The 101,124-nt window shown below is 34.9% G+C and carries 90 protein-coding genes, 2 tRNA genes, 1 other RNA gene and 1 pseudogene; 15 read left to right on the top strand and 79 right to left on the bottom strand.

Going from position 1 to position 101,124, the window contains the following annotated elements; translation table 11 throughout:
* The first annotated feature begins 386 nt into the window (after nt 1-386).
* Nucleotides 387-2,546 carry a serine/threonine-protein kinase gene (locus ISU02_RS20680; RefSeq protein ID WP_194703750.1) on the top strand — a complete coding sequence of 720 codons (2,160 nt, stop codon included), beginning with the start codon at nt 387-389 and terminating at the stop codon, nt 2,544-2,546.
* Between the two features lie 24 nt (nt 2,547-2,570).
* Nucleotides 2,571-3,065 (top strand): hypothetical protein, encoded by a 495-nt coding sequence (locus ISU02_RS20675; RefSeq protein ID WP_194703749.1) that lies wholly within the window; start codon nt 2,571-2,573, stop codon nt 3,063-3,065.
* A gap of 79 nt (nt 3,066-3,144) precedes the next feature.
* Here ISU02_RS20675 and ISU02_RS20670 read toward each other — a convergent pair whose 3' ends face one another.
* From ISU02_RS20670 to ISU02_RS20660, 3 genes are all read right to left on the bottom strand, one after another.
* The gene (locus ISU02_RS20670; RefSeq protein WP_194703748.1) at nt 3,145-6,531 is read right to left on the bottom strand and encodes an S-layer homology domain-containing protein; all 3,387 of its coding nucleotides are present in this window, start codon (nt 6,529-6,531) and stop codon (nt 3,145-3,147) included.
* Between the two features lie 275 nt (nt 6,532-6,806).
* Complete coding sequence (locus ISU02_RS20665) at nt 6,807-9,365, bottom strand: hypothetical protein (RefSeq protein ID WP_194703747.1); 2,559 nt, start codon at nt 9,363-9,365, stop codon at nt 6,807-6,809.
* 308 nt (nt 9,366-9,673) lie between these two features.
* Nucleotides 9,674-10,906 (bottom strand): S-layer homology domain-containing protein, encoded by a 1,233-nt coding sequence (locus ISU02_RS20660; protein WP_194703746.1) that lies wholly within the window; start codon nt 10,904-10,906, stop codon nt 9,674-9,676.
* Nucleotides 10,907-11,345: 439 nt separating this feature from the next.
* On the opposite strand from ISU02_RS20660, the pseudogene ISU02_RS20655 reads away from it, so the two are divergent.
* Nucleotides 11,346-12,446, top strand: a pseudogene (locus ISU02_RS20655) (ISL3 family transposase); the annotation flags it as partial.
* A 353-nt stretch (nt 12,447-12,799) separates the two neighbouring features.
* Here ISU02_RS20655 and ISU02_RS20650 read toward each other — a convergent pair.
* From ISU02_RS20650 to ISU02_RS20640, 3 genes are read right to left on the bottom strand one after another with little or no spacing between them, the layout of a single operon-like run.
* Nucleotides 12,800-13,420 (bottom strand): hypothetical protein, encoded by a 621-nt coding sequence (locus tag ISU02_RS20650; protein ID WP_207736460.1) that lies wholly within the window; start codon nt 13,418-13,420, stop codon nt 12,800-12,802.
* A complete protein-coding gene (locus ISU02_RS20645; protein ID WP_194703744.1) occupies nt 13,414-14,307 on the bottom strand; it encodes an ABC transporter ATP-binding protein in 894 nt (297 codons plus the stop codon). Before ISU02_RS20645 ends, ISU02_RS20650 begins: the two co-directional genes overlap by 7 nt.
* The gene (locus ISU02_RS20640) at nt 14,279-15,442 is read right to left on the bottom strand and encodes an ABC transporter permease (protein WP_194703743.1); all 1,164 of its coding nucleotides are present in this window, start codon (nt 15,440-15,442) and stop codon (nt 14,279-14,281) included. The genes ISU02_RS20645 and ISU02_RS20640 overlap by 29 nt, the downstream gene beginning before the upstream one ends.
* 46 nt (nt 15,443-15,488) lie before the next feature.
* On the opposite strand from ISU02_RS20640, the gene ISU02_RS20635 reads away from it, so the two are divergent.
* The gene (locus ISU02_RS20635) at nt 15,489-16,430 is read left to right on the top strand and encodes a helix-turn-helix domain-containing protein (RefSeq protein WP_194703742.1); all 942 of its coding nucleotides are present in this window, start codon (nt 15,489-15,491) and stop codon (nt 16,428-16,430) included.
* A gap of 105 nt (nt 16,431-16,535) precedes the next feature.
* On the opposite strand, the gene kamE is transcribed toward ISU02_RS20635, so the two are convergent.
* The 11 genes from kamE to ispE form a co-directional block, all read right to left on the bottom strand.
* Nucleotides 16,536-17,294 carry a lysine 5,6-aminomutase subunit beta gene (gene kamE / locus ISU02_RS20630; protein WP_194703741.1) on the bottom strand — a complete coding sequence of 253 codons (759 nt, stop codon included), beginning with the start codon at nt 17,292-17,294 and terminating at the stop codon, nt 16,536-16,538.
* The gene (kamD, locus tag ISU02_RS20625) at nt 17,294-18,850 is read right to left on the bottom strand and encodes a lysine 5,6-aminomutase subunit alpha (RefSeq protein ID WP_194703740.1); all 1,557 of its coding nucleotides are present in this window, start codon (nt 18,848-18,850) and stop codon (nt 17,294-17,296) included. The genes kamE and kamD overlap by 1 nt, the downstream gene beginning before the upstream one ends.
* A complete protein-coding gene (kamC, locus tag ISU02_RS20620) occupies nt 18,840-20,453 on the bottom strand; it encodes a lysine 5,6-aminomutase reactivase ATPase KamC (protein WP_194703739.1) in 1,614 nt (537 codons plus the stop codon). Before kamC ends, kamD begins: the two co-directional genes overlap by 11 nt.
* Nucleotides 20,454-20,465: 12 nt before the next feature.
* Nucleotides 20,466-21,491 carry a lysine 5,6-aminomutase reactivase subunit KamB gene (gene kamB / locus ISU02_RS20615; protein ID WP_194703738.1) on the bottom strand — a complete coding sequence of 342 codons (1,026 nt, stop codon included), beginning with the start codon at nt 21,489-21,491 and terminating at the stop codon, nt 20,466-20,468.
* A 107-nt stretch (nt 21,492-21,598) separates the two neighbouring features.
* Nucleotides 21,599-22,858 carry a lysine 2,3-aminomutase gene (kamA, locus tag ISU02_RS20610; RefSeq protein WP_194703737.1) on the bottom strand — a complete coding sequence of 420 codons (1,260 nt, stop codon included), beginning with the start codon at nt 22,856-22,858 and terminating at the stop codon, nt 21,599-21,601.
* Nucleotides 22,859-23,417: 559 nt separating this feature from the next.
* Complete coding sequence (gene kdd, locus ISU02_RS20605; RefSeq protein WP_194703736.1) at nt 23,418-24,455, bottom strand: L-erythro-3,5-diaminohexanoate dehydrogenase; 1,038 nt, start codon at nt 24,453-24,455, stop codon at nt 23,418-23,420.
* 270 nt (nt 24,456-24,725) lie between these two features.
* The gene (locus tag ISU02_RS20600) at nt 24,726-26,183 is read right to left on the bottom strand and encodes a sigma-54 interaction domain-containing protein (RefSeq protein ID WP_194703735.1); all 1,458 of its coding nucleotides are present in this window, start codon (nt 26,181-26,183) and stop codon (nt 24,726-24,728) included.
* 64 nt (nt 26,184-26,247) lie between these two features.
* The gene (locus tag ISU02_RS20595; protein WP_194703734.1) at nt 26,248-26,964 is read right to left on the bottom strand and encodes a GGDEF domain-containing protein; all 717 of its coding nucleotides are present in this window, start codon (nt 26,962-26,964) and stop codon (nt 26,248-26,250) included.
* A gap of 16 nt (nt 26,965-26,980) precedes the next feature.
* Nucleotides 26,981-27,394: a YwiB family protein gene (locus ISU02_RS20590; RefSeq protein WP_194703733.1), complete on the bottom strand. Its 414-nt coding sequence runs from the start codon at nt 27,392-27,394 to the stop codon at nt 26,981-26,983.
* Between the two features lie 3 nt (nt 27,395-27,397).
* Nucleotides 27,398-28,072, bottom strand: coding sequence for a GntR family transcriptional regulator (locus ISU02_RS20585; RefSeq protein ID WP_194703732.1), 675 nt, complete (start codon nt 28,070-28,072; stop codon nt 27,398-27,400).
* Nucleotides 28,073-28,098: 26 nt separating this feature from the next.
* The gene (gene ispE, locus ISU02_RS20580; RefSeq protein WP_194703731.1) at nt 28,099-28,965 is read right to left on the bottom strand and encodes a 4-(cytidine 5'-diphospho)-2-C-methyl-D-erythritol kinase; all 867 of its coding nucleotides are present in this window, start codon (nt 28,963-28,965) and stop codon (nt 28,099-28,101) included.
* Nucleotides 28,966-29,113: 148 nt separating this feature from the next.
* On the opposite strand from ispE, the gene ISU02_RS20575 reads away from it, so the two are divergent.
* Complete coding sequence (locus ISU02_RS20575) at nt 29,114-30,454, top strand: CapA family protein (protein ID WP_194703730.1); 1,341 nt, start codon at nt 29,114-29,116, stop codon at nt 30,452-30,454.
* Nucleotides 30,455-30,508: 54 nt separating this feature from the next.
* Entirely contained in the window at nt 30,509-31,273 is a 765-nt protein-coding gene (locus ISU02_RS20570; RefSeq protein WP_194703729.1) for a MerR family transcriptional regulator, read from the top strand.
* Nucleotides 31,274-31,455: 182 nt separating this feature from the next.
* Here the strand turns inward: ISU02_RS20570 and ISU02_RS20565 are convergent, their stop codons facing one another.
* The 59 genes from ISU02_RS20565 to rpmH form a co-directional block, all read right to left on the bottom strand.
* Nucleotides 31,456-32,637 carry a M20 family metallopeptidase gene (locus ISU02_RS20565; protein ID WP_228727906.1) on the bottom strand — a complete coding sequence of 394 codons (1,182 nt, stop codon included), beginning with the start codon at nt 32,635-32,637 and terminating at the stop codon, nt 31,456-31,458.
* A gap of 64 nt (nt 32,638-32,701) precedes the next feature.
* The gene (locus tag ISU02_RS20560) at nt 32,702-34,090 is read right to left on the bottom strand and encodes an N-acyl-D-amino-acid deacylase family protein (protein ID WP_194703728.1); all 1,389 of its coding nucleotides are present in this window, start codon (nt 34,088-34,090) and stop codon (nt 32,702-32,704) included.
* A gap of 356 nt (nt 34,091-34,446) precedes the next feature.
* On the bottom strand, nt 34,447-35,865 hold the full coding sequence (locus ISU02_RS20555; RefSeq protein ID WP_194703727.1) for a YfcC family protein: 1,419 nt from the start codon (nt 35,863-35,865) through the stop codon (nt 34,447-34,449).
* Nucleotides 35,866-35,940: 75 nt separating this feature from the next.
* A complete protein-coding gene (locus ISU02_RS20550; protein ID WP_194703726.1) occupies nt 35,941-36,693 on the bottom strand; it encodes an IclR family transcriptional regulator in 753 nt (250 codons plus the stop codon).
* A gap of 203 nt (nt 36,694-36,896) precedes the next feature.
* On the bottom strand, nt 36,897-37,472 hold the full coding sequence (locus tag ISU02_RS20545; RefSeq protein WP_194703725.1) for a GNAT family N-acetyltransferase: 576 nt from the start codon (nt 37,470-37,472) through the stop codon (nt 36,897-36,899).
* 4 nt (nt 37,473-37,476) lie between these two features.
* Nucleotides 37,477-38,814: a replicative DNA helicase gene (gene dnaB / locus ISU02_RS20540; protein ID WP_194703724.1), complete on the bottom strand. Its 1,338-nt coding sequence runs from the start codon at nt 38,812-38,814 to the stop codon at nt 37,477-37,479.
* Nucleotides 38,815-38,869: 55 nt separating this feature from the next.
* Nucleotides 38,870-41,245 (bottom strand): transglutaminase family protein, encoded by a 2,376-nt coding sequence (locus ISU02_RS20535; RefSeq protein WP_194703723.1) that lies wholly within the window; start codon nt 41,243-41,245, stop codon nt 38,870-38,872.
* A complete protein-coding gene (locus ISU02_RS20530; RefSeq protein ID WP_207736459.1) occupies nt 41,238-42,410 on the bottom strand; it encodes a DUF58 domain-containing protein in 1,173 nt (390 codons plus the stop codon). Before ISU02_RS20530 ends, ISU02_RS20535 begins: the two co-directional genes overlap by 8 nt.
* 22 nt (nt 42,411-42,432) lie before the next feature.
* Nucleotides 42,433-43,350: an AAA family ATPase gene (locus ISU02_RS20525; RefSeq protein WP_194703721.1), complete on the bottom strand. Its 918-nt coding sequence runs from the start codon at nt 43,348-43,350 to the stop codon at nt 42,433-42,435.
* 88 nt (nt 43,351-43,438) lie between these two features.
* A complete protein-coding gene (rplI, locus tag ISU02_RS20520) occupies nt 43,439-43,885 on the bottom strand; it encodes a 50S ribosomal protein L9 (protein ID WP_194703720.1) in 447 nt (148 codons plus the stop codon).
* Nucleotides 43,885-45,876: a DHH family phosphoesterase gene (locus ISU02_RS20515; protein ID WP_194703719.1), complete on the bottom strand. Its 1,992-nt coding sequence runs from the start codon at nt 45,874-45,876 to the stop codon at nt 43,885-43,887. The genes rplI and ISU02_RS20515 overlap by 1 nt, the downstream gene beginning before the upstream one ends.
* A 5-nt stretch (nt 45,877-45,881) precedes the next feature.
* Nucleotides 45,882-46,862, bottom strand: a complete 981-nt coding sequence (locus ISU02_RS20510; protein WP_194703718.1) for a DUF2232 domain-containing protein — start codon at nt 46,860-46,862, stop codon at nt 45,882-45,884.
* A gap of 126 nt (nt 46,863-46,988) precedes the next feature.
* Nucleotides 46,989-47,210 carry a 30S ribosomal protein S18 gene (rpsR, locus tag ISU02_RS20505; RefSeq protein WP_069874238.1) on the bottom strand — a complete coding sequence of 74 codons (222 nt, stop codon included), beginning with the start codon at nt 47,208-47,210 and terminating at the stop codon, nt 46,989-46,991.
* 20 nt (nt 47,211-47,230) lie between these two features.
* The gene (locus ISU02_RS20500; protein ID WP_194703717.1) at nt 47,231-47,671 is read right to left on the bottom strand and encodes a single-stranded DNA-binding protein; all 441 of its coding nucleotides are present in this window, start codon (nt 47,669-47,671) and stop codon (nt 47,231-47,233) included.
* Between the two features lie 23 nt (nt 47,672-47,694).
* Nucleotides 47,695-47,982 (bottom strand): 30S ribosomal protein S6, encoded by a 288-nt coding sequence (rpsF, locus tag ISU02_RS20495; protein WP_194703716.1) that lies wholly within the window; start codon nt 47,980-47,982, stop codon nt 47,695-47,697.
* 141 nt (nt 47,983-48,123) lie between these two features.
* Complete coding sequence (locus ISU02_RS20490) at nt 48,124-48,336, bottom strand: DUF951 domain-containing protein (protein WP_194703715.1); 213 nt, start codon at nt 48,334-48,336, stop codon at nt 48,124-48,126.
* A 1-nt stretch (nt 48,337) separates the two neighbouring features.
* Nucleotides 48,338-48,604 carry a DUF3343 domain-containing protein gene (locus tag ISU02_RS20485; protein WP_207736457.1) on the bottom strand — a complete coding sequence of 89 codons (267 nt, stop codon included), beginning with the start codon at nt 48,602-48,604 and terminating at the stop codon, nt 48,338-48,340.
* A 2-nt stretch (nt 48,605-48,606) separates the two neighbouring features.
* Nucleotides 48,607-49,203, bottom strand: coding sequence for a sulfurtransferase-like selenium metabolism protein YedF (gene yedF / locus ISU02_RS20480; RefSeq protein ID WP_194703713.1), 597 nt, complete (start codon nt 49,201-49,203; stop codon nt 48,607-48,609).
* A gap of 10 nt (nt 49,204-49,213) precedes the next feature.
* Nucleotides 49,214-49,936 carry a CvpA family protein gene (locus tag ISU02_RS20475; protein WP_194703712.1) on the bottom strand — a complete coding sequence of 241 codons (723 nt, stop codon included), beginning with the start codon at nt 49,934-49,936 and terminating at the stop codon, nt 49,214-49,216.
* 90 nt (nt 49,937-50,026) lie between these two features.
* Entirely contained in the window at nt 50,027-51,136 is a 1,110-nt protein-coding gene (locus tag ISU02_RS20470) for a DUF5711 family protein (RefSeq protein ID WP_194703711.1), read from the bottom strand.
* Between the two features lie 15 nt (nt 51,137-51,151).
* Complete coding sequence (locus tag ISU02_RS20465) at nt 51,152-52,327, bottom strand: THUMP domain-containing class I SAM-dependent RNA methyltransferase (RefSeq protein WP_194703710.1); 1,176 nt, start codon at nt 52,325-52,327, stop codon at nt 51,152-51,154.
* A 54-nt stretch (nt 52,328-52,381) separates the two neighbouring features.
* A complete protein-coding gene (locus tag ISU02_RS20460; RefSeq protein ID WP_194703709.1) occupies nt 52,382-53,989 on the bottom strand; it encodes a hybrid sensor histidine kinase/response regulator in 1,608 nt (535 codons plus the stop codon).
* A 65-nt stretch (nt 53,990-54,054) separates the two neighbouring features.
* Nucleotides 54,055-54,639: an SAF domain-containing protein gene (locus ISU02_RS20455; RefSeq protein WP_207736455.1), complete on the bottom strand. Its 585-nt coding sequence runs from the start codon at nt 54,637-54,639 to the stop codon at nt 54,055-54,057.
* A 17-nt stretch (nt 54,640-54,656) separates the two neighbouring features.
* Nucleotides 54,657-55,106, bottom strand: coding sequence for a hypothetical protein (locus tag ISU02_RS20450; protein ID WP_194703707.1), 450 nt, complete (start codon nt 55,104-55,106; stop codon nt 54,657-54,659).
* On the bottom strand, nt 55,057-55,443 hold the full coding sequence (locus tag ISU02_RS20445) for a hypothetical protein (RefSeq protein WP_194703706.1): 387 nt from the start codon (nt 55,441-55,443) through the stop codon (nt 55,057-55,059). Before ISU02_RS20445 ends, ISU02_RS20450 begins: the two co-directional genes overlap by 50 nt.
* Nucleotide 55,444: 1 nt before the next feature.
* Nucleotides 55,445-55,696 carry a hypothetical protein gene (locus ISU02_RS20440; protein ID WP_194703705.1) on the bottom strand — a complete coding sequence of 84 codons (252 nt, stop codon included), beginning with the start codon at nt 55,694-55,696 and terminating at the stop codon, nt 55,445-55,447.
* 49 nt (nt 55,697-55,745) lie between these two features.
* Nucleotides 55,746-56,456, bottom strand: coding sequence for a hypothetical protein (locus ISU02_RS20435; protein ID WP_194703704.1), 711 nt, complete (start codon nt 56,454-56,456; stop codon nt 55,746-55,748).
* 14 nt (nt 56,457-56,470) lie between these two features.
* Nucleotides 56,471-57,361 carry a hypothetical protein gene (locus tag ISU02_RS20430; RefSeq protein ID WP_194703703.1) on the bottom strand — a complete coding sequence of 297 codons (891 nt, stop codon included), beginning with the start codon at nt 57,359-57,361 and terminating at the stop codon, nt 56,471-56,473.
* Entirely contained in the window at nt 57,358-58,539 is a 1,182-nt protein-coding gene (locus ISU02_RS20425) for an ATPase, T2SS/T4P/T4SS family (protein WP_194703702.1), read from the bottom strand. The genes ISU02_RS20430 and ISU02_RS20425 overlap by 4 nt, the downstream gene beginning before the upstream one ends.
* Nucleotides 58,536-59,708, bottom strand: a complete 1,173-nt coding sequence (locus tag ISU02_RS20420) for a hypothetical protein (RefSeq protein ID WP_194703701.1) — start codon at nt 59,706-59,708, stop codon at nt 58,536-58,538. Before ISU02_RS20420 ends, ISU02_RS20425 begins: the two co-directional genes overlap by 4 nt.
* Before the next feature lie 123 nt (nt 59,709-59,831).
* Nucleotides 59,832-60,767 carry a carbohydrate kinase family protein gene (locus ISU02_RS20415; RefSeq protein ID WP_194703700.1) on the bottom strand — a complete coding sequence of 312 codons (936 nt, stop codon included), beginning with the start codon at nt 60,765-60,767 and terminating at the stop codon, nt 59,832-59,834.
* Nucleotides 60,768-60,769: 2 nt separating this feature from the next.
* Nucleotides 60,770-60,910 (bottom strand): hypothetical protein, encoded by a 141-nt coding sequence (locus ISU02_RS20410; protein ID WP_194703699.1) that lies wholly within the window; start codon nt 60,908-60,910, stop codon nt 60,770-60,772.
* A gap of 125 nt (nt 60,911-61,035) precedes the next feature.
* Nucleotides 61,036-61,269, bottom strand: coding sequence for a DUF2442 domain-containing protein (locus tag ISU02_RS20405; protein ID WP_194703698.1), 234 nt, complete (start codon nt 61,267-61,269; stop codon nt 61,036-61,038).
* A gap of 123 nt (nt 61,270-61,392) precedes the next feature.
* The gene (locus tag ISU02_RS20400) at nt 61,393-63,870 is read right to left on the bottom strand and encodes a LuxR C-terminal-related transcriptional regulator (RefSeq protein ID WP_194703697.1); all 2,478 of its coding nucleotides are present in this window, start codon (nt 63,868-63,870) and stop codon (nt 61,393-61,395) included.
* A gap of 126 nt (nt 63,871-63,996) precedes the next feature.
* Nucleotides 63,997-64,596 carry a recombination mediator RecR gene (gene recR / locus ISU02_RS20395; protein ID WP_194703696.1) on the bottom strand — a complete coding sequence of 200 codons (600 nt, stop codon included), beginning with the start codon at nt 64,594-64,596 and terminating at the stop codon, nt 63,997-63,999.
* Nucleotides 64,597-64,935 (bottom strand): YbaB/EbfC family nucleoid-associated protein, encoded by a 339-nt coding sequence (locus ISU02_RS20390; RefSeq protein WP_194703695.1) that lies wholly within the window; start codon nt 64,933-64,935, stop codon nt 64,597-64,599. It lies immediately after the preceding gene.
* A 22-nt stretch (nt 64,936-64,957) separates the two neighbouring features.
* The gene (gene dnaX, locus ISU02_RS20385) at nt 64,958-66,640 is read right to left on the bottom strand and encodes a DNA polymerase III subunit gamma/tau (protein WP_194703694.1); all 1,683 of its coding nucleotides are present in this window, start codon (nt 66,638-66,640) and stop codon (nt 64,958-64,960) included.
* Between the two features lie 68 nt (nt 66,641-66,708).
* Nucleotides 66,709-69,039 carry an HD-GYP domain-containing protein gene (locus ISU02_RS20380; protein WP_194703693.1) on the bottom strand — a complete coding sequence of 777 codons (2,331 nt, stop codon included), beginning with the start codon at nt 69,037-69,039 and terminating at the stop codon, nt 66,709-66,711.
* On the bottom strand, nt 69,029-71,452 hold the full coding sequence (locus ISU02_RS20375; protein WP_194703692.1) for an HD domain-containing protein: 2,424 nt from the start codon (nt 71,450-71,452) through the stop codon (nt 69,029-69,031). The genes ISU02_RS20380 and ISU02_RS20375 overlap by 11 nt, the downstream gene beginning before the upstream one ends.
* Before the next feature lie 305 nt (nt 71,453-71,757).
* Nucleotides 71,758-72,021: signal recognition particle sRNA large type (ffs, locus tag ISU02_RS20370), an RNA gene on the bottom strand.
* A 12-nt stretch (nt 72,022-72,033) separates the two neighbouring features.
* Nucleotides 72,034-72,123, bottom strand: a tRNA-Ser gene (locus ISU02_RS20365).
* A 1-nt stretch (nt 72,124) separates the two neighbouring features.
* Entirely contained in the window at nt 72,125-72,580 is a 456-nt protein-coding gene (gene tadA, locus ISU02_RS20360) for a tRNA adenosine(34) deaminase TadA (RefSeq protein WP_323985065.1), read from the bottom strand.
* Between the two features lie 133 nt (nt 72,581-72,713).
* Nucleotides 72,714-72,789 (bottom strand) — tRNA-Arg (locus ISU02_RS20355).
* A 2-nt stretch (nt 72,790-72,791) separates the two neighbouring features.
* Nucleotides 72,792-73,493 carry an OmpA family protein gene (locus tag ISU02_RS20350; protein WP_194703690.1) on the bottom strand — a complete coding sequence of 234 codons (702 nt, stop codon included), beginning with the start codon at nt 73,491-73,493 and terminating at the stop codon, nt 72,792-72,794.
* Between the two features lie 6 nt (nt 73,494-73,499).
* Nucleotides 73,500-74,228 carry a hypothetical protein gene (locus tag ISU02_RS20345; RefSeq protein ID WP_194703689.1) on the bottom strand — a complete coding sequence of 243 codons (729 nt, stop codon included), beginning with the start codon at nt 74,226-74,228 and terminating at the stop codon, nt 73,500-73,502.
* A gap of 21 nt (nt 74,229-74,249) precedes the next feature.
* Nucleotides 74,250-74,618, bottom strand: a complete 369-nt coding sequence (locus ISU02_RS20340; protein ID WP_194703688.1) for a hypothetical protein — start codon at nt 74,616-74,618, stop codon at nt 74,250-74,252.
* 19 nt (nt 74,619-74,637) lie between these two features.
* Complete coding sequence (locus tag ISU02_RS20335) at nt 74,638-75,078, bottom strand: hypothetical protein (RefSeq protein ID WP_194703687.1); 441 nt, start codon at nt 75,076-75,078, stop codon at nt 74,638-74,640.
* Nucleotides 75,079-75,515: 437 nt separating this feature from the next.
* Nucleotides 75,516-76,946: a helix-turn-helix domain-containing protein gene (locus ISU02_RS20330; RefSeq protein ID WP_194703686.1), complete on the bottom strand. Its 1,431-nt coding sequence runs from the start codon at nt 76,944-76,946 to the stop codon at nt 75,516-75,518.
* A gap of 139 nt (nt 76,947-77,085) precedes the next feature.
* Nucleotides 77,086-77,979, bottom strand: a complete 894-nt coding sequence (locus ISU02_RS20325; RefSeq protein WP_194703685.1) for a diacylglycerol/lipid kinase family protein — start codon at nt 77,977-77,979, stop codon at nt 77,086-77,088.
* A 493-nt stretch (nt 77,980-78,472) separates the two neighbouring features.
* Nucleotides 78,473-79,357 (bottom strand): ParB/RepB/Spo0J family partition protein, encoded by an 885-nt coding sequence (locus ISU02_RS20320; protein WP_194703684.1) that lies wholly within the window; start codon nt 79,355-79,357, stop codon nt 78,473-78,475.
* Complete coding sequence (locus ISU02_RS20315) at nt 79,350-80,126, bottom strand: ParA family protein (RefSeq protein ID WP_194703683.1); 777 nt, start codon at nt 80,124-80,126, stop codon at nt 79,350-79,352. The genes ISU02_RS20320 and ISU02_RS20315 overlap by 8 nt, the downstream gene beginning before the upstream one ends.
* Before the next feature lie 155 nt (nt 80,127-80,281).
* Nucleotides 80,282-80,983: a 16S rRNA (guanine(527)-N(7))-methyltransferase RsmG gene (rsmG, locus tag ISU02_RS20310; RefSeq protein ID WP_194703682.1), complete on the bottom strand. Its 702-nt coding sequence runs from the start codon at nt 80,981-80,983 to the stop codon at nt 80,282-80,284.
* Nucleotides 80,984-82,867, bottom strand: a complete 1,884-nt coding sequence (mnmG, locus tag ISU02_RS20305; RefSeq protein WP_194703681.1) for a tRNA uridine-5-carboxymethylaminomethyl(34) synthesis enzyme MnmG — start codon at nt 82,865-82,867, stop codon at nt 80,984-80,986.
* A 10-nt stretch (nt 82,868-82,877) separates the two neighbouring features.
* Complete coding sequence (gene mnmE / locus ISU02_RS20300) at nt 82,878-84,251, bottom strand: tRNA uridine-5-carboxymethylaminomethyl(34) synthesis GTPase MnmE (RefSeq protein WP_194703680.1); 1,374 nt, start codon at nt 84,249-84,251, stop codon at nt 82,878-82,880.
* Between the two features lie 59 nt (nt 84,252-84,310).
* Complete coding sequence (gene jag / locus ISU02_RS20295) at nt 84,311-84,946, bottom strand: RNA-binding cell elongation regulator Jag/EloR (protein ID WP_194703679.1); 636 nt, start codon at nt 84,944-84,946, stop codon at nt 84,311-84,313.
* A 3-nt stretch (nt 84,947-84,949) separates the two neighbouring features.
* The gene (locus ISU02_RS20290; RefSeq protein WP_194703678.1) at nt 84,950-85,666 is read right to left on the bottom strand and encodes a YidC/Oxa1 family membrane protein insertase; all 717 of its coding nucleotides are present in this window, start codon (nt 85,664-85,666) and stop codon (nt 84,950-84,952) included.
* A gap of 20 nt (nt 85,667-85,686) precedes the next feature.
* Nucleotides 85,687-85,896 (bottom strand): membrane protein insertion efficiency factor YidD, encoded by a 210-nt coding sequence (gene yidD / locus ISU02_RS20285; protein ID WP_194703677.1) that lies wholly within the window; start codon nt 85,894-85,896, stop codon nt 85,687-85,689.
* 1 nt (nt 85,897) lies between these two features.
* Complete coding sequence (gene rnpA / locus ISU02_RS20280; RefSeq protein WP_194703676.1) at nt 85,898-86,230, bottom strand: ribonuclease P protein component; 333 nt, start codon at nt 86,228-86,230, stop codon at nt 85,898-85,900.
* 95 nt (nt 86,231-86,325) lie between these two features.
* Entirely contained in the window at nt 86,326-86,460 is a 135-nt protein-coding gene (rpmH, locus tag ISU02_RS20275; RefSeq protein WP_194703675.1) for a 50S ribosomal protein L34, read from the bottom strand.
* A 615-nt stretch (nt 86,461-87,075) separates the two neighbouring features.
* Between rpmH and dnaA the strand changes: the two genes are divergently transcribed.
* From dnaA to gyrA, 6 genes are all read left to right on the top strand, one after another.
* Nucleotides 87,076-88,410, top strand: a complete 1,335-nt coding sequence (dnaA, locus tag ISU02_RS20270; protein WP_194703674.1) for a chromosomal replication initiator protein DnaA — start codon at nt 87,076-87,078, stop codon at nt 88,408-88,410.
* A gap of 225 nt (nt 88,411-88,635) precedes the next feature.
* Nucleotides 88,636-89,742, top strand: a complete 1,107-nt coding sequence (dnaN, locus tag ISU02_RS20265) for a DNA polymerase III subunit beta (RefSeq protein ID WP_194703673.1) — start codon at nt 88,636-88,638, stop codon at nt 89,740-89,742.
* An 11-nt stretch (nt 89,743-89,753) separates the two neighbouring features.
* Nucleotides 89,754-89,999: an RNA-binding S4 domain-containing protein gene (locus ISU02_RS20260; protein WP_194703672.1), complete on the top strand. Its 246-nt coding sequence runs from the start codon at nt 89,754-89,756 to the stop codon at nt 89,997-89,999.
* 10 nt (nt 90,000-90,009) lie between these two features.
* Nucleotides 90,010-91,116 (top strand): DNA replication/repair protein RecF, encoded by a 1,107-nt coding sequence (gene recF / locus ISU02_RS20255; protein ID WP_194703671.1) that lies wholly within the window; start codon nt 90,010-90,012, stop codon nt 91,114-91,116.
* Nucleotides 91,117-91,128: 12 nt separating this feature from the next.
* Nucleotides 91,129-93,042, top strand: a complete 1,914-nt coding sequence (gyrB, locus tag ISU02_RS20250; protein ID WP_194703670.1) for a DNA topoisomerase (ATP-hydrolyzing) subunit B — start codon at nt 91,129-91,131, stop codon at nt 93,040-93,042.
* A 61-nt stretch (nt 93,043-93,103) separates the two neighbouring features.
* A complete protein-coding gene (gene gyrA / locus ISU02_RS20245; protein WP_194703752.1) occupies nt 93,104-95,605 on the top strand; it encodes a DNA gyrase subunit A in 2,502 nt (833 codons plus the stop codon).
* 87 nt (nt 95,606-95,692) lie between these two features.
* Here gyrA and ISU02_RS20240 read toward each other — a convergent pair whose 3' ends face one another.
* A complete protein-coding gene (locus ISU02_RS20240) occupies nt 95,693-97,342 on the bottom strand; it encodes a hypothetical protein (protein WP_194703669.1) in 1,650 nt (549 codons plus the stop codon).
* A gap of 225 nt (nt 97,343-97,567) precedes the next feature.
* Between ISU02_RS20240 and ISU02_RS20235 the strand changes: the two genes are divergently transcribed.
* From ISU02_RS20235 to ISU02_RS20225, 3 genes are read left to right on the top strand one after another with little or no spacing between them, the layout of a single operon-like run.
* Nucleotides 97,568-97,885: an STAS domain-containing protein gene (locus ISU02_RS20235; protein ID WP_194703668.1), complete on the top strand. Its 318-nt coding sequence runs from the start codon at nt 97,568-97,570 to the stop codon at nt 97,883-97,885.
* A gap of 22 nt (nt 97,886-97,907) precedes the next feature.
* The gene (locus ISU02_RS20230; RefSeq protein ID WP_069870669.1) at nt 97,908-98,306 is read left to right on the top strand and encodes an ATP-binding protein; all 399 of its coding nucleotides are present in this window, start codon (nt 97,908-97,910) and stop codon (nt 98,304-98,306) included.
* Between the two features lie 28 nt (nt 98,307-98,334).
* Nucleotides 98,335-99,138, top strand: a complete 804-nt coding sequence (locus ISU02_RS20225; protein ID WP_407646466.1) for a SigB/SigF/SigG family RNA polymerase sigma factor — start codon at nt 98,335-98,337, stop codon at nt 99,136-99,138.
* Between the two features lie 316 nt (nt 99,139-99,454).
* Here the strand turns inward: ISU02_RS20225 and trpS are convergent, their stop codons facing one another.
* Together trpS and ISU02_RS23785 are read right to left on the bottom strand one after the other, a co-directional pair.
* Nucleotides 99,455-100,441, bottom strand: a complete 987-nt coding sequence (trpS, locus tag ISU02_RS20220) for a tryptophan--tRNA ligase (protein ID WP_194703667.1) — start codon at nt 100,439-100,441, stop codon at nt 99,455-99,457.
* Nucleotides 100,442-100,924: 483 nt separating this feature from the next.
* Nucleotides 100,925-101,124: hypothetical protein (locus ISU02_RS23785; protein WP_207736452.1), on the bottom strand; the 200-nt coding region annotated here is incomplete at its 5' end.

Below are 101,124 nucleotides of genomic sequence, written 5' to 3'. Positions count from 1 at the left end.
TGGTCTAATAAAAGAAACTGATATTTCCGTGGCTTAGACTAAAGCTTCATTTTTGTAGGGCCTAAAAGACCTTTATTAAGTATGCCCTTTTTTATTTTGAGCTACTTTATTTTTCACGCTATCACCTCCTACATCCATTATAGCGTACATTAAAACGTACGTCAATTTAAATTGTATAAAATATAAGTTCAAGTCTAGACTCACCTAATAAGCCTCCCCATCACTCTTCAGGTTCTTACACAGCGTAGCGATGATCGGGAACCAAAAGGATGATTAGAGAGGGCTTTTCGTGTGTAAAAAAATGCATATTTATACTTAAATATGTTGTTTTGCTCTTTATTTATATATATTTACCATTTATAATATCATTATGTGAGGTTTATAATATGAATATACTAGAAAAAAATGTTTTAACTCCTATAGAGCATACGTCAGCTTTAAAAGAGGGGACTGCGCTTAAAAATAATCAATACATTATCGATCAGCTACTCTATTGTGGAGAAAGTGGCTTTGTTTATAAAGCACACAATAGTTATAACAACCAACTCGTCGCTATTAAAGAATTCTGCCCACCTAATCCTATACGATATAAAAATGAAACCCTAATGTATAGCCGTATTAAGTCTGCCGTGGAAATAGAAAATTTTAAAAGCGAGAAATTTGATTGTCATATTGAGCTCATAGAAAAATTTAAAAATGAAACGCTTCTGCTTAAAAAGTTATCTGATTCAAAATATACGATTACTGTTATCGAACAATTTGAAGCCAATAATACGGCTTATCTAGTTCTTGAATACCTTAATTATCCCACACTTTCAGAATTATTAGCGAGAGATAAACATTTGGATGTTGAATCACTTGTAAAAATATACAAACAACTTCTAACCGCTGTAAAATACGTACATAATAATGATATTATCCACAGAGACTTAAAACCTGATAATATTTACATTGCCTATAATCATGTGATTTTAGGTGATTTTGGCATTTCAAAAAACTTTGAGGACTCAAAATCCATAAAGACGGTTGCATACTCAAACCATTTCTCTTCTCCCGAACAAATGAGTGGGGCAAACACACAGAGCATATGCTCAGATATCTATTCTCTTGGAAAAATTCTGAGCTATATCCTTGATTATATGGATGAGTATGCTCTTACTGTCAAGACTCCAGATATGAATCATCAGCTTATACCGATTATAGAAAAATGCACTAAACCTAGCCCCTCTGAAAGATTCCAAAATGTATCCGAAATTGAAAATCTATTAAATTTCAAACCTACGGATCGAAAATTCAATTTAAAATACGTATTCGCTCTAACAGTATGTCTTATTCTCCTAACCGCTTTCATTAGTAAAAATCACCATCTAGGTTCTTCGACACCGCCAACCGATAATGACTCTAATATGACTTCAGCTGACACTCTTAGTACTGATGATGAAGAGACCTTCAAAGAATTTGAATTCATTACGGCTGTTAATTCTGAATTTAAATATGGAGAGGGCTTTATCGAATGGACACATCCTAAGGATCATTATAAATACTATATAAACATCACAGATTTATCAACTTGGCACTCACCTTTTGAATATCTTATAGAAACTCAAAAACCAAAATTAGAGTTGTCAGATTTAGGATTGAATCCTTCAAAATACCGCATTTATGTATTTGCTCATCCCGTAGATCAATTGTTCAGTCCCTATTATAAGTATATGGATTTCTCTATCACCAGTAAAATGCCTTTATTCAATGGACCGCATTTTAAAAAAGAATTCTACGCCTTTAATAATCGTGAAAAAATTCAATTTGATCTTGAAAATAGTACAGATAGTATTCTTAGAATTAAAAGCATCTATGGCCTCAAGGAAGTATATCAGGAAAGATTACAAGGTAGTGCTGTGAACATTGAAAGCCTTGAATTATCTCCTGGTTTATACTTAGCAACACTCCAATCAGACAATTTATCAAAATCTGATTCTACTATAATTGGTATTACAGATTATGGTGAATTAAATTATCTGACTTTTATAACTTCAAAAGACACAGGCTATAATTACTATGATAAAAAAATTATCGAGTGGAATCCCCTTGAGTCAGATTCCTTAAATTTTACTATTGTTCATCTAGCAACTGGAGAAACGACAAAGGTTTCTTTATCCGGAAATTCTCAATCTTATGACTTAAGTAATGTTCTATCAAAACCAGGCATGTTTTCCATTAGTTCAACATATCAGCTTAACGATAAAATATCTCCTGTAACTCAGAGAAGTTTTTATATATTGCCCCCGCAGTTACCCGCGCCTCAAGTCATAAATTCAACTATAAATGAAAATGGTGATCTTGAATTTGAGAAAGCTGCCCATGCAGAGAAATATCAAGTGGAAATAAATATTTCTGATACACCCATTATAATACATTCACCTAATAGCATAGTAAAGATTGATGACCCTGAACTAAAAAAAGGGCAATATAAAGCGACCGCATCTTATTTTGATCTCTATGACAATCAATCAGAATTAGCCACTTTTACCATCGAAATTAAATAATTTTTTATATAAAAGGATCCCCTTATGAAAAAAATACTAAAACCGTCTAAAACACATTTATTTAACACCACTAAAATCTACAAACTAAAATCTTCAACTGATTTTCCTAAGTTGAGCTATCATAAAATACCTCAATATAAAATCATACTTTCCCAAATTTACTCTAAATATTTGCATAAATGTGATCAAGATAATACTAAACCGATTAGTTTGAATATGATGAAAGCAAAATATGGCCTCCCTAATAACTTAAATAATTATTTTATTGTAAATCCAAAGTTAAAAAATGCTTATAATCCTTCAACAATACAAATTGAAAATGCCTATAAACTTATATTTATTCTAGACATGGATCTTGATACGGCTAACCTCTTTCTGGAAAGTTTACACTTTCAAAGATTTGATTCTCTTATGGCTTCCAATCAAGGAAAACTTATAAACTATTGCCTTAGGTGTGGTTATGATTTTTGGAAGACGAATGAGTTTCTTATTAAGCATGGTGTTGATGGGTTGATTTGAAATTTTATATCTGATTTATGTATAAAAAAAACCAAACTGTAAGGTGATCATACACCCTGGACAGTTTGGTTTTTCTTTTTTATTGGATGGTGACTTCTATCCAATCAGAAGGAGTTTTTAGTTCTTTTCCTGAAATATCTTTAAGGTACTCATGATTATGTTTAGGATTATAACGAATGTAAACCTTCATGCCTGATGAAGCAGTTGGCAATGTCCCATAATAATAGTTGCCCATAAAATGTATTTTGGACTGACTACTTAAATTATTGTCTGCATCAGATTTTGGGACTCCATATGCGCCACCCATTCCTGAAAACGTTGATAAATCAATAATTGAATCATTACTATCAACAATCTTTAGATCAAAAGAGCAACCATAAACACTGCCTTCAACAAGCCCCTCATAAGTAACTTCAAAATAATTTGCATTTGAAAACCCATCTATAAGTACTGGCGGATTAATAATCAAAGGCGTAATTGTGCTTGAATCAATAGTCATGCGATCTTTTGCACAAGTTGTAATCTCGGCTACTACATAAATTTTATTCTCATCTGATTGTGCTGGTGTATTCACTATTTTATAAGTAAAATCGACCTCACCCATTCCAACTGGTGAATTCACAAATTCAAGTTTCAATTCATTGTCCGCACTAATAGCATCAAAATCACTTGCATAATAAGCTTTAATATTATATTTATCAAAACTAGATGAATCGGTTTCAATACTTGGTGTAATTTTTAATCTCATATACTCTAAATTAGAAGAAACATATACATTTGGAATCATTGCTTGAGCGCTTTTAATACTTTCATTATTAAACCTTTCAAATGAATTTGGTATTTTTGCTTTATCTGTAATCCCTGTTCCAGTGTAATTTAAAGCCAACTCTGAGACTTGGATATCAGAAGTCAATCCAGATACGCTGAGTTCCACCGCATCATAAAATTTAATAGCATCTTCCAAAACGTCGACTTTGGTTATTGTAACCGGATTACCCATATAAGTGAGTTCAAAATCAGTTGGCTCAGCATTACTTGAACCATCCAGTTCATCATGAGTGTAGACATATATCTTAGTTTTTGAATTATTGATGTAAATGGATCCTACTGTTGGTGGATACTCATCCAACTCGTCTACAAGCGTCTTTTCAATTTCTATAATAGTAGGTTTTATCGATACCTTAGTGTTATCTTTTAGTACAATTGCCACAAGTGCTTTTTTATCGTCTGTTTTGGCAGTCGTTACAATGGTATGAACACTTGTATCATTAATTTCTAAATAACCGTTATATTTCGCCCAAGCTATAGAATCTTCACTTCCAGTGTGACCATGCATCACTGCCGTTTTATCTGGTTCTAGAACCGTATTGTATGGATCAGCAATGAGATATGCTTTTACCGTAGAATCGGGTGCATTTTTCAATTTAAGACTCACTGTAATATACCCATCTTCATTTACGGTCACCTTTGGATACCCGGTATCAAATCGATCGTCAACAAATTTTGTTGTCGCAATTTCCCATACTGCTTTTAAAGTCATATCCTTTTCGACAGGTTTTGAAAAATCATATTTAGCATCCTCTAAATACCAACCTTTGAAGGTATACCCCGTCTTAGTAGGTGCCACTGGCATCACGACCACCTGACCTGGAAGAACTTCTTGCTTAGGAACACTTGTGGTATCGCCCTTATAAGCTTCAAAGTAGACCGTGTACATCTTTGTATTTTCTTTAGCTATTGCGACTGAAATATTTTTGGACGTAATCACATTACTGCTTACAAGTGGATCTGAAAGCGAAGGCTCTTTCACCACATATACCGTAATAATAGCACTACTTGTGGTACCTGACGCCTTCAATTGGTTTTCAATCACCATTTGATTGCCCGTATTAGAAACTTCTGAGCCATTCTTCGACACCGAAACTGCATTAGGTGACTGAGATACCCAAATGACATTTGCATTTACCATGCTTGATGTCGTAGATTGAACGGTTGCTGTTACTGTGATCATTTGAGTTGTGGTCATTTGAACACTTGTATTTGAAAGCGTTAAGACCGCTAAAGGTGTCGGATCTTTTTTATCATCGTCCTTTGAATCGTCCTTTGAATCATTTGATGATGAACCCCCACTTGAACCCGGTCCAGTGGTGCCACCAGTTGTACCGCCTGCGATGCCTCCCGCTTGTGGATTATTCGCGTCTGTGCCTCCTGCCATTTCTTTCCCGTTCGCAGTCACGCCTTTTACTTTTTCACCCACTGACATTTTATCTACACTTACATCGATACGACTATCGTTGGCGTTGACACTTGCTGCTTGTATTGTCCCTTTACCTGCAACATCAAATCCAACCGCTTTATCATTGACATTTAATTGCTGGATGGTCGATTTTTCTGGTAAGTTGATTTTAAAACCCTCTGTGAGAGCCTCTACCGTATTAAAACGCCCCACTAATTCAATCTCCAAGCCCTCTAATGTTTCAGCATTTAAGATCACGTTATTGAAGCCATCCGCTGCCAGCTCATCCTCTACTAAGAGTGCGCCAGAAGCTAAATAAGTGACATTGACACGTGTCGTTCCAGAGGCTATGATTCTAATCTTATTATCTGCTTTTTTGACAATTAAAGCGCCTAAAACATTGGTATTGTTAAAGTGAATTGAATGCTCGCCACCACCTTTTACGATGATATCACCTTCAACGGTCACATTGTTTAACGTCACATCGCCATTGCCAACACTTTCAGCTATGTAGAGATCGCCTTTAACCATCATATCTTCAAGGGTCACATCTGCTGATGCAATGGTGACATTCTCATAGGTCGTCTCTTTTGCACCTTTATAAGTCCCTTTAGCGCTAAAAATTTCACCAAAGACTTTGCCCAGCATTGCCACGGCTTCACCACGTGTTATACTCTGCTTTGCTCGAAAAGTGCCATCTGGATAACCATTGAGATAACCCTTATTCACTAAAGTCTCAATCGCTTCTTTTGACCAAGTACTGATCTCATTGTAATCTTTAAAATGATTTAATGAAGTCGATTGTGAAGCTGCATTTTGAGATAAAATCTTTTTTACGACGACTGCCGCTTCTTCCCTTTTTATAGGGTTGTTTGGATAGAAGGCGCCATCCTCATATCCTGATACCCAGCCATTGCTCGCCGCATTTTTTATGGTTTGATAAAACCAGTCCGATGGTGCAACATCTTTAAAAGCAACTGTATTTTCTGTTGCAGTCAACCCAATGACGTTATTAAGTAATGTACAGAACTCGGCACGCGTAATCGCGGTATTGGGTTTATAGCTATTTCCGTCATATCCTGAAATAAGCTCTTCACCAATCCATTCTCTCATAATCGATTCTGACCAATGACCAACCAAGTCATCTTGAACTGCCACATCTGCATAAACAGGTGTAATCAGTGTTATCATAAGTGCTACGATGAGCACCATTGACAATATTCTTTTCATAATTTTTTCTCCCTTAATTAAGCAACATTTGTTTGCTGTAACCACTTTATCTCTCCGTATATCATTGCCGAAACCGTAAAATGAATAATTTGAAACTTTATCAACATATTAGATATTTACTTGAAGAAATCACTAAACATATGGACGGCAAGGCTTTAACTTTTTTAGATAATTTGCTTCCAAGGAGTGATAATCTTCCTGATGAATGTAAAATAAACTGCTACATGTTGTGATTTTTTTACATAAGTACTCATAGTTTACTGTTTACTTAAATTTTATTGGATAAGATCCATTGCCACGTAAGTAATTCCCTTGTAGTTAATAATAGGAAAACCATCTATAATACTTCTATATTTTTTGCCATTCAGCATAAAATCGTAATTAGCTAACGTAACTTCTACAAAACCTGAGTTTTGGAAATTTGGAACACTCACTCTACTTCTAAAATCACTTCCTTCTTTAAATTCTAAAGAAAATCCAATATCATTATCCCAATTATATTTCCAATCAAACAGATTGGAGTTTTTATAGGTAACAGGTATATAAACAACACCTTCATACTTCAAAAATGGAAAACTTATATCATTTATCAATGTGTCATCAAAGTTTATCCCTTCTGGAAGGATTTCAAAAGTTCCTAACTGAAATGACTCAAGTTGCGATAACGCTTGAACATCACCTTTGTTTGAGAGCATATCCAATTTTAAACTTATCTCCGGATTATTGGATTGATTACCCTCTAATAATAAATAGCTTTCACTTTTAACTGTATAATATATTTTGTCATTCGCAAAATAATAATCTTGGATTGGAAATTTGAATTTAAAAAACTCTTCCATATTTTTATTTTGTGCATTATACTTATAAATCGTATTACTATATAAGGAATCCAGAAAGTACAAATCATCTCTATATAAATTTGGTAAACGCACATCCGAGTATACCTTGATTTCATTGAGTGTAATTGGATCCAATAAAGCATAGCCATCCGTATCATATATATCACCAAATATCCAACTACCTGCAAGTGTAGGATTTATATGGGTTAATATACCTTCTTTAAACACTATTATATTACTTGCAACTTCTCTATCAGCAACGCTTATATCTTTGCCACTTTCTAAATCAATCTTATGAACTCTACCTACAGTACAATTTTCAAAATTTAAATTCGAATCATTGGGATCAATATAGTATAGTGCATCATTATATATTGAAAATGCTGAATTAAACGCTTCCTTTAAAAGCGTTTTTGTCCCTGTATCAAGATTAATATAAAATAACTTTTCATCATCTTGATATACTAGATGCTTTTCATCAATATCAATATCATTATCAGCGCATTTGATATTTAATCCTTCTATAGTTTTTAGGTTACCTTTTTCAACAAACCACGAAATTGCTTCACTAATAAAGTATATCTTCTGATCAGCTTGAACAATATTTTCGCCATAGTATAAAGATCTAATATTTTTTACAAATAAATCTTCTACTTGCTCTAATTTTACTTCTAAATCAACATAATCACTAAGGTACTTTATAGCAGTATTTTGTTTGGTACTCTTGTCATATGATACAAGGAAATTACTCATGCTATTTGCCCAAAACAGATAATTATCTCCTACTGTTGCAATCTCATCAAATTGAATTCCTGAAATATCTGATAACCAAATACGTTGTAGTTTAATTTCATTACCAATAATTTCAACAAAATATTTACAATAATTACAACTTACATGACTATTCTTAGCATAGTAAGTAAGGGTGTTTCTCATGTATGCTTGATCTTTTTTGGAAAAACTCTCATAAAACGATCCTTTAAATCCATCAAGTTTCTCAACCCCTTTATTGGTATTCCAAACAGCGTATCTAAGATCTGATTCATCCACCATGAAAACCAAATTCCCACGATCATTTAACGCTACTCTTGGGCAACCACTTTTAAAATTAAATTCCTCCTCACTTCTACTAGGATAAGGTTTAATGTTGTATATTCCTTGGATCACATGTGTATACTCACGGGTTACTATGGTTTTTTTTATTAAACTATATTTTGCACCATAATAACTATAACGTTCAAGATCTTCAGAGTTTGCAGTTGAGCCTTCGTAATATACATTTCCATTAGCAATTAGCAATGGAACAATTTTTTCTCCATTTTCATTTAACACCGTCAAATCCTCATAAACAGTGAGTATTCTACTAGCAATATTATACTGGTATATCTTATCATCTCCATAAACATACAGAATGCCATTATCTATACCTAAAATATCTGGATACCCTTGACTCGTCAAATAGTGATTTCTATCTTTAAAATTTATAATATCAAGACTTTCTCCCGATACTACATTATAATATTTCAATTTATTTTCCTCAGTATCAATTCCAAAAATAGCATCTTCGTATGCCAAAAGTTCCTCTAGAGGTTTAATGCCTGAGTCTAAGATTTCATCGCTTACGACATTGTAAAACAAAATACTTTTTGAATCACAAAATATAATATTATCACCAATCTTATTCAAACCAACTTTCAAATGGCGACCCGCTGATATGCTTTTAGTTACTATTTGAGTAACCGTTCCATATTCATCAATTCTATAGATCCCATCTTCAGTCATCCGATTAACAAAATAGTATTCTTTACCCTTTTTTATGATAGATGATTCTTCTGCTAATTCAGCATTTGTGCGGCCTTGCTCTCCCTTATCCCAGCTATAGTCTTCTGGAAGTTGAATCTTCTCTGTTAGGTTTTCAGAATAAGATAATCCACTTACAAGCATCAATGTAAACAAGAGAATAATATTTATCCTTATTTTTTTTTTTAGTTGCATTACTACCCCCAATGTATTTGTTCATCACATCTAAGTGAAACACCTTCCAATCTATTTTTTAACTTCGATCGCTTCAATACTTGCAAGCTCCAAAAAAATTATAAGTTCATTTGGCATCATTTTCACTATTTCAAGTTATTCCGAAACCATATGTTCTGTGCCCAACTTATTATCTTCGTAATCTCTTTTGTTAAATCGACCATAATATTAGCAATTTGTCCTTATAGATTAATATCTCATAATGTATATGTGTTTCTTGTTTCTTTAGTATTTTATTTTTCTTACTTTGTAATTCATAAAACCAAGTATTACTTATTTGCTCTACCATAAACATTATGATAATGCAAAAATCCATCTACAATAGAATCACCTTCTAAATCCAAAATGGCCTTCACAGAACTTTTGTCAGAAGCTTCTGCTTCTATTTTAACCATTGGACCAGCAGCAACAATTTTAATATGGCTCAGCACATCGTCATCATTTGAACCAGACTTCCCAGAAGCAATCGTAATTGCATCACTCCCTAGTATAAGCTTATCTAAATAAGCTTCATCAGATTGTCCCATTATAATTACGCCTGGTTCCTGAGCGGACCGATCTGCCGCTTCAATAGAAAATATCACAGAATCTACATGAATCAACTCCTTTAATTGTTGCAAAGATATTTCTTTAGCACCTCCTTCACTATATTCAACATACTCATAGAAACCTGAATCCAATGGTGTGATCCACTTAGGTTCTATATAAGTGTTTGTAGGTTTATCACTAAACATCGCCATAAGTAAAGCCAAATAGGACTCTTTTTCCTTTAATGACGCCCAAATTCTAACTGGAAGTTCAAGCTCAACGTTACCAACTTTGGCCCTATAGAGGTCACCAAAATATTGACCATCATTCGTATCCGCATTTAAAACGCCAACAATCAATTCAAATACCTCATATCTTTTGAGCAATCCAGAGGTGTTTTCCAAGCCTGATTTTGAAACAATTCCAAGGTCTGAAGCTTGTTGTTCTACCGTATTCCAGTCAATCTTATAACCGAGCATATTTAACAAAAATGAGGTTGCTTGCTTATAATTTACAGCCTCACCTATCCCAAATACACCTTCACTCACTCCACTTGTAATGCCAAGACTTTTTGCTTGTTCAACATATTTATATGCCCAACTTGTCTTCGGTACATCCACAAATGACGGTGTACTTGGCAAAATATAGTCCTCTTTTGCCCTTGGATCAATCTTAAGTAGCATCGTTACCATTTCTTCTCGTGAGATTGTACGGTCTGAAGCATAACCGTTGCCATCACCAGATATAATTCCTAAATTACCCAGTGACACATCTGCTGGAACAGGTTGCTTTAACCAGTTCTCATAGTTGTAGACCTGAACGCCATTTATATCTATCTTTTCAATAGAAGATTCTGGACTTATATAGCCTCCACCATTGTTTAAAATATAAACATCTGGATCTGTGTCCTCAGCAAATGAAAACCCAGCGGTAAGTAAACCAAGTATCAATATTAGTATTAGATTTTTTTTCATTTTCATATCCCTCTTCCTCTCATGTAATGACTTCATCTTTATGCGCCACTCTCCTGTAGCATTAATACAAGCTTAAATCAAGCATACCATTATTAATTTTAAAAAACCTCCACTGAGAATGGAGGTTTTTAAGGTTTCACGTTATCTCAGTCATACGTAGTTATCCAAGTATGTATCCCAAAAAAATCAGGCTCTATAATAAATGTTGGGGTGGGGTAAAACTCACCACAGCATTTCTTTATTTTTTTTTTCAAAAAAGAATGCACTTATAATCAATACTCCCGTAAAATGTTGTTGTCCAGACAAACAAAGAAAGGAGATGTCATATAAGTGCACTCAAATTTTACCAATAAATTTCTCAATTTAAAAGATGTTCATGTAAAAAATATTATTTCTGGTGATACTTTTTTGAAAATTACTATTTTATACAAAATCAAAGCAAATGGTTTGCCCTTCTTGCGGTAACGTCACATCAAAGATCCACGATTATAGGAATCAAATGATTAAAGACTTTCCTTACATGGATAAAAGCATCATCCTTATTCTGAAGAAGAGGCGCTATGTTTGCTCATGCGGAAAGAAATTCTATGAATACTATGATTTTTTGCCTAGATATCATAGAATGACAAACCGTTTGGTAGCCTATATCGTTTCTGAGCTTTCAAATGCTGTACCTGTTACTTTCGTAGCGAAAAAGTCTGGCGTTTCACCATCGACTGTAAATAAAATCTTTGATCATGTTCATTATTCAAGACCCGCCTCGCTTCCTAAAGTCCTTGCGATCGATGAGTTTAAAGGCAATGCTGGTGGAGAAAAGTACCAATGTATCTTGGTAGATCCTAAGAAAAAACACATTCTTGATATCTTACCCGATCGTAAACAAAGTCATCTTATAGACTATATCAAAGGCTATTCCAGGCATGAACGACTAAAGGTCCAGTTTTTTATCTGCGATATGTGGAATCCATATGCAGAACTCGCACGGTTATTTTTCCCTAATGCGACTATCATCGTGGATAAATATCATTTCATCAGGCAAGTGACTTGGGCTATAGAAAACGTCAGAAAACGAGTTCAAAAAGATATGCCTTCTGACTTAAGAAAGTACTTTAAAAGAAGTCGAACCTTGATACTAAAGAGGGCTGATAATCTCAAAGGTGATGAGATTGAAAAATTGAACACCATGCTACTTTACAATGACGAACTCAGACAAGCCTATCGACTTAAAGAGACTTTCTATGAGATCTGTCAAAATCCAAAATACAGCCAGCAAAGAAAAGATTTTTATGAATGGATAAGTTATGCAGAATCTCAAAACATCAAAGGGTTTAAGGCGTGTATTACTGCTTTTAGGAACGGGAGCAAAGAAATCTTAAATGCTCTTAAATATGGCTATACCAATGGATGTACTGAGGGTTATAACAATAAAATCAAGGTTTTAAAAAGAATCAGCTATGGCGTTCGAAATTTTAAACGCTTTAGAAATTGGTTTATTAAGCATGCAATAAACCTTTATAAAATTACCTCAACACCAAAATAACCTCAAGATAACAAAAAGAGCGGGGATCGCGTGATCCCCACCCCAACTATTGACTTTGAGCCAAAAATCAAAAGCTCCTAGCACAAGCTAGAAGCGTAAGAAAAATATGTTATTAGGGGGGAATTGCACGAGTGGGAAATTTGGGGGAACCCACTCGGAATTCATTTGGGGTTTTGTTATTAATTGGGGTTAATAATGTTTGGGGTTTATGGGGTTATTAAGCTTTCACTTAACTTATACTCAGTATAGAATTTACTTGTGTATACACTATGACGCAATTGTGAATAAATTGTGAAACCCATATTGCAGAATTATTTCAATCGTCATAATTTTGTAATATTTCTTGCATATTTCTATTGTCCTTCTATTTTTTTATTCAATATGAACCCATTCAAAACTGCGAGCACTAAGCATACACCTAACAACAGAAGTTTATTATAAAGGATTTCATAAATTAAACCAAATAGATAAAAATATCTTGTCACCGCGCCCTTTGTCGTAAGTTCCATATAATAATAAGCAAAGCTCACAATATATCCAATTGCAATTTCATTTGTCAACTGTGCTATCATCAACGATAGTAGCCCTAGAGTTAAAGCCCCAACGATACTACCACTTAAAAGTTTAAAAAAATTAAATGAAGCGCCTTGCACCTTGGCAAGAATTAACAGTAAAGAAAATCCTATAATCATACTTACAAGTATAATGAACATGCGGATTACAAGTATAAAGCTCTGCTTCACAGGCATTTGAAAAACGAGATCCTTAATAGGTACTGATTTTTCATGGTTTGCTAAGCTACAGCACCAAATAATGCCAACTAAAATAAATACACTCTCAGTAATTCGTGTCATTTCGGGTTCTATCAACCAATTGAAGCTGAACACAAAAGGGACGCATAACAAGAAAAACCAACCCATCACGTAACTCGGTATCATGATTAGTTTTAAATTATATTTGATTAGCCCTAACATAATAAGTCCTGTTCTTTGAATTGAATGCTCTTGTTTTGGGCACTCATTTTCACCAAGTAAGCATCTTCAACATTAGGCATCACTTGGACACCAATAACATCATCTGTTATAATCTTCACTTTATATCCCGTAGCCATTAAACGGATGGAAACAACGTAGTACTTAGCTTGTATATCACTCAATTCATCAGTAGCAACTTCTAATTCCCTAACTTTTCCAGCAGCCTCATCAGGAAGTTGCTGCTGTTCTCCATCAAAAATAATTTTACCTTGATTCAAAATAGCAATATGCTTACATGAATGCTCGATATCTCCAACAATATGAGTCGAAAGCAGTACAATTCTATCTTTTGCAAATTCTGATAATAGCATTCGAAATCGGACACGTTCTTCTGGATCTAATCCTGCTGTTGGCTCATCCACTATCAATACAGCTGGGTCCTTGAGAAGTGCTATTGCAATTCCCAACCTTCTTTTCATCCCACCAGAAAGTGTTTTGAATTTATTGCGCTTTTGCTTCATTAAATTGACTTTCGCTAGAAGCTCATTTATCAATTTCTTTCGCGTGACTGAATTTGAAATACCGCCGAGCAATGCCATATAATCCATTGCATCATTAACCGTCATCGATGCATAGAATGAAAATTCTTGTGGTAAATAACTAACACATTCTCTAATTTTGTCACGTTGCTCAATGTCAATACCATTAATTACAATTTTTCCATCATCAGCAGGTTGCAACGCCATCAAAGTCCTCATCAACGTCGTCTTTCCAGCACCATTAGGTCCCAGTATCCCAAACATGCCCTGCTGAATCGTCAAGCTAATTGAATCAAGCGCTTTGATATCTTTATATGTTTTACTGACATTGTCTAATTTTATTGTCATAAAAGCCTCCTAAAACTGTACTATTTCTTCTAATTGTCCAAATTATACTGGTCATTATAACAAGTACTATGGATAGTCCTACATAGAAAACTCTGTTACATGCAATTGACGCAGCTACAGTTTGATAATAATCTTCACCAAGTAAAGTGTTGTATCTAATAAAAAATCTATCCAGTCCATATTCTCCAACAACGCCCTTACTAAAAACCATAAACAATGCTGCACCTGTTTGAACAACAATTGTTGCCAAACTATTACCCACCACTATAGAAATAAACATCGATAATGCAATCGAAAACATAACCGTTGGGGCAACCCATGCAAAAATAGTGTGAACAAACGCAAATAAGTTTATAGGCATTTGATAAGCAATAAATTTTTTCAAGAACACCCCTGTTTCAAACAATCCAATCGCTAAGAACAATGACATGATACTTATAAATAATCCTACAAACTTCGCCCCCATATAAACGATTGATTTTATCTTTGAGCCATATATCAATTCTTGAGTTCCTGAATACTGGTCTCTAAGAACAGAAAATGCCGAAAGAAACACTACGAAAACGGCAGCATACACGCCTAAATAATCGGATAACAGCCTTGCATATGCATTAGAAATATTCTGATCCTGTTTAAGTTTATCATACGCAACCAGAGCTTCTTCGTAGGTTAATGGGCGCAAAAATTGACGATGGACATCTCCAAAAGAAGTGTTTTTACCTAGCGACAAATCCAATTTGTTCATGTAGGCAATCATCTCTTCGAAACTAATCTTTATATCATCGGGTTCAATTTTTAAAACATCCGCACCTGGAGCCATTTTGCTTAAAAAATTCTCTAGGTCCTTTAGCTGAACTTCATTTAGCTTAATATTTTTACTTATGGGGATATATTTTCTCACCTTTCCACTTAAATAGACACCATACAAGTCCTTATATCCTGCCACAAGCTTATCGCCTTCAGTCGTAGCCTCCACAGTGGTATAGACTTTATCCAATTCTGGTAGTTGCAGCATTGTAACTGCTTCATAATATTGAGATGAATAAAACATCACGCCTAACAATATAAACACATAAAAAATAACACTTTTAAATTGATATTTCATCTCTTTCAATGCTAACTTCCAAAAAATCATATATAGACCATCCCTTTCACTTTGTATAATAGATCGCAGAAATAACATGTTTTATACCTTCAACTCCAGTGAATTCGGAAAAAAATTAAGAATCATTCGGAAGAAACAAAAATTAACTCAAAACTTTGTTTGTCAAAAACTCAGTATGTCCATAGATGGACTTGGCAAAATTGAAAATGGAAAAGTAATGCCTCGGTTTGATACCTTGGTAAAAATGTCTCAGTTCTACCGCATAAACTTGATAAAGCTCATGAGTGATTCATTTAAAATGCTTGACTTAGAGAAATATTATGCAACTGCACAAGAATGTATCAATTGCGAAAATATTGATGAACTTGATCGATTAATTTTAGAAATAAAAAATATTATTTCTACTGGAAAAAACTTGGACCTTATATTATTTGATGAATTGACTCAATTTATTCTATTTTGCGAATCTTCGTTACTTTTTATAAAAAATGGTGCCATCAACCTTTCAAAAGCTAAAAACATAGCCATTGATGCTCTAAAGATTACAATACATAATTTTAATTTGTTTAATTTTCATGAGTTCAACTATAGTCTATTTGAAATTCGACTCTTGCACCTTCTTGCTCTAATAGAAAGAAGAAATGAAAATTATTATACTGCAATTGATATTCTTCATCATTTGCAAAAAATAATGCCTCTGGATAAAGATAATATTGCATTCATACAGTTAATGAATCAAGTGCTATTTAGTTTGGCATATTCTTACAGTATTATTGAAGATCATAAAAATTGTCTTTACTATGCCAACATCGGTATTGATTATTCAATAGCCAATAACCGTCTCAATGAATTACATCTATTTTACTACAGAAAGGGTATTGCCGAATTTCATCTCAATAATGATCAATACATACACTCTTTAAGAACTTCTATTGCGCTACTTGAAGCTGTAAAAAACCCTCTATCGGATACATATAGGACAGTTTCTTATGAAAAATATGGTATACAAATAATATGACCACAAGTGTGATGTTACCCACCGCAGCAAATCGATTCAAAATAAAAAAAACCCGCAGTCAAGGGATCAATGACTACAGGCTTATAAACACATTCAATTTTTTGCTTAAACAAGTTTTCTTTCAACGAGCTGTTGTACAATAAAAGATGCCACATCTTCTGCATAAGTGCCTGTTCCAAAACCTGCATCATAACCGAGTTCTTTTGCAAGTTCATAGGATATTCTTGGCCCACCTGCGCAGACGATCATTCTATCCCGAATGCCTTCTGACTCAATTAGTTCAATCAATTGCGTCATATTCGGAATATGAACATCTTTTTGAGTGACGATTTGTGAAACAATAATTGCATCCGCATTCAGCTCAATTGCCTTGGCCACAAGTTCCTCATTTGGCACTTGCGCCCCTAAATTATAGGCTTTAACACCTTGATATCGCTCAAGGCCATAATGATGATCATAGCCTTTCATATTCATGATCGCATCAATGCCCACGGTATGTGCATCTGTACCTGAACACGCACCTACAATGACGATATCTCTGCTGAAATTTTCCTTAATGTAATCTTCTACACCTGATTTATCCATGACCTCTGATTCAACTTTAGGCACTTCAATGGTTGTATAATCCACGGTGTGCACACATTTGCCATACATAGTAAACATCGTATAGCCAACACCTAAATCTTCAGCATGTACCACCGCTGGCTCATCTACACCCATTTTGGTGAGCAATTGCTTTGCTGCTTCTTTGCTCTCTTCATTGCAAGGAATAGGTAAAGTAAAAGAAAACTGCATCATACCATCATTCATGGTATCACCATAAGGCTTAACTTTCGTTAAATCTAATCCGCTGTTCACACTCATTACTTATTACCTCCTAGCATCATCTGAATAAATGGATTAAAGTAATTTTCACCTTTTTGAGTGACGCCATCAAGCCCTTTGCCACCATCCATTTTCCGGGTTATATCTGCAAATTTCCCCTGTTCTATCGTACTCATAATACCCATTTTTTCAATGTCTTTTAATAACGCCGCAGCTTCTGCCAGAACACTTTGAGCACGTTTTTGAATGATGCCGTCCCTTTTGTATTCAACTTCGTCGCCGAGATGTCTCATGTTTTTAAAGATATACTTTGCATTTTCGATTGCAAGTGCTCTATCTTGAAGCAGCGGTGTGTGAATTGCTTCTGTCATCATGCCGAGGAGTTGAAGGCTTTGATTGGTCATAATCGCAACCGTATTAAAAAGAGCATCTTGAATATGGCCTTTGAAGATATTGCCTGTCATAAATTTTGTTGGAGGCATATATTTCAGAGGTGCATTTGGAAAAATTTCTCGTGCCATCTGAGCTTGTGACAATTCAAGTAAAAAACCGTCTTCCGTATCTGGATTCATTTCAAACGCGTGACCAAGTCCCATTTGTTCCTCTGGTAAACCCGCTAGAAGTGCAAATTGCTCATTGATAAATTGAGAAGCCAAGACCGTATGTGCTTCTTCAATTGCATCCGATGTGGTCAAGTAGTTGTCCTCGCCTGTATTGATAATAATACCTGCAAAACCGTTGATCACTCGCGAGAAAAACTGATCCACAAGCGTTCTTTGCATATTGATATCTCTAAATAAAATACCGTAAAGCGCATCATTTAGCATCACATCTAGTCTTTCAATAGCACCCATTGCTGCGATTTCAGGCATACATAGCCCTGAACAGTAGTTGCAAAGTCTGATATATTTACCAACTTCTTCACCCACTTCATCCAGTGCCTTTCTCATGATTCTAAAGTTCTCTTGCGTTGCATAAGTCCCACCGAAACCTTCTGTGGTAGCCCCATAGGGTACGTAATCCAAAAGACTTTGAGCCGTGGTACGAATAACCGCAATGATATCTGCACCTTGCCTTGCTGCCGCTTGTGCTTGTAGGACATCTTCATAAATATTGCCTGTTGCAACAATCACGTATAAATAAGGTTTAGGGCCTTCTCCCAGATGAGTTAGGTAATCGTCTCTCTTTTCCCGATTTGCTTTAATTTGATCTACTCTATTTTGGGCAACGGATTCAATCGCAGCTTCTATTTTGGAATGTTCTTGAATTTCGATCCGAGTTAAATCGATTGCATCTTTAGCAACCATTTCAGCGATTTCTTGCGGCGATTTGGAAAACGCCACCATGGCATTTCCAATCCAGAAAGCAGCCCCTTCTGCCAAACCACCACCGTGCTTGATATTGTCAACAACAACATTTGGAAGTGGTCTTTCTATATCGTCGATACCATCTATTCCAAGTAGCCTTGCCACTGTTCTTTCAACAGAAACCGTCGTATGGCGGTCAATAAATTTTTGTGTGTCTTCAGCGATAATTCTTGCTGACTTTCTAGCGCCCTCTACAACGCTAAAATCCAGATTTAACTTACTCACCATTTGATCCTCCTAATATTACTTTTGCTTTTTCTATAATCTTATGTTCAAGCCCCATGAATTCTGAAATTCTGATGGCATCTTTAGGAATCTCCTTCAATTGATTGACCCGCACCAATCTGTAATCCATCAATTCATGTAACAGCTTCATGCTCTTTTCACCTGCCAAGTGACTAAAATCAACTTCTGAAAGACCCTTTACCTGATAGTGATCCACATTTTTTAAGTTTGTAAGCCCATCATAATGTGTTGTAATCACCGTTATTAAGCCGCTCTCCGCTAAATGCTCTATCAGCGCTTTTGAAATTGCATAGCCTTCAAGCGGGTTCGTGCCTCTTGCAAGTTCATCGATTAAAATAAACCCATGCTGATCCGTTCTTTTAAGAACTTTAGCAATCTCTCGGATCTCTCCCCCAAAAGTACTGAGTCCCATATCAATAGATTGCGAATCTCCCACAGATATAAATACAAAATCAAATAAGCTGATTTCAGCAGACTCACAAGGTAAGAAAATACCATAATGTGCCATGGCAACAAGCAGACCAATCATTTTCAGCGAAACCGTCTTGCCGCCCATATTAGCACCTGTAATTAAAGTCACTTTTTCATTTATTTTCACATCAATCGGCGTGTATCTTTTCTTTTCAAGAGCCAATCTATTGGCAACCTTAAGATGTCTTCCCGATTTTATAGAGACCTTACCCTCACAGTTCAATTTTGGCCTTGTGCAGTCAAAAGCTTTAGAAAAAGTAGCTCTCGCCAAGAGATAATCCAGCCTTCCAATTCGATTGGCGTTTTCCACTAAGCACTCCAGATGCGCCTTTAAAGCTGAAGAAAGTTCTGTTCTTATGAGATATTCTTCCTCTTCTTCTTTAATCGTCAACCGCTCTAAAGTTTCTTTAATTGCAGGATCTTGCTTTATCCTGTAAATCACCGTGGTTGGCATTTCCGATTGATACTCTATTTTTTCATAAGAAGCGGCAAAAGCTAACTGTTCACGCGCTGATTTTTGAATCTGGATATCCCCGTTGTTTTTAATTTTTAAAGCTTTGGCATCAAGTGTTTGCTTAATAATTTCTGTTTGTTCGTGAACCCTTAACTCTTGTGCTTTAATTGCTTTTCTAATACCTCTAAGTGTTTCTGAATACTTATCGTAAATATAAAAGCTTTGAGTCCCTGTCCTTTCAGGATCAAGAATATGGATGACCTCATCTACGGGTTCAAGCGCATCTCTGAGTCCACGTTTAACCCAGCCCATTCTATCGAGAACACCGCTGATTTGTTTCATAAGCATCGCCATCACTTTAATTTCAAAGAGCTCTGTAACGGATAAAACCTCTTCCATTTCTATACGTTCATAGGTACTGCTAAGCTGTTTAATATTTTTAAAGATACTTTTAAGTTCTAAAATTTCATATCGCTTATCCTCTAAGAGTACCATTACTTTTTCTAGGACATCAAATACTTGTTCAAGAGAAGACAACTCACTGCGTTTAAAAGGCAATGCACCACGTTTTTCAAGTTCACCATAAGGCGTTTCCACTTTGATGCGTTCAAATATAAAATCTAAATCAAGATCCTTATATTGTTTTTCACTTAAAAACATACTCTTTCTCCTCTATAACGTCATGACATCCACGATCACTAGGTCTTTCAACGCCTCAGAGAGTCTCCCTCTAAAACAGTCAGAATCATAAAAATAGCCCGATGGGGCATAGGGATTTACAGTGAGTGCCATCAAATTGATTTCATAGCGCACTTTAATGGTGACGCCTACACGCATGAAGTAATTCCACTCCCTCTGTTCTATAAAAATTTTCGTCGCATCTCCCACAACATAAGTCACTTGTCTTGCATAAGGCGATGATTCCAATATGTCTTTCAATGTTTTGGCAACCAATGCACCCTTTATGAAGACGTACTGGCTATTCTCTGTTAAATGTGTCCCTATGGTTCTTCCAGATAGTAAGGCAGTTTTCAGCATGTTTAAAGGCGATACCCTCAAAGTGCCATCTAGAATATAAACGCCCTTTGCCTCCCCTGTCTCATCCCATAAGTCCATGACAGCCTCATCTTTTAGCCCCTCTAGTTTAAAGAGATTTGCCCTATGAACCGTTTGCTCTATGGCCTTGTTCATATCTCTGCTGAGCACAGCGCCTGTGGACAAGATACAAGCATCTGTAATGGCAGGAGAGGCAGATGATGCTCTATCAAGCGCACCATCTACCAATACCCTGTCAGCACCCCATGTGATCATTTTTTCCGAAACTTTTCTAACCGTTTGATTTGTCGTTGGACCTCCGAGCTGAACATAACCATCATTTAATGCCCGACCGATGATGATTTTGCCCATTGAAGTATCATATGCTGTCACTTCCACTATCTCCAGTTTTACCTCAGACAGATTAAATAGCATCTCTGCAGTGGCTATCAGTGTCCCTTTTGTAATAAAAATCATGGGTTTTTCCGTTCGCGTTACGATATCTTGACGCTCACCATCTCTCCCTATAGAAGTGAGTCCCAATCGTATATGATTTTCACTAGCAAGTTCAATGAGATAGTTCAGTGTAACCGTTTTGCCCGCATTTTTTGCCATGCCTACAATTGAAAAAATCTTATATTCATTTTCAAATAGTTTTATCATGGCCAATCCTCCGATGTCATTCCCTTAAATTTTAGTAAATTTGATATATGCAAGTTCTATATTGACACCCCAAATTAGAATACCTCGTATTTCAAGTAATGACTTGCTTACTCTTCGTGATGTGTCCTCTTTGCTCTCTCGAGTTCCTTGAGTTCAATACTCACGCGGTTGCCTTGTAAAAGACCACCAACACCAAATAATTTATGATTTTTTTGCGCTTCAGTTTCAAAGGCGCCTTCTTTTTCATAATCATAAGGATTGGGTTGCACGTAAGTTGTGATGACACCTTCATAATTTCTGAGAATGACTCGCTCTGGAGACTGTGAAATCATATATTGTGGCATTACCGGAATTTTGCCGCCACCACCTGGTGCATCCACTACAAAGGTTGGCACGCAGTATCCAGAAGTGTGACCGCGTAAACCTTCAATGATTTCGATACCCTTTGATACAGGCGTTCTAAAGTGCTCGATACCCATAGAAAGGTCACATTGATAGATGTAGTAAGGTCTGACACGCATCATTACAAGATTGTGTACAAGGTCTCTCATAACGTGTACGCTGTCATTGATGCCTCTTAGAAGTACAGATTGATTTCCCAGTGGAATCCCAGCATCTGCCATTAAAGCACACGCTTTTTTAGCTTCAGGGGTCACTTCTTTGGAATGATTGAAATGCGTATTTAACCAAATTGGGTGATATTTTTTAAGCATATTGACGAGTTCTGGCGTGATTCTTTGAGGACAAACCACCGGTGTTCTCGATCCAATTCTGATGATTTCCACATGAGGAATCGCTCTCAATCTGCTGATGATGTACTCGAGTTTTTCATCTGAAATTAAAAGTGCATCGCCACCTGATAAGAGAACATCTCTAATAACAGGGGTATTTTTAATATATTCAATCGCCGCATCGATTTTATCCGTGCCCACTGCAGCATCATTATGACCTGCAAAACGTCTTCTTGTGCAGTGTCTACAGTACATTGAACACATGTCTGTTACAAGGAAAAGACAACGATCTGGATATCTGTGCGTTAATCCCGGAACGGGTGAGTCTCCATCTTCATGAAGCGGATCATCCATATCCGCAGAACATTGGAAAGTTTCGTTAATCGTAGGCACTGCCTGCATTCTCACAGGACATTTAGGATCTTCTTTATCCATTAAAAGCGCATAATAAGGTGTAATGCCCATTCTCAATATTTCAAGCGTTTTAACCACGCCTTCTTCTTCTTTTGAAGTTAAAGTAACCACTTTTTTGAGATCTTCTAAAGTCGTAATTCTGTTTCTTACCTGCCACTCCCAAGAATCCCATTCTGCTTGAGTCACATTTTTCCACAATTCAATTTCTTTGTAATTTCTCATGTTATTAACTCCCTTTTTTAAATACGTTTGAAACGGTTTTATGAGATTCAAAACGCTGTATTCATCTTTCGGTACAAGAGTCCTCGGCTTTGCCTGCGGATTGTACCTCCAGATGAATACATCATTTTTATATCAAATGGTAAACCGCTTTAACTTACAATTTTATTCAAAATGACCGTCATATCATTTTTCAATACCATAATACTTGTACTGATTTAAAAACAGTACGTTGATCATCTGTAATTGTGTCTAAATGATTATGTGCTCTGTAGGGCAATCCGCAGGCTAGCCGAGGACTCTTGCCCGAAAGCGTATATAATCATTTAGCCGTCAATTTCAAGCGCCAGATAATTTATGCCCTTATTCGTACATGAACATGTGAAGTGATTCAGAGGTGCAATCCGCAGGCACCGCCGAGGTCTTGTTCATCCAAAAGTCCCCCTCATCCCAAGCACAAGCAAAATTTAACATCATGCCGTATGCGTTAGTAATTCTGTGCGATGCAGGGCAATCCGCAGGCACCGCCGAGGACTTCTTGCCCGAAAGCGTGCAGAATTACTTACGCATACAAGTCTTCATAAATCTTTCTAAGCGTCTCACTTTCTCTCATAATCTGAAGCGTGATTTCAGCGTGACCTTTGGTGTAGCCATTGCCAACGATCATTTGAACATCCTTGCCCACACCCTCAGCACCAAGAGCAGCCTTTGTAAAACTTGTTGCCATACTAAAGAAATACACGAGACCATCATCTTTAGTTGCTAAAATAGATGACATTTCGGTATTTTCTACATTTACACAATTGATGACGATATCACACATTTCACCGTTTGTCACCGCTTCAACTTTACCCAAAACATCAACTGCATCTGTTGCATCCGCCGTAATATAGTGATCTGCAAGATGAGCATCCATAATTCTATCTCTAGCGCTATCCGAATGTTGTAAACAAATAACTTTACCTGTGACCCCTGCACGTTTTTTCGCTTCATATAGGCAAAGCATTCCCGATTTACCAGCACCACCGATGACGAGAACCGTATCACCTGGTTTTACGAGTTTAGCAGTCTGAGCTGGAGCTCCAGCAACATCGAGAACAGATAAGGCTAAATTTTCAGGAATATCCGTTGGGATCTTAGCATAGATGCCACTTTCAAATAAGATTGCCTTACCTTTTATATCCACTTGATCTATATCGATTCGAATTTCGAGAATTTCTTCTATTACAAGTGGTGTCAATGACAGCGAGACAAGTGTCGCTATTTTATCGCCCACTTTGAGATCTGTTTTACCTTCAAGCGCTGGTCCTATTTCAGCGACTGTGCCTATGAGCATCCCACCAGATCCGGTCACTGGATTCTTATGTTTTCCAAATGATTTGACAATACCAAGCATGATTTCTTTGATTTTAGCTTCATCTCCACCAGCTTGTTCCTTTATTTGTGTAAATGATGCCGAATCGATATTTAGCGTTTGAACATCAATTAAAATCTCGTTATCAAAAATTTGCATATCATTGGAAATAACTTTAGCAGGTTGTGGTAAAATCCCTTTTGGTTCAATTACTCTGTGCGTTCCGAATTTAGATCCTTTTTTCATTATACGAGCCTCCCCTAAATACAGTTTAATAATCCTTTAATTGAAGACGCAAGAGCTATGCCAAACTGTTAAATTCTTATCACGAAAAATCAATTGGATAGCGCTCATTCCTTAGATATATTGAAAATGCTATATACTTGCCCTGTCGTCATCATATCATAGCTTTTTAAAATCATCAAATTGCACGCTTTTATAACTGCAATTTCAAATGTGGAACAGGTCTAAATAAAAAAAACGCCCAAAATTGGGCGAAATATTTTATGAACAACTTCATTCTATTGTTTCTAAATCATATTTTTTTAATTTGTACTGCAAGGTCTGTCGAGGTACTCCCAGTTGCTTAGACGCCTTCGTCACATTGCCGCCACACTTTCTGAGAGCGTGTTGAATGGTCACTTTTTCTATATCATCTAAAATGGATTTAAGGTCTTTTATTTCACGATTATCGCTGCCAAACATCGACAAAATGGAGTGCTCCAGTTCATTTGAGTGATCCAAATGCACACCATTTAGACTCGAGAATCGCCTCAAATTAGGTGGCAAATCCATCAGGCCAATTTCTGTGGTTTCAACAAAATTGATAGCACCTTCAATCACATGTTCAAGCTCTCTAACATTACCTTCCCAATTATAATTTAGGAAGAGTTTTTCCACTTCTTTAGAAACCCCTTGAATGTTTCGATAGAGTTTATTATTATACTTGCTGATAAAATACTTTGTCAGGAGAGGAATATCTTCTTTTCGATCTGAAAGCTTTGGAATCCAAAGCGTTACGGTGTTTAGGCGATAATATAGGTCCCGTCGGATTAAACCCTTTTCCAGTGCAATGTTCGGATCAATATTACAAGCTGCAATAATTCTAACATCTACATATATTTCTTTGGAATCTCCAATTCTCCTGAGTTTACCATCTTGGAGAACCCTCAAGAGCTTTGCTTGCAATTCAACGGGCATGGAATTGATTTCGTCCAGAAACAGCGTGCCGCCATCTGCGAGTTCAAATAGTCCTTGTCGATCAACAGCCCCTGTAAATCCACCTTTTGTTGTTCCAAAAAGTATACCTTCAAGCAAAGTTGAGGGTAATGCCGCACAGTTCTGAGCGATAAAATGTTTACTTCTGCGCTTACTACTATTGTGAATTGCTTGAGTTAAAAGCTCCTTACCAGTACCGGTCTCACCGTAAATAAGCACTGGGATATCCGTTCTAGCAGCTTTCATTGCAATGGTTTTAACACGGTTGAATTCCGCATTATCCGTTATAATGTCTTCAAAATTATAATAGTGTTTTGAGGCCTTTGAAGATCTTGATCCACCATCATGTTCTCTAACTTGACTTTGAAGGTCTAAATAGCGCTCAGATAACTCTTTATACTCAGTAATATTTTTGGATATCTCAACAGCACCCTTAATTTCACCGCGATCCAAAATGGGCAATGTTGAGTTTATAGTTGTAACCAGTTTACCTCTATAAGTCCTATAAGTTTGATCTCTATTTAAAATCATTTCCCTGGATTCAATAACATCTAGAAGTGTGGATTCTTCATGAATCAGAGATGGATAGACTTCTGTGATATGTTTACCGATAGACTCGGAAATGTTGATGTCATCGAGCATTGCTGCTTGCCTATTACAATAAATTAAAATACCATCGCTATTGACGATCTGAATACCATCACTGATGTAATTGAGTAAAAATTTAGCTTGAGCTTCCGTTAAAAAAGTACTCATGTCGCCTCCTCATCTAAATTTGAAAAAAACGCCGAATTTCGGGCTTTTTGCCGAATTTTAAGCGTTATACAATAACACCTTTTCCATACTCTTTTGCTAAAATGAGTTTTTCATAGGCTATATTTAAAATTTTATCTTCAGATCTAATATCAGATATAGATACCACAGCGAATCTGCAAGTCAAGCGCCCCACATCTCCAAAGCTCGTCTTCTCAACAGCTGTTTTGAGACGTTCCGCCAACTTGTAGGCATCTTTAACCGATTGATTCGGTAATATGAGTGCAAATGTGTCTCCTTTAATTCTCGCAAGTTGCTCTTTATTGGTAATCAGGGTCTTCGTGAGCTTTATAAGCTCAACAAGGACCATATCTCCAAAATCATAACCGTACTTTTTATTGATTACGCCCAAATCATCCACATCAAAAAAGATGACAGCAGACTCTTTGTTAAGTGCTTGAATGCGCTCAATTTCAAGAGATAAAACATTTTTTAGTTTTTCCTCATTGTTGATCAAAATCAATTCTCCATTGATGATTTTTTCATTCTTAACCATGGCTTTGACTTCATTTTTTGTGCGCATTTTAAATTTAAGATAATTTTGTAAACCTATGGATGTAATCGTCATCGTAAAAATAAATTCAATGAGATAGAGTTGTAAAAATGTGGTTGCCCCAATGCTCATCACCAAAAGCGTTGGCACTATCGCTGCACTCAAACTCACAAGAATCAATCTTATAATAAGCAGCGTTTGCTGGTCCAATTGCTTTTTATTATCATTCATGGGAAAGCGTCCCTTCTTATTGATTTTCTCTAATTTCTATGATGACACGTGTCTTGTCATCATTTCCAACAATCTCAAGATCATAATCAATATCAACTTCAAGCGGCGTATCCTGCCAACTTATCAAGTTCCCTTTTGTGATCATTGTAAAAATGCCATAAGGTGTTCTATAATGGTTTTCATGGGTTGCTTCAGGTGAAATTCTAAGATTACTATTTACAGTGCCAAATCGTTTAATCGTAAGATGCGTTCCGTCATACTTCAACGCGGTTCTCGTGCCTTCCATACCAGTGATTTCAGACTCTTCATATATCAGATACCGGTTGCCATCTTTGGTTTGAAGCTTTGAATTTGCATAAAGTGTAATCTCTTCTGTTTCTCCACGACTGTTTGTAATTTTACTACTGACTTTAATTGAAATTTCTGTCATCTTTTATACTTCCGTTATCCATCTATTGACAAGTTCTCGGATACTTTCAACATGGTTTTCAGCTTCTTCTCTTGCTTCCTTTGGATTTTTGTTCAGAATAGCATCATATATCTTACTATGAGACACTTGAATTTCTTGATAGTTCGTAAATTCATTAAAATAAATCAATCTAAATCTTTGGAACTGATCGTGTAAGTCAAAAATGATATTGATTAATCTTTGATTTTTACTGCCATTAAAGATAAATGAGTGAAATTCGTTGTCACATTCTATCATGCGTTTTTTATCCATACTTATTAAACACTCATTAAAATCTTCAACAATTTTTCCAAGCTGCTCTTTTTCCACTTCATTCATGCGTTCAGCACTTAATGCTGCGGCAAATCCTTCAAGTTCTTTACGAATCTCCAACACTTCAAGGATATCATTCTTGGTTAAATCTGCAACATATGCGCCTTTTCTAGGAATCATAATGACAAAACTCTCTTTTTCAAGCTTTCTTATTGCCTCTCTTACAGGCGTTCTACTCACCCCAAGCTGTTCTGCAATGGTAACTTCCATTAACCGTTCACCAGGTTTCAATTCACCACTTAAGATTGCATTCCTCAAATATTCAAAAACAACTTCTCCTAAAGGCTTATAATTTCTAATTTCTAACTTATCAAAATTTACGCTCATATTCCCCTCCATAAGTATATTCTTTTTCATAGACTTTCAGCGTTGTGTGTCATAACCAAATAAGTTTGTGGAAAATGCTTTTTCAAACTTTTAACAGCATGCTTTGCGCGATCATAGTTTTTATAAATTGCAAAAATTGTTGGACCGCTTCCACTCATAAGAATGCCATCTGGACCATATCTCTTAACAAATTGTTTGAGCATATGTACTTTTGGATAACGCTCAAAAGTCACAGTTTCTAGAACATTACACAATAGATGATTCACAAGATATCGATTTTCTTCAGCAAGTGCAGAGACCATCTCAGAAGTCTTAGGGTGCTTTTCTATGGCATGCCAGTCCAAATTTTGATAGATTTCTTTAGTCGAAACCCCAAAGTTTGGCTTAATGAGCACTATGAAAGTATGCTCTAGTCCTTTGATGGGTTCAAGCAACTCACCAAGACCTCTGGCTATTGCACAATTCCCCTGGATACAAAATGGCACATCCGCACCTAGATTAAAACCAATGGCCTTCATGGTTTCAAGCGAAAGCTCTAAGTGACAAAGCAGATTAATGGCTTTTATTACAGCTGCTGCATCTGTGCTGCCTCCAGCAAGTCCGGCCGCAATCGGTATTCTTTTCTCAATGTGAATCTCAAAGCCGCATTTAAGGCTATTCTTTTCTTGCATGAGCCTAGCTGCACGATAAGCTATATTCATTTGATCGGTTGGCAAAAATTCATCAGAACAAGTCAATCTGATTTCATTAGTGTCTTCAATCAAACTTACCGTTACGAGATCATATAGATCCACTTGCTGCATAATCATTTCCACATCATGATAGCCATTTGCTCTCTTTCCAACTACATCCAACGTCAAATTAATTTTTGCATATGCTTTTAAAGTGATCATGTGACTCCTTGTTTTTGTCAATATTTTGGATACAAAATACATAATAAATACAATTTAATTATAGTCCATTTTATCACATTTGGCTACAGTTTTAATGTTATAATTCTAAGTGTACATGATTTCACACAAAAAAAGGGAGAGGTGACTTATGAAAAAACGACATTTTCGCTTCAAAAAATCAATTTTTTGTATTTTACTTATTGGCATTCTGTTTACAGCTCATATAGGCTGGAGTTCTTTTTCAATTGCCTTTGCTGATTTAAATTTAGAGTCAGTGCCAACATTTCAATCCTCAAATGTCTATGACGATCTCTCCATTTTAAGCCTGAAAGATAGGCGATTTATACAATCCTTTGATTCTCTTCCTGTTTTAGAGACATTACATGAAAAAGAGAATACTCTACTCTTACTTGCAACTGGAGATATCATGTTTCATTCACCTCAAATAACTGCGGCTTACGATGCTACCCGTAATGAATATGATTTTTTCCCGTCCTTCTCACAAATTGCACCTTATGTCCAGGCAGCAGATTATGCACTTGCAAATTTTGAAACGACAACTGCCGGTGATGCCTATACCTATTCGGGGTATCCTGCTTTTAACGCACCTGACAGAACACTAGATGGTATCTATGAAGCGGGCTTTGACTTTTTGTCAACCGCTAACAATCACGCTTTCGATCGAAAACTTCACGGTGTTCATAGAACGCTTGAACAGATGGATCAAAGGGGATTTGATCATAACGGCACTTTCAATAACACCGATGAATCCCAACACTTTTTGATTAAAGAAGTAAAAAATTTTAAACTGGGCATCCTTTCGATTACTTATGGTTTAAACGGTTTTGAACAGGCATACGATTCGGAAACCCTTTATAAAAACGTGAATTTAATCTCATCTGATTACGATCCCGATTTTGTACAGAATCAACTGGCTCTAATGGATGAAGCCGGTGTAGATACTTCAATCGTCTTTATACACTGGGGCAACGAATACCAGCTTGAACCCAATGAAGCGCAACAGATCCTTGCTCAGAATCTCGTCTTATGGGGTGCTGATATTATTTTGGGCTCTCACCCACATGTGATACAAAAAAACGAAATTGTGAAATACAATGGGGAAGATAAATATGTTATCTACTCCATGGGCAATTTTATTTCAAATCAAAGTCGCCATACGCTCACCTCAATTAAGAATGCCAAATATACAGAAGATGGCATTATGGTCACGATTAAACTTGAAAAAGATCAAAACGGGGTAACACATTTAAGCGAAGTGAAACACATCCCAACTTGGGTTTACAAATACTCTGAATCTGGAAAAAATAAATACATGGTGCTCCCTACCATAGACTATTTAACCTTTGAAGGCACTTCATCCAATAAAAATATCGAACCACCACCCACACTTTCAGAGCATGTGCTTGAGCTGATAAAGGCCTCCTATAATCAATCCATGTCACGATGCTTCGATTATACTTCAAAATAGTGCTTGACCTTCTCGCTACGGAAAGGTGTAAGCTAATTTTGAGGAGGGATACACATGGCATACACAATACTTAAACTTGCCAAATTGGCAGGGGTCAGTACACGTACTTTGAGATACTATGATGAGATTGATCTCTTAAAGCCGGCAAGGATTAATGCATCAGGTTATCGAATCTACAGCAGCACTGAAGTCAATCGCCTTCAGCAAATTCTTTTTTATAAGGAACTTGACATACCACTTGATGAAATCAAAAGTATTTTATCTGCTAAAGACTTTGATTTTACGGATGCTCTTAGAGCCCATCGTGAAAGACTCCTTGAAAAAAAATTACACCTTGAACGTTTAATTGAAAATGTGGATAAAAGTATTGCATTTTCAGAAGGGAGACTTAATATGACGGATTTAGAAAAATTTGAAGGTTTTAAACAAAAAATCGTATCCGATAATGAATCTAAGTATGGTAGAGAAATACGCGAAAAATATGGTGATCCTATCATAGATGCAAGCAACGACAAATTCCTGAGCAGAAATGCTCAAGAGCACAGCCAGATCATTGCTCTTGAAAAAGAATTTACTCAAATGCTTGCAAGAGCTTTTAAGGAGGGTGATCCATCCAGTAGAACAGCTCAAAATGCAGCTGACTTACACCGTCAATGGCTCTGTCACTTTTGGCCAGAGGGACAGTATACCAAAGCAGCACATTATGAGCTTTCCAAAATGTATGTTTCAGATCAACGCTTTAAAGCTCATTATGATAAAGAGCAAGAAGGCACTGCTGAATTTTTAAAGGAAGCTATTCGAATTTATACAGGTATGTAAAAAAAGCTATAATCCTTGCTAAATTAAATGCTTATTAAAATGAATGCTTGTTATAATAGATGCTTATTAAAATAATGAGAGCTAGAATAATAACTTCTTTCTCGGGCAAATCCTCGCTACGCTGCAGAGCCCCTCAAAGAGTTACTATTCTAGCTCTCATTTTCTATTTGCACGTTAGTTTATTATTTCACTTGTGCATCAAACTCAGCTTTTATTTGATCTAAAATCGCCTTGTTTTCAATAACCTTCACAGCCGTGAGCACCAAAGCACAAATTACAATTTGCATGTTCTCATAGGCGTAATCCGTTAAAGTGCTTTCAGCAAACTTACGCGTGTGCGCCGCTACAGATGGATCACCCACAATATCGAAATAAGGATGTATCGTTGGGCATTTATGGCTGACATTCCCTGCATCCAGTGAACCAAAGGAATCCCGTGCATCGCTCACACCTACCACCCCTAAAGTGTCTAACTGATCTACAAATAACTGTGATAGCGTTTCATTTGTAACCAGATTATCATAGCTGTACTCATAATTTGAAATTTCAAGAGATGTACCAGCTGCCATCGAAGCGCCTTCTGCACAGGCCTTTACTTTTTTAACCAATTCATTGAGATACGTCTTGGTCTGCGCTCTTACATAAAACTGAGCCATAGTATGTTCTGGAATTATGTTTGCAGCCTCGCCACCTGCTTTAATAACACCGTGTATTCTTGCATCTGATGCAGTTTGTTGTCTCAATGCATTGATGTTATTAAACGTATTTATCACCGCATCCAGTGCATTTATTCCCTTTTCTGGTGCTGCTGCCGCATGTGAAGTCTTACCGTGATAATCAAATTGAATGGCTTCCATTGCAAGCGATTTGCCACTTCTATTGTACTGGCTATTTGGATGAGCCACTAACGCAATGTCCACATCCTCAAATGCCCCTTCATCTGCATATTTAACTTTTGCACCACTTGTTTCCTCTGCCGGCGTCCCAAAGACAATTACAGTCCCGCCAATTTCATCAATAAGTGATTTTAGAACAATACCTGCGCCTGTACTCGTGGTCCCCAAAATATTATGGCCGCAACCATGTCCTATACCTGGAAGGGCATCATATTCGCAAAGATAGGCAATTGTGGGCCCCTCCTTTTGAGATTTATAGATCGCTTTAAATCCTGTTTCGACCTCTAAATATGGCTGTGTCACTTGAAAGCCATATTTTTTTAGCAACGAAATATGTTTTTGAGCAGATTTGAATTCTTCATTGCCGAGTTCTGGTTCATCGTAAATGCTTTGACTCAGCAATTTGAGTTCCGGCATTAAATTTTCTGATTTTTCTCTGACTTGCTCCATGCGTAAATCTGTTTTCATATAAACCTCTTTCTATTCTTAAAATACACTACTGTCACTGAGTCCCTTCATTAAACACTGGAGACTATCTATTATAAGGCATATATTTGCCGAGCCTGCTCTTTAAAACGACACCCTCTTTCACTGCGATTTCACCTTTAATAATAACATATTCTATGCCTTTTGGTGCCAATGTGGGCTCTGAAAAACTTGCCAAATCTTCTATGTGCTCAGGATCAAAGATCACTAAATCTGCATCCTTTCCCATTTCAATAGCGCCTTTGTTGCTCAAATGTAAGCGCTTTGCGGGACCTAAAGTCATTTTCCAGAGCGCATTTACCAAATCTAAAGCGCCCCACTCTCTTACATATTTAGATAGGACTCTCGGAAATGTCCCTGCGCCTCGAGGATGTCCTTGATCCCTTTTATAAAGAGAATCACTGCCCACAAGCACAAAAGGGGCCTGTATTGCCTTAATAACTTCTGATTCATTCATTACAAAAGCGGCCACAATCATATTGGGATATGTTTTTCTGACCTCATAAAAAAGCGTTGAATCACACCTTTTGTTTTTATAAGGTTCTTCCGTTAACAAAATTGCAGAATAGTCACTCTGCCATCTTTCAAAACAACCTTCGTCAAAGACCGCTGATCCGATGAAAGTTGCAAAGGCATCATATGGATAGCAATCTGCCATGACATCAACGCCCTCATTTCTACTCTTTTCAATGAGCTCCAAGGATTCTTTCATCGTACCATAGGCACTACAGCTACCTATATGCGATATCTGCATAGGACATCCTGTTGCCCTTGATAATTCAATCAGTTCTTCTATAGAATCCACAGCGCCATCAGCATCTTTTCGAAAATGTGCCGATAGCAAATAGGCCTTATCGGGTAGAGCGTTGGCCAACGCTTTCATTTCATCAAAAGAAATCCCTGGTGAGTACTCAATACCAAATGAAAGACCAATAATGCCATACTTCACATGCGCATCAATCAAAGCTTTCATTTTTTCTATTTCGAGTGAACTTGCCGCTCTGTATGGGTCCAAAATACCTACAGCTTTTCTCAAATAGTTATGACCCAAAAAAGTCATATAATTCACAGGCGCGCCTTCACGTTCAATTCTTTCTATAAAATCGGCAACAGATTGTCTGTTATTACCACAGTTACCTGCAACACAAGTTGTAACGCCCATCTTGAGTTCATAGTAAGAAGCAAAGTAATCGTCTTCTTGTAAACCGCTTACACTATTGGATTCAAAAGTTTCTTCATGCATATGAATATCGATAAAACCGGGGGAGACAATTTTACCTTTTGCATCTATTTCTTCAAGGATATCATTTGTTTCATGCACATCACCCTCATCGCCAATCCAAACAATCTTGCCATTTTGAATCCATAAATTCTTTTTATCAAGCGTCATGGTATTAAAGTTAGGAATACGACCATTTACAATTTTCAGTGTCATTTTATGCCTCCTAAATATCCATACAACATTTGTATCTCTTTTCAACAGTTCAAACCCAAAAACTTTTAACTTAGAGTTTCGCTCAGTCCTGTGATCACTGTTGGAATGCCGCCATAATAGGACAATGTTGCACCGTCAGTTCATATGCTCCTTCTGGCTCATAAAATGTTCTCAAATCCATTTTATTTCGTTGATCTTCCATTGAATCACTCTTTTCTCAATTTCAATTAGAGTGTCAAAAGCCTGATTTGCACAAGTTATCTAGAGTGTCCTGTCTCTCGTACTTTCTGTAAGTGCTCAGGAAGGTAGATCATGGCTCAACTTTTGACTTTTAACACTCTAATAATCATAGCCTGCTAAAATGGTCCATAGTTAGTCATATTCGCAATCAGCAAGAAAATTCCACCCGTTGCAAGCCATATGAGCATAAGAGGCCATAAAAATTTAACCCATTTTTCATAAGAAATTTTGGCAACAGAGAGCACGCCCATAAGCGCCGCCGAGGTCGGAATAATTGAGTTTGTAAACCCATCGCCAAATTGATATGCCATAACTGCAACTTGTCTGTTAATCGTTAACACATCTGACAGCGGTACCATGATTGGCATCGTTGCCGCTGCTTGACCACTACCCGATGGAATAAAGAAATTGATAATAACCTGAACAATGTACATGCCCAATACCGCAACTGCTTTCGGCAAACTTTGAATACCGGATGCAAGACCATTAATGATGGCATCTATAATGGCGCCATCCTGCATTACAACGAGAATGCCTCTAGCAATCCCAACAACTAAAGCACCAAATACGATGCCCTTAGCACCTTCGACAAATTCCTTAGAAATAGCGCTTGGGCCCATTTTACCCAACAAACCGCCTATGATGCCCATTGCTAAAAATGCTGATGCAATTTCTGTAATATACCATCCCTTTTCGAAGACGCCGTAAATGATAAATCCAAAACCCACGATTAAAGTCAATAATACCAAATAATGTTGATTTTCAAATGCAGGGATATCAGAAAGATCAATCACTTTATGCTTTTCTTCCTTTTCAAGTTCATGAACAATACTATAACTTGGATCTGCCTTAACTTTACTGCCATATCTCAATAAGTAGATGGTTGTGATAATCAACATCACCACAAGAATGACCAATCTAAATGTAATGCCTGAAAATAACGGCAATTCTGCAATGCCTTGAGCAACGCCCACTGTAAAAGGATTCATAAATCCAGATGTAAAACCACAAGCTGCACCTAAAGTAATCATTGCAGTGCCCACTATGGCATCATATCCTAACGCTCTTGCAAGTGCAATGCCAATAGGGACGAAGACAATTGCCTCCTCTGCCATGCCAATTGTTGCACCAAATAATGAGAAAATAGCAAGGAAGATGGGAATCATCAATTTATCTTTTCCCTGCAATTTAACCGCTATTCTCGAAATGCCCGCTTCTATTGCACCTGTTCCCGTGATGATTTGGAATGATCCGCCAACAATAAATATGAAGAAAATAATACTAGATGCTGCACTCATCCCCTTGGGAATAGACTGGAAAAGATCAAAAAATCCAATTGGATTCTGTTCAACCGTGTGATAAGAAGAGGGATCAACCACCATTTTCCCCGTATTTGGATCTTCAATTCTAGCAAACTCTCCTGCAGGAATTAAGTAAGTAAATAAAGCCATAATAATAATAACAGAAAATAAAATAACGTACGTGTGTGGTATTTTCATCTTAACACGTGGTGCCTTCGCCGATTCATTACTCATAATGCCCCTCCTAAATAATATATACTCTTTTATGCCCCAATTCACGTGCTTTCAGCACGCCAGATGCTTTTAGTCTCAAACGACATATTTTGAAATTTCTTTAGCACCTCTCTTTAAAACTTTGATACAGTTTGCCACCTCTTGTTCGTCAAATGAACTCTTAAGTGCGGCTAAACCGATACAACCGTGGATCATGCCCCCTTCTTTAAAAACAGGCACCCCAATGCCAAATGCCCCTTTCATATTTTCTTCATCACTTATGCCATAACCCTGCGTTCTAATCTTTTTATACTCTAAAAGCAGAAGGTCTGGATCTGTAATGGTCTTTTCTGTTTTTGCAATTAAATCGGTATGTCTCACAATTTGCTCTAACTCACAAGTTGGTTTATGAAATGCCATAATGGTTTTGCCATAAGCACCGCAATGAATCGGAAAGAACGACCCATGTTCATAAGTAATTTTAACAGGCATCGTCAATTCGGATTCATATAGATTCATAATCTTGCCCTTTTCTATAACGGTGTAACCTACATTTTGTTTAAGCTGTATGGCCGTTTTTTCAACAACTTGTTTGATGATGTTAAATCCCTTGGTCTTATAGAGATATTTAGATCCCAGATGATAAAGTTCTGGACCTATGGAAAACTTTTTATCTCCGTTTTGAACCACGAGATCCTGTGCTTGAAACTCCGCTAAAATTCGATGTACCGTTGTGCGATTAATTCCAAGTTTTTGGCTAATTTCAAGAGCTGAAAATGCATATGGGGGTTCAGATAAAAACTTCATAATTTCAATGGACTTGCCTATAGCAGTCTTTTTTACTGTCATTTTTGCCTCCTTATACGGATGTTCATAATACGAACTTGAGTTCGTATATTGAACTCATATATTAATTACCATATCCCTATTTTGTTGTCAATGAATTTTCTGATAATTCAAAATAAGGACTCCACATTTTCCCGCAACACGGGCTATCTGTGGAGTCCTTATTTTGATCTTTTGCTGAAATCCATTGTGATTCCATTTGATTTCTACTCTGTGCGCTTTAATTGCATAAAGTCCTTCTTCCGAATGGACATGATTATAAACATGGTGCAAAGCTCCCCCTGAATCATCTGAAACTGATCTTGATAGTCTTGAAGAATCAAATCTTTATAACCTTGTTCCTCAAAGGGCTTCACACATCTTTGAACTTCTCTAAAACCTACTTTTTCATAGCTTCTTCTCGCTCTTTCATTGAAAACAGCCACTCTTAAGAACATAGTCTCTATTGGAAAACTGTTAAAAATATATTCCAAATATTTATTTAAAGCCACAGTACCCAAACCCTTGCCAAGGTAATTTGGATCAACACCAATCCCAAGTTCTGCGCTTCTCTTAAACCAATTTATGTTTTTTAAAGTAATAAAAGCAACTGGATGCGCATCTAAAAATAAACCGTAGACTTTTCTTCGAATCCATTTCTGCTTTGTTCTAAACCAGTCATCAAACTCTTCCTTCGTATCAAAGGGAAAATTGTACTGATAAAATCTGGGATCTTCATGTCTACCCCATTTTGAAAATTGATAGATATCCGCTTTTCTCAGTTTTCTAAATTCTGGAACCACTGTGTCACCTCATTTGAGAAGTATTAGCAAACTTGGTATACTGCCCTAACCAAGCTAAATACACTTTACCCGTTTCACCATTTCTTTGTTTTGCAATAATCACTTCACCAATGCCTTTTAATTTTTCATCCACCGTTTCAGGATTATAATATTCATCTCTATAGAGAAACATAACCAAATCGGCATCCTGCTCTATGGCACCCGACTCACGTAAATCTGAAAGAATTGGCCTATGATCCGCTCTGAGTTCTGACGCCCGGGAAAGCTGTGAAAGTGCAATGACAGGACACTGCATTTCCCTCCCAATTTGTTTTAAAGATCTAGAAATTGTTGAGATCTCCTGTTGCCTATTTTCTTGTTTTCCGCCACCCGACATAAGCTGGATGTAGTCAATCATGATCATATCAAGACCATGGTTCATCTTGAGCCTACGGCACTTACTTCTCATCTCAGCCACAGTGATCCCTGGCGTATCATCGATAAAAATTTTGGCTTCTGCAAGCTGTGCACTACTTCTTGCAAGCTTATACCAATCGTCATCCTGTATATTTCCAGATCTGATCTCAGAAATCGAAACAAGAGACTGCGCGCTTAAAAGACGTTGTACAAGTTGGTCTGCCCCCATTTCAAGACTAAAAATGGCAACGCTCTTCTTCTCTTTAACAGCGGCATTTTGGCATAAGTTTAAGGCGAAAGCCGTCTTACCCATGGAGGGTCTTGCAGCAACTAAAATTAAATCTGCTTTTTGCATGCCAGAAGTCATCTCATCCAGCGCTTCAAAGCCTGTGGGAATACCTGTAAGGGCATGAGGATCTTCATGAAGCATGACTATTTTATCATAAGTGGTCTGTAAAACATCTGCTATAGGCTGAAAACCCTTTTTATTTTTATTTTGAGAAATTTCGAAAATATTGGATTCGGCTTCTTCTATAAGGCCTTCAACATCTTGATTGTTATAACCTTTTTCCACGATGTCTGTCGATGACTTAATCAAACGTCTTAAAATATACTTTTCGTGAATGATCTTTGCATGGTTAGTCACATTGGAAATCAGTGTACCTACATCTGATAATTCCGTCAAATACTCAAATCCGCCAACAGTTTCAAGTAACTGATTCTTCATGAGCTCATCCGAAATCGTTATAAGGTCCACGGTTTTTCCATTTGCGAACAAGTCTTTAACAGTTCTGAAAATTTCACGATGTGCTTCATTATAAAATTCCTCGTCAAAGGTGATGATTTCCAGAACATCTCCAATTAAATCACTGTCCAATAACAATGAGCCAATAACACTTTGCTCTGCATTGATATCATGCGGCATTGTCTTTAAATTTACGTTCATTTTATCCTCTCACTTCTTTTCCGACTGACTAATATTATAACATGAATTATAGTGACTAGAGTACGATTTTTCGCAAGTTGAAAATTTTGATACGAGCCAATTTAAGCCATCCAAATTTCAACTTAAACTTTAATTCTTGCTGTTCAATGGCTTTACTTAACAGTGATGAGACCTCATTCACAAAAACCACATCAGCATCTGCTCGATTGTTGTAAATAAATGTTAATATTTTCATTTGCGCCTCATCCTCTAACTGCGTCTCGACTATGAGATGATCCAATAAGACGCCTTGATTCGGGTGCAGAGCTCTTAATAAATACGCCAAGTAGTATGTCATCCTAAGTGCATTCTTCCTAGTGCCATTTGCTCTAATTTTGCTCATATTTATGACATATGAAACGACAACAGCAATTAAAAGGATGCTTATTAAAGTCAATATGCTCCCCATGAGAACGAGACTTAAATCGAGCTCTTGTTTCTGTCTGTTTTCCACTTGAACAAGCCCACTGTCATCTCCTGTATCCCCAAAATTCATCTGTTCTTCCTGCAGATTTTCTTTAAATGCCTCTCTATCTAGATTTGAAGCCGATACAATAGTCGTCTCTTCTTTTTCAAGCATTTGATCAAGATGCACGGATTCACTTTGTTCAGATGATAATTGAAGGTCTGCATAAGGTGGTGTGCTTTCGAAAATAACCCATCCTCTATCTTCGAGATAGACCTCACACCAAGCATGTGCATCGCCTTCTGTAACCATGCTATAATCTTGACTATTCTCCTCATTGGGATCAATTCTAAAACCTTCCACATATCTTGCCGGCATCCCATTAATTCTAGCCATAACTGTAAGAGCCGTTGCAAAATAGGTACAATAACCTTCGCGTGTATCCAATAAAAACTTGGAAACAAACTCTCGATCTCTATCAAATTTCGGAGGATTTAATGTATATTGATAATTTTGAAGTAAAAAACGGGTCATTATAAGCATTTTTTCATCAGACGTTTTACCATACGCCCCAAGATTTCGTGCCAGCTGATAGATGCCTCTGTCAATATTGTCGGGCAATTGTAAATAGTCCACTTCTTTAGAAAGTAAAAAATCTTTATTTGCCGAGTTAAAGTGATAGGTCTCTAAAAACTTCACAAAGGCACCAGCCTTATAAAAGGCTTCATTGTCTATGGATACAAATACATCCTCTCCAAGACTTGTATTATATAACCCCATCGGTGAAAAAAGCGTGATGGTATCCATATGATCAAATCGGATGGTGCCACTGACTTCTTCAAAGAGCACACTGTTAAGATAATCTACATTTCTGGGTTCACTGAGATAAAATTCAAACGCCTTTTTATAGGTATTCGCATGACTAAACCATTGGTAGCCATCGTAATAATCTTTTACATTACCTTTTAAATAGAGAGATTTAGACTGTTTTTGATCCATTTTTACCCAGAACAACGGCGTATCACGATCTATGCTTTTAATGGGTCCCCCCAGCTGATTGTCGCTGGACTGATAGGCTGTGTCATTGAGCGTATACATTTTTATGTGCCCACTGGAGTAACCACTTCTTCCACCCCAAATATGGGGAATTATTGGCTCTGTTAACTGATTAAACTTTTTGATTGGAAACACTGTAGTGACTACTATTGTTACTAAAATCATTAAGAGGCCAATCCCTGCGGAAAACTGAAATAATGCTCTGGACTTGTAGTAATCGCGACCATAGTCCTGAGATCGTTTTTTTAATGAATTCTGTCGATCCAGTACATAAAATATGAAGACCCCTATAAAATAATAAGCGTAAATTCGACGTGGCAAATCCACATACTGATACCACATCCACACAAATGCAAAAAAGGGGATCAGCAGCAATACTTTACTATAACGATATCTCATTATTAATTGTAAAATCAAGGCCAATGTGAAGGACATGCCTACAAATAATATGCGTTCATATCGTTCATCGTCAACCGATTTGTGGTTGCCTCTGCTTTCTGTTAACCACTTTACAAAATTTATAATTTTCTGGTAGTCCAGATCCTGCCTAATTCTATGCACATTTTGATAAACGGTGAATCCAGATGCAGGCGCTTCCGTCTCTAAGGTCGCATCTACAGGCTGATTTTCTAAATCCATTTCCTGTTCAGTCGATACAATCAGATCATTTCTAAGGGTCATCTCATCCACAAATAAATGTTCTAAAGCGGCATCTAAAGCATAGATGAAAAGGACGCATAGAAAAGCTACCGTACATATGCGTGCAAGCCATTTCCTATATAAAATAAAAACGATACACAGGGTGTAGCTTACAATTGCAAGGCATATAAATTGAGTTGAATTGAGGGCATAATTGACAAAGTGATTCATCAACATTAAAAGCGCACCATAAATGATAAAACCCGCCAGCCATTGATATTTCCTACTCATTGAAAATCAACTCCTTGTCCACGAAATTGACATCAAAATGTGCATTTTCAATTAAGTCGAGAAGCGCAGGACTGGTGGATGCCTTCGCTTTAAAAACAGCGACTTTGAACATTAGGCCCTCTCGACGTGAACGCTGTAAAAAAGCCACTAACTCAGATGATAATTTATAAGTTATGAGATAACACGTGCTAAAGGTGCCATTTCGACTTATGACATGCTGTAAATGATTTATCAATTGCGCCTCACCATTGGATTCAAATCCTGTCAATGCCTCTAATATTTTTTCAAAATCATTGCTGTCTTTACCTTCTATTAGCATATCGCGCTTATTGGTAAGCATCAATTTCGTCTGAATATTATTTTCAAGTGCATATTTCACGTAAGTTGCACAATATGAAACCATGCGTTCTTCATCATAATATGTCATGCCCTCCTTGAATTGACTCATGCTCCCATCTAATATGACAAAAAATCTCGCACCTAATGTTTGCTCAAACTCCTTGGTTTGGATATCGTCAAGCTTGGCACTGAGTTTCCAATGAATATTTTTAAGGCTATCGCCTCTTTCGAACGGTCTGATATTAACAATATTGGTTCGATCTTCCACAGTCTTTCGATGAGATTTTAATGTACCATGTATATCTCGTGTATCCATAGGCAAGATATGTATTGGCAAAATTTTAGGATGTACGGTTAAATCAATCTCTTTATCAAAAGCAATTACCCTTGAAGAAAGCATCATAGGATCAAAAAGAGTGACACGCACTTTGCCAATCTTATAATACCCTCTGTAAGGACACTTAACTTTTTTGGAAAAATTGATCATTTGATAATTCTTAAAATAAGCAATTTCCTTTAAAGAAGATTCCGTATCGAGTTTATCGCTTAAAAAAAATTCAATTTTGGCATGAGGAATTGGCAAGAGACTGGTATTTGAAACTTTGTATTCAATATGGATATCATCTCCTGCCTCAATCACATTGGCACTTGTATAATACATGATAAATATATTTTTAAAATTGTGCCTTAGGATCATGCTCATAGACACCCTAAAAATCAAAGAAAGAAAAAATAGATAGTAGAGTTCTCGACTTCCAGACATCACTGCAAATAATAATAAAAATGACATTATAAACATCATAAGCATATTCGGTATTCTTGCCATTTGCCACCTGCTCATTCATCAATTATCGATTTAATCTTGGTACTTCGACAGATTTTAAAATAGATGCCACCAATGTTTGCACATCAACGCCTCTGTAAACAGCCTCTCCTTTAAGCAATATCCTATGAGAAACGATATTTTCGAACAGTTCATAGACATCTTTGCCCATAACGAAATTGCGACCATCCAAATAGGCTTTTGCTTTTGCCGCTTTAAACAAATGCACCGACGTCCTTGGACTCGCCCCTAGTTTAATAGAGGTATGCTCTCTTGTGGCTTTACAAAGCTTTACAATGTAGGCCTTCAGTGCGGTATCCACAAAAACTTGATCCACAGCTTCAATCATTTCCGTGATTTTGTGCTTGGTAACAATGGCCTTTATCTCTTCAGTGGATTCCTTCAGCGAAAGAATATCCATTTCTTCATCCATACTTGGATAACCAAGAGAAATCCTCATCATAAATCGATCTAATTGCGCCTCAGGTAAAGGAAAAGTGCCCTGTTGTTCTATAGGGTTTTCTGTGGCAATCACCATAAAGGGTTGCTCAAGATGATATGCATGCCCATCTACCGTTACCTGTGATTCTTCCATAGCTTCTAGCAAACTGGACTGTGTTTTCGGCGAAGTTCTGTTGATCTCATCTGCTAATAAGATATTGCTAAAAAGAGGGCCTTTCTGAAATTCAAATCTTTGCAGTTGTTTATCAAAGATTGAAATGCCAATTAAATCAGATGGCATCAAGTCCGGTGTAAACTGAACTCTATTAAACGTACAATCGTTGACTTTTGCAAATGACTTTGCCAAGGTTGTCTTGCCAAGACCAGGCAGATCCTCTATCAACACATGTCCCCCTGAAAGCAATGCAATCATGATATTTTCAATAGCTGTTTCCTTGCCTACAAGTGTTTTCTTCATCTCTTTTTTTATTGACGATAACATGCTATACCTCACTTTATATCTGATAATTCAGATAATTCATTTGAAAAAAGAAGAAGTCCAATGGACTCCTCACCTTTCCGTCTCATTATTATTCTTCTATGACTTGAACCTTCATCTGAGCCGACACTTTAGGATAAACCTTAATCGTTACCAAAGTTGTCCCCAAGGTTCTGATCGGTTGCTCCAACGCGATCTTTTTCTTATCAATATCCAGATCGTGTTTCGTTTTAAGTTCTTCAGCAATATCCTTATTGGTAATTGAACCAAATAGACGTCCGCCTTCACCTGCTTTTGTTTTAAAGGTAATAACAATCTTCTCTATGTCTGTAGCAAGTGTTTTTGCCTCAGCAAGTTCTTCTGCTGCTCGTTTTGCCTTAGCTGCATTTTGATGTTCCAGTTGCTTAACACTGCCCTCTGTCGCTTCTTTCCCAAGACCTCTCGGGATGAGATAGTTTCTTGCATGACCATCACTAGCATTGATAATATCCCCTTTTTTACCGGTTCCTTTAATATCTTTCAGTAATATAACTTTCATTATTTTTCTACTCCTTCCCTATAATATTGATCAATAGATTGGATCAATCTTTGTTTGATGACTTTTATATCACCATCCTTGAATTGTGCCCCAGCGACTTCAAGATGACCACCACCACCGAGTGTTTCCAAAATAATTTGTACATTGACATCCCCTAGCGAACGCCCTGAGATAAAAACAGTGCCATCTTCTTTTTTTGCAATAACAAAAGAAGCTGTAATACCCCTTATATTGAGCAAATCATCCGCAGCTTGAGCTGCAATCAATTGGATACTCTTTGCTGTTTTATCTGTGGTGGAAATGGCAATCGTCTCTCTATATCGCATTGCATTTCCAACGATGTTGGCTTTTTCTGTAAAGGTTTCAAGATCATCTTGAAACAATTGTCTAACTCTAATGGTATCTGCCCCTTGTCTTCTCAAATAGGCGGCTGCATCAAAGGTTCTAACGCCTGTCTTAAGAGAAAAGTTTTTTGTATCCACCGTGATACCTGCCAGTAGAGCATCTGCTTCCTCTTTTTCGATTTTAGGCTTGTTCTCCATATATTGCAAGATTTCTGTTATGAGTTCTGCCGTGCTTGAAGCATAGGGCTCTAGATATTTCAAGATCGCCTTTTCAATAAATTCTGTGCTTCTCCTGTGATGATCTATCAATACCACACGATCACATGCCTCTATAAGCTCCGGACATTCTGTCAGACTCGGTTTATGCGTATCCACCACGACGAGCACGGTGTTTTCATCCACAAGGTCTATGGCCTCTTCAGAGCTTACAAAATGATACAGGTCATGATCCTTAAAAGTGGCATGCACATTGACGATTGCATCCGTCACTTCGTTTAAGACCACATAAGCGCTCTTACCCATATTCAAAACTGCTCTATAGACACCCACAGCAGCACCAAATGAATCCATATCTGGAGATTTATGTCCCATGATAACGACTTTTGAACTCTCTTCAATAATCGCTTTAAAACCATGTGCAACAACTCTCGCCTTTACCCTATTGCGTTTCTCAACAGCTTTTGTTTTGCCACCATAAAATTCGAAAGCATTTTTTTTACGAACGACAGCCTGATCGCCTCCGCGTCCAAGTGCCAACTCAAGACAAGCGTAAGCATCCTCTTCAAGGCCACTCGGATTTTTGCCATTGACACCAATACCAATACTGAGCGTCACAGGGATTTTATTGCCCGCATCGATCTCACGAATATCGTCTAATATCGTAAAACGCTTTGCCTCTATATTTTCAAGGTATTTCGCTTCAAAAATGACAACGTACTTGTCTTTTTGATAACGTTTAATCATACCGTTCATTCTTGTTGCCCAAAGGTTAATTTTCTTTTCTATTTCAGAAGTCACAAAAGGAATTTTTTCTTCCTTGGTCTCGTTCATAACATCATCGTAATTATCCACATAGATCAATGCCAATACCGGTTTTTCATCTTCATACTTGCTGGCAAGATTCGCAAGATCAGTGGTGTCAAACCAATAAAGCATCCAAATCACTTCTTGAGGATTATCATCATCTAACGACACCATGTTTGCAAAGACATTATAAGTACGATCTCCTACTCTAATGGATTCAATCAAGTCGCCATTTTTAATTTGCTCGAATTGCAGCGTGTTCACAAGCTTATCAATGCGCTTTCCAATAACACTTTTTTCTGACACCATATCCGTAAACTTAGAATTATACCAGTTTACTTTGCCTTCAAGGTCTGTAACCACTAATGGCACCGGTAAGTTAAAAACAGCGTATCTTGCTGCACTATCTATATTCGTCGATAAATTTTCAATGTATTTACGCCATTTTTTGCTCTTTGATCGGTCTGAAAACCAATTGTAGAATAACATTCCCAATAAAATGACAATCCCAAGCACACCCAAAATTTTATCATAGTATGCAATAATCGCCACCAAAAATCCAATGACGATCAAATATAAATTAAGGGGTTCTTTAAATGGATTGCCAATCTTCGAATTTCCCATGGTTCTCACCTCTTCTTAGGTTGTAATCTTCTCACATCTAATAAAACATCCATAAAGCCAATTAGCGCAATATAGTTTATAAGCCCCAACAATGATACCAGTACTAAAATAGTAATCGAGACACCTTTTGAAATAGATCTCCTAAGGAAGAAATATCCCACTGCTAATCCCTGTATATAGAATATCATAATAAATAGGTAAATAAAATTCAACATGGCGGTCGTCATATCCACAACGCCCATTGAGCCCAGAACATAGGCTCCCAGTAGCATACCTGCACTTCCATAGGCCATATGCTTTGGATAGGTGAAAGTTGTAAATGACCCTAAAGGTCTATGGGCCATCTTTAATCGCTTTAAAAAAGAGATAGAAACCCTGTAATTGACCATTGCAAGAGATATTGACATCAATAATAGACTCGCTGGCATTAAGAGTTTTAACAGCTCCACCATATTGTCCATTGTCTCAGATGAATCTCCAAGTGCCATTTTGATTTGTGTCTGCTGTTCAGGGGACAAGGTGGTCGAATAGCTCTCAATGGTCTTGTCGATTTCAGCTTGTATATCTTTGGACATAGAGAACATTTCATCAATGGTTTGCTCCGTTGAAATGCCCAGTATGAAATTCATCAGACCAAAGATCAAAATCAGTGCTACAAATGCACCCAATGTCCCAATGGCCATGGCTTTCAAAGGCGGTTCAAATCGCTTTATTGCAAGACCCATTGGGAGTCCTATGCCGAGTGCCAGCATGCCCACGCTAAAACCAAATGAGAAAGAGACTAACAAACTAGATAATAGTGCACTTACAATACAGGATACAACCACATTCAAAGCTGTATTTCTAATGCTCAAAATAATAACGGGTAAGGGTGCTATGAAAAAAATTGCACCCCCAATAACAGGTATATAAAAAGAACCTATAATAAATATGACCAAAATAGCCGCAAATAGGCCCGCTTCCGTAATTTGACGTGTGTTTTTCAATTATAGCGTCCTCCATTCTAGTTTCTCTTCTATGATTATACTACATTTCTGCTGACTCGTGCTAGATTGTTGTAAAAACTAATCCTCAATCATAAAAAAACACCGCTTATGCGGTGTTCAATTGTTTTATTCACTTACGAAAGGTAACAAAGCAATGATTCTAGATCTTTTTACAGCACTAGTAACCATTCTCTGATGTTTAGCGCAGTTTCCAGAAACTCTTCTTGGTAAAATTTTGCCTCTTTCAGTTAAGTACTTTTGTAATTTTTTTGTATCTTTGTAATCGATTGATTCGATTTTATCTTGACAAAAAGAACAACCTTTTCTTTTTCTACGTCTTTTGATCATCGTATTTTCCCTCCTTCTAATTAGAATGGAACGTCATCGTCGTCTTCAATAGCTTGGTAATCATCAAAATTCGTGTTACCAAAACTAAAATCATCCGTTTTTCCAGATGACTGAGTTTTTTCTCCCCATTCGAGAAATTCAACTCTATTTGCCAACACCTCTGTTGTATAACGCGTCTCTCCAGCAGGTGTTTTATATGAACCGGTTTGAATGGATCCTTGTATTGCAACAAGTTTACCTTTTGCTAAATATTGAGAGCAATTTTCAGCTTGCTTCCCCCACACAACAATTCTTATAAAATCAGCAGTGGGTCTGCCTTGGCTTTCAAATTCCTGCTTTTTTTCTCTGGTAAGGCCCTTATCAACTGCCAATGTAAAATTGGCAACTGCCATGCCACTTCCAGGTACAAATCTAAGTTCTGGGTCTCTTGCCAAACGTCCAATTAATACTACACTATTCATTAATGAGCCCCCATCTTTCTTGATTATTTATCTTCTAAATTAATGATGATATATCTGATGACTTCGTCAGCAATTTTGAAGTTTCTTTCAAGTTCTTTCGGAAGTTCCGGATTTGCCTTGAAGTTCACAAGTACATAATAGCCTTCTTTTACTTTTTCGATTTCGTAAGCTAACTTTCTGTTACCCCACTCTTCTACTTTTTCAACTTCACCATCAGCATTGATAATGCTTTTGAATTTTTCTAAAAGTTCAACTTTTTTCTCTTCTTCAATTGATGGTTTAAAAATAAACAACGTTTCGTATTTTCTCATCTTTCTTTACACCTCCCTATGGACAAAAATGGCTCTTCTAACAGAGCAGAGAAGTAACGACCTTTTGGGTCGGAACTACAACAGAGGTATTTTATCATTTAGAATGTCCTCTGTCAACTTTTTTTATCATGTTAACTCAAATTATATGTTTTCCTTATCCACTTTCGTGCCATTTCGATAAATCTCTTTCACACGTTTTTCAAGCTTTATGCGTGGAATCCAAATTTCTTTCTCACATTTTGAGCATTTGATTCTGAAATCCATCCCTACTCTTGTGATGATAAACCGATTACTGCCACATGGGTGTGTTTTTTTGGTTACAATTTCATCGCCTGCTTCTAATTTTAAAGGCATCCTAATCCTCCCATGACCTTTGACTTGCTTTGATTTCACTTGATTTATTGTAATGATATAAATCTATCCCCGTCTTGTCTTCTCTCGAGAGCAACCCTTTTACAGCCTCTAAATCTGCGATCTCAAAAGAGATCGTGAGACCACAGCTTGCACCAATTTCTCTAGGTGTTGGAATCATATCTATATCAATTCGATCTAATAAAAGTCTCTCTGTTCGAATAGCTTTATGCGTTGACTCAAAAACAATTAACATACACTCATCAGTCATTTTTATATCCTTATCGTATTATTCGCTTCTTGCATCGTCTCAACAATAGTGTACATGTTTGTAATACCGCCCACTGCAAGCTTGTCTTTTAAGTGATAATAATCAAGACATGTCCCACAGCTTAAAACCTCTGTGCCCATTTCCATCAACTTGGTGAGATAATCCAGTATTGGAGAACCCTCAGTTGTCAATTTCACAGCTGAGTTGACAAATAAAATGGCCTTTGGAAAGGGTTCGTATTCTGTTAAGGTGTAAAAGTAGCCTTTCATTAAAATTGCACCTAAAACATCATCTCCAGTGCCCATGACATCACTGCCAACAAAGATCACTGTATTCGCAAGATCCGGTCTCTTCTGAACCATATCCTCCGATTGCGTGGAGTACTCCCCTTTAAAAATACTGATTTGATATTCTCCTCCTGTCTCGGTTACAGTATAATGAAGCATCATACTCTTTGCAAGCTTAGAGACATTATCTCGAGCAATGATATTATCCACCACAGTGATAATATTGCCTTCTTTAAGACCTTCAATTGCCTTTTTTGTTTCAATAACAGGTTTAGGGCATGCTAAGCCTCTGGCATCAATTTTCACTTCCATTGTATCCCTCCTATATCATTAAAAAACTCTTATACAAACTGCTCAAAAAACTCACAAAAAAATATTGTAGGATATTGTATTTATAAAAATACACGGCAAACTTAGAATTTTCAATCACTAGAACAATATTTTGACTCCATTCAAAAGTAATAAAGACGTTTAAGATAATCATGATGAAGTACACGCTTATAAGCCCTAAAATAGCACCTAAAATCAAGCCTCCACTTTTATTAAATTCTTTTATTACTGGTAATCGCGCCAATTGATTTGCAATAGCCTCTAAAATCCCCAATAGGGACATGATGATTAAAAGCAATAAAAGAAATCCCATCACATAGATGATCATCTGTGTAATCTGTGAGGCAATGTCATTAGTAAAGCGCGTAAAAGTAATATTGCCTTGAAATTCAGCGAGCCCTTTGCTATAAAATTCAGGCAGATTAAGACTCTCAATGCCTTGCTTAATTTGCTCTGCTGTCATTGTCACGTCAGCAGGTGTATTCATATTGAGCATATTGGTCACAAATCGTTCAACATGCTCATGGATTACAGGGGCAGGATCATACCAATTTTGAATCACATATTGTGTAAACTCAACATAAAACATCTTTGCCAAGATAATACTTGCAAACCATTTAATCAATCCAATAAAAGTTGTAATAAAACCTCTATTGAATCCATAGAGCATGTTCCCACCAATAATTATGAACATCAGATAGTCTGTCCAGTTCATATCAACCTCCCAAATGCGTTGTTTTTCTAACAATACCACAACAGCATTAGAATTTCGTTAAAATTTATACTACCTTTTGATGCTATGATCTCACTTTAAAACATACAGATCCATATGATTGATGTAAGCCACGCCAAAATGTTTTTCATCTAAAATAATCACGTCTAAAATCTCATCTTTGCCCACATAAGTATCGACTACTTTGCCTGCTTCATCAAAAAAGACAATTTTTTCATGATTAAAAGCCATCAATCGGTTGTCCATGATCTTGATACCTTCGATCTCATCTAAACTTGCATCAAATTCTATAAGTGTTTCACCCGATTTATCGATTGCTATTATGGCATTCTGAGCTTTGGGATTTTCTATTTGTCCCTCTTCATTGATCACATTAAAATAAAACCGTTCCTGCTCTGGATCATAAAAAAACTTTCGAACGGTCCTGTCAAATGGTACGCTAATCTCCAAATTGCAATCATAGTCATAAGCCATCATTTGGGAGTCCGTTATGAGCTTAATTTGATCTTCTGTAAGCCATAACTGATATGCAATTTCTGAAAACAAATTACTGCCACTGGTGATCTCGCCATTAAAAGTTGCAATAACAAGCTTGGTGTTAAAATCTTTTCTGCTGAGATCTAGTACCACTGCAACGATATCCTGTCTCTCAATGTTGATGGAAAAGTCAATGATTTCTCCTTTTGGAAGTACTGTATTGCTCAGAATTTCAAGTTTTTCATTCAATATCGTCAAAGTGCCATCTGTTTTTAATAGCCCTACATATTTTTCATTAAAATACTTTAATCCTTTAACGCCACCAAATCCAAAATGTGAAGCTTTGATATTGCCTTTTAAATCCACTATAAAGACATCACCCGATTTTTTTTCTACGAGCGCAATACTGGCCTTGCCGCTCGCCATTAAAATATTTTGTGTGGAAACCTCTTTTTCCCATATGGCAAGGCCTTCATTATCGTACATTTTCAATTTGGATTGATCTAATACCATATAATTGGCACCTAATTTTAAAATTTCTGCACGGTTTTCAAAATCAACATTCTGATTATAAACCACTTGATTGATCACTTTAAAGTCTTCTTTTACCCACTTAGAAAATTGCGCAATTACCAAGTCAAATTTTAAAACTATAATCAGACAAATTACGAAGATAACAAATGAATTCCGTCTTGATTTATTCATAAACAGTAAAATTCCTTACGATTTATTTTTAGAATTTTCAATAGATTCGGTTGTTCTTTTAGGTCTAGGCGGCTTCTCACCAAAATATTGATAGAAATATGTTTTGATTCGGCCATTGTAGAGTTTTCTGTTCTTTGTCGCTTTCGTTCCAAATTCTCTCTCAAAATTTTCATAAGATGTGATCACATACTTGGACCACGTTTTATAGGGTGCAAACACCCGTCCCATGAGTTGATAGAGTTGTTTTACTTCTTCCTGCTCATTTAAGCGTTCTCCGTATGGCGGATTCGTGACAACATAACCATACTGATAACTTGTACTGAAATCCTTGACGTCTCTCACTTGAAAGTGAACGATATCCTCCACACCTGCAAGTTCTGCATTGTCCATCGCTGTTCTAATGGATCTTGGATCTAAATCGTAACCCTGCAGCACTACATCCACATCATGCTTAATCGCTTCATAACAAGCTTTGCGCTCTTCTTTCCATATGGAACTTGGAATCAACCGCCAAGACTCTGAATCAAATTTTCGGTTCAATCCCGGCGCAATATGCTTTGCCATCATTGCCGCTTCAATGATAATTGTGCCAGAACCACAAAACGGATCAATAAGTGGTATTTTACTTTGCCATCTGCTGATGCTGAGCAATCCAGCAGCAAGTGTTTCCTTCATTGGCGCCTCGTTCCCCTTTTCACGATAACCACGTCTGTGAAGCCCAGAACCTGAAGTGTCAATACTCACGGTCACCACATCATTTAAAATCCCAACAAGGATACTATAGGGTTCTTCTGTCTCTTCAAACCACTGCGTTTGATAGACTTTGCTCAATCTGTTCACAATCGACTTCTTACAGATACTCTGAATATCAGATAAACTATACAACTTTGATTTAACGGACTTGGCATTCACAGGAAATTTTGCATTCTTTGGAATGTAGTTTTCCCAAGCAATTTTGTGCACCTGGTCAAAAAGCGATTCAAATGTAGTCGCTTTAAATTCACCCACTTTAATAAAAATGCGCTCTGCTGTCCTAACCCATAAATTTGCCCTTGCAATACCGCGTTCATCTGCATCAAACATCACGCGGCCATTTTCAACTGTTATATTTTCAAAACCCAATTGTTCAAGTTCTTTTTTAACGATCGCTTCCATACCGAAAACTGCCGTTGCAATCATTTTAAATTTCATATGCGTTCACCATCCAATTTAATACTTAGATTATAACACAGAAAAAGAGACATTTTATAGTGATGTCTCTTTTAAATAATTTTCAATTATATTTTTTAAAATGGCCTCTGTAAAAGGTTTTGTATAATAATCATCAAAGCCATAGTCCTTCATAAACTCAGCTTCATTATCAATGAGCTTATTGGAGATTGCTATAACAGGGGAGTTGCCATTTTTTCTTCTCTCAATTTCATCTAGGACACTAAAGCCGTCGCAATCTTCAATCATAACGTCAATTATGGTCAAATCTGGTATCACTGAAAAAAAGAGTTCAATTGCTTGAGCACCTGTCTTGGCAAAATAGATATCATATGCTTCAAAGTAATCCATTGGAATCTGTGGCTTCTCATGATCTGCAATTAAAATTTTCTTTCGAGTTGCCTTTGGAATCACTTTTGGCATTTGTGATTTCACTACAACTTTATCAAGTGTTAGAAAGAGCGTTGAATGGATTCCCTTATCCTTTACACTGGATACTTCAATCATCCCGCCTGTCGCTTGGATCAATTCTTTAGAGAGATAGAGTCCCAAAGCAATGGCGTATTCCTCTATGGTATTAAAGCGTGATCGCGTGTTGATGTCATAGTCATTTAAATCGATCATCCGATTTGGAACCACCTCACTGGTATCCAAAATACTGATTTTAAGATGAATTTTCTCTCTGTTTTCAGTCACTTCAGACACATTTACAACGATCTCATCATTTTGACACAAATAATTAGAAGTCTCTAGTAAATAAGAGATCACTAATTTTAACTTAACTTGGTCTCCGATTAAAATATCTGGAATCGAAGGTGAATACTCTAATTTGATATGATTGTTTTTTTCGTTTTCATATAAAATACTAAAAGTTTGTATCACTTCTTCTATGGCATGTCTAAAATGAAACTCCGTTTTTACGATTTTAATATTGCCTTCATCATATTTCGTATAAAGCAACATTCGACTCAAAATCTCAAATAGCAAATCCGAATTCGTTTTGATCACCTTCAGATACTCCTTTTGAAGTTCTGATAGAAATGTTTGGTCAAACAAGTCAAAAAAACCTCTTAAAGACCTTAGAGGCGTTCTCATTTCCCGTGTAAAATGATCTATAAATTCATTTGTTTTTTTCACTTTGCGCTTGAGTTCATTATTTTCATGTTTTAGATTTTGTATGATTTCCTTATAGCTTTCATCGTATTGTTCATGCGCCCTTATATTGTCTTGAAACTCTAGTATGCCTGTTACCTTCCCCTGAACGATTAGGGGAATCAACTGATTTTTCCAAACCTGCTTATCAACGCTCTCACTCTCAACATTGGGATATACCATTGTGTCGAACTTTGATTTGTAATCCAGAACTTCCTGCATTGGACACCCTGGGCAGATGTCATTAAAATCATAAAACACTTGATAGCACTTTCTACCGAGTATGTTTTCATAGTGATGAACACTATAAGCATTTGCCCAAGTGACACTATAATCCAACTTGATCAAGAATACAGGGGCTTGGATCATATCCAACTTGCTGCCAATATTAATTTCCTGACCAACCTTTTCAATATTAAGCTTTTCAATTTGATGGTTCAGTTGTTTAATTTCATGAATCAGAGTCTCTCTGGAAAGTCTACTATAATCCATATGCATCACCCACTTTGAACCATTATATCAAATTTTGTTTTTTATGAATATAATTCCTACAGCGATTATTTTCGAATCACTTCAAAACGACCCAATTCTCTAAATCGAATAATATCTTTAATCACATTTTGATCTGCCTCTATCAGCAGATACGTTGGCAGACTTTCGCCTTCCAAATTATTGTCGTAGATGGCTTTTATCACTACCCTGCCCATGTCTATGACTTCATTGTCTGGATTCACCTGATACAGAAAAACTTCATCCCCCTTAGCAAGTCTAAAGCAAAGTGCCGCCTCGGGCAAAACTTTCAAAGTTGTCATTGCGTGATCCGTTTCCGATACGGTTTGATCATCCACCGTACTTGCTAGAATTTGCTTGGATAAAATGCTATATTTGCTGAAATCTGTCGTGATATACATACCCACGACATCCTCTATACGCGTATAGTAGTCTGAAGAATACCAAAGCGTATTGATCTTCCCCATCTCCAGATCAGATGATTTTAGAATCGTTCCAGATGCCACAGATTTATTTAATATGACCACATCTTTAAATGACTGCAGTGTTTGTTTTTTTATAATATGGATTTGATAAAATGTCATTATAATACTCAGCGCAATCACACATATCATTATTATCATTTTTCTCATAACTTGCTCTTTTCCCTCTACTGATCATTTGGAAGCCAATACTTTAAAAAGACGGACATGGGCTTTTGAAGATCAAGACTTTTAAACTCGTGATCATATGTGAATGAAATTAAAAGCCATTGATCTTCATAAAATTCAACTGTAATATCCTGCGCAACCACAGAGCATCCAAGTGCTGAAAAATTTTTGACAAGCACCGCTTCAAATTCACTTAAGTCAGGCGCTGCTACAACCTTACTCATCTCTTTGGACTCAACGGATTCATAAACTAGATTAACCGTATTCTCTGTGGCTGTCTTCACTTGTTCTTTTTCTATGTTTAAAAATTGAAACTCCAAAAGGCCAATAGAGATTGGTAAAATCAACAAGACCAATACAGAGAGCATGAAAAGCAACAAACCAATTCCGGCAAGTCCCCTAGTTTGATGCTTTATTAGATATAATTTCTTGTGTAAATTTATAAACATATGTCTTTGTCTCTCTTTCAAGTAAGGCTTTAAAAACAGATCGACTATTTTCTGCCACAACGCTAAAGTGAATCCAATCTCCCTTTTTAATGTGATTGGGCACAGAACACTCAATCTGCTTTACAATCACATTTCTTTGCCTCAGCGTTTCGACAAAAGCATTTTTTTGATTCTCATCCAGCCCGTTTTGAGCTTCTATCAGAAGTGCATAACTTCTACAAATACTATTAAACTCAAAGTTTAAATACAGAGGCACCATATAATCCATAATGACTACAAAGAAAAATAGTGTCAGAATCAGCAGAAGTGCAAATACAATTACCTGCTCTATGCCCATGTTATTTCGTTGGAAAAAGTGTGCCGTTAATGGTTCCGGTCCACCAAGTTGTCATGGAAGTCATTACAGTGGTCGCAAACGTTTTTAAGCTAGGTATCAATACAAATGCGGCCACAATTAATCCAATTGCAACGCCAATAATTGAATTCATACCAAACTCACCTCTTACATCAGTTACCCAGCGTTCCCTCTGTCTTGTTACAAGTTGTCTTGCAATAATTTGTACTCGAATCATATTTTCCGTTATTTTCATTTTATTCATCCCTTTCTAAGACTTGCCCTTCTCTTTCTATGATTAAGCCTCAATTGAAAATCATTTGAGTGGATTTTAGCATTTGATCTATTATGGGCATCATCAACATAATAGATACTAAAATCGTAAATAATATCACAGAATAGAGATACATCCTCTTAATTTTTTTTGTGGTTTCTCTAATATTTGAAAGATACTTTTGAAAAAGTAAATGATTTAACCTTGAAAAAGTTTCTTGTTCACCTCCTGCTGATGCTAAATTTTCCGTAATGTTGATAAACAACTTGCCCTCCTGATCTTTAAGTTCTGATTTCAAATAATCAAGACCCATCTGAACATCATGACTTTGAGAAATAATAACTGAAAACTGAAATAATTTTTTCCTGAATTTAGGATAGGCCACCACCCTGTAGAGTGACTTAAAGATATCTTCTGCCCTTGCACCGGTTTCAAGTTGAATTTGTAGGTATTTATAGATTTTATAAAAACTCTGAGTCGTCATATACTGATCCCTCTGCTTCTCTGTGGACTTATAAATCAAAAGTGTTGTACCCGCACACAGTAGGATATAAATCATTTTAGACATTAAGAAAAGACTCAGAAAAGCAAATGTTACCGCAATGGGCATCGCATGCATGCTCTTTAAAAATTTTGAGTGATTAATTTCAGAGATTTGCATGTTTTCATACAATATAAGTGAGAGTAAAATTGCGATTATAATATTGATCATGCCCATACTGATGACCATACTCATAACCATACTTGCCCTCCTTTTTAGTATTTGATCTGTGTCGCTTTAACCACCAGTATTATGCCGAGTACATATGAAATGCCCATTATCCCAAGAAGCATTTTGCCAATATCGCTTGTCAAGTAATAAAGCTTAATATAATCGTTGCTATTGACAATTTTGTAAGCCGTCATTAAGACGATCAACATGCTTGCAAGTGTTAATATTCTATCCTGCTTAAGCTCTATTTTTCGTTTGTTTATTTCAACTTGTATTGCTGTGTATTCTTGCTCAAGTCCAGAAATGAGCTTAATAAGATTTCCACGCCTAAAGTATACTTGCTCTAAATTTAGGACAATATATTTTAGATAGTCATGTCCCGCAAACTTGTAAAAGTATTGAAAGGCAAGTTTTTCATCAAGTCCCGATTGAATAGAAGTATTGAACGTCACTAATAAATTTTTAATATATCTATTTTGCGCCATTTTTTCTGCATATTTGAGTGCTTTAATCAAGTCCTCCGTCTGATGTAAAGAAGCACTGATACTCTGTAAAAACCCCAAAAGCTCACCATCGATTTCATACTCGACTTTACCAAGAGAAATTTCCAATATGAAATAGGGCAATGCCATATTCAAAGTCATGAAAATAACTTTAAACAATAATGGAAGTCCAACCCAGTAAAGTGCAAACGTACTCAATATAACATAGAGCAATGCGTATTCAAAATAAAGGTTTTGAATCCTCTTAGGTAAACTATTTACACACATATTTATATGTAATTTAAATGCAGATGCCTTCAATTTATAAGAATGATAAGTGTTCTCTTGCATCAGTTCAACATACCATTTTTGATTTTTATATATTCCAAAGATCAAAATACCAATCCAAATCAAATTTAATATGAGAAAGCCTATTGTGATACTGGTCATCATAAGGCAACCTCTTTAAGTCGCTTATAGCGATAAATATGCCTGATGGCAGGCACGTTTCCAGATACAGATAATTCAGCAATTTCAACAACCTTAAAATCAGCAATGTAAATAATATATTGTATGCTCTCGTGAATTAATAGCCGCAGTGTGTTTTCTCCAAGCCTCGTCTCTGTTTCAATTAAAGTTAGAAGCCTAAGCAGTGTATCTTCCGAGTTATTTGCATGTATTGTGCCCAGAATCCGATGATCTGTATTCCCTGCTTTTATAAATTCCCAAGCTTCCTTTCCAGTTAACTCACCAATACAATAACTGTCAAGACTCATCGTCAAGCCATCTCGTATGAGATCATTAAGTGTTATTTTTTTGCCTCCAAGATGCATTTTTTTTATACTTTGTGAAATGCAATTCTTGCGTTTTGGCATTAATTCCACATCAGATTCGCAAATTAAAATGCGTTCATGCGGGTGAGAAGCTTCAATAATACCTCTGAGCAGTGTTGTTTTACCTGCGCCACCCTTGCCACATATTAAAATGCTCGATTTAGAATAGACCATCTTATCAATAAGGGCTCTTGAATCTCTGTTAATCATACTCAGCGCTTGAAGATCATCCAAAGAAAGGCTTTTTTGCAGATGCTTCCTTATGGTGAGTGATGTCCCAGATGTGTTTCTAGGGCTAATGCATACATTTATCCTCAAATGATTTTTAACATCACTGACTCTACAATGATTATCTATTTCATTAATAACGCCCCCATTTCTAATGATCAACAGTTTACAAAATCTCTCAAAAGCACTTTCAGATTCAAATTTGAATCCGATTTCTTCTATGACACCTTTTCGCTTAATGGTAAAATAGTCGAAAGTTGAAGCATCAATATCTGAAATTTCTGGATCATCTATATATTGCTGAAGATCTCCATAACCGTAGATCGTGTTAAATAGGCTCTTCTTTATGGCCTCCAAGTTGAAATGTCCCTTTTGCTCATCCACAAGCTTACCAATTTCATTTTTCAGAATATTTTCGTCTACCTTGTGGTCTTCAACGTCTGCAATTAGACTTGAGAATCGAATCACAATTTCATCTAATAACTTATTGACCAAAATCTCGGATTGCACGATACTTTGGGCATTTAGTTTTTCATGTGTTTCACAATTTAAACTGGTGATCACACTCATTTTAACAACTCCTTAATTACCTTCTTGAAATGGCGTTTTTGCTTAAGGTTGACCACACCTTTATATTGCGATTTAAAAATGGAGGTCATTACAGATTCTGAATACATCTTAGGTCTTAATGGTGTCTTAATCTTATATAAGTGATGCTTTACAGGCTCTATAAACTGTTTTGTCTTTAAGATTTCAATCATTTGCTTTGTCCAAAGAACAGAACTCTTATTATCTTGAAAACAAATGATGTTAATGTCACTTTTATTTAGGCACATTAGCGTCATATAATCATATAAATTGTCTCCTAGACTGATAATGACACATCCATACAAATTCGCCATAGTTTCCACCAGTGTATTAAGGGCACTTGTGTCATAGTGTTCATAATTTAGAACATTATAATTTCCCAATAAGACATCATAGTGGTGGCGCTTTTTAACGATATGTTTGAGATCGTGTTTAATTTTAGTGTTTTTTCTTAAAGAATCTAAGGCAATATTAAGCCCAGTATTGTCAATTCCAGTGAGATGACTTTCTACATTTGTCTCAATTTTATTTATACCAAGATATTCATCAAGTGTTGGTTTTAAAAGATTTCCATCCATTAACAGTAAAGACTTTACTTTGAATGATTCTGCCAATGATACCGCAAACTGAGGGCAATTATAGACCGCTATGATCCCTTTATAATTTTTATATTGAACCTTTCGAGAGTTCGTCCTCTGATTATGTCCAGAACCCCATTGATTTCCAGGTTTTTTTAGTGCCTTAGATGTCTTGGGATCGCATAATACATCATAATGTTCTGTAAGTCGTCTCAAATATTTCTGATCTTCCAAGGATATAGGCTCTAAATGTTGTAAATACGCTCGTTGAACACTATGTAAAAGCGCATGCCGTCTTTCATTTAAGTGTTGACTGAGCTCAAAAATATTTTCAAAAGCTTTAAACAACCCCATTTGAACTCTAACACCCACATAAAAATAACTATTTTCTAGATTTAACTTAAGCTGTGAATCATGGCTCAGTTGAGAAATAACAATGACCGCATTTACTTTAGACTGAATGACGATCTGAGACTCATTTTCCGTAATATAAGCTTGAGGATAATTTTCAGTTATTTCTTGAACTATTTTGAGTTGAGGTGTTGTGGTATAAATCCATAAGGCTTCTGTCATAGATTCCTCCTAAGTTATGGTAATATAATACATTATATGTAAGTATTTGTAAATAGAATAATGTAAAAAACTCCCAAGTATTTTAAATCTACCTGGGAGCTCTTTGGAATAAAGTTTATAATCTTAACCAAGCCTTGTGATTAGAGCTTCTTTCGAAGGAATCGAAGGAATACCACCAAAACCTTCTATACAAATTGCTGCAGCCGTATTAGAAACTTTTAGAATAGCTTCGATTTTTTCAGAATCTATTTGTTCTATAGGACATCCAAGTTCTAAAATCTGATGTACCGTTGCGCCAAAAAAAGTATCTCCTGCACCAGTTGTATCTACGACATTAACTTCTATACCTGGCACAATACCTGATCCCTTTGCATATGAATAGAATGAACCTTTTCCACCTAGAGTGACAAAGATCATCTTAACGCCGATATCGTGCAATATTTTACAACCTAAAGATAAATCTTTGTTTCCGGAAATGAGTTCAAGCTCTTCGTCAGAAACTTTTACAATGTCTGCATATGCCATACCTTTTTTCATATAATCAATTGCAGATGCAGAATCATCCCAAAGTGCAGGTCTATAGTTGGGGTCATAAGTAATGATTTTATTTTTTGATTTCGCATACTCTAACATGGCTAAGACCGTAGAGCGGCTGGGTTCATCCGTGAACGAAAGCGATCCGAAATGAAGTGCCTTTGTTTGATCAATTTGATCAAAATCGACATCCTCTCTATAGAGCATCACGTCAGCACAACCTTTCCTATAAAAACTGAAACTTCTGTCTCCTTCAGGTGTTAGATGTACAAATGCAAGCGTCGTTCCAAAGCGATTGTCTTGAATTAATCCATTTACATCTATTCCCTGATTTGACAAAACCAATTTTAATGAATTTCCAAAAGCATCTGCACCTACTTTTCCAATAAACGCCGTTTTTGAACCTAAGTTCTGAGCCATAGTCAAAAAATTACAAGGTGCACCACCTGGGTTCGCTTTGAAATGTGCATCAGGTGCTGGTGTAAAATCAATCAGCAATTCTCCTACTGCTATAATATCGTACATTTTTACCTCCTTAAAATATTTTTGTGTTCATCACATAAAGGCTGTAAAATGAATTCATCTGCCTCTGCCTTTAAAAAACGGCTTATATCTTCAGCATTATAATTATCAGCCGTATCATTATCTCTTTTTTTATAATTCGTCATGGAACATCACTTATTGGCGTTTATCGCCTATATTCATAAATTCTACTCTAATGAAATGGCGGCTGTCAACTTTTTTACCAAATTATTGATCCGTAAAACAAAGGATCGCCACATAAACCCATCACTTATTTTTTTATCATTTCCAAAATTTCATCCAAAGATATTTGACAAAAGTCGGACCAATACAGTGTATGTCCATACCTAACTTCCACTTTTTTAAAGCGCTCTATCGCTTCAAGGCTACAAAATCTAACCGTCTGCAAACGCGGTTTAAAATCATAAATTATTTTGTGTTGATTGTCCAGTTCAATAAGCAATGTATAATCCTCATTGGGAATAACGTTGATCATTTTTGACATAATATCCTCCTTCATTACTCCCACTGATATTTTTAGCCCCCAATGCTTCCGAACAGAAAAGACTCCTGCTATTTCATCATAGCGGAGTCTTTAAGGCTTGGATATTATCTTATACGATATATTTTAAAGGAGATTGAGGTCGATTGCTTTTTTGACTGCTAATGCACGCCCTTTCACCTCTAACTTTCTGTAAATACTTGTAATGTTTTTTCTAACGGTCACTTCAGCAATAAAGAGCTTTTCTGAAATTTCTCTATTTGTTTTACCTTCAACAATACCGCTTAAAATCTCCATTTCACGCTCTGTTAAAGTGGATTGCATGGTATTAATATAGCCAGAATCATTTCTCAAGTTGACTTCATGTTCTTGAAATCTTTCAATAACTTCGTCTAGATATGGATCTTTTAAGTTGCAAGCCCTCAGCTCTAAAATTATTCTAAGAAGATCTTTTCCGTACTCAACCAGAGGGAGGATAATATGATCCTCTCTAGCTATTTCCAAGGCTTTAATTAAACTCCGCTTAGATTTTTCGAATCCATAAAGCTTATATTTCGCAATCGCTTCTAAAAGGAATAAATGCAGATACCCAAACTGATTATCAAAAATTTCAAAGACTTTAATCATTTCTTCACAAAGTATTTCTAATCTCAAATACGCCTTTTTTATCAGTAAATACTTACCATAAACAATATAATTTAGCCCTTTGCCTTGATAGAGCACATCACTCTGTCTAATAAGACCTTTTTTCAACCATGTTGCAAAATACTGCTCTTCATTCAAAAGGCCACCCAAATAGCCTAAACTCACGTCAAAGGCACTACTTAGGATAGGACTATTAAGAGCATCTACAGTTTGCCCTAAATTATCCATTATTTCAATTGCATCATGACTTTTTCCTTTATAAACTAAAATCCTAGCCAAAACTAACTTAGAACAAATAATCACTGAGATTTGATTCAAAGTTTCTGCCTTTATAATGGCTTTTTGCGCCTTGTTTTCAGCAGCTTCTAGATCGCCTGTTTCAAGACAATATTCTGCTCTAAATTGGTGTTCAAAGCCCATGCCACAGCCATTGGAAAGATCGTTATAATACCAAAAAAGTCTTTCCATCTCATCCAATATGGAATACATTGTACCTTTTGTCTTGTAATATAAATATAGAATATGGGCTGAACCAAAGGTGATGATCTTCTCTTTATTGGCAATTAAAGAATTGCCCTCTAATAACTCATGTGCTCTTTTAAACCTCTTCTGCATTTTTTCAACATCATTAAATTCACTATACCCTCTGATGAGTTCAATTTCACCTTTGACAATTCTTTGAATTTCTGAATCCCCACTTTCATACGAATAAAAATAGGACTCAAAAGCATCTATGAGTTGTAACCCCTTTACAGGGTCGATATTGGTTACATAAAACCCTGCAAAAGTCAAAAAAGCAATTGGATATTGGTACTTGATCAATTCAGGAATTTCTTCAAAACACTTTAATATATATTTAGGATTGCAATCGATGATTTCTGTCAAATTCAAACCTTCAAATGCTTCTAAAATATGTTTATAAGCTTTTGCCTCTAAAAAATATTTAATTCCTAAAATGACATCATCGTGTTGTATATACCAAGTGCCGCTCTTCTTCAAAAGTTCATTCTTTTCTGAGGCCTGTAACCGCTCCACAAAAAAAGATTTAAAATAACTGTTTAAAATATTGTGCAGTTTATAGGTTTGGTTCACTTTGTCAAAATAAATCAGCGAATTGCTTTCACTCAATTTATAAAGTATCTTTTCATTAGACCTATCACCAGTGATAAATGCGACTTGCTCTGGCGTGAAACTTTCTAAAATACTCAGTTTTGTCAAAAGATCTATTTCCCTGTCTGAATACCACTTAACAACTGCCTTTTCTATAAGTCTTTCTATACTTTTAGCATGCTCTATCTTTCCAATTTCAATAAAGCGTTGCACAATTAAATAGACCGCTGAAATCCAACCTTCTGAAACTGCATAGGCTTCTCTTGCAATATCAACGTCAATTTTGCAATCATAAAGTTCAAAAAATAATTTAATTTCTTCTAAAGAGAGTTCAAAAAGGCTATTTTTGATCAAATGGCAAACCCCTTTTAAACCCATTTCATCTACAGATAGAGTTGGCATGGTCCTAGACAACAAAAGAATATGAAAGCCCTCAATGGCATTCCATACTATAAAATCTAAAAATGCATCCACCTCTGAGGAATGCGCAAAGTGATAATCATCAATAATCAAGACACTATTTGTTCTAAAAGTATATTCTTCAATTAACTCTAAAACTTTATCCCTTTTAGAAAAATCGTCTGGAAACCCCAAAACACGCAATTGATTTCCTAGTTCAGGCATGACCTTAGACAGTTGCCTTGTAAGTATACTCCATATATATTCCGCAGAGTCTTCATCCCTTTCAATAGAAAGCCATACACAGGGTATTTTATTTTCTTCTAAATAGGTTCTTGCAGCAGTGGTTTTGCCATACCCCATAGGTGCTACTGCAATTGTCAACGGAAATGACATGATCTTTTCAAAAGCTCTATTCAAATTTTTTCTTTGAAACAAGAGTTGATTCATATATACCCCTAATTCGTTTCGTATCTATTAAAGTATAACTGAATTTTCAAACAATTCAAAGCGCTCACGTCTGTTTTAAACTACAATTTTACAAAATGCGACCTTGGATAAAGCCAAAGTCGCATTTTATAAAACTCTTCTTCCTTCAATTGCCTTTGCAAGGGTGATTTCATCAGCATATTCTAAATCGCCACCCACCGGAATACCATGAGCAAGACGTGTTACTTTGATATCCGTTCCCTTTAAAAGCTTTGAGATATACATCGCTGTTGCTTCACCTTCAATGGTGGGATTAGTCGCAATAATAATCTCATTGCTATCATCTTCTTGAAGCCTTAAAATTAACTCTCTTATCTTAATTTCATTCGGACCAATGCCATCCATTGGAGAAATAGCCCCATGAAGTACATGATAATAGCCACGAAATTCCTTTGTATTCTCAATGGCTATTAAATCTCGTGGAGACTCAACAACACAAATTACGGTATGGTCTCGCTTCTGATCAGAACAAATATCGCATAGTTCACTTTCCGTAATATTAAAGCATTTTTCACAATACTTTATTTTTCGCTTTACTTCCAATATGGATTCAGCGAAATTATAAGCATCTGATTGTTCCATATTGATGACATAAAAAGCAAGTCTCTGTGCTGATTTTTTGCCAATTCCAGGCAGTTTAGAAAATTCATCAATCAACTTATTGATAGAAGGAATAAATTTTGACATTTAAAACAACCCTGGAATGTTCATGCCGCCTGTAAATTTGCCAAGTGATTTATTCATCGTATCATCAGCGGTTTTAAGCGCCTCATTTACAGCCACAATAATGAGATCCTGTAACATTTCAATATCGTCTGGATCAACCACTTCTGGTTTTAAATCAATTGAAAGAACTTCTTTTTTGCCATTTACTGTGACTTTAATAGCACCACCACCAGCTGTTGCTTCAAATGTTTCCGACTCAATTTTTTCTTGAGCCATTTGCATATCTCTTTGCATTTTTTGAACTTGCTTCATCATGTTATTCATATTACCAGGCATAGCTGGTCCTCTACCTTTAGCCATAATTAAAAATCCTCCTAAATTCTTATTTTATTTCAAGCACATCTTTATAATCCTTAAAGTAATCTCTTACCTGATCTTCTGGATTGAGTGCTTTTTTATGCTCTTCTTCTTTTATTTCAAAATGAAGTGAAACCAATTTTTTTAAAAGCCTAGACATGAGTGATTCTAAATATTTCAAATTAGCTGCGTTTTGCACAATATTTATAAAGAGTTTGTCCTCAGATGCTATACCAATTGTAACCCGATTTCCACTGAGAGTCAAAGGCGTTGCATTTTCAAAAACTGGCATGATACCTTTCTTTTCCGCTTTTATTGTATCCGTGAATCCATCCCAAATTTTAAAAACATCATCCAATCCAATCTCTGAATCCGTGAATTCAATAAAGGGTTCAATATCTTCCTTTGAATTTGCTGAAGCCGCTTTTAAAGCATTTCCAGTTGATGCGCCTTCGGGTAAAGTCGTCTTTGGACTTAATCCTTTATCCGTAATAGGCTGTGGCGCTACGGAAGCTCTCGTTTTTTTTATGAGAGGGGTATTGGGGATACTCCCGCCTTCATAAATAATGCGTTCAAGCTTGTCAATGCGTTCTATAAGGCCCTCTATAGTCTGGTCTGCTTTAACATTCATAATTTTAACAAGTGTTGCCTCGAATAAAATGCGCTTATTCTGAGAATATTTAATATGCTTTGAAAGCTCAATGAAAAGATTTAAAGCCCTTGAAATTTCAATTTGACTAAAGTGAATTGACAAGCCCTTTAAAGTCTCCATATACTCTTTGGAGGCATTGATGAGCAAGTCATAGTTTTCTTTTACCGATAATACAATTAATAGATCCCTGTAAACTTCAATGATAGCATTGATAAATTGATTTAAATCTTTTCCACTCTTTATGATTTCGTCTACTTGTATAAAAAGTTGATTGGCATCTTTTTGAATTAAATGCTCTATTAATTGAAGAATAATCTTATTTTCCACAAGCCCAAGTAAATCCACAACATCTTCAACCAATAAACGATTTGTCCCCACACTTAAGCACTGATCAAGACTGCTTATAGAATCTCTTACGGCACCATCACTTTTTTCTATAATAAGTTTTAATGCTTCAATATCATAAGTAACTTCCGTCTGATCACAAATGTATTTCAATCTAAAGAGCAAGTCGTCATAAGAGACTCTTTTGAAATCAAATCGTTGGCATCTTGATAAGATCGTCGCAGGAATTTTATGGGACTCTGTTGTCGCTAAAATGAAAAGTACATACTCTGGAGGCTCTTCCAGGGTTTTTAAAAGTGCATTAAATGCACCTTGAGATAACATATGTACCTCATCAATGATATAGACTTTAAAGCGACCTTTTGAGGGTGCAAACTTAACATGCTCTCTCAATTCCCTGATATCATCCACGCTATTATTAGAAGCTGCATCCATTTCCACGACATCAATAAATTGATCCTCCAAAATACTTTTACAGTTTTCACAGGTATTGCACGGATTGCCATCCAAATTATTTAAACAGTTTACAGCTCTTGCTAAAACCTTTGCTGTTGTAGTCTTTCCTGTCCCTCTTGTTCCAGAAAAAAGATAGGCATGTCCTATGCTGTTATTGACAATTTGGTTTTTAATAGGCAGAATAATGTGATTTTGTCCAATTATTTCATCAAAATTGAGTGGTCTCCATTTTCGATACAAAGCTTGATAAGCCATTTTCTCGCTCCTTTTTTTGCAAATATTATTTGTAAACAATGTACTCTTATTTATCTGAACCCTTCTTTTTATAAACATAGATCATCAATTATATTCTGTATTTTATCTGGCGACTTCTTTAAGATTCTTTCAAAAGCATCGATAATTATCGGCGAAAACTGAGTGCCTCTATTTCGAATTAATTCTTCTAGAGCTTCAAAAATGGTCTTTGCCTTTGAATATGAGCGTTCTGATGTTATTGCATCGAATGCATCTGCAACACCAATAATAGCAGCATATTCAGGCAATTCCTTCAACGTGTGTCTAGAGGGGTATCCCTTCAAATCATATCTCACATGGTGATATAAAATCCCCTCAACAATTTGTGAATCCAATTTTATTGATTTTAATATTTGGATGCCTTTTTCGGGATGCTCTTTAATAATTTCGTACTCTTCTTGGCTCAATTTACCTTGTTTAGTCAGAATAGATTGATGTATTCCCACTTTGCCAACATCATGAAGAAGGCCTGCAATTTCTATATTTTCAAGTTCTTCATTACTATAGCCCATTTCTAATGCAATTTCAACAGAAAATCTCGATACCCTTCTAGAGTGACCTTCCGTATATTTATCTTTAGCTTCAATAACATTCACAAGTGCATGGATTGTATTGAAATACTGTTTTCTCAATTGATCATATAGCAACGCTCTTTGAATGACAACGGACGCTTGATTCTTAAACATTTTCAAAATATTGATATCATTCGATGTCAACTCATGTTCTATGCCAATGGATAAAATAGATATAATTTCACCGTCTGTTTCCATCGGAGCAATCAATATTTGTTTTAAGCTCTCAGAATAATGATGTTTTTCTCTGTAAGTATCATCCACATCTATAATTTTTATCTCTGAATCCAAAATAACATCACTTTCATAGTAAGCATTTATATCTTTAATATTCATTTCATGGTAAAAATCACCTTTTTCAGTCTGTGCTTTTAGTTCCCAAACACCATCATCGTTTTTTATTCTGATCGTTCCGGACACAATATTAAAAAGATAATCAATTCTATTTATAATATTGATCAACAGTTCTTTCAAACCCCAATTGCTAATCAGAGAGGAGTTAATTTGATTAATATACTCCAGTTCTCTATTTTTTCTAAGAATTCGGCTTTGAAGTGCAATCTCATCATTGATGGACTTACCCACATATAAATAGCTTCCATTTGTCAAAGCTTCAACTTTAACATTTAAAAATTGAGATATTTGAGAGTCAAAACTATTCATTCTAAAATTTAAAAACAAAGGTTCAGGATAATGTGTAGTCAAATCTGTAAGCGCTTTAGAATTATCCATTACTATAGATAATATAGATTTTCCAACAATTTCTTCCCTTTTGAATCCTAATTTATTTTCAAAAGCACAATTGACCTCTAAAATAATGCCCTCTTTATTTATTATAAAAATAATTTCATTTATTGCGTCGAATAAAACATCATTTAATGCTTCCTTTGTTGCCATATCCGTAAAGTATTGATCATGTTCTCGTTTTAATGCTTTGCTCTTCTCAAGGAGAGCATCCATATCCGCTCTGTACTTTTCACAAGACGCTTTTAAGGTCTCTATTTCTTTTTCCAAATCCGCTTCGATCTCAATAATTTCATCAATCAATTGCTCTAAACGTCCATCATAATCAGGTTGAATTCTATTTTCTTTTTTATATTGACCTTTTTTTATGAGATCTAATATCTTTATAAGTTGATTCAATGGATATTGCTTACGTTTCAGTATGCTATTGAACAATAAGAAAATCACTATATTAACTAGAATCACCAAACTTCCCCATAACCAATAAGAAGGTCTCAACTCATTTTCAACTGGGATTTTAACGACTATTTCAAGATTCAATTTTTCACTTCGAACGGCCTTATAATAATCATCATTTACTATTTGCATCTCGCCCAATTTTAAATGGGCCTTTTCATTTGATGTTACATTAAATGTGCGATTTGAAAAGTGGATACTCTCAAAGGGCATATATTGGACGACAGGATCTTTTGAATCAGGTCTCTCCATATGAATAATAAATCTGTTTTGACTTGAATCCAATTCAATCTCATAGGACGCAGGCGACTGATCTAGATCAGATAAGAAATCACTTGATTCTTTTATTGAAACCACTTGATTTATTGAATCCATCTTTTGAGTGAATGTCATTTGTCTCAAACAGTTCTCTAAGTTTAAGAAAACTTGATTTGCCAATTGATCTATTTCCACATTTGCTTTTGCAATTTTCTTTTCTTCAAAGTAACCATCAAGATAGAAATAAGCACTTAAACTCCATAAAATCATTGGAATTAAAATGATTGTGAAAATTAACCACTTTTGAAAATTATAATATTTAATTTTCATCCTGTTCCCCCAATGTTTTAAAATCGTAAATTGCTTCCAAAATTTTATTTTTATTACAAATTAGATCTTCTAATATTTTTAAAAGTTGTGGCGAATACACAGTTCCTGATTCCGTGGTCATTTTCTTTAAAAAAAGGTGCTTATCATGATTGCCACTATTATAATTCATAAAAAGATCAAAATCATTTGCCAATCTGATAATTTGTGAATAATAAGGTTGCTCTTGCAAATCGACGGGTTGATTTGACAAATCATAATTGAGATGATGAAATTCTATACCTTTGAGAATTTCCTTATTAAAACCTACATTTTCTATCATTTTTCTGCCCATAACACCATGTTCATCTATATCAAAAAAATATTCTAGTGAATTATCTGCAAAACCCAATTTCCCGATATCATGCAATAATCCTGCAATGTAGATGTCATCAATTTCATTATCATTTAAGTAGAGTCTTTGCGCTATCAACCGACAAATCCGCGCAACACGCCTTGAATGTCCACTAAATCTCTCTTGTTTAATCTCAGCTGCAGTGACAAAAGCTTCCACCGTCTTGTAGTAGTTCGCCTTAAGCTGATCGTATAGTAAAACTTTTTCAAGCGAAATCGTAACATTAATCGATATGGATTCCAATAAAATGATATAGTCTGTATTAAATTTAAAATCGCTGATAATAGACATTACACCAAAACTTTTTTGATAGTTGGCCAATGGAATATACGCGACAGAACGCCCTTCATTTAATATTTTTTCTAAAACAAGTTCCCGAAACAACAAATCCTCTTCACCATTGATTATAATAATCTTATTCTCTTTAAAGCAATATCCCATATGCCTGCCTTCAATGGGCGCTTCCTTCTCTAGGATATATTTATTGCTGTAGCCGGAAACCGTTTTAAGTTCAAGTTTTTGATTTTCATTTATAAGTCTTATCGTATTTAAATTTAAATTTGCCAAAAAAGCAACTTTATCAAGTATATCTTGAAGTGTTGATTCTATGCTGTTGTTAACACTTATAATTTTGCCAATCTCATTTATAAAATGTAAGTCTCTGCTTTTTTTAAGATAATTTTGATTCATTTTGTCTTCAAAATTACTTTTAGAACAAAAACAAAGTATGTACCTTACTCTATTGAATTCTCGAATCCTTACAGATCCGCCGTTTAATGACTCTTTGAATATTTGATTTTTAAAAGTAAACTTGATAGATTTGTAATCCCTTTTTGATAAAAGATCTACCCCCATGTCAAAGCCTTCTATAAAATCATTTATATGATCACACGGACTGGTTGCTGGCTCATTTTTTAATATTTCTGCTAAAGCTTGATTCACATAAATGATTTGCCCCTCTGTATCCATAAGCCATATCATCTGCTCTATATTTTCTGATACTGTTTTAAACAGTGATTTCAAATACAAATCCCTATTTTTGAGAACCGTATGATTTTTGTACAGCTCTTCGAACTGTTTATTTTTATATCTAGTCTCTTGTATCAACTCACTTTCTATGACTTTGAGTTCACTGATCTCAAGTAACTTTAGATCAATATCCTCTTTTATTTCGTCCAAGCTTGCCATGATAATATGATATTCCTCTATCAAGCATGTCCCATGAATATTTTTTCTATAATTTCGATCTAAATCTAGTACGAGCTGCTTTAGAGTCTCATAACTTTTAGCCACAAAAACATAGCATGATGCAGATAATAATAATATCATGAGTAAAGTTTGTATGAATTGATTTTTTAATGCGTCCAGTATTTGAGTAAAAAAACTGTAGTGCTCCATCACGGCGTATTGCAATGCTTCCGTGTAAATAAGTTCTATGCGATTAGATTTGCTGACAGTTGATAAGACAGAGGCCTTAAAAACATCATATCTATAATCAACCATAACCTCCCCTAAAAATGTACCTTCTAGATTCCAAATAGGTTTGCTAAATGTTACAACTTCTATACCTGAATTGGCTTCTAAGTGAGGTGCAGAAATCATGATTTCACTTGTCTTTTCCACCACAGCCTCAGAATTCTTATTGGCGTCATCTTGCATTTCTCTATCTAGTGAGAATTTTGCATTTTCTCTTACTGCATGATAAGCATTTACTATATTAGAATCTGAAGTCACTAACGCCTCTAGAAATAGCTCATTTTTAAGCTCTTTTTCCCTTATATCACTTGCATTATTATTCGAAATGCTATACGACAGATACTCTATTTCATCCATTATAGCCTTTAAAGGTGTTTTTTTAAGATCTATTGTCCTTATGCCTCTATCACTATTATCATTACTGACAATACAAAAAATGCCATAGAGTGTTATATTGGCACATAATAGCACAAGCACAAGTAACGTTATATACTTTATTAGAAACTTAATGATTGATTTTTTTATCGAATCTCGCTTATAATTCACTCAACTTCCTCACGATCTGATAAATGGATTCACTTATGTAAATTATATTAGAAAAAACGCTAAAGATAAAGGAGATTAACTTTTAGATTAACAAATATAAAAGTCTCAGAGAACATCGTTCGAGTCAAATCTTATTATTTCCCAAATCTTGTTGCATGCAGCAACATTTGTGTCATCTCCCGATGAATCAAAACGATTTTCGCTGACGCTACTTGAGGGTGAACATCCCTCATCGTAGCTTTTGGCTCAAATCTTGTTGTTATAAAAAAAAAGTTGCCTCAATAGACAACTTTTTAATATGTAAGCCGTGCATCCAACTTCGAAATACTACTACAGACGTTACCACAACAGTTAGCTCAAATCAGGAACCCCCGCGGCACATAAACTTTCTTACTTACCGCTGCTTCCTTCCAGATCTGACGGGGTTCATAAGTGTCTATTGCGCAGGACCCAACTATCAACACCACTTATTATGGGCAGACTCAACAATGGTATCCCTTAGATGGACTTCAATCTTGCTACAGCGGATTGCAAGTTACAAGGCACCGCTACCTCCCCATCTAGCACGGCATATATTTTGTTGGCGGAGAGAGCGGGACTCGAACCCGCGGGGCCATGACAGCCTTACACGCTTTCCAGGCGTGCCCCTTAGCCAACTCGGACATCTCTCCACTATCTTAACCTTCTAAAAAAACGCTTCATTATATCAGAACATTCTTGACTTAAAACGCCTTCAACAATCTGACAATAATGATTTAATCCCTTAAAATCAAACAAATTGAACACCGATCCACAAGCACCCGCTTTTGGGTCCCTTGAACCAAAGTATACGGTTTTAATCCTAGACTGATAAATAGCCCCAATACACATAGGGCAGGGTTCTATTGTAACATAGAGGTCACAGTCTGTCAATCTCCAATGACCTATATTGCAACAGGCATCTTGTATGGCATTTATCTCAGCATGTGCAACCGCACATTCAGATAGTTCTCGTGTATTATGTCCTTTTCCAATGACTTTACCATTCTTTACAATAATGGCTCCAATAGGAACTTCACCGAGGTCAAAAGCTTTTTTTGCTTCATCTAAAGCTAATCTCATAAAATAATTATTTGTGTTTTCATTCACATCTAAATATCTCCTTTTTTTATAATCAATCACAGACTATTTTTAAAATCTTTAGCAAGACATAAGGTTTTCTACTGACGATTACATTATAACAAACCCTTGCGACTTACTGATCACAAGGGTTTTGATGTCGTGGCGCACCCGAGAAGATTTGAACTTCCGACCTACCGCTTAGGAGGCGGTTGCTCTATCCACTGAGCTACGAGTGCATTTATTTTCTATTTGTATTTTTTATGACATAATCTCTAAAATATATTTCTACATAATCATTTTTTTGACGCGCTTCTTTTTGGACTGAAACGGGGTTCGATGACCCACCATTTATAATTTCAGCTTTTGTCAAATCCAAATTATGACCTATCAGAACATCATAGACAGCCTTTATTCGATTGGATACAAGTTCCACTTCCATAGCTGTATTAGAAAAATTAGGATATCCATCTGCATGTCCTTCAATGACATAAATTTCATCAGGATAAGCCTTGATGACATCTGCAAAAGATTCTAAAGCTGCTCTAGCCTCTTGTGTAATTTCAAATGATTGAAAATTAAAATAGAGTACAACATGCGCTTCTTTTAGAATTTTAAGATCCTCCATAGAGTAAATACCATTTTCAATATCACTCTTGCTATTTTCGGAAAGATCTGTTGCCACATCCTCTTCTTGCTCTACAGGTTCACCTTCAACATTTTGACTGGGAACCACTTCTGTTGAGCTTGGATTTTCTTCTGGAACACTGATAGGCGTACTTATCACTTCCGAATTTTCATTGGCAACTGGTTCAGACTGATTTGGCGAGTTATATATATAACTTAAAATATAACTACTACTTATAATAACGATTGTAAGCAAAGAAATCAAGTATATTCCAATTATTATTTTACCTTTTAGCGTATATTTTTTAGGAAACATTATTTTCTACTTCTTAGGTTTTACAAATTCAACAAGATTAATAATCTTTTGAATCTCATATTCGATTAAAGTATTTTGGTCCTCTTGGAATTTTTTTCTACTCTTATTGATTTCTTTTAGATCTTCAATACGCTTTTCCAGCTCACTGATCGTTGCATCATTTCTATTGAAAATTTCTTGAGTTGTAGAGACGGTCTCTTCCAAAACTGTATTTAGTGAGTCAATTCTTTTATAGGCATCATTTAAGAGCTCATCCAAACTAATATTGGATACATTCATTATATTTAAAACAGTTTCTCTTTTGAGATCCATAGGTAAATTCTCAGGAATTGCTTTTAAATAAACATCTGCCATAAAAATCGATTTTTTTACATCCGTTTCAAGGTGAGCATTTCTATATATTTCATCAATAGTCAACATTTTATTTTTTTCATACGCATTGATTAACAAGTCAAGCTTATCACCAATATCTTTTGGAATATCGTTCATCTTACCAGCTTTTTCTCTTTCCAGTTCTTTTGCGTTAAAATTTTCTTTTTTAATATCAACAGCAGCTTCCTCAACTGGCAAAGAGACTAAATGTGATAAATCAGGAACATTCTCTAAATCTGGTACCTTATTCACATCCAGTTCAGGCTCTTTTGATTCTTCTGTTAATCCTAATTCCGATACTTCACTTTCAGTTGGGCTTGTCTCCACAAACCCCATTTTTTCAAATAATGTTTTTTTAGGCACCACGTCATATCCTCCCTATACTTATAATTCACTCAATTTACTTTCTAAATATTGGATTTTACCTCTATTGCTTTTTAGTATACTCTTATAAGATTCAATTATTTCATCTTTTCGATTAATTTGATTCTTTTTAATTTCAATCTGATGACTTAAAATATCGATTGCTTCATTCAAATCTTTTAAACTATTCCGCTTAAATTCCGCTAAATCCGTATCATCGTTTAATAGATATGGCGTCACGACTTCAATGCTATCCTTTATAATTTGAACACCCTCATCATCAATGTAAGTAATGTTACTTCTAGTATGAATATGAGTTTTCAATGTTTTTTTATTCTTATTTATTTTTTTATAAATTGTTACTTTACTGACGCCTAACATTCGAGCCACTTCAATTACTCTATACATATTACTCAACTGACCTTTCAAACTTTTTTAGTATGCCATACTGCAACTTGCTAATCACATCCAAATCTTCTAACAGTTTAAATTGATATTTTGCTACCAGTTCATCTTTTACTTCTAATTCCTGATCCAAATTCAACAACTCATCTGTAATGATCTCAAGCTTTCTTTTTAAAATATCATACTCTTTGTCTTGTCTAGACTTTAATTTATTTGGCTTTGCGTCTTTAATTATGTCTACATCTTCAGAACTGACATCCTGATTTTGTTCTAAACTCGAGTGAAATAATGTCTTTAATATTTCTAATCCTCGCTCATCGAAATAAGTCACTCCATCTTGTTTTGAAATATTAGGATCAAGCAAAGCTTTATGTGTAATCATCTTCTCAAAAATTTCTACTTTCTCAACGCCAATTATATCTGCAGCTTCACTGACTTTATACATTAATTCACCTCCTTTAGTTTACTGTTAATTAACTGTTAATCTTCTAATTCGCTTATTAACTGATCTTTGCTTGTACATATTAATTTTACATAATTAATTTCATAATTACAATTCATTTTTTATATATGCATATTTTAATTGAAATTAAGTTATTCCAGTACTTACACCAGTATTCAGTTAACACTAACAATTAGAAAACTTCTATTTCTGGTGTGTTAACCTATTTACATCAATACACTTAAACCCTTATATTGTAATGTTCTGTAGCTTTTTTTGTATCTGAAATAAAATTGATCTCTTTTTTAAAATTTATTTTACTTTTATATAAAATATATTTTTCTCATTTAGAAACGTTTGACTCAGGCTGACATAAATAGAAAAGTGGTTGAGCATGTTTCAAAACATAACATTCTCAACCACTGTCCCAAATTAGTATTTTACTCTTTTTCAAGTTTTGTTTCAATTTGATACTTTTTCAGCTTACGATATAATGTACTTCTACCTATCCCCATGATTTCAGCAGCTAAAGTGAGATTGAAATCCACTCTAAGCAGTATTTCCTCAATATACTGAGCCTCCATTTCCTCTAGACTCATAAGCTTTTCTTCTTTAATATGCGACAAATGTTGTACGCTGTAAACACTTACATTTCTATTGTTTAACTCTGACAGTTGAGCATCTAAAGCGACTTCTTTGAAGCTTTTAATTTTACTTTTATCTGTAAGTTTATCTATAAATTCTGATGTGCAATCCAAACCATTATTATTGATCACGCTTTTAACCAGTTTACAGTAATCATTGGAGAACTCATTTAGATTTTTTAACGTAATTGAGTTTTGTTTAATTCTTGATAAAAGTCGCTGATTAATATTGAGTTCATTCAGTAAATCAACCGACATGTAAACAGTTGTCAATATTATGTTTAAACACTTGAAATCATTATACTTTGTGTCTGAATTCTTAATCATTTTCTCTTCTGTGTAAACAGTTAACAGCGCAACGCTTTTAGAGTCTAGCAATTCAAAGTTTTCTATAATAACCGTATCATATTGATACAACGCCATAAGGAGTTCATTATATCTCACGTATTTAGGCATATCTTTTATATTGATCAATATTCTCAACTTGGACATTTGATCTGCTAAATAAAGCGCTAAACTTGTCTTTCCGCTACCTTGTGATCCCATAATAAGAATGGGCATTTTATATTCTAAGAGTCTTCTTACTTTTAATTTAAAGTCATTAAAGTATGGTTCAGGATATACAAATAGCTTTTCAAGCGAATAATTTGTATAATGCTCAGCCTTGTTTGTTGGCATCGGATTGGTATGCGATTGAATTTTTTTTAGTGCATCTTGAAATATAACAGATTCATACTCTGATATACTTACCTCGCTAATAATCATACAAACCCCATAAAAATTATCGCCTATAATAATGGGCAGCGCCATCGTATATAGCTCTCTAAAAACATCTAAATAGTGTTCCTCTAGCGAGACCTTAAAGTATTTTTTTGTTCTCAAACTTATTGCCGCTGCATTCGTCCCAATTAATGTTTCATCTATATTATTGATAACGTCATACACTTCATGAACTATATTTTTAAATATAACATCACCATTACTATTGCAAATAAAAAAATCATAACTTTGATCTATAAGTTTAGAAATAGATTGAACAAATTCTACACTCATGTGCGTTTCAAAAGAATCTATTGGATCTTTTGATTTTATAGATTCTGTTACATCTAAATGTGTGATATAACATTTATACCATGATTTGGAAATTTCATCATTTACGATTTTTTTATTTAGTCGTCCAGTTTTAATAAAAAGTGATTTTGCTTCTTTTACTTGGATATTATACATGTCACTTCCCCTAATTTATTATATATGTCATAAGCCTTCAAATTTTCGTTTTAAAGCGTTTTATTAATTTGTTGATGTTTGACATTAAACTTTATTTTTCTTTCGATATATAAGGCTATAAAATGTAATTTTTATCCATTTAAAAGAATTCTATAGCCTTTTCTATTATAGAAATCTTAACTGGCGTTTTACCAACTAAAGTACCATCTGCATTTATATAATATTGATTTTTATCATCAGAGATTTCTATTTCTTTTCCCTTTAAATATTTTACCTCTTTTAATGCTTCAAGTTTACCCTTATATATTTTTGCCAATTCTTTTATGAAAACTTTTTTGCTAACTGAATTGACTAAGCATATATCAAATTCACCATCTTGTGGTGATGCCTCAGGACAAACATTCATTCCACCACCAATATATTTTCCATTTCCAACTGCAATAAGTAATAGGGGTTTATTCACTTCATGATCATCCACTTTTATCCAAACTCTATTTGCTTTAAAAAACAAACCCGATTTTAGGGTACTTAAAAAATATGCCACAGGACCGTGAATTATTTTTTTTAATCTTTCTGTATCTTTAATAATTGGACCATCAATTCCAAACGAACATACATTTATAAAATAGAATTGATTTGCTCTTCCAATATCAACAAATATTGTTTCTTCATTTCTAATTCTAGACAGTACAGAATTCATATCTGTAGCTCTATCGAAACATCTAACAAAATCATTTCCAGTCCCACTTGGAATGATTCCGACTCTAAATTTTTTTGTAATTGTATAATCCAATCCATTAATTATTTCTGATAGCGTACCATCTCCACCAACACCAACAAATTCATCATAGCCTTTTTGCACATATGATTTAACAATTTCTGTTATATTACCTTTATATCTTGAAACCTGAATGCTGTATTTTATGTTTTTCATTTCGTCTAATTTTTCTTTTATAGTCGGTAAAAGCTCAATAGTTTTTCCTCTACCTGCTACTGGATTTATAATAAAAATAATATTTCTTTCTTTCACCATCTAAACCTCTATCTATAATTTTCTTTTCTACTCTTATATTATACTCTATTTTTACTTTTAGTGTATGACCTAAGTTTATATATGCGTTTACTTTTATTATATTTTATCTAATATTCTATTTAAAATTAGAAACAATTATTCTATTTTTCTATGTTTTTTTTATTTTGCACTACAATTGAATTTTTTCATTTATATGCTCTCTATTGATTTTACTGAAATCGTGTTTTTGCAATTGTTCAAGGGGTATTTTCACTTTGTTTTACTTCTGTTGGCCTTTTTTTGCTTTTTTGATACAGTTATCGCATGACGTTAAAAACCTTATATAACTGAAATTTGAGCTTTTATAGATGTCTTTAAATAAAAAAAAGCTCAAATATGATGTTTCACGTGAAACATTCACATTTATAAGCTTTTCATTTTTTTCTTTTAATATATTTTGAATAATAGTCATTAAAGTAGCATTTTGAAACAAAAGTATATGTTTCACGTGAAACTATTTTTGATGAATCAAATCTAAAATTCGATTCAAATCATCAATATTATAGAAATCTATGAGAATTTTACCCCTACCATTGGATTCTTTAATAGTAACTTTAGTACCAATAGAGACAGCTAATTCTTCTTCAATATTAATAATTTCAGGTAATTTTTTATTGGGTTTATGCTTTTTTAATATAGGTTGCTTACTAAAAAAATGATCATAATTTTTTACCAATTCCTCTGTTTTTCTTACACTTAAGCCTTCACTGACAATATATTCATAAGCTGTTTTTCTCTTTTTTTCAGTATCAAGAGATAATAGTGAACGACCATGTCCAGTCGTTATTATATTATCTGAAATGGCAAGTTGAATAAACTCTTCTAACTTTAAAAGTCTCATCATATTTGTTATATAAGACCTGCTTTTACCGACAATTTTACTCAAACTTTCCTGTGTGATTTTAAATTCATCAATAAGTTTATGATAAGCAGCCGCTTCTTCAATGGCATTTAGATCCTCGCGTTGAATATTTTCCACAAGCGATAGTTGTGCAACAGTAAACTCATCTACATCTTTTATAATAGAAGGCACTTTTTTTAATCCGACTTCTTTACAAGCTCTCCATCGTCTTTCGCCAGCAATTATTTCATAGTAACTTCCTTTTCGCTTTAAAACAATAGGCTGTAATAATCCCAATTCCCTAATAGAATCCGCTAATGCTATAATTTTAGAGTCATCAAAATCCTTTCTAGGCTGATCCCGATTAGGGATAATTAGATTAATGTCAACATGATCAATCATTTCACCATCTTCATTAATCTTGGCTCTTTTTTCTAATGCAATATCATTGGGAATTAAAGCACCAAGTCCTCTTCCTAATCCACTCTTCTTATTCATATCTCAACTCCTCTAATTCCATAAACTCCTCAGCTAAATCCATATAAGCTATCGCACCCTTTGATTTTGAATCATAGTGCATAATAGGTAATCCAAAACTTGGTGCCTCAGCTAATCTGATATTTCTAGGAATAATAGTAGAATAAACCAGATCTCTAAAGTGTTTTTTTACTTCCTCAACAACTTGGATTGATAAATTGGTTCTACCATCAAACATACTCAGAAGAACACCTTGTATTTCAATTTCAGGATTTATACTCTGCTTAATTAAATTGAAAGTATTTAAAAGTTGACTAACGCCCTCAAGTGCATAATATTCACATTGAATTGGAATAATGACACTATCCACGGCAACAAGTGCATTGATTGTTAACATACCAAGAGAGGGTGGACAATCAATAATTAAGTAATCAAAATCTGATTTAATTTCACTTAAACATCTCTTTAGCAAAGTCTCTCTATTCTCCAACTCAATAATTTCAATTTCAGCACCTGCCAAATCGACACTTCCAGGCAAAATCGATAAGTTATCAAATTGTGTTTGAACAATTGCAGAAGTAATTGGCACATTATTAATAAGAACTTCGTATATAGAGTAATCCACATTGTATTTATCCACGCCAACACCACTTGTCAAATTACCTTGTGGATCATTATCTATAAGCAAAACCTTCCGACCTAACTGCGCAAGGCCAGCCGCCAAATTAACAGCAGTTGTTGTTTTACCTACACCGCCCTTTTGATTGAATACCGCAATCGACTTTCCCATGTATACCTCCTATATAAGATACTATATTCATTATACTAAAAAAAATTGAAATAAAAAAGAAATAAGAACCCAAACTATAAGATTGGCAACTTATTTCTTCAAAATGGTTAGATCGAATATCTACATAAATTAAATTACATATTATGGAATATAATTTAGAGTGGATTTTTCTTAGGCACACCCGCTTTTCTGGGATATTTTTTTTCAATATTACCCATTTTCTGTATAATCAAAAGATCTCTTTTACCAAAACCCTCTGGTAAAATGATTTCCTTAACATCAACCAATTTTGATTTCATACATTTAAAAGCATTCTGTGCATCATTGAGCTCCGTTTTTGTCTTAATACTCTTATAGGCAATAAAGTAACCATTTGTTTTTACAAAGGGCATTACCAATTCTAATAACAATCTAAGCTCTGCAACTGCTCTAGAAACAGCGATATCATAGACTTCTCTATATTTTTTATCCTGTCCAAAATCTTCAGCCCTACCATGAATAAAATGACAATTATCTAATTCAAGTGTGTCTACTAACTGATTTAGAAAAGTAATTCTCTTATTTAAAGAATCAAGCCCAGTTACTTCTATGGTTGGTTCTAATATCTTAATCGGCAATGAAGGAAAACCTGCACCAGTGCCAACATCCATAATATTTTTATTATTTATGTCAATACCAATATTTTTAATGAGCATGGAATCCATAAAATGCTTTATAAAAACATCCTTATACTCAATTATTGCGGTCAAATTATACTTTTCATTTTCGCTGACTAAAAAAGAATAGTACTTCTCTAATTTTTCATATTGAGCTTTTGAGAGATCAAAATTCATGGATTCAAATAAATTATTAATCATTTACTTTCTTCTCCTTTGTTGCTCCATATATACCAACAGAACAGATATATCAGATGGTGACACACCTGAAATTCTAGAAGCTTGACCAATTGAATCTGGCTTAATTTCAGATAATTTTTGCCTTGCTTCCAATCTTAAACTCTCTATGGCATTATAATTAAGATCCACCGGTAATTTTTTTTCTTCAAGCGCTTTGAACTTTTCAATTTGACTCATCTGTTTTTTAATATATCCCTCGTATTTCACAGATACTTCAATTTGTTTAATAACATCCTTCGTCAGCGCTTCAGGTCTAGTCTCATCAATATCTTCAAGATGTTTATAAAAAACTTCAGGTCTTCTTAGTATATCGATCAATTTAGTGCCCTGTGTTACAGGACTGCTTTCAATTGAAAGTAACACTTCATTTAAAGATTCCATTTTCAAATTGACTGATTGAATACGCTTGTATTCTTGATCAATCATTTCAAGTTTCTTTTGAAATCTTAAATAACGATCTTCGTTGACGAGACCGATATCATAGCCCTTTTGCGTCAACCTTAAATCTGCATTATCCTGTCTTAAAATCAATCTATATTCCGCTCTAGAAGTCATCATTCTATAGGGCTCATCTGTTCCCTTAGTCACGAGATCATCAATTAATACGCCTATATAAGCTTCAGAACGATCTAATATAAAAGGCTCCTTACCTTTAAATTTTAATGCTGCATTTATACCTGCAATCAATCCCTGCGCTGCTGCTTCTTCATAACCTGAAGTCCCATTAAATTGACCTGCTGAAAAAAGACCATCCACTGTCTTGAGCTCTAAAGAAAGATTGAGCATTAAAGGATTGATACAATCATATTCAATTGCATACGCTGGCCTCATAATTTCACATGCTTCCATGCCTGGAATAGATCTCATGAAGGCCAATTGAACATCCTCAGCCAAACTCGTGGACATCCCCTGAATATACATTTCATTGGTATCTCTACCCTCAGGTTCGATAAAAAGCTGATGTCTCGGCTTATCAGTAAATCTCTGCAGCTTTGTTTCAATAGAAGGACAATATCTGGGCCCAGTACCTTCAATCACACCAGTAAATAATCCTGATTTATCTAAATTATTGAGTATAATTTCATGTGTCACATTATTGGTATAGGTTAACCAGCAGGGTAGCTCTTCAATTTTTATGTCATCATTCATGAAAGAAAATAATTCATAATCTTGATCTCCCCATTGAACTTCCATTTTATCAAAATCTAATGACCTCTTATCCACACGTGCAGGTGTCCCCGTCTTAAATCGCCTTAAATCAAATTCATGCTGATTTAAACTATCCACTAACTCATATGAACCAGAAAGACCATTGGGGCCACACTTAAGCTGTGCATCTCCTATAAAAATAGTACTCCCTAGATAAGTTCCAGTTGATAATACAGCAACATCACATCTATACCGAGAACCTATACTTGTAATAACACCTTTTATTTTATGATCTTCAATGATTAAAGCAGTTACTTCAGCCTGTTTCACATAAAGATTCTCCGTATTTTCAAGCACTTTCTTCATTTCCGTATGATATTGATGTTTATCTGCTTGCGCACGTAAGGAATGAACAGCAGGTCCTTTTGAACTGTTGAGCATCTTGCTTTGAACAAAAGATTTGTCAATATTAAGACCCATTTCTCCACCGAGCGCATCAATTTCTTTTACAAGATGTCCCTTTCCAGTCCCTCCAATAGAAGGGTTACAAGGCATCATTGCTATTGAATCCAAATTGATAGATAAAATCAGAGTTTTAACACCCATTCTCGCACTTGCAAGAGCAGCTTCACATCCGGCATGACCTGCACCAATTACTATACATTCAAAATATCCAGCGTCAAAAGTTCTAAGCATTATGATTCCTCTACTTTCCTAAACAGAAATTACTAAAAATAGTGTTCATAAGATCTTCCTCGACACTTTCTCCAGTAATATGCCCTAAATTTAAAATTGCATTTTTTACATCCACTTCAATAAAATCATACGGCATTCCCGAATGTACTGCATTCAGAGCATCAGAGATGTTCTTTTCAGCATCCTTAACCAATTGAATATGTCTTGCATTGCTCATAATATCTGTGTAATTTACCTCGACTTCATTGCCAAAAACCATATTCTTAATTTCATTTTCCAACGCTTCGATACCAAGCTCGTTTTGAATAGATGCCTTAATAATCGTTTTGTCCATTAGTACAGAATGGATCGCATTCATATCTATTTTACTTTCAAGATCTGTTTTATTGATGATTACAATGGCATGCTTATTTTTGACGAGAGACATGATCTCATGATCTTCCTTTGTTAAAGCAACAGAGGCATCTAAAACGAAAATAATCAAATCCGCTTCATTAAAATAGAACTTAGATTTTTGTACACCAATCTTTTCAACAAGATCTTCAGTATCACGAATACCTGCTGTATCCATTAATTTAATCGGTATGCCTGAAATATTCATGTATTCCTCAATGACATCCCGGGTTGTTCCGGGAATTTCAGTTACAATTGCTCTTGAATCCTTAAGAAGAGCATTCATTAAACTCGATTTGCCAACATTAGGTTTGCCAACGATCACCGTTTTTAAACCCTCTCTTATAATTTTACCCGATTTTGACTTTTCAAGAATGTCATTTAAATGATTTTTTATGTTAGCGAGAGTGGATTCAATCTTTGAATAAGTAATTTCCTCTATATCTTCTTCAGGATAATCAATGGAAACTTCAATTTCAGCCATTAAACCGATGAGATTGTCTCTATACTGCGTTATCTTTTCAGACAAATGACCCTTGAGTTGGTGCATTGCAACATCAAACCCAATTTCAGTCTTAGCACTGATGAGATCCATCACGGATTCAGCCTGTGCAAGATCTATTCTGCCATTTAGAAAAGCACGTTTTGTAAATTCACCCTTGTCAGCCATCCTTGCGCCTTTTGATAAAATGAGCGCCAAAATTTCTCGAAGTGGCATCATGCCACCATGACAGTTTATCTCTACCACATCTTCCATGGTGTAAGAACCACTTGAAGGCAATTTGACAACCATGACCTCATCTATCATTTTGGCATTATTAAAGATGTGACCATAGTACATTTTTCGATTTTCTAAAACGTCATTGGATTTTTTAAAGGGTTTAAAAATTTCAGATAATATTTGAAAAGAGTCTGGGCCACTCATGCGCACAATGCCAATGGCACCTTCTCCTAAAGGTGTGGAAATAGCTGTAATTGTATCAAATAACAATTTAATCACTCCTAAATTACAAATTAAAATATAACCCAGTGGTTAACTGGGTTATTGGATTAGTTAGCTCTATTCTTTTTATAATCATAATAGATAACAACTTTTCTGAAAGGTTCATCCCCTTCAGATTTTGTGCTGACAAACGGATTATTTTGAAGTGCCGAATGAATAATACGTCTTTCATAAGGATTCATCGGTTCCAAGATCACATTTTTTCTAGACTTTTTAACTTTAAAAGCAAGTTTTCCAGCCAAATTTTCAAGTGTCTCTTTACGTTTCATCCTATAATTTTCTGTATCCAGCACAACTCTTACATATTCATCTCTATTTTTATTGACCACTAAACTGATAAGATATTGTAAAGAATCCAGTGTTTGTCCTCTTTTTCCTATCAAGATGGCCATGTCTTCACCTTCCATATTAATAGAAAGATTATCATCATATAATTCAGCAGTTATATTTGCAGAAATATTCATTTCACTTAACATACTTGCTAAAAAGGTCTGTGCTATATCCGCAGCATTATGTTTTTTACTCACTCTAATCTTAGTTTCTTTAGCACCAAAACCTAAAAATCCTTTAGAACCTTCTTCAATAATCTCATACTCAACCTCATCTCGGTTGGCATCGAGTTCAATTAAAGCAAGTCTAAGTGCTTCTTCAACACTCTTACCATATTTTTCGACAAATTTCATGTACTATGCATCCCCCTTAACTTGTCTATTCATAATATATTGTTGACCAATTTGGAATAAGTTACCAATCGTCCAATATAAAATCAGACCCGCTGACAGACTTTTACCCCAAAATAGAATCATTACTGGGAAAACTGTTTGCATTACCTTCATTTGAGTATTCGCAGCACCTTCCGCAGCAGGCGCTGTATTCATTGTTGACATTTGGAAATATGTTAATGCAGCTGATGTAATTGGTAAAAGACCCGGTAATGCAATGAGCCATTCCGGACCATTAGGTAGAACATTTCCAATTAGATCAGGCAGCGCCAGATTCGGAACCCACAAAAAAGCGTCTTGCGTTGCACTGACAAGCAACTCTGGATTTCCAGAAAACACATAGAGCTCAGGTTGTCTTAAAGCAGTAAAAAGGCCAATGATAATTGGCATTTGAATCAAAATAGGTAAACAACCGCTTAATGGATTATAATTATGTTCTTTATAAAGTTCCATTGTGAGTTGTTGTATTTTTTCTTGATTGCCCTTGTATTTATCTTGAATTTCTTTTATCTTAGGTTGAATTGCTGCCATTTCTTTAGAAGATTTTAACTGTTTGAACGTCAATGGCAACAAAATCAATTTTGTTATCAATGTAAATATAATAATCGCTACACCATAATCTTTTACCAAGTTAAAAATTAACCCCAATAAGTAACCAAAAAATTGCGCAAATATCGCCAATGAATTTTCCTCCTAATATACTATTCTAATGGATCATACCCACCTGGATGAAAGGGATGGCACTTTGAAATTCTTTTCACACTGAGAAAGCCACCCTTGATTGCCCCATATTTCTCTATCGCCTCTAAAGAATATTGAGAGCACGTAGGCAGAAATCTACAATTACTACCTAATAGTGGGGATATATATTTTTGATATAATTTAATTATAAATATCATAACATATTTCATTTCAATCACGCTTACGAATCATTTTATTTAATAAAAATTTCATAGATTTTTCAATTTTAAAATAATCTGCGTTATTTGATCTCACACGCGCTATAAAAATTATATCATAACTATTATCACTCAGATAATTCAAACGAAAAGATTCTCTAATCAATCTCTTTACTCTATTGCGTCTAACACTGTTTCCAACTTTTTTACTTACCGATAACCCTACACGAGTATATCCAAGTTTGTTAGGTAAAATATACATTACTAGATACTTGTCTACAAAGGATTTTCCTCTTTTATATACCTTACTAAACTCTGAAGGTTTCTTCAAACTTTCATAAGTCATAAGACCTCCAATTTAATCCTAAAGACGAACCATACTCATTTTTTTAATAAAAATACATTGTAAAAAAAGACCACTGACTGCGGTCTTTTCATCCATTAAGCAGATAATTGTTTTCTACCTTTTCTTCTTCTTGATTTAAGAATATTTCTACCTGAGCTTGATTTCATTCTTTTTCTAAATCCATGCTCAACTTTTCTTTGTCTCTTCTTAGGTTGAAAAGTTTGCTTCATTACCAGACACCTCCTTAGTTGTAAACAAATTATATATGTTAACAAAATTTCTACACAAGTCCGCTAAAATATTATAACTTGAAGGACTCCACCTGTCAAGTTATAACACAAAGTAATTCAAACTCTATAAATTAATCCGTTTTCTACTATATATAGTAATACATAAATAGTCTATAAACTCATGTAGTATATTTTTAAAACGATTGTGCAAAAAAAATCAAGTTATCCACAATTTTATATTGAAAAAAAATTTTTTTAATTTCAAAAAATATATCCACAACTTAAAAATCTCAAATTTAATATTATTTTTTGTGGATAAGTTTGAAAAAAACCTTATTCTTTGGTAAAATAATTTGTACTAACAATTTACCGTTTTCTTAGAGATAAAGTTGTGGATAAGTATGATATGTTGATTATTTATCAATTTTTTTTTGACTTTTTGCATATTTCACTGTTGATACTGTTGATAAAATCGACTATTTTCTGTTGATAAGTCTAATTGGATCATATTTATCCACAATTTTATACATTTGAAATTTGTAATGCCACTTTTTAAACTATCAACAATATTAACATTTATTTGTGGATAACTATTAGCAATTAGGAGGATAACACATGGATAATTACTTGCAGACCATTTGGGATCAAGCCAGGGAAATTATGAGAAATGAATTAATGACTGTCAGTTTCAATACTTGGATCGAAACAATAGATCCAGTCACCATTGAAGGTAATACAATCATCTTACAAACTTTAAGTGTTCTAAATAGAAGTGTTTTAGAAACGCGATACAATGATTTGATTAAAAATACCATCAAACATGTGACCAATCAAGATTTTATCGTAAAATACATCATCCCTGAAGAAAACACACTTGATAAAAATAAAGCTGCCATGGAGCAGGAAGTCAATGATCTCTTAGAGTCTACAAATTTAAATCCAAGATATGTCTTCAATGAATTTGTCGTGGGAAACAGCAATCGTTTTGCACATGCAGCATCACTTGCAGTTGCTGAATCGCCAGCTAAAGCTTATAATCCTCTTTTTATATATGGAGGCGTTGGTCTTGGCAAAACCCATTTAATGCATGCCATTGGCCACTATATTTTGTCTCAAAATAAAAACGCCAAAATCTATTATGTCTCCAGTGAAAAATTTACAAATGAACTCATCAATTCTATAAAAGATGATAAAAATGAAGAATTTAGAAACAAATATAGAACCGTTGATGTTTTACTTGTAGATGATATCCAATTTATTGCAGGTAAAGAACGTACTCAAGAAGAGTTTTTCCATACTTTCAACGCACTTTACGAAGACAACAAACAAATCATTGTTTCATCTGATAGACCTCCTAAAGAAATTCCAACTCTTGAGGATCGATTGAGATCACGTTTTGAATGGGGATTGATATCTGATATTCAAGCACCGGATTTTGAAACGAGAATCGCCATATTGAGAAAAAAATCTGAAAGAGATCGTGCTGATGTTCCAAATGAGGTCTTTGAATTTATTGCTTCCAAAATAAAATCAAATATCAGAGAACTGGAAGGTGCACTTAATAGAGTTGTTGCATACTCTACACTTACCAAAAGAGATGTTGATATTTCACTTGCAAATGAAGCCCTTAAAGATTTAATCGCGTCCTCAAAAGCAAGAAAAGTAGATATTGATTTGATTAAAGCCACTGTTGCTGAATACTTCAATATGAAGATAGATGATTTTGAATCAAAAAAAAGAACACGTCAAATTGCATACCCCAGACAAATCGCAATGTACATTTCTAGAGAATTAACTGACCTTTCACTGCCTAAGATTGGCGAAGAATTCGGTGGTCGTGACCATACAACAGTCATTCATGCTTGCGAAAAAATAAATAACGACATGAGTAATGATTTTGATTTAAAACATCGAATTGACGGCATCATTAAAGAAATAAAAGGGGAGTGATCCCCTGTGAACATGTGCATAACTTTTTTGTGTATAACTTATCTATTTTTCTTTTTTATGCACAGTGGACAATTTTACTGTTTCGATGCTTTTTATACACAGGATAAATCAAGTGATTTTGAGTTTATTGCATGTCTAGAAGTAGTTTTCCACAAATCAACAGCCCCTATTACTACTACTAATAAATTAATTATCTAATTTATATTTATAAAAGGAGGATCACCCATGAAATTTTCATGTAATCAGCAAGAATTATCAACAGCTATTAATTTAGTTTCAAAAGCCGTTTCTAGTAAGACAACTTTACCTATATTATCAGGTATTTATTTTGAAACTGTAGGTGATCAAATAAGATTAATCGGAAATGATTTAAGTTTAAGCATAGAAACTTTTATGAGTGCAACTGTTTTTGAAAGTGGTAATATCGTCATTCCATCTAGAATACTCACTGAACTCATCAAAAAATTACCCAACAATTTAATTGAAATTGAAGTCAATGACAATAGTGTCATTACCATTAATTGTTTAGAATCCAGTTTTAAAATCGTAGGTCTTCCAGGACTTGAATATCCTGAATTGCCTAATATCGAAGACCAGAATTCTTTTGAAATTGATAAAGAACTTTTTTCTAACATGATTAAACAGACAAGCTTTGCCATTTCACAAGACGAGTCTAGACCCATATTAACAGGTGCTCTACTTGAAATTGAAAACAGTAAATTTAATATGGTTGCAATAGATGGCTTTAGAATGGCCATTAAACGTGCTCATATTAAAACCAATTTAAATGCTAAAGCAGTCGTTCCAGGTAAAACATTAAATGAAATCAATAAAATTATGTCTCAAGTAGAATCCAAAGGAGATCTTAAAATTGCCTTTGATGATAAACAAGTACTCTTTACTTTTGAATCGTTAAAAGTATATTCCAGACTACTCGCAGGCGAATTTATAAATTATACTCAAATATTGCCAAACGATTTTAAATCTGTTGCAAAAGTCAATACAGATCAATTTTTAACTTGTATCGATCGTTCATTTTTAATGGCAAGAGAAAATAAAAATGTGGCTATCAAATTAGAAATTAAAGATGATCTCATTAAAATTTCTTCTAGCTCTGAAATGGGCAGTTCTATGGAAAAGCTAAGCGTGGCATTGGAAGGTAATGACCTTGAAATTGGGTTTAATCCTAAATATCTCATTGATGCACTCAAAGTAATTGACAGTGAAGAAATTTATTTAGAAATGATCAATAATGTGAGTCCTTGTATTATTAGACCAATCGATCACGAAAGCTATACGTATTTAGTATTGCCTTGTAGGATATCCAGATAAGGGGTGCTTAAATGAAAAAAATAGAAATTGAAACAGATTATATTAAGCTTGATCAATTGCTTAAATATGCAGAGATCGTAAATTCAGGCGGTATTTCAAAGTTGTTAATTCAAGAAGGTTTTGTGAAAGTAAACCACGAAATTTGTACTTTGCGTGGCAAAAAAATCCATGATCTCGATGAAATCGAAGTGGCCATACCTGATGAATCAGGTATCGTTCAAGAAAAATATGAGCTAAAGGTCATTAAAAAGAAGTAGAGGTACGCTATTGAAAATTAAATCCATTGCGCTTAAAAATTTCAGAAATTACAACTATGTTCATTTAGGGTTTGACGAACACCTCAATATCATTGTAGGGGACAATGCTCAAGGCAAGACAAACTTACTTGAAGCGCTATACGTATGTGGATTTGGCAAATCTTTTAGAACGACAAAAGATTCTGATCTCGTCAATTTTAATGAGGAGATTACTTCTGTAAAAATTGATATAGAGCATGATAATGGATATCAAGAAATTATTGAATATAGAATTAATCAAAAGAATAGAAAAGAATTTTTAGTTAACGGTGTTAACATTACTAAAATTTCAGATTTGTTAGGAACGATCAATTTGGTTCTTTTTTATCCTGATGATTTGAAACTCATAAAAGAGAGCCCAGGAGAGAGACGAAAATTTCTCAACAGAGAGCTATCTCATATCAGTAAAATTTATTGTCTTGACATCATAGAATACAATCGTATTTTAATGCAACGCAATGAATTGCTGAAAAAGATTTTCTATAAACCAGAACATAAAGAGACTCTAGAGATATGGGATGAACAATTAGCAGATAAAGGTTCCAAGATTATTATGAAGCGTATGCATTTTATAGAGCGTCTTGGAGAGATCAGTAGAGAAATTCATGGGAATATAACCAATCATGTAGAAAATTTATCAATTAGTTATATAACTTCTGTTAAGAACCTGACAAATTATGATACAATAAAGGATGACTTAATAGCGGGATTTAAAAAAAATCAAGAGAGTGATATTAAAAGAGGATTTACCTCAATTGGACCACACAGAGATGACATTGATATAAAGATCAATGGTATCAATATCAAATCTTTTGGTTCTCAGGGACAACAGAGGACCGCGGCATTATCATTAAAGCTTTCTGAAATTGAAATCATTAAAAGTGAAGTTGGAGAATATCCTATTTTATTGCTTGATGATGTTATGAGTGAGCTTGATCATAAACGTCAAAAAGATCTTATATACACTTTAAAAAATGTTCAAACGATCATCACAACAACAGATGTAAAAAATCTATTAGATGATTATATAAATGCTTCCAAATTAATAAAAGTAAAAGGTGGAAGTATTCAATGCTAGTAGGAGGTAGAAATGTCAAATCAAGAGTACAATGCTGATCAGATACAGGTACTTGAAGGACTCGAAGCGGTTCGAAAACGTCCAGGGATGTATATTGGATCTACAAGTTTAAGGGGGCTTCACCATTTAGTATACGAAATCATCGATAACAGTATTGATGAAGCTTTGGCTGGGTATTGCAGTAAAATAAATGTCACAATAGAACCTGATAATATCATCACTGTGGAAGACAATGGAAGGGGAATGCCCATAGATATGCATCATAAGATGGGTATTCCAGCTGTTGAAGTAATCCATACGGTTTTGCATGCTGGTGGTAAGTTCGGTGGTGGAGGCTATAAAGTCTCCGGTGGTCTTCATGGCGTTGGTGCATCTGTCGTCAATGCACTTTCAGAATGGTTTCAAGTTGAAGTTAAAAGAAATGGACAAATTTATAAAATTGGGTTTGAACGCGGTGTCACAAGTGAAAAACTGCACGTGATTGACCAACTTGAAGATGACTCTATTACAGGTACTAAATCTTCTTTTAAAGCAGACTATCTTATCTTTGAAGAATTGGATTATGATTTTTCGGTTCTGGAGTCAAGAATAAGAGAATTGGCATTTTTAAATAAGGGTATAGAAATTGTCATTTCAGATAAGCGTGTAGATAAAGAAAAGGTTTCACGTTTTCACTATGAAGGAGGTATCAAAGAATTTGTTTCATACCTCAATGTGAATAGAAACGCAATTCATGATGATATTATATATGCTGAACAGGCAAGTCAAGGGAGTACCGTTGAAATTGCAATGCAATATACAGATGGTTTTTCTGAAAACTTGTTTACATTTGCAAATAATATCAGTACACATGAAGGTGGAACACATTTAGTAGGCTTTAAATCCGCTATAACACGCGTCATAAACGATTATGGTAGACGCAAGGGGATAATCAAGGAAAAAGATGATAATCTTACTGGTGAGGATGTTAGAGAGGGATTAACGGCCATTATATCTGTTAAGATGGAAGAACCTCAATTTGAAGGTCAAACTAAAACAAAACTTGGCAATAGTGAAATAAGAGGTATCGTTGAGTCCATTTGTTCCGAAATGTTTCAAATTTTTCTAGAAGAGAATCCACAACAGTCTAAATTGATCGTAGAGAAATGTCTAACTTCAGCAAAAGCAAGAGAAGCTGCAAGAAAAGCGAGAGAGTTGACAAGGCGAAAAGGGGCACTTGATGGTTTGACTTTGCCAGGCAAACTTGCAGATTGTTCTGAAAGAGATCCTTCAAAATGTGAAATTTATTTAGTGGAAGGGGATTCTGCAGGCGGCTCTGCAAAACTTGGAAGAGATCGTTCAATACAAGCGATTTTACCACTTAGAGGTAAGATCATGAATGTTGAAAAATCAAACTTTTCAAGAATATTTAACTCTGCTGAAATCAGAGCTATGATCACGGCGTTTGGATGTGGTATAGGTGAAGACTTTGATGTTGAAAAACTGAGATATGATAAAATTTTTATCATGACAGATGCCGATGTGGATGGTGCGCATATCAGAACATTGATTTTAACTTTCTTCTTCAGATTTATGAGACCACTAATAGAACAAGGACATGTTTACATTGCAATGCCGCCACTTTATAAGATAAAGAAGAGTAAAAGTATCTATTATGTTTATTCCGATAAGGAACTGAATAAGTTGTTAGGTGAAATTGGAAAAACAGGTATAAGTATACAACGATATAAAGGTCTTGGTGAAATGAATGCTGAACAACTTTGGTCGACGACCATGGATCCATCAGTGAGAACGATCATGAATGTGAGTATAGATGATGCAGCAGAAGCAGATTTGATATTTTCAACATTGATGGGTGAAAAAGTGGAACCAAGAAGAGATTTTATTGAAGCAAATGCACGCTATGTTACAAATTTAGATGTCTAGGAGGAAATAGAAGTTGAGTGATTTTAAAAATGATGACATCAATGATGAAATCAATGAAAGCATAAATGAATCTGAGACGATTGTTCACGTAGACATCATGGATGAAATGAAAAAATCATATATGGATTATGCGATGAGCGTAATTGTCAGTAGAGCTTTACCAGATGCAAGAGATGGTTTAAAACCCGTTCATAGGCGTATATTGTATGCCATGAATGAAATCAATTTCACACACGATAAACCGCATCGTAAATCTGCGCGTATTGTGGGAGAAGTTATCGGTAAGTACCATCCGCATGGCGATTCTTCAATTTATGGTGCAATGGTCAGATTTGCACAAGATTTCTCTATGAGATATCCACTCGTGGATGGACAGGGAAACTTTGGTTCTATCGATGGTGATGGTGCTGCTGCCATGCGTTATACTGAAGCGAGAATGACGCGTCTTTCAGGTGAATTATTGAGAGATATAGAAAAAAATACAGTTGATTTTGTTCCTAACTTTGATGAGACTGAAACGCAACCTGCTGTGTTACCGAGTCGTTTTCCAAATCTTTTAGTGAACGGTTCAAATGGTATTGCAGTAGGTATGGCGACTTCTATTCCACCACATAATTTGGGTGAAGTTATAGATGCAGCTGTAAGAATGATGGATGATCCTGAAACAGATGTCTATGATCTTATGGAATGCGTCAAAGGACCTGATTTTCCAACTGGTGCAGAAATTATGGGCATTGAAGGCATTAAACGTGCCTATAGAACAGGTAGAGGGCGTGTCATTTTAAGGTCAAAAGCTGAAATAGAAGACATGAAAAATGGTAAGACGCGTATAATTGTTACTGAAATTCCTTATCAAGTCAACAAATCTAAAATGATTGAGGGGATTGCCGAACTCGTAAAATCTAAAAGAGTTGAAGGCATTACAGATTTAAGAGATGAGAGTAACCGTAAGGGAATTCGTGTTGTTATTGAGCTTCGAAGGGATGTTAATGCGAATATTATACTCAACCAACTTTACAAACATTCACAATTACAAGTGTCGTATAGCATTATTTTATTAGCACTTGTAGGTGGCGAACCAAAGGTCATGAATTTAAGAGAGTTAATTTCTGTATATATTGAACATCAAGTTGACGTTGAAACCAGAAGAGTTGCTTTTGATCTCCAAAAGGCAAGAGATCGTGCTCATATTTTAGAAGGCCTTAGAATTGCCATTGACAATATTGATGAAGTGATTAGGATCATAAGAAGTGCTTATAATGATGCTGAGCTGAAATTGATAGAACGTTTTGATCTATCAGAAATACAGGCGAAGACAATTGTAGATATGAGATTGAGAAGGTTACAAGGTCTCGAGTGTGAAAAAATTGAAAATGAATACAATGAAATTTTAAAAACAATTGAGTATTTAATCTCACTTTTAGAAAATAAACCACTTTTATTGAATATCATAAAAGAAGATTTAATGCGCATTAAAAAGCAATATAATGATGAGAGAAGAACAGAAATCAGCATTAATCCTGATGAGATTGATTATGAAGATCTCATTGAAGAGGATGAAGTCATTATAACATTAACGCATGCAGGGTATATCAAACGTGTTTCTACTGGAGAATATGTCTCTCAAAAAAGAGGCGGTAGAGGGAAGACGGGATTATCAACCAGAGAAGAAGATTTTGTAAACGACATTTTTACAACTTCGACGCATGACTATTTGTTGTTCTTCACTAACTTTGGCAAAGTTTATAGGATGAAGGCATATAGGATTCCCGATGGTTCTAGAATTTCTAAGGGAACGGCAATTGTCAATTTACTGCCTCTTGAACCGGAAGAATGCGTGAATGCAATCGTTCCAATTAAGGATTTTGAGAATGGTTACTTGACGTTGTGTACCAAACAAGGTGTGATCAAGAAAACAACGCTGGATCAGTTTGATACATCGCGTAAAACAGGGCTAATTGCCATCAATCTAAATGAAGATGATCAGCTTATCTCTGTTAAACGCACAGATGGTAACAATGAGATGATCGTCATTACAGCCAATGGTAAATCCATCAGATTCAGTGAAAATGATGTACGTCCAATGGGTAGAACTGCCACAGGTGTAAGGGCTATAAAACTTGCAGACTCTGACTATGTTATTGAAATGGACATTGTTACAGAAAATGGCAAAGTATTGATTGTCTCTGAAAATGGCTATGGTAAAAGAACTCCATTGACAGAGTATAGACAACAAACGCGTGGTGGTAAAGGTATTATAACCTATAATATCAATAGCAAGACGGGTCGTGTTATCGGTGCTAAAGTTGTTGAAGATTCAGATGACTTAATGATCATTAACGACAATGGTGTCCTCATTAGAATTAAGGTAGACGAAATATCTGTAACAGGTAGAATCACATCAGGTGTTCGCTTGATGAAGGTCAATGATGAAACAAGTTTGGTTTCAATCGCCTTAATCAAAGAAGATGATTCTGATGAAACTGAATTGGAAGCAACTGACGAAAATATAAAAGCAAATGAAGTTTCTAATGAAACTGAAAGTCAAACAGAAGAGGTATAGACCTCACTCAATAAGAATGCATAAAAAAACACCTCATTAGTGGGTATCATCATACACTAATGAGGTGTTTTTCCATTTTTAAAAAGTTTAAAGGTTCATATACATAACTGCATAAGTGGTGATATAGAGCATATATTGAATCATTTCACATAAAAAGAAAAAGAAAAAGGATGCAATAAAATGTGTATGAGGTTTATTTTTTATAAAGAGTTTAAGGCAGAGTAAACTTACGGCTGTTGTAAAAACAAAAGTAAGAATGCTTGATATAGGTGAACTCAAATGAAACGGTGGAATGCCAATATTTTTATTATTAAAATGTAAAAGGTGAATATCGGAATAGACGTAATAAATTTTAGCAAGTATATAAGTGATCACAGCAGAATAAAGCATTTTCATATGATTTCTTTCAACCCAGCTCATTTTTACAATTGCAATGGGAATAATAATAAAGACAACTGGAAAAAGTAAACCTATAATAACGGTCCATGAAGTCATTATAGAGGCTGGAATATAAGTTAATGCACCAAAGAATATATCTAGCAAATCACTAAATTTGACATGTTTACTCTGGGATATAATATCAGGGTGATCACTTGATAAATAAATTGTATTATGTCGATGGTCTATTTCATTAGTAATGAGATAATTATAATTATTTAGGGTAAAAAATCTAAAATTAGGGGCATAATACTTTGATTTTGTTAATATTTTATAAGGTGAATTATCAATGAGTTGATTTTCAGTAACAGGTCTCATAAAAATATTTGTATAGGATTGATATTGAGATCCTACCTCTTGCTTACCAATGAAGCTTTTATCATTATAGGCAACGTAAACCTCATTTTTATAATCTACGAAGTGTGTATTGGGATCATAACTCATGTTTGAGGCATTTGTACTTTCAAGTACATGAAGTGATGCTTGATCGAGAATAAAATAGACTTCAAAGTTTTGACCGTATTTAGCATTTTTTAAAACAAGGCAATTATAAATTTTATTATTCTTTATATAGAGATTTGCATCAAGTGAAGTAGTCCCTGAAATGGTAACAATTTTTTCTATATTATTGTGATAATCCATTTTTTGAGTGATTAAATCATATTCGTAGAAACTAAAATAATATGTTCCCAAATCGTATTCGAGTAGATTGATGAAAAGTTTATCTTGATCTATTTTAAAATCAAATTGCTCTGTTTTTGAGTTTTCGCTTATAAAATGTGACTCTAAACCGTCAAAGTAAAAAAATTTATTTTGATTGTAATAGACCAATTTTTGACCATCTAATTTGACAAGTTCATACTGATCCGCAATTTCAAATGAAGACAAAAGCGAAAAGTCATCTAAATTGAATTTGTATAGCTTGAGTGTATTTTCTGCTGCAATTAAAACACTTAGCGAATCCGAGTTTAAAGCAGTACTTATTTTTTTAACATCATAATCTAAGTTGTAGGAAAAGGATTTCTGAATTTCACCAGACAAGTTGAGCATTTCAAAATTAATCTTTTTAGAATCACAAAAAGTTAGAAAAATTTGATTTTCACTTGTGATGACATCAAAAATATCGTCATAGTAATTTTCAGTTTGATCGGTATCCTCAGATTGATATAATGTGATATATTTAGACCAACTTTCACTTGGTAGCGCGACAAAATCAGCATAAATAACAGATGATAAAAGCAGTAACGAAATAAAAAAACTTGCAAGTAATATAAATTTCCAATTATAAATTTTTTTCATATATGTCCCCCTGTGATTAAAAAAAAACAATTTAGATATATTATCTCTTTAAATAATTAAAAAAGATATATAAAATGGCTAAAGAATTATTAAAAAAAATTAATAAAATTGATGAAATGGTATATATATATTAATACTTTAAAATCAAATGATGGTTTAAAATCAGAAATATAGTATAATAGTAGTAGAATTTATAAATATGGACAATATTAAGGGGGTTATTCAATGTCTTTAAGATTAAACACAAGTTTCGATGATGGAAACAACAGTTGGGAAGTTGAATTGATTGGAGAAGTAGATATTAATTCTAAATCAATGCTTAAAGAAGAACTGATTCAACTCAACGAAAAAAGACAAGCTGATTTCATTTTTAAGTGTGAAAACCTAGATTACATTGATAGTACGGGATTAGGCGTTTTGATTAGTTTTTATAAAAATGTCAAAATAGGCAATAAATCTGTATACTTTGAAAAACTTAAGCCAAGTATATTTAAAATATTTTCGTTGACAGGCTTAGACAAGATTTTTTCTATTCGTCAATAAAAAGAAAAGGTGGAGAAGTCGTATGAATGATACTGTAAATTTGTCTTTACCAAGTAAGCCAGAGTATGTAAGCGTCGCACGTTTGACTGCGTCTTTTGTGGCAAATAAAATGGGATTTGATATAGAAGCTATTGAAGATATCAAATTGGCTGTGGGTGAAGCCTGTAACAATGCTGTGTTGCATTCCGGATCTAAAGACACTTATAATTTAGAGTTTAGGCAAAATAATGAGACATTGTCTATTGAAATTAAGGATTTTGGAAATGGTTTTGATTTTAATAATTATCATGAACCGATGTTAGAGGATCCACAAGAAAGTGGATTGGGACTTTTTATTATTAAAGCACTAATGGATGAGGTTAAAATTGATACAGAAGAAGGATTAGGAACTAAAATAATAATGAGTAAAATAGTGGAGTGATCTACTATTTGATTAGGGGCTGATGTTCATGAATAATAAGCATATTATGAAGGAAAATGACTCTGCTTTAAAAAGGGATTTAAAAAGCATAGGGACTAAAGATCTGTTTATTCTGTTTAGAGATGATAGAGATTTAGAAATAAGAAACGAACTCATAAAGCGTCATATGTATATCACTGAAATTTTGGCCAAAAAATATATCAACAAGGGTATTGAGTATGAAGATATTTATCAAGTTGCCTCTCTTGGATTAATTTATGCGATAGAGCGATTTGATGTTGATAAAGGATTTGAATTTTCTAGTTTTGCTACGCCGACAATTATTGGTGAAATCAAAAAATATTTTAGAGATAAAGGGTGGTCTGTTAGAGTGCCCAGGAGAATTCAAGAACTATCTAAGAAGATCAATATGGCCAAAGCAAAATTGCAACAGGATTTACAACGTATTCCTAAAGTGAGTGATATTGCACTGTATCTAAATGTATCTGAAGAAGAAGTTATAGAAGCAATGGAAGCGTCTCAGGTTTATACGCCTAAATCACTTGATGTGACTTATGATGCATCGGGTGATGATAAGGATATACAACTTCAAGATATTATTGGTAGAGATGATAAGACTTTTGATACAATTGAAAATAAAGATTTTATCAATATGTGTTTAAAAAAACTAAATGAAGTTGAAATCAAAATCGTCAATGATCGTTTTTTTGATAATAAGACACAAATTCAAGTTGCAGAGGAATTAAATGTTTCTCAGATGACGGTATCTAGAATGGAAAAGAAAATTATAAAAAAATTTAGAAAAGAACTCTCTAAATTAAATGAAATATAAAATATGATATTGGAATAGGATAAAAATAGGGTGCTCCCTATTTTTTGATTTGAACAACAAATACTATAGTACGTTAAAGTTGAGCCGAAAATTTTCTCAAAGGTATCCATCGAAAAAAATGATTCAGGATATTTTATATGGATACTTTAATACGAAATGAATCGCCACGCAAAAATAGGGTACTGTAAATTTAATTAATGAATTTAAAATATATAATAAAAGTAAGAAAAAAGAATAGAGTATTAAAACAACAGGCTTCAATCGTCTACTAGAATGATTGAAGCCTGTTGTTTTATAAAATAAAGTCATTTCAAATTTAAAAGGTTACAAAGCCAACTTGTTTTTTAACACGATCAAGAACTACTGTAGATAATGCATTGGCACGTTCTCGACCTTGTTTCAATACATCATAAACATCTCCACTGGTAATAATCTTTTGAAAATCAGATTGAACTTTGTCCAGCTCACTTTGGACAACTCCAACTAAATCTTTCTTTAAAGCCCCATAACCTTGACCTTCGTATTTAGATACAATGGAGGGAATAGATTCGCCTGAAAATTGAGAATAGATGGTCAAAAGATTACTAACACCAGGTTTATTAATAAAATCATATTTAACTTCAGAATGACTATCCGTTGTAGATTTCATAATTGTCTTTTTAACTTTAGCAGCAGATTCCAGTAAAGTAATTTTAGAATGTTCGTTTGGATTACTTTTGCTCATTTTCTGAGTAGGATCATCGAAAGCCATAATGCGTGCACCTTCTTCTACTTTTGCAATAATAGGCTCCGGCACAACGAATGTTTCACCAAATCTATTATTAAAACGAATTGCAATATCTCTAGTCAATTCAAGATGTTGTTTTTGATCATTGCCAACAGGAACATAATTCGTATCATATAGAAGTATATCAGATGCCATCAATAAAGGATAAGTGAAAAGGCCTGTAGTCACCGCTTTTTTACCTTCAGATTTATCTTTAAATTGTGTCATTCTATTCAATTCTCCCATGTAAGAGAAACAATTTAAAATCCATGCTAATTCAGCATGAGCAGAAACTTGAGATTGAATAAAAAGCGTTACTTTTTTGGGATCAAGGCCAATAGCCAAATAGAGGGCAGCTAATTCAATAGTGCTCTTTTTGAGTTGTTCTGGATCTTGTGGTAAAGTAATTGAGTGCAGATCGACAACACAGTATATACAATCTTTATCATCTTGTTGTCTTACGAAATTTTTCATGGTTATATAGTTACCTAAGTGGATTTGTCCTGTGGGTTGTACACCTGAAAATACGCGCTTCATTTAATGGCCTCCTAAATTAGTATGAGTGATTTATAAACGTAAAAAATAAGAACGTTAAATTATAAAATCAAAATACACTTTTAAATGTTATTTGAAGTAAGAAGAATTTTGATAAAATCAACTATCAATTAAAACAATTATCTATATAATCCAATCATACTTATTTCTAATTATTATTAGAGTTATTATAATATTATTGAAAAGAAGCGTCAAGGCAATAAGAACTAAGAAACAATTCATTCCATATCAAAGCAAATAAATAGAGTTTGGATAGAGAAATCTGATAAAAAAACGATTAAATTATAGATTACTCTAAATAACGATAGAGGAGATATTTTTGTTATATATATGAAGAAAAAGTATATCAATCAATTTGTATAAGGATTAGGTTCCTCTTTTTGAGTGAATAGATTTTCAGATCAAGAAAAATTAAAAAAAAGAGTTGACAGCAATAAGGATATTTAGTATTATAAACAAGTTGCCTCACAGCGAAGCGACAAGAGCAAAACAAGCGAAAGAAAATAACTTAAAAAAAGTTGTTGACTTAGCAAGATATAACTGATATACTGATATAGCTGTCGCACATTGGATGAACGCCTTAATGGTTGAAATAGCAATGGAGCGACAACACAGGACCTTGAAAATTGAATAGCGCAAATGAATTAAAACACGCAATTCTTTGA

The sequence above is a fragment of the Fusibacter ferrireducens genome (genome assembly GCF_015352425.1).
GTDB lineage: Bacteria > Bacillota > Clostridia > Peptostreptococcales > Acidaminobacteraceae > Fusibacter_A > Fusibacter_A ferrireducens.
Note: the sequence above shows the minus strand (reverse complement) of the source record. Positions and strands in the feature narration are given on the sequence as shown.

Coding starts and splice junctions, on each gene's coding strand:
- ISU02_RS20680 (WP_194703750.1), top strand. CDS start 387: ATGAATATACTAGAAAAAAATGTTTTAACTCCTATAGAGCATACGTCA.
- ISU02_RS20675 (WP_194703749.1), top strand. CDS start 2,571: ATGAAAAAAATACTAAAACCGTCTAAAACACATTTATTTAACACCACT.
- ISU02_RS20670 (WP_194703748.1), bottom strand. CDS start 6,531: ATGAAAAGAATATTGTCAATGGTGCTCATCGTAGCACTTATGATAACA.
- ISU02_RS20665 (WP_194703747.1), bottom strand. CDS start 9,365: ATGCAACTAAAAAAAAAAATAAGGATAAATATTATTCTCTTGTTTACA.
- ISU02_RS20660 (WP_194703746.1), bottom strand. CDS start 10,906: ATGAAAAAAAATCTAATACTAATATTGATACTTGGTTTACTTACCGCT.
- ISU02_RS20650 (WP_207736460.1), bottom strand. CDS start 13,420: ATGTTAGGGCTAATCAAATATAATTTAAAACTAATCATGATACCGAGT.
- ISU02_RS20645 (WP_194703744.1), bottom strand. CDS start 14,307: ATGACAATAAAATTAGACAATGTCAGTAAAACATATAAAGATATCAAA.
- ISU02_RS20640 (WP_194703743.1), bottom strand. CDS start 15,442: ATGATTTTTTGGAAGTTAGCATTGAAAGAGATGAAATATCAATTTAAA.
- ISU02_RS20635 (WP_194703742.1), top strand. CDS start 15,489: ATGTTTTATACCTTCAACTCCAGTGAATTCGGAAAAAAATTAAGAATC.
- kamE (WP_194703741.1), bottom strand. CDS start 17,294: ATGAGTGTGAACAGCGGATTAGATTTAACGAAAGTTAAGCCTTATGGT.
- kamD (WP_194703740.1), bottom strand. CDS start 18,850: ATGGTGAGTAAGTTAAATCTGGATTTTAGCGTTGTAGAGGGCGCTAGA.
- kamC (WP_194703739.1), bottom strand. CDS start 20,453: ATGTTTTTAAGTGAAAAACAATATAAGGATCTTGATTTAGATTTTATA.
- kamB (WP_194703738.1), bottom strand. CDS start 21,491: ATGATAAAACTATTTGAAAATGAATATAAGATTTTTTCAATTGTAGGC.
- kamA (WP_194703737.1), bottom strand. CDS start 22,858: ATGAGAAATTACAAAGAAATTGAATTGTGGAAAAATGTGACTCAAGCA.
- kdd (WP_194703736.1), bottom strand. CDS start 24,455: ATGAAAAAAGGATCTAAATTCGGAACGCACAGAGTAATTGAACCAAAA.
- ISU02_RS20600 (WP_194703735.1), bottom strand. CDS start 26,183: ATGAGTACTTTTTTAACGGAAGCTCAAGCTAAATTTTTACTCAATTAC.
- ISU02_RS20595 (WP_194703734.1), bottom strand. CDS start 26,964: ATGAATGATAATAAAAAGCAATTGGACCAGCAAACGCTGCTTATTATA.
- ISU02_RS20590 (WP_194703733.1), bottom strand. CDS start 27,394: ATGACAGAAATTTCAATTAAAGTCAGTAGTAAAATTACAAACAGTCGT.
- ISU02_RS20585 (WP_194703732.1), bottom strand. CDS start 28,072: ATGAGCGTAAATTTTGATAAGTTAGAAATTAGAAATTATAAGCCTTTA.
- ispE (WP_194703731.1), bottom strand. CDS start 28,965: ATGATCACTTTAAAAGCATATGCAAAAATTAATTTGACGTTGGATGTA.
- ISU02_RS20575 (WP_194703730.1), top strand. CDS start 29,114: ATGAAAAAACGACATTTTCGCTTCAAAAAATCAATTTTTTGTATTTTA.
- ISU02_RS20570 (WP_194703729.1), top strand. CDS start 30,509: ATGGCATACACAATACTTAAACTTGCCAAATTGGCAGGGGTCAGTACA.
- ISU02_RS20565 (WP_228727906.1), bottom strand. CDS start 32,637: ATGAAAACAGATTTACGCATGGAGCAAGTCAGAGAAAAATCAGAAAAT.
- ISU02_RS20560 (WP_194703728.1), bottom strand. CDS start 34,090: ATGACACTGAAAATTGTAAATGGTCGTATTCCTAACTTTAATACCATG.
- ISU02_RS20555 (WP_194703727.1), bottom strand. CDS start 35,865: ATGAGTAATGAATCGGCGAAGGCACCACGTGTTAAGATGAAAATACCA.
- ISU02_RS20550 (WP_194703726.1), bottom strand. CDS start 36,693: ATGACAGTAAAAAAGACTGCTATAGGCAAGTCCATTGAAATTATGAAG.
- dnaB (WP_194703724.1), bottom strand. CDS start 38,814: ATGAACGTAAATTTAAAGACAATGCCGCATGATATCAATGCAGAGCAA.
- ISU02_RS20535 (WP_194703723.1), bottom strand. CDS start 41,245: ATGAGTAGGAAATATCAATGGCTGGCGGGTTTTATCATTTATGGTGCG.
- ISU02_RS20530 (WP_207736459.1), bottom strand. CDS start 42,410: ATGGCAAGAATACCGAATATGCTTATGATGTTTATAATGTCATTTTTA.
- ISU02_RS20525 (WP_194703721.1), bottom strand. CDS start 43,350: ATGTTATCGTCAATAAAAAAAGAGATGAAGAAAACACTTGTAGGCAAG.
- rplI (WP_194703720.1), bottom strand. CDS start 43,885: ATGAAAGTTATATTACTGAAAGATATTAAAGGAACCGGTAAAAAAGGG.
- ISU02_RS20515 (WP_194703719.1), bottom strand. CDS start 45,876: ATGGGAAATTCGAAGATTGGCAATCCATTTAAAGAACCCCTTAATTTA.
- rpsR (WP_069874238.1), bottom strand. CDS start 47,210: ATGATCAAAAGACGTAGAAAAAGAAAAGGTTGTTCTTTTTGTCAAGAT.
- ISU02_RS20500 (WP_194703717.1), bottom strand. CDS start 47,671: ATGAATAGTGTAGTATTAATTGGACGTTTGGCAAGAGACCCAGAACTT.
- rpsF (WP_194703716.1), bottom strand. CDS start 47,982: ATGAGAAAATACGAAACGTTGTTTATTTTTAAACCATCAATTGAAGAA.
- ISU02_RS20490 (WP_194703715.1), bottom strand. CDS start 48,336: ATGCCTTTAAAATTAGAAGCAGGCGATGAAATTGTAACCAAAAAAACA.
- ISU02_RS20485 (WP_207736457.1), bottom strand. CDS start 48,604: ATGACTGATGAGTGTATGTTAATTGTTTTTGAGTCAACGCATAAAGCT.
- yedF (WP_194703713.1), bottom strand. CDS start 49,203: ATGGAAGTGAAAATTGATGCCAGAGGCTTAGCATGCCCTAAACCTGTT.
- ISU02_RS20475 (WP_194703712.1), bottom strand. CDS start 49,936: ATGAACTGGACAGACTATCTGATGTTCATAATTATTGGTGGGAACATG.
- ISU02_RS20470 (WP_194703711.1), bottom strand. CDS start 51,136: ATGAATAAATCAAGACGGAATTCATTTGTTATCTTCGTAATTTGTCTG.
- ISU02_RS20465 (WP_194703710.1), bottom strand. CDS start 52,327: ATGAAATTTAAAATGATTGCAACGGCAGTTTTCGGTATGGAAGCGATC.
- ISU02_RS20460 (WP_194703709.1), bottom strand. CDS start 53,989: ATGGATTATAGTAGACTTTCCAGAGAGACTCTGATTCATGAAATTAAA.
- ISU02_RS20455 (WP_207736455.1), bottom strand. CDS start 54,639: ATGAGAAAAATGATAATAATGATATGTGTGATTGCGCTGAGTATTATA.
- ISU02_RS20450 (WP_194703707.1), bottom strand. CDS start 55,106: ATGTTTATAAATTTACACAAGAAATTATATCTAATAAAGCATCAAACT.
- ISU02_RS20445 (WP_194703706.1), bottom strand. CDS start 55,443: ATGGGCATAGAGCAGGTAATTGTATTTGCACTTCTGCTGATTCTGACA.
- ISU02_RS20440 (WP_194703705.1), bottom strand. CDS start 55,696: ATGAAAATAACGGAAAATATGATTCGAGTACAAATTATTGCAAGACAA.
- ISU02_RS20435 (WP_194703704.1), bottom strand. CDS start 56,456: ATGGTTATGAGTATGGTCATCAGTATGGGCATGATCAATATTATAATC.
- ISU02_RS20430 (WP_194703703.1), bottom strand. CDS start 57,361: ATGATGACCAGTATCACAATAGGCTTTCTCATATTAAATTTGATTTGG.
- ISU02_RS20425 (WP_194703702.1), bottom strand. CDS start 58,539: ATGAGTGTGATCACCAGTTTAAATTGTGAAACACATGAAAAACTAAAT.
- ISU02_RS20420 (WP_194703701.1), bottom strand. CDS start 59,708: ATGACAGAAGCCTTATGGATTTATACCACAACACCTCAACTCAAAATA.
- ISU02_RS20415 (WP_194703700.1), bottom strand. CDS start 60,767: ATGTACGATATTATAGCAGTAGGAGAATTGCTGATTGATTTTACACCA.
- ISU02_RS20410 (WP_194703699.1), bottom strand. CDS start 60,910: ATGACGAATTATAAAAAAAGAGATAATGATACGGCTGATAATTATAAT.
- ISU02_RS20405 (WP_194703698.1), bottom strand. CDS start 61,269: ATGTCAAAAATGATCAACGTTATTCCCAATGAGGATTATACATTGCTT.
- ISU02_RS20400 (WP_194703697.1), bottom strand. CDS start 63,870: ATGAATCAACTCTTGTTTCAAAGAAAAAATTTGAATAGAGCTTTTGAA.
- recR (WP_194703696.1), bottom strand. CDS start 64,596: ATGTCAAAATTTATTCCTTCTATCAATAAGTTGATTGATGAATTTTCT.
- ISU02_RS20390 (WP_194703695.1), bottom strand. CDS start 64,935: ATGGCTAAAGGTAGAGGACCAGCTATGCCTGGTAATATGAATAACATG.
- dnaX (WP_194703694.1), bottom strand. CDS start 66,640: ATGGCTTATCAAGCTTTGTATCGAAAATGGAGACCACTCAATTTTGAT.
- ISU02_RS20380 (WP_194703693.1), bottom strand. CDS start 69,039: ATGAAAATTAAATATTATAATTTTCAAAAGTGGTTAATTTTCACAATC.
- ISU02_RS20350 (WP_194703690.1), bottom strand. CDS start 73,493: ATGTTTCCTAAAAAATATACGCTAAAAGGTAAAATAATAATTGGAATA.
- ISU02_RS20335 (WP_194703687.1), bottom strand. CDS start 75,078: ATGTATAAAGTCAGTGAAGCTGCAGATATAATTGGCGTTGAGAAAGTA.
- ISU02_RS20330 (WP_194703686.1), bottom strand. CDS start 76,946: ATGTATAATATCCAAGTAAAAGAAGCAAAATCACTTTTTATTAAAACT.
- ISU02_RS20325 (WP_194703685.1), bottom strand. CDS start 77,979: ATGGTGAAAGAAAGAAATATTATTTTTATTATAAATCCAGTAGCAGGT.
- ISU02_RS20320 (WP_194703684.1), bottom strand. CDS start 79,357: ATGAATAAGAAGAGTGGATTAGGAAGAGGACTTGGTGCTTTAATTCCC.
- ISU02_RS20315 (WP_194703683.1), bottom strand. CDS start 80,126: ATGGGAAAGTCGATTGCGGTATTCAATCAAAAGGGCGGTGTAGGTAAA.
- rsmG (WP_194703682.1), bottom strand. CDS start 80,983: ATGATTAATAATTTATTTGAATCCATGAATTTTGATCTCTCAAAAGCT.
- mnmG (WP_194703681.1), bottom strand. CDS start 82,867: ATGCTTAGAACTTTTGACGCTGGATATTTTGAATGTATAGTAATTGGT.
- jag (WP_194703679.1), bottom strand. CDS start 84,946: ATGAAATTTGTCGAAAAATATGGTAAGAGTGTTGAAGAAGCACTTAGA.
- yidD (WP_194703677.1), bottom strand. CDS start 85,896: ATGAAATATGTTATGATATTTATAATTAAATTATATCAAAAATATATA.
- rnpA (WP_194703676.1), bottom strand. CDS start 86,230: ATGACTTATGAAAGTTTGAAGAAACCTTCAGAGTTTAGTAAGGTATAT.
- rpmH (WP_194703675.1), bottom strand. CDS start 86,460: ATGAAGCAAACTTTTCAACCTAAGAAGAGACAAAGAAAAGTTGAGCAT.
- dnaA (WP_194703674.1), top strand. CDS start 87,076: ATGGATAATTACTTGCAGACCATTTGGGATCAAGCCAGGGAAATTATG.
- dnaN (WP_194703673.1), top strand. CDS start 88,636: ATGAAATTTTCATGTAATCAGCAAGAATTATCAACAGCTATTAATTTA.
- ISU02_RS20260 (WP_194703672.1), top strand. CDS start 89,754: ATGAAAAAAATAGAAATTGAAACAGATTATATTAAGCTTGATCAATTG.
- gyrB (WP_194703670.1), top strand. CDS start 91,129: ATGTCAAATCAAGAGTACAATGCTGATCAGATACAGGTACTTGAAGGA.
- ISU02_RS20240 (WP_194703669.1), bottom strand. CDS start 97,342: ATGAAAAAAATTTATAATTGGAAATTTATATTACTTGCAAGTTTTTTT.
- ISU02_RS20235 (WP_194703668.1), top strand. CDS start 97,568: ATGTCTTTAAGATTAAACACAAGTTTCGATGATGGAAACAACAGTTGG.
- ISU02_RS20230 (WP_069870669.1), top strand. CDS start 97,908: ATGAATGATACTGTAAATTTGTCTTTACCAAGTAAGCCAGAGTATGTA.
- ISU02_RS20225 (WP_407646466.1), top strand. CDS start 98,335: ATGAATAATAAGCATATTATGAAGGAAAATGACTCTGCTTTAAAAAGG.
- trpS (WP_194703667.1), bottom strand. CDS start 100,441: ATGAAGCGCGTATTTTCAGGTGTACAACCCACAGGACAAATCCACTTA.